99 protein-coding genes, 2 tRNA genes, 1 pseudogene and 1 riboswitch (1 of these 103 cut by a window edge) are annotated in these 113,394 nt (G+C 71.8%); of the genes and pseudogenes, 45 read left to right on the top strand and 57 right to left on the bottom strand.

Annotated elements, in window-relative coordinates; genetic code table 11:
- Positions 1 to 45 precede the first annotated feature (45 nt).
- A pseudogene (locus ACLJPL_RS25455) lies at positions 46 to 1,241 on the top strand (globin domain-containing protein).
- Positions 1,242 to 1,274: 33 nt separating this feature from the next.
- Entirely contained in the window at positions 1,275 to 2,204 is a 930-nt protein-coding gene (locus tag ACLJPL_RS25450) for a 1-aminocyclopropane-1-carboxylate deaminase/D-cysteine desulfhydrase (protein ID WP_411083245.1), read from the top strand.
- Here the strand turns inward: ACLJPL_RS25450 and ACLJPL_RS25445 are convergent.
- Positions 2,180 to 3,781, bottom strand: coding sequence for a Na+/H+ antiporter (locus ACLJPL_RS25445; RefSeq protein WP_411083244.1), 1,602 nt, complete (start codon positions 3,779 to 3,781; stop codon positions 2,180 to 2,182). The genes ACLJPL_RS25450 and ACLJPL_RS25445 overlap by 25 nt on opposite strands.
- 34 nt (positions 3,782 to 3,815) lie before the next feature.
- Here ACLJPL_RS25445 and ACLJPL_RS25440 point away from each other — a divergent pair, with 34 nt between their 5' ends.
- The 3 genes from ACLJPL_RS25440 (at position 3,816) to ACLJPL_RS25430 (ending at position 5,671) form a co-directional block, all read left to right on the top strand.
- A complete protein-coding gene (locus ACLJPL_RS25440) occupies positions 3,816 to 4,076 on the top strand; it encodes a UBP-type zinc finger domain-containing protein (protein ID WP_411083243.1) in 261 nt (86 codons plus the stop codon).
- A 231-nt stretch (positions 4,077 to 4,307) separates the two neighbouring features.
- Positions 4,308 to 4,721 carry an anti-sigma regulatory factor gene (locus ACLJPL_RS25435; protein ID WP_003966375.1) on the top strand — a complete coding sequence of 138 codons (414 nt, stop codon included), beginning with the start codon at positions 4,308 to 4,310 and terminating at the stop codon, positions 4,719 to 4,721.
- Positions 4,722 to 4,744: 23 nt separating this feature from the next.
- Entirely contained in the window at positions 4,745 to 5,671 is a 927-nt protein-coding gene (locus tag ACLJPL_RS25430; RefSeq protein WP_411083242.1) for an RNA polymerase sigma factor SigF, read from the top strand.
- Between the two features lie 160 nt (positions 5,672 to 5,831).
- On the opposite strand, the gene ACLJPL_RS25425 is transcribed toward ACLJPL_RS25430, so the two are convergent.
- Entirely contained in the window at positions 5,832 to 6,281 is a 450-nt protein-coding gene (locus ACLJPL_RS25425) for a hypothetical protein (protein ID WP_411083241.1), read from the bottom strand.
- A gap of 317 nt (positions 6,282 to 6,598) precedes the next feature.
- On the opposite strand from ACLJPL_RS25425, the gene ACLJPL_RS25420 reads away from it, so the two are divergent.
- Both ACLJPL_RS25420 and ACLJPL_RS25415 read left to right on the top strand, forming a co-directional pair.
- Positions 6,599 to 7,567, top strand: a complete 969-nt coding sequence (locus ACLJPL_RS25420; protein ID WP_411083240.1) for a diacylglycerol/lipid kinase family protein — start codon at positions 6,599 to 6,601, stop codon at positions 7,565 to 7,567.
- A gap of 319 nt (positions 7,568 to 7,886) precedes the next feature.
- The gene (locus ACLJPL_RS25415) at positions 7,887 to 8,144 is read left to right on the top strand and encodes a WhiB family transcriptional regulator (RefSeq protein ID WP_003953983.1); all 258 of its coding nucleotides are present in this window, start codon (positions 7,887 to 7,889) and stop codon (positions 8,142 to 8,144) included.
- Between the two features lie 224 nt (positions 8,145 to 8,368).
- On the opposite strand, the gene ACLJPL_RS25410 is transcribed toward ACLJPL_RS25415, so the two are convergent.
- On the bottom strand, positions 8,369 to 9,835 hold the full coding sequence (locus ACLJPL_RS25410) for a sensor histidine kinase (RefSeq protein ID WP_411083239.1): 1,467 nt from the start codon (positions 9,833 to 9,835) through the stop codon (positions 8,369 to 8,371).
- Between the two features lie 632 nt (positions 9,836 to 10,467).
- The gene (locus ACLJPL_RS25405) at positions 10,468 to 11,553 is read right to left on the bottom strand and encodes an SIS domain-containing protein (RefSeq protein ID WP_411083238.1); all 1,086 of its coding nucleotides are present in this window, start codon (positions 11,551 to 11,553) and stop codon (positions 10,468 to 10,470) included.
- Between the two features lie 185 nt (positions 11,554 to 11,738).
- Between ACLJPL_RS25405 and nagB the strand changes: the two genes are divergently transcribed.
- Positions 11,739 to 12,524: a glucosamine-6-phosphate deaminase gene (gene nagB / locus ACLJPL_RS25400; protein ID WP_411083237.1), complete on the top strand. Its 786-nt coding sequence runs from the start codon at positions 11,739 to 11,741 to the stop codon at positions 12,522 to 12,524.
- 330 nt (positions 12,525 to 12,854) lie between these two features.
- Here the strand turns inward: nagB and ACLJPL_RS25395 are convergent, their stop codons facing one another.
- The 4 genes from ACLJPL_RS25395 to ACLJPL_RS25380 form a co-directional block, all read right to left on the bottom strand.
- Positions 12,855 to 14,384 carry a glycoside hydrolase family 3 protein gene (locus ACLJPL_RS25395; protein ID WP_411083236.1) on the bottom strand — a complete coding sequence of 510 codons (1,530 nt, stop codon included), beginning with the start codon at positions 14,382 to 14,384 and terminating at the stop codon, positions 12,855 to 12,857.
- Between the two features lie 9 nt (positions 14,385 to 14,393).
- A complete protein-coding gene (locus ACLJPL_RS25390; RefSeq protein ID WP_411083235.1) occupies positions 14,394 to 15,254 on the bottom strand; it encodes a carbohydrate ABC transporter permease in 861 nt (286 codons plus the stop codon).
- Entirely contained in the window at positions 15,251 to 16,255 is a 1,005-nt protein-coding gene (locus ACLJPL_RS25385; protein WP_411083234.1) for a carbohydrate ABC transporter permease, read from the bottom strand. The genes ACLJPL_RS25390 and ACLJPL_RS25385 overlap by 4 nt, the downstream gene beginning before the upstream one ends.
- A 118-nt stretch (positions 16,256 to 16,373) precedes the next feature.
- Positions 16,374 to 17,672 (bottom strand): sugar ABC transporter substrate-binding protein, encoded by a 1,299-nt coding sequence (locus tag ACLJPL_RS25380; RefSeq protein ID WP_411083233.1) that lies wholly within the window; start codon positions 17,670 to 17,672, stop codon positions 16,374 to 16,376.
- A 279-nt stretch (positions 17,673 to 17,951) separates the two neighbouring features.
- Here ACLJPL_RS25380 and ACLJPL_RS25375 point away from each other — a divergent pair, with 279 nt between their 5' ends.
- From ACLJPL_RS25375 to ACLJPL_RS25355, 5 genes are all read left to right on the top strand, one after another.
- Positions 17,952 to 18,716, top strand: a complete 765-nt coding sequence (locus ACLJPL_RS25375) for a GntR family transcriptional regulator (RefSeq protein ID WP_411083232.1) — start codon at positions 17,952 to 17,954, stop codon at positions 18,714 to 18,716.
- Between the two features lie 269 nt (positions 18,717 to 18,985).
- Positions 18,986 to 21,211, top strand: a complete 2,226-nt coding sequence (locus tag ACLJPL_RS25370) for a carbon starvation CstA family protein (protein WP_411083231.1) — start codon at positions 18,986 to 18,988, stop codon at positions 21,209 to 21,211.
- On the top strand, positions 21,208 to 21,411 hold the full coding sequence (locus ACLJPL_RS25365; RefSeq protein ID WP_411083230.1) for a YbdD/YjiX family protein: 204 nt from the start codon (positions 21,208 to 21,210) through the stop codon (positions 21,409 to 21,411). Before ACLJPL_RS25370 ends, ACLJPL_RS25365 begins: the two co-directional genes overlap by 4 nt.
- Positions 21,412 to 21,590: 179 nt before the next feature.
- Positions 21,591 to 21,726, top strand: a riboswitch (cobalamin riboswitch).
- Between the two features lie 134 nt (positions 21,727 to 21,860).
- The gene (locus ACLJPL_RS25360) at positions 21,861 to 24,275 is read left to right on the top strand and encodes a ribonucleoside-diphosphate reductase subunit alpha (protein WP_411083229.1); all 2,415 of its coding nucleotides are present in this window, start codon (positions 21,861 to 21,863) and stop codon (positions 24,273 to 24,275) included.
- Complete coding sequence (locus ACLJPL_RS25355; RefSeq protein ID WP_411083228.1) at positions 24,275 to 25,291, top strand: ribonucleotide-diphosphate reductase subunit beta; 1,017 nt, start codon at positions 24,275 to 24,277, stop codon at positions 25,289 to 25,291. The genes ACLJPL_RS25360 and ACLJPL_RS25355 overlap by 1 nt, the downstream gene beginning before the upstream one ends.
- Before the next feature lie 124 nt (positions 25,292 to 25,415).
- Here the strand turns inward: ACLJPL_RS25355 and ACLJPL_RS25350 are convergent, their stop codons facing one another.
- A complete protein-coding gene (locus ACLJPL_RS25350; protein WP_411083227.1) occupies positions 25,416 to 25,676 on the bottom strand; it encodes a hypothetical protein in 261 nt (86 codons plus the stop codon).
- 222 nt (positions 25,677 to 25,898) lie between these two features.
- Here ACLJPL_RS25350 and ACLJPL_RS25345 point away from each other — a divergent pair, with 222 nt between their 5' ends.
- The 4 genes from ACLJPL_RS25345 to ACLJPL_RS25330 are packed head-to-tail and all read left to right on the top strand — an operon-like array spanning position 25,899 to position 28,534.
- Entirely contained in the window at positions 25,899 to 26,870 is a 972-nt protein-coding gene (locus tag ACLJPL_RS25345) for an ATP-binding cassette domain-containing protein (RefSeq protein WP_411083226.1), read from the top strand.
- Positions 26,867 to 27,268 carry a hypothetical protein gene (locus ACLJPL_RS25340; RefSeq protein WP_411083225.1) on the top strand — a complete coding sequence of 134 codons (402 nt, stop codon included), beginning with the start codon at positions 26,867 to 26,869 and terminating at the stop codon, positions 27,266 to 27,268. The genes ACLJPL_RS25345 and ACLJPL_RS25340 overlap by 4 nt, the downstream gene beginning before the upstream one ends.
- A 27-nt stretch (positions 27,269 to 27,295) precedes the next feature.
- A complete protein-coding gene (locus tag ACLJPL_RS25335; RefSeq protein WP_411083224.1) occupies positions 27,296 to 27,727 on the top strand; it encodes an ABC-2 family transporter protein in 432 nt (143 codons plus the stop codon).
- A gap of 6 nt (positions 27,728 to 27,733) precedes the next feature.
- On the top strand, positions 27,734 to 28,534 hold the full coding sequence (locus tag ACLJPL_RS25330) for an ABC transporter permease (RefSeq protein ID WP_411083223.1): 801 nt from the start codon (positions 27,734 to 27,736) through the stop codon (positions 28,532 to 28,534).
- Positions 28,535 to 28,583: 49 nt separating this feature from the next.
- Here the strand turns inward: ACLJPL_RS25330 and ACLJPL_RS25325 are convergent, their stop codons facing one another.
- The gene (locus ACLJPL_RS25325; protein ID WP_411083222.1) at positions 28,584 to 29,345 is read right to left on the bottom strand and encodes a GntR family transcriptional regulator; all 762 of its coding nucleotides are present in this window, start codon (positions 29,343 to 29,345) and stop codon (positions 28,584 to 28,586) included.
- A 228-nt stretch (positions 29,346 to 29,573) separates the two neighbouring features.
- A complete protein-coding gene (locus ACLJPL_RS25320) occupies positions 29,574 to 30,938 on the bottom strand; it encodes a hypothetical protein (RefSeq protein ID WP_411083221.1) in 1,365 nt (454 codons plus the stop codon).
- A 293-nt stretch (positions 30,939 to 31,231) separates the two neighbouring features.
- Here ACLJPL_RS25320 and ACLJPL_RS25315 point away from each other — a divergent pair, with 293 nt between their 5' ends.
- Genes ACLJPL_RS25315 through ACLJPL_RS25295 form a run of 5 tightly spaced genes read left to right on the top strand, consistent with a single transcriptional unit; the run spans position 31,232 to position 32,983 of the window.
- Positions 31,232 to 31,459 carry a hypothetical protein gene (locus ACLJPL_RS25315; RefSeq protein ID WP_411083275.1) on the top strand — a complete coding sequence of 76 codons (228 nt, stop codon included), beginning with the start codon at positions 31,232 to 31,234 and terminating at the stop codon, positions 31,457 to 31,459.
- A complete protein-coding gene (locus ACLJPL_RS25310; protein ID WP_411083220.1) occupies positions 31,456 to 31,764 on the top strand; it encodes a hypothetical protein in 309 nt (102 codons plus the stop codon). The genes ACLJPL_RS25315 and ACLJPL_RS25310 overlap by 4 nt, the downstream gene beginning before the upstream one ends.
- Positions 31,761 to 32,141, top strand: a complete 381-nt coding sequence (locus tag ACLJPL_RS25305; RefSeq protein ID WP_411083219.1) for a hypothetical protein — start codon at positions 31,761 to 31,763, stop codon at positions 32,139 to 32,141. Before ACLJPL_RS25310 ends, ACLJPL_RS25305 begins: the two co-directional genes overlap by 4 nt.
- Positions 32,142 to 32,162: 21 nt before the next feature.
- Positions 32,163 to 32,597 (top strand): hypothetical protein, encoded by a 435-nt coding sequence (locus ACLJPL_RS25300; protein ID WP_411083218.1) that lies wholly within the window; start codon positions 32,163 to 32,165, stop codon positions 32,595 to 32,597.
- Positions 32,594 to 32,983, top strand: coding sequence for a hypothetical protein (locus ACLJPL_RS25295; RefSeq protein ID WP_411083217.1), 390 nt, complete (start codon positions 32,594 to 32,596; stop codon positions 32,981 to 32,983). The genes ACLJPL_RS25300 and ACLJPL_RS25295 overlap by 4 nt, the downstream gene beginning before the upstream one ends.
- Positions 32,984 to 33,032: 49 nt before the next feature.
- On the opposite strand, the gene ACLJPL_RS25290 is transcribed toward ACLJPL_RS25295, so the two are convergent.
- Positions 33,033 to 33,227, bottom strand: coding sequence for a hypothetical protein (locus tag ACLJPL_RS25290; protein WP_411083216.1), 195 nt, complete (start codon positions 33,225 to 33,227; stop codon positions 33,033 to 33,035).
- A gap of 92 nt (positions 33,228 to 33,319) precedes the next feature.
- Between ACLJPL_RS25290 and ACLJPL_RS25285 the strand changes: the two genes are divergently transcribed.
- A complete protein-coding gene (locus ACLJPL_RS25285; protein ID WP_411083215.1) occupies positions 33,320 to 34,297 on the top strand; it encodes a GlxA family transcriptional regulator in 978 nt (325 codons plus the stop codon).
- A 36-nt stretch (positions 34,298 to 34,333) separates the two neighbouring features.
- On the opposite strand, the gene ACLJPL_RS25280 is transcribed toward ACLJPL_RS25285, so the two are convergent.
- The 9 genes from ACLJPL_RS25280 to ACLJPL_RS25240 form a co-directional block, all read right to left on the bottom strand.
- Entirely contained in the window at positions 34,334 to 35,071 is a 738-nt protein-coding gene (locus ACLJPL_RS25280) for a D-Ala-D-Ala carboxypeptidase family metallohydrolase (protein ID WP_411083214.1), read from the bottom strand.
- 182 nt (positions 35,072 to 35,253) lie between these two features.
- Positions 35,254 to 35,892 (bottom strand): peptide deformylase, encoded by a 639-nt coding sequence (def, locus tag ACLJPL_RS25275; RefSeq protein WP_411083213.1) that lies wholly within the window; start codon positions 35,890 to 35,892, stop codon positions 35,254 to 35,256.
- Positions 35,893 to 36,012: 120 nt separating this feature from the next.
- Positions 36,013 to 37,008 (bottom strand): tetratricopeptide repeat protein, encoded by a 996-nt coding sequence (locus ACLJPL_RS25270; protein WP_411083212.1) that lies wholly within the window; start codon positions 37,006 to 37,008, stop codon positions 36,013 to 36,015.
- A 92-nt stretch (positions 37,009 to 37,100) separates the two neighbouring features.
- Entirely contained in the window at positions 37,101 to 38,408 is a 1,308-nt protein-coding gene (locus ACLJPL_RS25265) for an HD-GYP domain-containing protein (RefSeq protein ID WP_411083211.1), read from the bottom strand.
- A complete protein-coding gene (locus ACLJPL_RS25260) occupies positions 38,405 to 39,787 on the bottom strand; it encodes an HD-GYP domain-containing protein (protein WP_411083210.1) in 1,383 nt (460 codons plus the stop codon). The genes ACLJPL_RS25265 and ACLJPL_RS25260 overlap by 4 nt, the downstream gene beginning before the upstream one ends.
- A gap of 231 nt (positions 39,788 to 40,018) precedes the next feature.
- The gene (gene rsrA / locus ACLJPL_RS25255) at positions 40,019 to 40,402 is read right to left on the bottom strand and encodes a mycothiol system anti-sigma-R factor (RefSeq protein WP_411083209.1); all 384 of its coding nucleotides are present in this window, start codon (positions 40,400 to 40,402) and stop codon (positions 40,019 to 40,021) included.
- Positions 40,399 to 41,055 (bottom strand): sigma-70 family RNA polymerase sigma factor, encoded by a 657-nt coding sequence (locus ACLJPL_RS25250; protein ID WP_411083274.1) that lies wholly within the window; start codon positions 41,053 to 41,055, stop codon positions 40,399 to 40,401. The genes rsrA and ACLJPL_RS25250 overlap by 4 nt, the downstream gene beginning before the upstream one ends.
- Positions 41,056 to 41,377: 322 nt before the next feature.
- Positions 41,378 to 42,037 (bottom strand): alpha/beta family hydrolase, encoded by a 660-nt coding sequence (locus ACLJPL_RS25245; protein WP_411083208.1) that lies wholly within the window; start codon positions 42,035 to 42,037, stop codon positions 41,378 to 41,380.
- 30 nt (positions 42,038 to 42,067) lie between these two features.
- Complete coding sequence (locus tag ACLJPL_RS25240) at positions 42,068 to 42,883, bottom strand: SOS response-associated peptidase (protein WP_411083207.1); 816 nt, start codon at positions 42,881 to 42,883, stop codon at positions 42,068 to 42,070.
- A 53-nt stretch (positions 42,884 to 42,936) separates the two neighbouring features.
- On the opposite strand from ACLJPL_RS25240, the gene ACLJPL_RS25235 reads away from it, so the two are divergent.
- From ACLJPL_RS25235 to ACLJPL_RS25215, 5 genes are all read left to right on the top strand, one after another.
- Positions 42,937 to 43,650, top strand: coding sequence for a M50 family metallopeptidase (locus ACLJPL_RS25235; RefSeq protein WP_411083206.1), 714 nt, complete (start codon positions 42,937 to 42,939; stop codon positions 43,648 to 43,650).
- A gap of 114 nt (positions 43,651 to 43,764) precedes the next feature.
- A complete protein-coding gene (gene aroA, locus ACLJPL_RS25230; protein WP_411083205.1) occupies positions 43,765 to 45,123 on the top strand; it encodes a 3-phosphoshikimate 1-carboxyvinyltransferase in 1,359 nt (452 codons plus the stop codon).
- Positions 45,124 to 45,126: 3 nt separating this feature from the next.
- Positions 45,127 to 46,143 (top strand): ribosome small subunit-dependent GTPase A, encoded by a 1,017-nt coding sequence (gene rsgA / locus ACLJPL_RS25225; RefSeq protein WP_411083204.1) that lies wholly within the window; start codon positions 45,127 to 45,129, stop codon positions 46,141 to 46,143.
- Between the two features lie 166 nt (positions 46,144 to 46,309).
- Positions 46,310 to 46,633 (top strand): DMT family transporter, encoded by a 324-nt coding sequence (locus ACLJPL_RS25220; RefSeq protein WP_128845835.1) that lies wholly within the window; start codon positions 46,310 to 46,312, stop codon positions 46,631 to 46,633.
- 100 nt (positions 46,634 to 46,733) lie between these two features.
- Complete coding sequence (locus tag ACLJPL_RS25215; protein ID WP_411083203.1) at positions 46,734 to 47,267, top strand: GNAT family N-acetyltransferase; 534 nt, start codon at positions 46,734 to 46,736, stop codon at positions 47,265 to 47,267.
- On the opposite strand, the gene ACLJPL_RS25210 is transcribed toward ACLJPL_RS25215, so the two are convergent.
- Positions 47,225 to 47,848, bottom strand: coding sequence for a TetR/AcrR family transcriptional regulator (locus ACLJPL_RS25210; RefSeq protein WP_411083202.1), 624 nt, complete (start codon positions 47,846 to 47,848; stop codon positions 47,225 to 47,227). The genes ACLJPL_RS25215 and ACLJPL_RS25210 overlap by 43 nt on opposite strands.
- Before the next feature lie 172 nt (positions 47,849 to 48,020).
- Between ACLJPL_RS25210 and hisN the strand changes: the two genes are divergently transcribed.
- Both hisN and ACLJPL_RS25200 read left to right on the top strand, forming a co-directional pair.
- On the top strand, positions 48,021 to 48,857 hold the full coding sequence (hisN, locus tag ACLJPL_RS25205) for a histidinol-phosphatase (RefSeq protein WP_411083201.1): 837 nt from the start codon (positions 48,021 to 48,023) through the stop codon (positions 48,855 to 48,857).
- A gap of 183 nt (positions 48,858 to 49,040) precedes the next feature.
- A complete protein-coding gene (locus ACLJPL_RS25200) occupies positions 49,041 to 49,478 on the top strand; it encodes a cyclic nucleotide-binding/CBS domain-containing protein (RefSeq protein ID WP_411083200.1) in 438 nt (145 codons plus the stop codon).
- Between the two features lie 64 nt (positions 49,479 to 49,542).
- Here ACLJPL_RS25200 and ACLJPL_RS25195 read toward each other — a convergent pair whose 3' ends face one another.
- On the bottom strand, positions 49,543 to 50,994 hold the full coding sequence (locus tag ACLJPL_RS25195) for a catalase (RefSeq protein WP_411083199.1): 1,452 nt from the start codon (positions 50,992 to 50,994) through the stop codon (positions 49,543 to 49,545).
- Between the two features lie 164 nt (positions 50,995 to 51,158).
- Here ACLJPL_RS25195 and ACLJPL_RS25190 point away from each other — a divergent pair, with 164 nt between their 5' ends.
- On the top strand, positions 51,159 to 51,578 hold the full coding sequence (locus ACLJPL_RS25190; protein ID WP_411083198.1) for a Fur family transcriptional regulator: 420 nt from the start codon (positions 51,159 to 51,161) through the stop codon (positions 51,576 to 51,578).
- Between the two features lie 186 nt (positions 51,579 to 51,764).
- Here the strand turns inward: ACLJPL_RS25190 and ACLJPL_RS25185 are convergent.
- The 4 genes from ACLJPL_RS25185 to ACLJPL_RS25170 all read right to left on the bottom strand — a co-directional run bounded on the left by ACLJPL_RS25185 (position 51,765) and on the right by ACLJPL_RS25170 (position 57,576).
- Positions 51,765 to 51,838: transfer RNA gene (locus ACLJPL_RS25185), tRNA-Met, on the bottom strand.
- 123 nt (positions 51,839 to 51,961) lie between these two features.
- Positions 51,962 to 54,244 (bottom strand): tetratricopeptide repeat protein, encoded by a 2,283-nt coding sequence (locus ACLJPL_RS25180; RefSeq protein WP_411083197.1) that lies wholly within the window; start codon positions 54,242 to 54,244, stop codon positions 51,962 to 51,964.
- Positions 54,245 to 54,453: 209 nt separating this feature from the next.
- A tRNA-Met gene (locus ACLJPL_RS25175) sits at positions 54,454 to 54,527 on the bottom strand.
- 43 nt (positions 54,528 to 54,570) lie between these two features.
- Positions 54,571 to 57,576: a UPF0182 family protein gene (locus tag ACLJPL_RS25170; protein ID WP_411083273.1), complete on the bottom strand. Its 3,006-nt coding sequence runs from the start codon at positions 57,574 to 57,576 to the stop codon at positions 54,571 to 54,573.
- 137 nt (positions 57,577 to 57,713) lie between these two features.
- Here ACLJPL_RS25170 and ACLJPL_RS25165 point away from each other — a divergent pair, with 137 nt between their 5' ends.
- Positions 57,714 to 58,274, top strand: a complete 561-nt coding sequence (locus ACLJPL_RS25165) for a PPA1309 family protein (RefSeq protein ID WP_411083196.1) — start codon at positions 57,714 to 57,716, stop codon at positions 58,272 to 58,274.
- Positions 58,275 to 58,323: 49 nt separating this feature from the next.
- Here ACLJPL_RS25165 and ACLJPL_RS25160 read toward each other — a convergent pair whose 3' ends face one another.
- The 3 genes from ACLJPL_RS25160 to ACLJPL_RS25150 all read right to left on the bottom strand — a co-directional run bounded on the left by ACLJPL_RS25160 (position 58,324) and on the right by ACLJPL_RS25150 (position 61,584).
- On the bottom strand, positions 58,324 to 59,430 hold the full coding sequence (locus ACLJPL_RS25160; RefSeq protein WP_411083195.1) for a PDZ domain-containing protein: 1,107 nt from the start codon (positions 59,428 to 59,430) through the stop codon (positions 58,324 to 58,326).
- A gap of 401 nt (positions 59,431 to 59,831) precedes the next feature.
- Positions 59,832 to 60,293: a molybdenum cofactor biosynthesis protein MoaE gene (locus ACLJPL_RS25155; RefSeq protein WP_411083194.1), complete on the bottom strand. Its 462-nt coding sequence runs from the start codon at positions 60,291 to 60,293 to the stop codon at positions 59,832 to 59,834.
- Positions 60,294 to 60,426: 133 nt separating this feature from the next.
- Positions 60,427 to 61,584: an SDR family oxidoreductase gene (locus ACLJPL_RS25150; protein WP_411083193.1), complete on the bottom strand. Its 1,158-nt coding sequence runs from the start codon at positions 61,582 to 61,584 to the stop codon at positions 60,427 to 60,429.
- A gap of 190 nt (positions 61,585 to 61,774) precedes the next feature.
- On the opposite strand from ACLJPL_RS25150, the gene ACLJPL_RS25145 reads away from it, so the two are divergent.
- Positions 61,775 to 63,247, top strand: a complete 1,473-nt coding sequence (locus ACLJPL_RS25145) for a zinc-dependent metalloprotease (protein ID WP_411083192.1) — start codon at positions 61,775 to 61,777, stop codon at positions 63,245 to 63,247.
- On the top strand, positions 63,244 to 63,783 hold the full coding sequence (locus ACLJPL_RS25140; protein ID WP_411083191.1) for an NUDIX hydrolase: 540 nt from the start codon (positions 63,244 to 63,246) through the stop codon (positions 63,781 to 63,783). Before ACLJPL_RS25145 ends, ACLJPL_RS25140 begins: the two co-directional genes overlap by 4 nt.
- 77 nt (positions 63,784 to 63,860) lie before the next feature.
- Here ACLJPL_RS25140 and ACLJPL_RS25135 read toward each other — a convergent pair whose 3' ends face one another.
- From ACLJPL_RS25135 to ACLJPL_RS25120, 4 genes are all read right to left on the bottom strand, one after another.
- Positions 63,861 to 64,616, bottom strand: a complete 756-nt coding sequence (locus ACLJPL_RS25135) for an AIM24 family protein (protein WP_411083190.1) — start codon at positions 64,614 to 64,616, stop codon at positions 63,861 to 63,863.
- A 17-nt stretch (positions 64,617 to 64,633) separates the two neighbouring features.
- The gene (locus ACLJPL_RS25130) at positions 64,634 to 65,314 is read right to left on the bottom strand and encodes an AIM24 family protein (RefSeq protein ID WP_411083189.1); all 681 of its coding nucleotides are present in this window, start codon (positions 65,312 to 65,314) and stop codon (positions 64,634 to 64,636) included.
- 11 nt (positions 65,315 to 65,325) lie between these two features.
- Entirely contained in the window at positions 65,326 to 66,942 is a 1,617-nt protein-coding gene (locus ACLJPL_RS25125; protein ID WP_411083188.1) for a TerD family protein, read from the bottom strand.
- Between the two features lie 138 nt (positions 66,943 to 67,080).
- Positions 67,081 to 67,704: a M48 family metallopeptidase gene (locus tag ACLJPL_RS25120; protein WP_411083187.1), complete on the bottom strand. Its 624-nt coding sequence runs from the start codon at positions 67,702 to 67,704 to the stop codon at positions 67,081 to 67,083.
- Between the two features lie 317 nt (positions 67,705 to 68,021).
- Here ACLJPL_RS25120 and ACLJPL_RS25115 point away from each other — a divergent pair, with 317 nt between their 5' ends.
- Together ACLJPL_RS25115 and ACLJPL_RS25110 are read left to right on the top strand one after the other, a co-directional pair.
- Positions 68,022 to 69,170 carry a ThiF family adenylyltransferase gene (locus ACLJPL_RS25115; protein WP_411083186.1) on the top strand — a complete coding sequence of 383 codons (1,149 nt, stop codon included), beginning with the start codon at positions 68,022 to 68,024 and terminating at the stop codon, positions 69,168 to 69,170.
- A gap of 64 nt (positions 69,171 to 69,234) precedes the next feature.
- Positions 69,235 to 70,818 (top strand): ABC1 kinase family protein, encoded by a 1,584-nt coding sequence (locus ACLJPL_RS25110; RefSeq protein ID WP_411083185.1) that lies wholly within the window; start codon positions 69,235 to 69,237, stop codon positions 70,816 to 70,818.
- A gap of 5 nt (positions 70,819 to 70,823) precedes the next feature.
- Here the strand turns inward: ACLJPL_RS25110 and ACLJPL_RS25105 are convergent, their stop codons facing one another.
- The 5 genes from ACLJPL_RS25105 to ACLJPL_RS25085 form a co-directional block, all read right to left on the bottom strand.
- On the bottom strand, positions 70,824 to 71,027 hold the full coding sequence (locus tag ACLJPL_RS25105) for a hypothetical protein (RefSeq protein WP_411083184.1): 204 nt from the start codon (positions 71,025 to 71,027) through the stop codon (positions 70,824 to 70,826).
- A gap of 164 nt (positions 71,028 to 71,191) precedes the next feature.
- Complete coding sequence (locus ACLJPL_RS25100; protein WP_411083183.1) at positions 71,192 to 71,455, bottom strand: hypothetical protein; 264 nt, start codon at positions 71,453 to 71,455, stop codon at positions 71,192 to 71,194.
- A gap of 92 nt (positions 71,456 to 71,547) precedes the next feature.
- Positions 71,548 to 71,916, bottom strand: a complete 369-nt coding sequence (locus tag ACLJPL_RS25095) for a WhiB family transcriptional regulator (protein WP_411083182.1) — start codon at positions 71,914 to 71,916, stop codon at positions 71,548 to 71,550.
- Positions 71,917 to 72,091: 175 nt separating this feature from the next.
- The gene (locus ACLJPL_RS25090) at positions 72,092 to 72,421 is read right to left on the bottom strand and encodes a hypothetical protein (protein WP_411083181.1); all 330 of its coding nucleotides are present in this window, start codon (positions 72,419 to 72,421) and stop codon (positions 72,092 to 72,094) included.
- A 167-nt stretch (positions 72,422 to 72,588) separates the two neighbouring features.
- A complete protein-coding gene (locus ACLJPL_RS25085) occupies positions 72,589 to 74,808 on the bottom strand; it encodes an ATP-dependent DNA helicase UvrD2 (protein ID WP_411083180.1) in 2,220 nt (739 codons plus the stop codon).
- Between the two features lie 234 nt (positions 74,809 to 75,042).
- Between ACLJPL_RS25085 and ACLJPL_RS25080 the strand changes: the two genes are divergently transcribed.
- Positions 75,043 to 75,297, top strand: a complete 255-nt coding sequence (locus tag ACLJPL_RS25080) for a glutaredoxin domain-containing protein (protein ID WP_073878569.1) — start codon at positions 75,043 to 75,045, stop codon at positions 75,295 to 75,297.
- Positions 75,298 to 75,627: 330 nt separating this feature from the next.
- Here ACLJPL_RS25080 and nudC read toward each other — a convergent pair whose 3' ends face one another.
- The 5 genes from nudC to ACLJPL_RS25055 form a co-directional block, all read right to left on the bottom strand.
- The gene (nudC, locus tag ACLJPL_RS25075; RefSeq protein WP_411083179.1) at positions 75,628 to 76,584 is read right to left on the bottom strand and encodes an NAD(+) diphosphatase; all 957 of its coding nucleotides are present in this window, start codon (positions 76,582 to 76,584) and stop codon (positions 75,628 to 75,630) included.
- A 53-nt stretch (positions 76,585 to 76,637) separates the two neighbouring features.
- Positions 76,638 to 78,035 (bottom strand): dipeptidase, encoded by a 1,398-nt coding sequence (locus ACLJPL_RS25070; RefSeq protein WP_411083178.1) that lies wholly within the window; start codon positions 78,033 to 78,035, stop codon positions 76,638 to 76,640.
- Positions 78,036 to 78,045: 10 nt separating this feature from the next.
- On the bottom strand, positions 78,046 to 81,660 hold the full coding sequence (locus ACLJPL_RS25065) for a UvrD-helicase domain-containing protein (protein ID WP_411083177.1): 3,615 nt from the start codon (positions 81,658 to 81,660) through the stop codon (positions 78,046 to 78,048).
- A 56-nt stretch (positions 81,661 to 81,716) separates the two neighbouring features.
- Positions 81,717 to 85,295: an ATP-dependent helicase gene (locus ACLJPL_RS25060; protein ID WP_411083176.1), complete on the bottom strand. Its 3,579-nt coding sequence runs from the start codon at positions 85,293 to 85,295 to the stop codon at positions 81,717 to 81,719.
- Positions 85,296 to 85,546: 251 nt separating this feature from the next.
- Positions 85,547 to 86,200: an MGMT family protein gene (locus ACLJPL_RS25055; RefSeq protein ID WP_411083175.1), complete on the bottom strand. Its 654-nt coding sequence runs from the start codon at positions 86,198 to 86,200 to the stop codon at positions 85,547 to 85,549.
- Positions 86,201 to 86,421: 221 nt separating this feature from the next.
- Between ACLJPL_RS25055 and ACLJPL_RS25050 the strand changes: the two genes are divergently transcribed.
- The 3 genes from ACLJPL_RS25050 (at position 86,422) to ACLJPL_RS25040 (ending at position 92,894) form a co-directional block, all read left to right on the top strand.
- The gene (locus ACLJPL_RS25050; RefSeq protein ID WP_411083174.1) at positions 86,422 to 89,310 is read left to right on the top strand and encodes a lysylphosphatidylglycerol synthase transmembrane domain-containing protein; all 2,889 of its coding nucleotides are present in this window, start codon (positions 86,422 to 86,424) and stop codon (positions 89,308 to 89,310) included.
- 256 nt (positions 89,311 to 89,566) lie between these two features.
- Positions 89,567 to 91,165 carry an alpha/beta hydrolase gene (locus tag ACLJPL_RS25045; RefSeq protein ID WP_411083173.1) on the top strand — a complete coding sequence of 533 codons (1,599 nt, stop codon included), beginning with the start codon at positions 89,567 to 89,569 and terminating at the stop codon, positions 91,163 to 91,165.
- Between the two features lie 172 nt (positions 91,166 to 91,337).
- Positions 91,338 to 92,894: an alpha/beta hydrolase gene (locus ACLJPL_RS25040; protein WP_411083172.1), complete on the top strand. Its 1,557-nt coding sequence runs from the start codon at positions 91,338 to 91,340 to the stop codon at positions 92,892 to 92,894.
- Between the two features lie 162 nt (positions 92,895 to 93,056).
- Here ACLJPL_RS25040 and moeZ read toward each other — a convergent pair whose 3' ends face one another.
- The 12 genes from moeZ to ACLJPL_RS24980 form a co-directional block, all read right to left on the bottom strand.
- Positions 93,057 to 94,235, bottom strand: coding sequence for an adenylyltransferase/sulfurtransferase MoeZ (gene moeZ / locus ACLJPL_RS25035; protein ID WP_411083171.1), 1,179 nt, complete (start codon positions 94,233 to 94,235; stop codon positions 93,057 to 93,059).
- A 123-nt stretch (positions 94,236 to 94,358) separates the two neighbouring features.
- Entirely contained in the window at positions 94,359 to 95,183 is an 825-nt protein-coding gene (locus ACLJPL_RS25030; protein ID WP_411083170.1) for a spherulation-specific family 4 protein, read from the bottom strand.
- On the bottom strand, positions 95,171 to 96,136 hold the full coding sequence (locus tag ACLJPL_RS25025; protein WP_031123076.1) for an NAD-dependent epimerase/dehydratase family protein: 966 nt from the start codon (positions 96,134 to 96,136) through the stop codon (positions 95,171 to 95,173). Before ACLJPL_RS25025 ends, ACLJPL_RS25030 begins: the two co-directional genes overlap by 13 nt.
- Before the next feature lie 266 nt (positions 96,137 to 96,402).
- Positions 96,403 to 97,683 carry a hypothetical protein gene (locus ACLJPL_RS25020; RefSeq protein WP_411083169.1) on the bottom strand — a complete coding sequence of 427 codons (1,281 nt, stop codon included), beginning with the start codon at positions 97,681 to 97,683 and terminating at the stop codon, positions 96,403 to 96,405.
- Positions 97,684 to 97,717: 34 nt separating this feature from the next.
- Positions 97,718 to 99,586, bottom strand: coding sequence for a DUF3492 domain-containing protein (locus tag ACLJPL_RS25015; protein WP_411083168.1), 1,869 nt, complete (start codon positions 99,584 to 99,586; stop codon positions 97,718 to 97,720).
- Positions 99,587 to 99,776: 190 nt separating this feature from the next.
- Positions 99,777 to 101,459 (bottom strand): dipeptide ABC transporter ATP-binding protein, encoded by a 1,683-nt coding sequence (locus tag ACLJPL_RS25010; RefSeq protein ID WP_411083167.1) that lies wholly within the window; start codon positions 101,457 to 101,459, stop codon positions 99,777 to 99,779.
- Positions 101,456 to 102,445, bottom strand: coding sequence for an ABC transporter permease (locus tag ACLJPL_RS25005; RefSeq protein ID WP_411083166.1), 990 nt, complete (start codon positions 102,443 to 102,445; stop codon positions 101,456 to 101,458). Before ACLJPL_RS25005 ends, ACLJPL_RS25010 begins: the two co-directional genes overlap by 4 nt.
- The gene (locus ACLJPL_RS25000; protein WP_411083165.1) at positions 102,442 to 103,431 is read right to left on the bottom strand and encodes an ABC transporter permease; all 990 of its coding nucleotides are present in this window, start codon (positions 103,429 to 103,431) and stop codon (positions 102,442 to 102,444) included. The genes ACLJPL_RS25005 and ACLJPL_RS25000 overlap by 4 nt, the downstream gene beginning before the upstream one ends.
- A gap of 20 nt (positions 103,432 to 103,451) precedes the next feature.
- Positions 103,452 to 105,176 carry an ABC transporter substrate-binding protein gene (locus ACLJPL_RS24995; RefSeq protein ID WP_411083164.1) on the bottom strand — a complete coding sequence of 575 codons (1,725 nt, stop codon included), beginning with the start codon at positions 105,174 to 105,176 and terminating at the stop codon, positions 103,452 to 103,454.
- 221 nt (positions 105,177 to 105,397) lie between these two features.
- Positions 105,398 to 105,493, bottom strand: coding sequence for an Ms4533A family Cys-rich leader peptide (locus ACLJPL_RS24990; protein WP_309544399.1), 96 nt, complete (start codon positions 105,491 to 105,493; stop codon positions 105,398 to 105,400).
- 78 nt (positions 105,494 to 105,571) lie between these two features.
- A complete protein-coding gene (locus tag ACLJPL_RS24985; protein ID WP_411083163.1) occupies positions 105,572 to 107,047 on the bottom strand; it encodes a DUF3152 domain-containing protein in 1,476 nt (491 codons plus the stop codon).
- A gap of 8 nt (positions 107,048 to 107,055) precedes the next feature.
- A complete protein-coding gene (locus tag ACLJPL_RS24980; protein ID WP_411083162.1) occupies positions 107,056 to 108,021 on the bottom strand; it encodes an alpha/beta fold hydrolase in 966 nt (321 codons plus the stop codon).
- Positions 108,022 to 108,230: 209 nt separating this feature from the next.
- Here ACLJPL_RS24980 and ACLJPL_RS24975 point away from each other — a divergent pair, with 209 nt between their 5' ends.
- From ACLJPL_RS24975 to ACLJPL_RS24960, 4 genes are all read left to right on the top strand, one after another.
- Positions 108,231 to 108,446, top strand: coding sequence for a hypothetical protein (locus ACLJPL_RS24975; protein ID WP_411083161.1), 216 nt, complete (start codon positions 108,231 to 108,233; stop codon positions 108,444 to 108,446).
- Positions 108,447 to 108,714: 268 nt separating this feature from the next.
- Positions 108,715 to 109,359 (top strand): TetR/AcrR family transcriptional regulator, encoded by a 645-nt coding sequence (locus tag ACLJPL_RS24970; protein ID WP_411083160.1) that lies wholly within the window; start codon positions 108,715 to 108,717, stop codon positions 109,357 to 109,359.
- A 276-nt stretch (positions 109,360 to 109,635) separates the two neighbouring features.
- Complete coding sequence (locus ACLJPL_RS24965; RefSeq protein ID WP_411083159.1) at positions 109,636 to 109,863, top strand: DUF3107 domain-containing protein; 228 nt, start codon at positions 109,636 to 109,638, stop codon at positions 109,861 to 109,863.
- Positions 109,864 to 110,055: 192 nt separating this feature from the next.
- Entirely contained in the window at positions 110,056 to 110,328 is a 273-nt protein-coding gene (locus ACLJPL_RS24960) for a hypothetical protein (RefSeq protein ID WP_411083158.1), read from the top strand.
- Between the two features lie 20 nt (positions 110,329 to 110,348).
- Here the strand turns inward: ACLJPL_RS24960 and ACLJPL_RS24955 are convergent, their stop codons facing one another.
- Entirely contained in the window at positions 110,349 to 111,113 is a 765-nt protein-coding gene (locus ACLJPL_RS24955; RefSeq protein ID WP_411083157.1) for a ferritin-like fold-containing protein, read from the bottom strand.
- A 442-nt stretch (positions 111,114 to 111,555) separates the two neighbouring features.
- On the opposite strand from ACLJPL_RS24955, the gene ACLJPL_RS24950 reads away from it, so the two are divergent.
- A protein-coding gene (locus tag ACLJPL_RS24950; RefSeq protein WP_411083156.1) for a DEAD/DEAH box helicase crosses the window boundary here: on the top strand, positions 111,556 to 113,394 show its 5' portion. It continues 405 nt past the right edge of the window; 1,839 of the gene's 2,244 nt are visible here — the first part of the coding sequence; its start codon is at positions 111,556 to 111,558; the stop codon falls past the right edge of the window.

Genomic DNA, 113,394 nt, shown 5'->3' with positions numbered 1-113,394 from the left:
CAAAAATATGCATCCCGAATGCCCATTAAAGAGGAGTCCCTCGTCATGCTCTCCGACCGGTCCACCGCCACCGTCCGTGCCACCCTTCCCGTCGTCGGCGCGGCCATCGGGGACATCGCGGACCTCTTCTACCGCAAGCTCTTCGCGGCCCGCCCCGAGCTGCTGCGCGACCTGTTCAACCGGGGCAACCAGGCCACCGGCGACCAGCGCAGGGCCCTGGCCGGGTCCATCGCCGCCTTCGCCACCGCGCTGGTCGAACACCCCGGGGACCGGCCCGACGTGATGCTGGACCGGATCGCCCACAAGCACGCCTCGCTGGGGGTGACCCCCGAGCAGTACGAGGTGGTGCACACCCATCTCCTCGCCGCCATCGCCGACGTCCTGGGGGACGCCGTCACCCCTGAGGTCGCCGCGGCCTGGGACGAGGTCTACTGGCTGATGGCGAACGCCCTCATCGCCGTCGAGGCGCGGCTCTACGCCCAGCAGGGCGTCGAGGCGGGCGACGTGTGGCGACCGTGGGAGGTCGCCGCCCGGATCGAGGAGACCGAGGACGTCGCCACCTTCCACCTCCGCCCGGCGGACGGCGGTGACGCTCCCGCCTTCCGGCCCGGCCAGTACGTCTCCGTCCAGGTCGAACTGGCGGACGGGGCCCGGCAGATACGCCAGTACAGCCTCTCCTCCTCCCCGGCTCCCGGCTGCGCTCCATCACCGTGAAGCGGGTGCGCGGGGAGGCCGCCCCGGCGGGCGAGGTCTCCCACCACCTGCACGAGCGCACCCGCGCGGGCGACCGGCTGCGGGTCTCCGTCCCCTACGGGGACCTGGTCCTCGACCACCTGGACGCGCCACTGCTGCTGGCCTCGGCGGGGATCGGCTGCACGCCCATGCTGGCGATGCTGGAGTTCCTGGCCGAGCAGGGCCACGACCGCCCCGTCACGGTGGTGCACGGCGACCGCTCGCCCGCCGACCACGCCCTGCGCGCCCACCACGTCCGGCTGACGGAGACGCTCCCGGACGCCGAACCGCACTTCTGGTACGAGGCCCCGGAAGCCGGCCACCCGGCCCACCGCACCGGGCTCGTCGACCTGGACGGCATCACCGTGCTGCCCGGCACCCACGCCTATCTGTGCGGCCCGCTCCCCTTCATGCGCGCCGTCCGCACCCGGCTGCTCGACGCGGGGGTCCGCCCGGCCGACATCCACTACGAGGTGTTCGGCCCGGACCTCTGGCAGGCGAGCGCCTGAAGGAGAGCCGCCGCCGCGCGCCACAATGGAGGGGTGAACCGCCCGCCCCGCCCCGGCCCACTCCTGCGCCCCCAGGTGCCGTCCCCGCTGCACGAGGTCCACGACGACCGCTTCGTACGACGCGGGGTCGCCCTGCTCCTCAAGCGGGACGACCTGATCCACCCCGACCTGCCGGGCAACAAGTGGCGCAAGCTCCACCTCAACCTGGAGGCCGCCGCCGGGCGGACCGTGCTGACGTTCGGCGGGGCCTACTCCAACCACCTGCGGGCCACGGCGGCGGCCGGCCGGCTGCTCGGGTTCCCCACCATCGGCGTGGTGCGCGGCGACGAGCTCGCGCACCGGCCGCTCAACCCCTCGCTCGCCCGGTGCGCCGCCGATGGCATGCGGCTGCACTTCGTGGACCGTACGACCTACCGCGCGAAGGGCTCCCCCGAGGTCCTGGAGGGGCTGCTGAGGCTGTTCGGGGACGTCGAGGTGATCCCGGAGGGCGGCAGCAACGCCCTGGCCGCACAGGGCTGTGCAGCGCTGGGGCGGGAGTTGCGCGGGCACACCGATGTGGCGGCCGTGGCCTGCGGGACGGGCGGGACCCTGGCCGGGCTCGCCGCCGGGCTGGGCCCCGGGCAGCGCGCCCTGGGCGTTCCGGTGCTGCGCGGCGGCTTCCTCGGGGAGGCCGTCACCGCACTCCAGCGCGAGGCGTTCGGCGGCCCGGCCGGCCACTGGTCGCTGGACGAGCGCTTCACCTTCGGCGGCTACGCCCGTACGACCCCGGAACTGGGCGCCTTCGCCGCCGACTTCGAGGACCGGCACGGGCTGCCGGTGGAGCGGGTCTACGTCGCCAAACTGCTGTTCGCGCTGACGGCCCTGGCCGAGGAGAGGGCCTTCCCGGCGGGCGCACGGGTGAGCGCCGTCATCACCGGGCCTCCGCAGCCGCCGCCCGTTCAGGTGTCGTCCGACTCCCGGTAGGCCGCCGCCTCCTCCAGGTCCAGCCGGCGCAGCAGCGTACGCATCATCTCGTCGTCGATCCGCCGCTCGTCCCGGAGCCGGACGAAGACCTCCCGCTCGGCCTCGATCATCTCGCGGGCGAGCCTGCGGTAGGTGTCGTCCGCCGACTCCCCGGTGACCGGGTCGGCCGCCCCCAGCCGCTCCCACACGGCGTTGCGGCGGCGCTGGAGCACGGCGCGCAGCCGGTCGGCCAGCGGGGGCGGCAGGCTGTTGTGCGGGGCGGCGAGCAGCTCCTCCAGGCGGGCCTCGGCGGCGGCGGACGCCTCGCTCTGGGCCTGCGCCTCGATCAGCGTCTCGGCCTGCCGGTCGCGTCCCGGCAGCTTCAGTACGCGGACGAGCACGGGCAGGGTCAGCCCCTGGATCACCAGGGTGGAGATCACCGTGGTGAAGGTCAGGAACAGCACCAGGTTGCGGGCCGGGAACGGCTCGCCGTCGTGCGTGACCAGCGGGATGGAGAAGGCGACGGCGAGCGAGACGACCCCGCGCATGCCCGCCCAGCCGACGATCAGGGGCGCGGTCCAGTCGGTGCCCGGTTCCCGCTCCCGTACGCGCCGGGAGAGCCACCGGGGCAGATAGGTGGCCGGATAGACCCAGAGGAAGCGGACCACGACGACCGCGGCGAACACGATGGCCGCGTACCCGAACGCCTCCCTCCAGCCGCCCGCTTCGAGCCCCTTCAGCACGAAGGGCAGTTGCAGCCCGATCAGGGCGAAGACCGTGGACTCCAGGACGAAGGCGACCATCTTCCAGACCGCCTCCTCCTGGAGGCGGGTGGCGAAGTCCACCTGCCAGGAGCGGTGTCCCAGGTAGAGGGCGACGACGACCACGGCGAGGACGCCGGAGGCGTGCACCCGTTCGGCCGCCGCGTACGCCACGAACGGGATCAGAAGAGAGAGCGTGTTCTGGAGGAGTGCTTCTTTCAGGTGGGTGCGCAGCCAGTGCAGCGGCACCATCAGCAGCAGCCCGACCCCCACCCCGCCGACCGCCGCGAGCAGGAACTCCGCGATCCCCTCGCCCCAGCTCATCCCCTCCCCCACCGCTGCGGCGAGCGCCACCCGGAAGGCGGTGATCGCCGTGGCGTCGTTCACCAGGGACTCACCCTGAAGGATGGTCGTGACCCGCGCGGGAAGCCCCACCCGGCGGGCGATCGCGGCGGCCGTCACGGCGTCCGGCGGCGCGATGACCGCCCCCAGGACGAGCGCGGCGGTGAGCGGCAGCTCCGGGATCACGAGATACGCCAGCCAGCCCACCGCCATGGTCGCGAAGAGGGTGTAGCCCACGGAAAGCAGCGCCACCGGCCGGACGTTGGCCCGCAGATCCAGGTAGGAGCTGTCGACGGCCGCCGTATGGAGCAGGGGCGGCAGCAGCAGCGGGAGCACGATGTGCGCGTCCAGGTGGTACGTCGGAACGCCCGGCACCAGGCCCGCGACCAGGCCCACGGCGACCAGGATCAGCGGGGCGGGCACGGGGGTCCGGCGCGCCGCGCCGGCGACCGCCGCACTGGCCGCGACCAGCGCCACCAGCGGCAGGGCGTCCATGTCACCGTCCTCGCTCCGTCGTAACCTGCCCATCATGAGCGAGTGTCCGCACGTATCCGATCTGCCACGCCCCGAGCCCGCGCCGCTCGGGGATACCTGCCGCGAGTGCCTGGCGGCGGGCACGCACCCCGTGCAGTTGCGGCTCTGCCTGACCTGCGGGCACGTCGGCTGCTGCGATTCCTCGCCGCTGCGGCACGCCACCGCGCACTTCGAGGAGACCCGTCACCCGGTGATGCGGAGCTTCGAACCGGGCGAGCGGTGGCGCTGGTGCTTCGAGGACGGTTCGATCGTCTGACGTCTGGGTACGTCAATCCGGCGCTGGTTCTTCGTAATTGGACGCCGCAACCCCCTAGCCACTGTACGTACCCATGTGCTTACCATGAGTGACGGGTGCGGGGTGGGGTCCCGGCGACACTGCATCATGGATCCGATAGCGTCGCCGAGCTGAGAACCGTCGACCGACCGCATGGCTCCGGGCCACCCTTCCCGGAACCTCGAAAGAGTTTGTGCCACCTTGGAGGTGAGGGTGTCCCAGATCGCAGGCGAGCCCGGGAATCAGGACTTCGTGGAAGTCCGGCTGCCCGCTGCGGGTGCCTACCTGTCGGTGCTGCGAACGGCCACGGCCGGTCTCGCAGCGCGCTTGGACTTCACTCTCGACGAGATCGAGGATCTTCGCATCGCGGTCGACGAAGCCTGCGCGATCCTGCTTCAGCAGGCCGTGCCCGGCTCCGTCCTCAGCTGCGTCTTCCGTCTCGTCGACGACTCTCTCGAGGTGACGGTGTCGGCCCCCACGACGGACGGCCGCGCACCCGAGCGTGACACCTTCGCCTGGACGGTGCTCTCCGCACTGGCCGGCAAGGTCGACTCGACGGTCGCCGACGACCGTACGGTCAGCATCAGCCTCTACAAACAGCGCGGCGCGGGCCCCGGGCCGGCGTGAGCGAGGGGAACGGGGACGGTCCTGTGCGGGACGAGACGATCCGACCCGGGGTGGTGCGCCCAGCGGGCATCCCGGAGCAACAGGCCCGGCCGCATCCGGTGGACGGAGCGGACGGGTCCCAGGGGCTCAACGTCGCGGTGGAGCAGTCGCAGGCAGAGCGGGCGGGCCAGATGAGCGAGCACGGGCACCACGATCCACACGACCGCAGCGGGGCTCGGGCCCTGTTCATCGAGTTGCGGGAGCTTCCCGAGGGCTCGGCGGAGAAGGCGGAGCTGCGCAACCGGCTGGTCCGGATGCATCTGCCGCTCGTCGAGCACCTGGCCCGGCGCTTCCGCAACCGCGGGGAACCGCTGGACGACCTGACGCAGGTCGCCACCATCGGGCTGATCAAGTCGGTGGACCGGTTCGACCCGGACCGGGGCGTGGAGTTCTCGACGTACGCGACCCCCACGGTCGTCGGCGAGATCAAGCGCCACTTCCGGGACAAGGGCTGGGCGGTGCGGGTGCCGCGCCGGCTCCAGGAGCTGCGGCTGTCGCTGACCACGGCGACCGCGGAGCTCTCCCAGCAGCACGGCCGTTCACCGACCGTGCACGAGCTGGCCGAGCGGCTCGGCATCTCCGAGGAGGAGGTGCTGGAGGGGCTGGAGTCCGCCAACGCCTACAGCACGCTGTCGCTGGACGTGCCGGACACGGACGACGAGTCCCCGGCGGTCGCGGACACGCTGGGCTCGGAGGACGAGGCGCTGGAGGGCGTGGAGTACCGGGAGTCGCTCAAGCCGCTCCTGGAGGACCTGCCGCCGCGCGAGAAGCGCATCCTGCTGCTGCGCTTCTTCGGGAACATGACCCAGTCGCAGATCGCCCAGGAGGTCGGCATCTCGCAGATGCACGTCTCCCGGCTGCTGGCCCGCACCCTGGCCCAGTTGCGCGAACGCCTGCTCGTCGAGGAGTAGCCGGCCCCGGCCGTACGGGGATGGCCCGCGGCGAGCAGCCGTCGTCACGGGGACGCCCCGCGGCGAGCAGGCGACCGTACGGGCACGGCTCGGGGACCACGGGGACCACGGGTACGACTCGGGGGCCAGGAGACAACCGCACGGGCACGCCCTGCGGCGCTCAGGCGTCCGGGGTCGCCCCGGCCCCCCCGCGGATGCCCAGCACCTGGGCGGTCGCCGGGTTCAGGGCGAGCACCAGACCGGTCACGGCGACGCCCGCGAGCACGATTCCGGTGGGGATCAGCGCGCCCTGGGAGCGCAGCAGCGTCCAGGCCACCGGCAGCGCCATGATCTGGGTGATCAGCGCGGGGCCCCGGCCCCAGCTGCGCAGCAGCATCAGGCCACGGGCGGCCAGGAGCGGGATCGCGCCCAGCGCGATCAGGGTGACGCCGACCGTCTCCGCCTGCTGCGGGCTCTCGGGACGCCCGAGCACCCCCATGACCAGCAGCCAGATCCCGCCGATGGCGAGCGCCGCGCCTTCGAGGGCGTTGATCCCGGCGAGGACGGTGATCCTTCTCGGGCGCTCCGCCGCTGCGGGCGAGGGGGAGGACGAGGTCGCTTGAGTGCTCACGTCCTTCAGGTTGGCATCCCGGGGGGCCGGAAGTGAAGCCGGGGGGCGCGGGCGCGGCGTACGTCACGTACGGGGCGCGGTGGACGCTGGGTACGGGGCGCGGTGACCGGCCACGTGCACGGGAAGGGGTGCGCGCCACGCACGGCCGCGTACAGGGCGCGGTGGACGCCACGCACGGCGCGCACAGGGAGCGGCGCACATCGCTCACGAGAGTCGGCGCGCGTCGCGCACCGGCGCCGGTCACGCCCCGTGACCGGCCCTGAGCGCTGCGAACCGCGACTTCAGGGCCGAACCGCCCGGTAGGTACTCTGGCCAGCATGCGCGCACTCCTCGTGGTCAACCCGGCAGCTACCACCACCAGTGCCCGCACCCGTGACGTACTCATCCACGCCCTGGCCAGCGAGATGAAGCTCGAGGCGGTGACCACCGAGTACCGGGGGCACGCCCGGGACCTGGGGCGGCGGGCGGCCGACAGCGACGACATCGACCTGGTGGTCGCCCTCGGCGGCGACGGCACGGTGAACGAGGTCGTGAACGGGCTGCTGCACCGGGGCCCGGACGTGGACAGCCTGCCGAAGCTCGCCGTGGTCCCCGGCGGCTCCACCAACGTCTTCGCCCGCGCCCTGGGTCTGCCCAACGACGCGGTGGAGGCGACCGGCGCGATCCTGGACGCCCTGGAGAACCGGAGCGAACGCACGGTCGGCCTGGGTCTGGCCGCCGGCACTCCGGGCACCGAGGACGAGTCCGTACCCGAACGCTGGTTCACTTTCTGTGCCGGTCTCGGTTTCGACGCCGGAGTGATCGGCCGGGTCGAACAGAAACGCGAGCACGGCAAGCGTTCGACGCACGCGCTGTACGTACGCCAGGTGCTGCGCCAGTTCCTCAACGAGGCTCACCGCCGGCATGGCCAGATCACGCTGGACGTGCCCGGCCAGGACCCCGTCACCGACCTCGCGCTCTCCATAATCTGCAACACCGCCCCCTGGACCTACCTGGGCAATCGCCCGATGTACGCCTCCCCGAAGGCCACGTTCGACACCGCTCTGGACGTCCTCGGACTGAAGCGTCTGTCCACCTCGGCGGTGGCCCTGTACGGCACCCAGCTGCTCACTTCGAGCCCTGACAGAGGGCCGCGCGGGAAGCACGCCGTTTCACGGCATGACCTCACGGACTTCACCTTGCATTCAAAGGTTCCGCTGCCCTTCCAGATGGACGGCGACCACTTGGGGCTGCGTACGAGCGTGACGTTCACAGGCGTACGCCGTGCACTGCGTGTGATTGTGTGAGTGGAAGGGCCGAAAGTCCTTTAACTCGAACGTTTGGACTGGGCCCCACCCCTTAGAAGTGCGGCTGTGACCTAGTCGACACCGAGGAATCAAAAAAAACTTTCCAGAAGGGGTTGTATCCGCCGCCGAGGTTTGCGAATCTCTACATGGCGATCGGGACAGCCCGCAACACCGGCATCCGCTGAGAGCCAGAACCCCTCCTCACCTCACAGACCACAACCAGTTCATCTGGGAGTCGGCCCGTCATCTGCGGGGGGATTCGTGAAAGCGTTCACATTCACAAGCAACAAGCGTGTAATACCAAGGAGAGGTAGCAGCCATGGACTGGCGTCACAACGCCGTTTGTCGTGAGGAAGACCCCGAGCTGTTCTTCCCCATCGGCAACACCGGTCCTGCGCTGCTGCAGATCGAGGAAGCCAAGGCCGTCTGCCGTCGCTGCCCCGTCATGGAGCAGTGCCTGCAGTGGGCGCTCGAGTCCGGCCAGGACTCCGGCGTCTGGGGTGGCCTCAGCGAGGACGAGCGCCGCGCGATGAAGCGCCGTGCCGCTCGCAACCGGGCGCGTAACGCCAGCGCCTGACCGACGCCCCCACGAACACGCCTCAGCCCGGCGGCGCGCACAGAGCGTGCGCACAGCCCCGCCTTCGAGTCGCAGCGCGCAGTACCCCGGAGCGCATCGCATCGTGAGCATCACGGAGCGGGCCCGGACCGTCACCACGGTCCGGGCCCGCTCTGCTGTGTGCTGCCCCGTCAGCTCCCGGAATGGGCCCGTCAGTTCTTCGCCCGCCTGCCGGCCGTGTGCGGCTACTTGTCGGACCGGACCGGGAGGTCCAACACCACCTGGGTGCCGCGCTCGGGGGCCGGGACCATGCCGAAGGCGCCGCCCAACTCCCCCTCCACCAGCGTCCGTACGATCTGGAGCCCCAGATTGCCCGCCCGCTGCGGGTCGAACCCCTCGGGCAGGCCGCGGCCGTCGTCGGTGACGGTGATCAGCAGCCGGCCCTCGGTCGGGGAGCCGCCGCGCACGGCGGAGACCTCCACGGTGCCCTGGTCGGCCACCGTGAACGCGTGTTCCAGGGCGTTCTGAAGGATTTCGGTGAGGACCATGGAGAGCGGGGTGGCGACCTCCGCGTCGAGGATGCCGAAGCGTCCGGTGCGGCGGCAGGTCACCTTTCCGGGTGAGATCTCGGAGACCATCGCGATGACCCGGTCCGCGATCTCATCGAACTCGACCCGCTCGTCCAGATTCTGCGAGAGCGTCTCATGGACGATCGCGATCGAACCGACGCGCCGCACCGCCTCGTTGAGCGCCTCGCGCCCCTGTTCGGAATCCATCCGGCGGGCCTGGAGGCGCAGGAGGGCGGCCACCGTCTGAAGGTTGTTCTTCACCCGGTGGTGGATCTCCCGGATGGTCGCGTCCTTGGTGATCAACTCGCGTTCCCGGCGGCGCAGTTCCGTGACGTCCCGGAGCAGGACCAGGGAGCCGATGCGGACGCCCTTGGGCTTGAGCGGGATGGCCCGCAGCTGGATCACCCCGCCCGCGCACTCCACCTCGAACTCGCGCGGCGCGTATCCGCTGGCCACCTTGACCAGCGCCTCGTCCACCGGGCCCCGGGAGGGCGCCAGTTCGGCGGTGGTGGTGCCGAGGTGGTGGCCGACCAGGTCGGAGGCGAGGCCGAGACGGTGGTAGGCGGAGAGGCCGTTGGGGCTGGCGTACTGCACGACCCCGTCCGCGTCCAGCCGGATCAGGCCGTCGCCGACGCGCGGGGAGGCGTCCATGTCGACCTGCTGGCCGGGGAAGGGGAAGGACCCGGCGGCGATCATCTGGGCCAGGTCGGAGGCGGACTGGAGGTAGGTGAGCTCCAGCCGGGAGGGGGTGCGCACGGTGAGCAGGTTGGTGTTGCGGGCGATCACGCCGAGGACCCGGCCCTCACGGCGTACGGGGATGGACTCGACCCGTACGGGAACCTCCTCGCGCCACTCCGGGTCGCCCTCGCGCACGATCCGGCCCTCGTCCAGGGCGGCGTCCAGCAGCGGGCGGCGGCCGCGCGGCACCAGGTGGCCGACCATGTCGTCCTGGTAGGAGGTGGGGCCGGTGTTGGGGCGCATCTGGGCGACGGAGACGTACCGCGTGCCGTCGCGGGTGGGGACCCACAGCACCAGGTCGGCGAAGGAGAGGTCGGAGAGCAGTTGCCACTCCGAGACCAGCAGATGGAGCCACTCGAGGTCGGTGTCGCTCAGAGCGGTGTGCTGGCGGACGAGGTCGTTCATGGAGGGCACCTGTGGAGCGTACCCGGGGTTAACGGAAGTGTTCGAACCGATGAGCCCCGTGGGCCGTGCGGTGGGTGAGGGGGCCGCTGCCGCACGGGATGTCGATGGACAGGGGTCGGGGTGCGGCCGGAGAATGTCGTGCACATGGATGGACACGGGCAATTGGTCTAGTCCACAATGAGTTCACCAAGACCTCCGCTCTCCCCGCACAGGAGAGCGGACCGAGGCACCCGGCGCTCTCTGCCCTGACCGCGCCGGTGCCTCCAGTGGCCGGAGGCACCGCACACCGCCGGCCAGGTAGGGCCTGCCTTTTGGAACAGGCCGGATCAGCGAGCGGGGTCCGGTGCGTGCAGCTGCAAGGCGGAGGAGGGAGTCGACGCAGTGGGGTCTCCCCCGCTCGAGCTTGTCGAGAGCTCGGGGAAGTCGGCGACCGACGACAACGCCGCAGATGTGCGTGCCGGGGCCCGGGAGCCCGGCCTGTTCCGAAAGGCAGGCCCGCAGCTCCGGGCTGCGGTGCCGGGCGGGCTGAGGGTCCCGCTCCGGCGCCGTGGCCCGCGGGTGTTTCCGGGGGCTTTTCGCGTCCTGCGGTGACCAGCCCCCCGGCCCCTGCCCGCTCGGTGCGGCTCAGGTGCTCAGCGGGTCTCCGTGACCTTCGCCAGGGCGCGTGGGGAGTCCGGGTCCTGGCCGCGCGCGATGGTGACCTCGTACGCCAGCATCTGCAGCGGCAGGATCTCCAGGATCGGCTGCAACTCCTCCGGCACCCCCGACGTCGGCAGCGCGAAGCCCGCCGACGCCGCCTCCACCTGGGCCTTCGGGCCGACCACGAACAGGTCCGCGCCGCGCCCCCGCAGCCGGTCCAGCACCGGCTGGAGGGCCTCGCCGCCCCGGCCGTCGGTGACCACGGCGATCACCGGGGAGATGTTGTCGACCATGGCCAGCGGGCCGTGCAGCAGGTCGGCGCCCGAGTAGGAGAGAGCGGGGATGTAGCTGGTCTCCATGAGCTTCAGGGCCGCTTCCTTGGCCGTGGGGTAGCCGTAGCCGCGCGAGGTGATCACCATGCGTTCGGCGAAGCGGTAGCGCGAGGCGAGGGCCTTCACCTCGGCCCGGCGGCCCAGGATCGCGCCCGCCAGGTCGGGCAGGGCGGCCGCCGCGTCGGCGCCGTCGCCGCCGCCCAGGCCCTCCACGAAGAGGTAGAGGGAGAGCAGGGAGGCCGTGTACGTCTTGGTGGCCGGGAGCGCCTTCTCCGGGCCCGCCAGGATGTCGATGTGGTACTCGGAGACCGCCGCCAGCGCCGAGTCCGGGTTGTTGGTGACCGCGAGAGTGACCGCACCGGCCTCCCGGGCCGCCCGCGTGGAGGCCACCAGGTCCGGCGAACCGCCCGACTGACTGACGGTGATCACCAGGACGTCCCGCAGATCGGGCTTGGCCCCGTACGCCGTCGTGGTGGACATGGACGCGAGGCCGCAGGGCAGGCCGAGGCGGATCTCCAGCAGGTACTTCGCGTAGAGCGCCGCGTTGTCGGAGGTGCCGCGCGCGGTGAGCAGGACGAAGCGGGGCTTCCTGGCGGCGATCTCGGCGGCCACTTCGCGGATGCGGGGCGCGCCCTGTTCGAGGATGCGCCGGAGCATCGCCGGCTGCTCGGCCATCTCGCCGGACATGATGCGGCCGGGTACGTCGTCGTCCTGCTCGGCCCGGGCGGGCGGAGGGGTGGCGGACATGTCGGGTGCCTCCCGTGCGGTGTCGTCTACCGGACAAGTCGACCAGGCAATCCCGGGGGCCGCCAGCGGGCCGGGCGGGTGGACGGATGTGTGAGCAGTTCATCGCACGGCTGCCCGATTCTGCTAGATTGGGCCTTTGATTGGTCTATACCACAGGACCCTACTAGCAGATCGGCAGGCACAGCGTGGAAGTTGTCATCGTCCCGGACGCCACGGCAGGCGGCGAACTGATCGCGGAGGCCATCGCTTCTCTTCTCAGCCGCAAGCCCGACGCCCTGCTCGGCGTTGCCACCGGCTCCACCCCGCTGCCCGTCTACCGCGCGCTGGCCGCCAAGGTCGCCTCCGGGGCCGTCGACGCATCGCGCGCCCGCGTCTGCCAGCTGGACGAGTACGTCGGGCTGCCGGCGGACCACCCGGAGTCGTACCGCTCCGTCGTCCTGCGCGAGGTCGTCGAACCGCTCGGGCTCTCCGAGGCGTCCTTCATGGGCCCGGACGGCTCCGCCGAGGACATCCAGGCCGCCTGCGAGGCGTACGACCGGGCGCTGGCGGAGGCCGGCGGGGTCGACCTGCAGCTGCTGGGCATCGGCACGGACGGACACATCGGCTTCAACGAGCCGTGCTCCTCGCTCGCCTCGCGCACCCGGATCAAGACGCTGACCCAGCAGACCCGGGTGGACAACGCGCGCTTCTTCGACGACGACATCGACCAGGTGCCGCACCACGTGATCACGCAGGGCATCGGGACGATCCTGGACGCCCGTCACCCGATCCTGCTGGCCACCGGGGAGGGCAAGGCGGAGGCCGTCGCCCAGATGGTGGAGGGGCCGGTCGCCGCGGTCGTGCCCGCCTCGGCGTTGCAGTTGCACCCGCACGTGACGGTGGTCGTGGACGAGGCCGCCGCGTCGAAGCTGAAGCTGGCGGACTACTTCCGCGCCACGTATGCGGCGAAGCCGGTGTGGCAGGGGTTGTAGGGCCTGTACGCCTACGGCCGAGGGCCGGGACACCTGATGGTGTCCCGGCCCTCGGCCGTCGTGCCGCCCGTCCGGCGAGAGGCTTTGTCCTCAATCGCCGGACGGGCTTGGTGTGGCCGGCCCGAGGCTTGGTCACCGCGGGACGGGCTTGATGTGGCCGGCCCCAGGCTTGGTCACCGCGGGACGGGCTTGAATGGGCCGGTCCCAGGCTTGGTCACCCCAGGACGGGCTTGAATGGGCCGGCCCCACCTGCCCTGTCCTCAATCGCCGGACGGGCTTGGTGTGGCCGGCCCCAGGCTTGGGCACCGCCGGACGGGCTTGATGTGGTCGTCAGCCCTTCGTGCCCGTGACCGCCTCTACCGCTGCCAGGCCGCAGACGCGGGACGCGCCGTGGGTTGCCACGTGCAGGGCTCCCCGGGGTTCTGACTCGGGGAGGCCCATCTCGACCACGATCGTGTCCGGGCGCGCCGCCAGCAGCGCGTCCAGCGCGTCGGCCATCCAGGCGTGCCGGTGCACGTCGCGGACGACGGCGACGACGCGCCGCTCCCCCGCCGCGGCCAGGATCTCGGCGGCCGGGTCGGTGTTCGCGCCGGTGTAGGTGTCCGCGCCGGTGCCGGGCAGGACCCGGCCCAGTTCGGCGGCGATGCCCCAGGGGGTCTCGGCGCCGACCGCGATGTTCGCCACCGGGCCGAACTCCGCGACGTACCCCGGTTCGGTCAGCAGGTCGCCGGAGCCGGTGACCCTGACCGCGCGGCGGGCGGCCACCAGGCCGATGTCGGAGCTGACTCCGGTGCCGGGCGCGGTCCCCTCCTGCACTTCCGCGCCCGGCTCCGGAACGTCCCCCCGGGCCCCGCGCGTCCAGGACGCGAGGGCTCGTACACGGGCGGCCGCGTCCGCGAGCCGCTCCTCGGGCAGTTCCCCGCTGCGCACCGCCGCGACGAGGGCGTCGCGCAGCCGCAGCACCGTCTCCTCGTCGGCCAGCCCGCCGCCGACGCAGATGGCGTCGGCGCCTGCGGCGATCGCGAGGACCGATCCGCGCTCGATGCCGTAGGTCTTGGAGATGGCGTCCATCTCCATGCCGTCCGTGACGATCAGGCCGTCGTAGCCCAGCTCCTGGCGCAGCAGACCGGTGAGGATCTGCGGGCTCAGGGTCGCCGGGCGGTCCGGGTCGAGTGCGGGAAGCAGGATATGCGCGCTCATCACCGATTTGGAACCCGCGGCGATGGCTGCCCGGAAAGGCAGCAGTTCACGGGCGTGCAGGGTGTCGAGGTCCACATCGATGCGGGGCAGCGCGTGGTGCGAGTCGACCGCGGTGTCGCCGTGACCGGGGAAGTGCTTGGTGCAGGCGGCGACGCCGGCGGCCTGGAGGCCCTCGACGTACGCGGCGGTGTGCCGGGCGACCAGCCGGGTGTCGGCGCCGAAGGAGCGTACGCCGATGACCGGGTTGCCCGGGTTGGAGTTGACGTCGGCGGACGGTGCCCAGTTGAGGTTGACGCCGCACTCGGCGAGCCGGCGGCCCAGCTCCTGGGCGACGGCCCGGGTGAGGTGGACGTCGTCGACCGAGCCGAGGGCGAAGTTGCCGGGGAACGAGGAGCCGTGCCTGACCTCCAGGCGGGTCACGTCGCCGCCCTCCTCGTCGATCGCGACGAGGACGTCGTCCCGCTCGGAGCGCAGCCGCGCGGTGAGGGCGGCGAGCTGCTCGGGCGAGTCGATGTTGCGGCCGAACAGCCCGACCGAGGCGAGGCCCTCACCGACGCGGCGCAGCAGCCAGTCCGGCGCGGTCGTTCCGGTGAAGCCGGGCTGGAGCACGGCGAGCGCGTCGCGCGTCACGGTGTCCGTGGTGGAAACGAGGGTGGTCATGGGCCCGCACTATCCCTTCACGGCGCCGGAAGTGAGACCTGCGGCCATCTTCTTCTGGATGATCATGAAGAAGATGACGACGGGCAGGGCGATCATGGTCGAGGCCGCCATGAGGGCGCCGTAGTCCGTTCCGCGCTCGGTGGTGAACGTCATCAGCCAGACGTTGAGCGTGTACTTGGAGTTGTCGTTGATCAGGATGTACGCGAAGAGGTACTCGTTCCACGCGTTCACCAGGGCGAAGATCGACGCGGCGGCGAGCCCGGGGGCCAGCAGCGGGAAGATCACCCGGCGGAACGCTTGGAAGCGGGTGCAGCCGTCCACCATCGCGGACTCCTCCAGCTCCACCGGGATGTTCACGACGAAGCCGCGGATCATGATGGTGGCGAAGGGCAGCGTGGAGACCAGGTAGACGACGATCAGGCCCCAGTACTCGTCGATCCCGCCCATCGCGTTGAGCTGGGCGTAGATCGGGATGAGCATCGCCGTGGGCGGCAGCATCTGGACCAGGATCATGACCAGCAGGATGGCCTTGCGGCCGAAGAACCGGAACCGGCCGATCGCCAGGGCCGCCAGCGTCGCGATGATCATGCCGCCGAGCACCGCGGTGCCGGCGACGATCAGGCTGGACTGGATGGCGGTGACGAAGTTCTGCTGCTCGGTGGCCCGGACGAAGTTGTCCAGGGTGAACGAGGAGGGCCACAGGGTCTGGTCGTAGCTGCGGATCTCGTGGTTGGGCCGCAGGGCGCTGATGATCAGCCAGTAGACCGGGAAGATCATGACCGCGGCGATGCCGAGGCCGATGATGTCGAGGTGCAGCCGGCTCTTCTTGCGGTCGGGACGCAGCGCCTGTGTTTCGGTCGTGCTGCTCATTCGACCTCTCCCGTCTTCATGAGCTGGCGCAGGTAGTACACGGCCACGCCGGACAGCAGCAGCACCGTGATGAGGGCGATCGCGGTGCCCTGGCTGAAGGACGTGGACTCGAACGCCTTGGAGTAGGAGTAGAGGCCGAGCGTCTTGTACTCCGGCTCCGGCTTGTTGCCGCGCAGCAGCCAGATCTGGCCGAAGACGTTGAAGTCCCAGATCACCGAGAGGGTGGCGACCATGGTGAAGACCGGCTTGATGACCGGCCAGGTGACGTACTTGTAGATGCCGTACGCGCTGGCGCCGTCGAGCGACGCCGCTTCCTCCAGCTCCTGGGGGACCTGGGTGAGGGCGGCGTACAGGGTGACGACGACGAACGGGATGGCGCCCCAGACGACGAGCAGGGTGATGATGCCGAAGCCCTGGACGGGGTTGAGGTACCAGTTGTGCCCGAGCCAGTCCTCGCCGACGACCTTGGCGATCAGGGTGTTGAGCAGGCCGTAGTCGGAGTCGGCCATGAACCGGAAGATCGAGGCGGCGACCATCAGCGGCATCGACCAGGCGGCGATCAGGGCGACCGTCAGGACGAGCCGGACCCAGGTGGAGAGCTTGCGCATGAGCAGGGCGACGAGGAGCCCGATGCCCATGGTCAGCGTCACACAGACGGCCATGAAGGCCACTGTGCGGAAGGTGACCCACCAGAACTCGGGGTCGCTGAGGATGTTGGTGAACTGCTCGAAGCCCACCCACGGGGCGGGCTCGCCCGACCACAGCTCACGCCGGCCCATGTCCTGGAAGGACATGACTACCGTCTTGCCCAGCGGGTAGAGGTAGACGGCGGCGATCGCCACGATCGCCGGGAGGATCAGGAAGTAGGGGAGAAGTGCGCCCTTCTTCCGTCTCGTCTTCTGTGCCCGGGGGGCGTCGTCGGTGGACGACTTCCCGGTCGGCTGCGGGTCGGGTGGTACGGGGACCGGCGGCCCGACGGCCTTGGTATCAGCGGCAGACACGTGGCTGACCTTCCATCGCGGGTCCGGGGCGGGCCCCGGAATTCACGGCGTGCACTTCTGGAAAGGAGCGGGGGCCCGGCACTGCGCCGGACCCCCGCCTGGCGATCGGAAGGAAGGGTCAGGATTCCTTGTTGATCAGCGCGTTGACCTTGTCGTCGGCCGTCTTGGTGGCGTCGGCGACGGAGGTGCCCTTGAGGATCTCGAGGAGCAGGTTCTCCAGGATCTCCTCCTTCTCGACCGAGGCCCAGCCCGGCGCGATCGGCGTGAACCAGGCGTCCGGCACCGCGTTGGCGATGGCGGCGGTCTCCGGCTTGCTCTTCAGCGGCTCGAGCTGCTTCTCGTTGTTCGGAAGGACGTTCTTCGACGCGAGGACCTCGCCGCCCTTCGCGTTGGTGAAGAGGGCGATCCACTCCTCGCCCAGGTCCTGCTTCTTGGACTTGGAGATCGTCGCCAGGTCCGAGCCGCCGATGAAGGACGGGAGGGCCTTGCCCTCGGGGCCGGGCATACCGGCCGTCGCGATCGACTTCTCGAGCTTGGGGTTGCCGTTCTCGCCGCCCCAGACGCTGCCGGCCTCCCACGCCTGGCCGTAGATCACGGCGGCCTTCTCGTTGGCCATGACGTTGGCGTGGTCCTGCTCGTCCTTCAGCTGGTCGCCCTTGTTGTACTTCTTGACCAGGTTGATGAAGTGCTCAAGGCCCTTCTGCGCCTCCGGGGTGGAAAGCGTGGACTTCCACTCCTTGGCCCCCTCGTCGTACTTGGCTATCTGGCCACCGTAGGCGGCGACGTAGGACATCGCGGCGTACCAGTAGCGGCCCGGGAGGTACAGCGTGGAGGCGCGCTTGTCCTTCTTGCCGAGCTCGGCGGAGACCTTGTCCATCGCCGCGAGGAACTCGTCCTCGGTCTGCGGGAGCTCGTCGCTGCCGGTGCCGGCCTTCAGCATGTCCTTGTTGTAGACGGCCAGACGGGCGCTGGCGTAGTAAGGAACACAGTAGGTCTTGCCCTCGAAGGTGCACGTGTCCTTCAGACCCTTGATCCAGGTGTCCGAGTTCTCGTACTTCTTGGGGTCGATTTCCCCGAGCGCACCATTCAGGATGTACTGCATGGTCTCGGTGTTGCCGAGTTCGACGACGTCGGGGAATTTGTCGCCGGCGAGGGAGGTGTCAAGCTTCTTGACCTTGTCGGCCCACTGCTGGTACTGAACCTTGACCTTGACGTTCGGGTACTTCTTGTTGAACTCGGCGTTGACGTCCTTGACCAGCTCCGGCCAGGTCGAGCGGGCCTCGCCCATGAGCCAGACGGTCAGGTCTTCCTTGCGGTCCTTCGGGTCCTGCGACGATGCCTTGTCGTCAGTACCGCACGCCGCGACCGAAACCAACATGCCCGCGACACCGATAGCCGCGATGAGCTTGCGCTTCACGTCAAACCCTCCTCAGGGATGCTGCAACCCCACCCACCGCGAAGTCATTCGACGAGTTCTGCTGGGGCTGGACCTGGTCTTTAATGGTTTAGACCAGTACCGGGAGCTTGGCCTAGACCTTTAGGGGTGTCAAGGGTGTATAAGAAGTGCACTCGCGTCCGTTATAGGACCGACACCTAAGGGAGGGCGACGACCCGTGAGCCGACCGTGCCACCATGTGAGCCGCGACAGACGGAGGAGCCGGTGACGGCAGCAACGCAAGCGTCGGAAAGGCGGGCCATGGGCGCCGACGGGGGCAGTTCGGGGAGCGAGACCGGCAACGGTACGCGCACCGCGCGCGTACCGAAGTACTACCGGCTCAAGCGGCATCTCCTCGACATGACCGACACCCTGCCGCCCGGCACCCCGGTGCCGCCCGAGCGCACGCTGGCGGCCGAGTTCGACACCTCGCGCACCACCGTGCGCCAGGCCCTCCAGGAGCTGGTCGTCGAGGGCCGGCTGGAGCGGATCCAGGGCAAGGGGACGTTCGTCGCCAAGCCGAAGGTCTCCCAGGCCCTCCAGCTGACCTCGTACACCGAGGACATGCGCGCCCAGGGCCTGGAGCCGACGTCCCAGCTGCTCGACATCGGCTATGTGACGGCGGACGACACGCTCGCCGGGCTGCTGGACATCTCCACGGGCGGCCGTGTGCTGCGGATCGAGCGGCTGCGGCTCGCCAGCGGGGAGCCGATGGCGATCGAGACCACCCATCTTTCGGCCAAACGCTTCCCGGCGCTGCGCCGTTCGCTGGTGAAGTACACCTCTCTCTACACCGCGCTCGCCGAGGTGTACGACGTCCGTCTCGCCGAGGCCGAGGAGACCATCGAGACCTCGCTCGCCACCCCTCGTGAGGCGGGGCTGCTGGGTACGGACGTAGGTCTGCCGATGCTGATGCTCTCCCGTCATTCGGTCGACGGCCAGGGCGAACCCGTGGAGTGGGTGCGTTCGGTGTACCGGGGCGACCGGTACAAGTTCGTGGCCCGCCTCAAGCGGCCGACAGGCTGAGGAAACCGCCGCCCCACCGAGGGAACGCGGCGCACGGACAGGCGGTGGCCCGGGGATCTCCTCCCCGGGCCACCGCCTGTTTTCGGTCATCCCAGGTGGGGCCGGTCCGGGTGAACCGATCCGTCCTCCCGTCCGTGTCCCTACTGCGGAACTTCGGTGGAGACATCGGGGATGCGCGACCGGTATGCGGACAGGGGTTCCGGACGGCGGTCGCAGCACCTAGATTTCGCGCACGTTACGACAGTGATCACGCGAGGGGACGGATCGATATGCCGGAATCGCCCACACCAGCACCACCGGTTCCACAGACGTCAGGACGGCGGCCGCTGACCCCGAAGTCCATCGTCGTCTGGAGCCTCGTCGCCCTCGTCGGCGCCATCGGCTGGGCCACCCTCGCGCTCTCGCGCGGTGAGGAGGTCTCCGCCGCCTGGATGCTGGCGGCGGCCCTCGGCTCGTACGCCATCGCGTACCGCTTCTACTCCCGGTTCATCGCGAACCGGGTGCTGAAGGCCGACAAGAACCGCGCGACCCCCGCCGAACTGCTGGACAACGGCGTCGACTTCCACCCCACCGACCGCCGGGTCCTGTTCGGCCACCACTTCGCCGCCATCGCCGGGGCGGGCCCGCTGGTCGGTCCCGTGCTCGCCGCGCAGATGGGCTATCTGCCCGGCACGATCTGGCTCGTCGTCGGCGTCATCTTCGCCGGCGCCGTCCAGGACATGGTGACGCTCTTCTTCTCCACCCGCCGCAACGGCCGTTCGCTCGGCCAGATCGCGCGGGACGAGATCGGCCCGGTCGGCGGCGTCGCCGCCCTGGTCGCGGTGTTCGTCATCATGATCATCCTGCTCGCGGTCCTCGCGCTGGTCATCGTGAACGCGCTCGCCCACTCGCCCTGGGGCGTCTTCTCCATCGGCATGACGATCCCGATCGCCCTCTTCATGGGCGTCTACCTGCGCATCCTGCGGCCCGGAAAGGTCAGCGAGGTGTCGGTCATAGGCGTGGCGCTGCTGCTGCTCGCGATCGTCGCGGGCGGCTGGGTGGCCGAGTCGTCGTGGGCGGACTTCTTCACCCTGGAACCGGGCACGCTGGTCATCTGGATGATCGTGTACGGGTTCCTCGCCTCGGTGCTCCCCGTGTGGCTGCTGCTGGCCCCGCGCGACTACCTCTCCACCTTCATGAAGGTCGGCACGATCGGGCTGCTGGCCCTCGGCGTGGTCGTCGCGATGCCGACGCTGAAGATGCCCGCGGTCACCGACTTCGCCACCAGCGGCGCGGGCCCGGTCTTCGCCGGTTCGATGTTCCCGTTCGTCTTCATCACCATCGCCTGCGGCGCGCTCTCCGGCTTCCACTCCCTGGTCTCCTCGGGCACCACCCCGAAGATGGTCCAGAAGGAGACGCAGATCCGGATGATCGGCTACGGCGCGATGCTGACCGAGTCGTTCGTGGCGATCATGGCGATGATCGCCGCCTGCATCATCGACCCCGGCCTCTACTTCGCCATCAACGCGCCGGTCGGCGTGATCGGCGACAGCGTCCAGTCCGCGTCCGAGGCGGTGGCCAACTTCGGCTTCACCATCACCCCGGACGCCCTGGCCCAGGCCGCCAAGGACGTCGAGGAGCAGAGTCTGCTCTCCCGGACCGGCGGCGCGCCGACGTTCGCGCTCGGGATGGCGGAGATCTTCTCGGCGGTCATCGGTGGCACGGCCATGAAGGCGTTCTGGTACCACTTCGCCATCATGTTCGAGGCACTGTTCATCCTCACCACCGTGGACGCCGGCACCCGGGTCGGGCGCTTCATGCTCCAGGACATGCTGGGCAACGTCTACAAGCCGTTCCGCCAGGTCAGCTGGAAGCCGGGCGTCTGGTTCGCCAGCGCCGTGGTCGTCGGCGGCTGGGGCTACTTCCTCTGGGTCGGCGTGCACGACCCGCTGGGCGGCATCAACCAGCTCTTCCCGCTCTTCGGCATCGCCAACCAGCTGCTGGCCGCCGTCGCACTCGCCGTCTGCACCACGCTGCTCGTCAAGTCCGGCCGGCTGAAGTGGGCGTGGGTCACCGCGGTCCCGCTCGCCTGGGACGTGGCGGTCACCCTCACCGCGAGCTGGCAGAAGATCTTCTCGCCGGACGTGAAGGTGGGCTTCTTCGCCCAGCGCGACAAGTACCAGGCGGGCATCGACGCGGGCGAGGTGCTGGCGCCCGCCAAGAACATGGACGACATGCGGACCGTCGTCACCAACTCCACCGTCGACGGCGTGCTGTGCGCCCTCTTCGCCGTCCTCATCATCGTGGTGCTCGTGGACGCCGGCCGGGTCTGCTTCAACGCGATCCGCGACCCGGAGAGCGTCAAGCTCCACGAGACGCCGTACGTCGAGTCCAAGCTCGTCGCCCCCGCCTCCATCTTCGCCACCAAGGAGGAGAAGGCCGAGCTGATCGCGGCGGGCGTCGGCCCCGAGGGCGGCATCCGCAAGGAGTCGGCGGGGACCGGGAGCCGGACATGACCGTCGCGGACGTACGGAGGGTGGCGGGGCGGATCCGCTGGTACGTCCGTGAGCTGACCGGCGAGTCGGTGTACGACCGGTACGTGGCGCACGCCAGGTCCCACGATCCGGACACGCCGGTGATGACCCGCCGCGCCTTCGAGCGGAGCCGTATGGACGCCCGCGAGGCGGACCCCCGCGAGGGCTTCCGCTGCTGCTGACCACCACCGGCCGATCGGGGCCGTCGCACCCCTTCCAAGGGCGCGGCGGCCCCTTTTCGCGGCCTCGGAAGGGGGCGTACGTACGCCGCCGATACGGAAAAAGGCGGGCGAAGAAACCAGACCGTCACACCAACTTCTGTTCACGCCGACACAACATGTGGGGGCTTCCTCATCGGGCGGCCCCCACATGTATGCTCGACCTCGCTGTCGCCGCAGGGGAATCCGGTGTGAATCCGGAACTGTCCCGCAACGGTGTGATCAGTGTGCTTTTGCACACCCGTAGTCCGACGACCTGTCGACAGCGCGTCCGGCTCGACCGAACCGGACGCCAGACGTCCGGGCCTCGCGGATGGGCCGGTGGACGCCGTGTGCAGTGCTGCCTTCATGGCACCGTGCTGCCCGGCTCCCCCTTCCCGCCGCCGGCCCCCAGCCGAGCGAGGGAAAGCCCAGTGACCATCGCGCCCGCCGATCCGGTTTCAGCCACCGAATCCGCTGCCTCCACCACGTCCGGAGCAGGCACGAACGACGGACCCGGGACCGCCCTGCTGCGGACCCTGACCGACCTCACCGTCGATCTGCCCGACACCGACCCCGGACGGGTCGCCGCCTCCGCGCTGCGCGGGCGCAACGCCCGGTCCGACGAGGCCGAGCTCCGCTCGCTGGCCACCGAGGCCGCCGCGGGCCTGATCTCCGAGGACCCGGCGTACTCCAAACTCGCCGCCCGGCTGCTGACCCGTACGATCGCCGACGAGGCCGCGAGCCAGGGCGCGACGTCCTTCTCCGCCTCCGTCGCGGTGGGCCACCGCGAGGGCCTGATCGCCGACCGCACCGCGGCCTTCGTGGAGCTGCACGCCAAGGCGCTGGACGAGCTCGTGGAGCGGACGCTCGCCGAGGGCGCGGACGACCGTTTCGGCTACTTCGGCCTCCGTACGCTGCACAGCCGCTACCTGCTGCGCCACCCGATCACCCGCCAGGTCATCGAGACCCCGCAGCACTTCATGCTGCGTGTGGCCGCGGGCCTCGCCGAGGACGAGTCGGTGCGGGCGCTGGACGAGGTCGCCGCGCTCTACGGGCTGATGAGCAAGCTCGACTACCTCCCCTCCTCCCCCACGCTCTTCAACTCCGGCACCCGGCACCCGCAGATGTCCTCCTGCTATCTGCTGGACTCGCCGAAGGACGAGCTGGACTCGATCTACGACCGCTACCACCAGGTGGCGCGCCTCTCGAAGCACGCGGGCGGCATCGGCCTCTCCTACTCCCGCATCCGCGCCCGTGGTTCGCTGATCCGGGGCACCAACGGGCACTCCAACGGCATCGTGCCGTTCCTCAAGACGCTGGACGCCTCCGTGGCGGCGGTGAACCAGGGCGGCCGGCGCAAGGGCGCGGCCGCGGTCTACCTGGAGACCTGGCACGCGGACATCGAGGAGTTCCTCGAGCTCCGCGACAACACCGGTGAGGACCAGCGCCGTACGCACAACCTGAACCTGGCGCACTGGATCCCGGACGAGTTCATGCGCCGCGTCGACGCGGACACCGTCTGGTCGCTGTTCTCCCCCGCCGAGGTCCCCGAGCTGGTCGACCTGTGGGGCGACGAGTTCGACGCCGCCTACCGGGCGGCCGAGGCCAAGGGCCTGGCCCGCAAGACGATTCCGGCGCGTGAGCTGTACGGCCGGATGATGCGGACCCTCGCGCAGACCGGCCAGGGCTGGATGACGTTCAAGGACGCCTCCAACCGGACCGCGAACCAGACCGCCGAGCCGGGCCGGGTCGTGCACTCCTCGAACCTGTGCACCGAGATCCTCGAAGTCACCGACGACGGCGAGACGGCCGTCTGCAACCTGGGCTCGGTCAACCTGGGCGCGTTCGTGGCGAACGGCTCGATCGACTGGGAGCGCCTGGACTCCACGGTCCGCACCGCGGTCACCTTCCTCGACCGGGTCGTCGACATCAACTTCTACCCGACCGAGCAGGCCGGGCGCTCCAACTCCCGCTGGCGTCCGGTCGGCCTGGGCGCCATGGGCCTCCAGGACGTCTTCTTCCAGCTGCGGCTGCCGTTCGACTCGCCGCAGGCCCGCGCGCTCTCGACGAAGATCTCCGAGCGCATCATGCTGGCCGCGTACGAGGCGTCCTGCGACCTCGCCGAGCGGTCCGGCCCGCTGCCCGCCTGGTCCGAGACGCGTGCCGCGCGCGGTGTGCTGCACCCCGACCACTACGACACCGAGCTGAACTGGCCGGAGCGCTGGGACGCGCTGCGCGCCCGGGTCGCGAAGACCGGCATGCGCAACTCGCTGCTGCTGGCCATCGCGCCGACCGCCACGATCGCCTCGATCGCCGGTGTGTACGAGTGCATCGAGCCGCAGGTCTCCAACCTGTTCAAGCGCGAGACGCTCAGCGGTGAGTTCCTCCAGGTCAACGCCTACCTGGTGGACGAGCTGAAGAAGCTCGGCGTGTGGGACGCCCGCACCCGTGAGGCGCTGCGCGAGGCCAGCGGCTCCGTGCAGGGCTTCGCCTGGATCCCCGAGGACGTGCGGGCGCTGTACCGCACCGCGTGGGAGATCCCGCAGCGCGGTCTGATCGACATGGCGGCGGCCCGTACGCCGTTCCTCGACCAGAGCCAGTCGCTCAACCTGTTCCTGGAGACGCCGACGATCGGCAAGCTCTCCTCGATGTACGCGTACGCCTGGAAGCAGGGGCTGAAGACGACGTACTACCTGCGTTCGCGCCCGGCGACCCGGATCGCCCGTGCCGCGTCCGGGCAGGTGGCGGCCGCCGCCCCCATTCCCGTACAGCAGGCTTCGGCTCCCGACGCGGACGCCATCGCCTGCTCCCTCGAAAACCCTGAGTCCTGCGAGGCATGCCAGTAATGAGCACCAACGACAACAAGAACTTGCTCGACCCGGGCTTCGAGCTGACCCTGCGTCCCATGCGCTACCCGGACTTCTACGAGCGCTACCGGGACGCGATCAAGAACACCTGGACCGTGGAGGAGGTCGACCTCCACTCGGACGTCGCCGACCTCGCGAAGCTGTCGCCGGGCGAGCAGCACATGATCGGCCGGCTGGTGGCGTTCTTCGCGACCGGTGACTCGATCGTCTCCAACAACCTCGTGCTGACGCTGTACAAGCACATCAACTCCCCCGAGGCGCGGCTCTACCTGTCGCGGCAGCTGTTCGAGGAGGCCGTGCACGTCCAGTTCTATCTGACGCTGCTGGACACCTATCTGCCCGACCCGGACGACCGGGCGGCGGCGTTCGACGCGGTCGAGGAGATCCCCTCGATCCGTGAGAAGGCCCAGTTCTGCTTCAAGTGGATGGACTCGGTCGAGAAGATCGACCAGCTGGAGACGAAGGCCGACCGCCGCCGCTTCCTGCTGAACCTGATCTGCTTCGCGGCGTGCATCGAGGGGCTCTTCTTCTACGGCGCGTTCGCGTACGTGTACTGGTTCCGCTCGCGCGGGCTGCTGCACGGTCTCGCCACGGGCACCAACTGGGTGTTCCGTGACGAGACGATGCACATGAACTTCGCGTTCGAGGTCGTGGACACCGTCCGCAAGGAGGAGCCGGAGCTCTTCGACGACGCGCTCCAGCAGCAGGTCACCGACATGCTGAAGGAAGCGGTCGAGGCGGAGCTCCAGTTCGGCCGCGACCTGTGCGGCGAGGGCCTGCCGGGCATGAACACCGAGTCGATGCGCCAGTACCTGGAGTGCGTCGCCGACCAGCGGCTCGCCCGCCTGGGCTTCCCCACGGTGTACGGCTCCGAGAACCCGTTCTCGTTCATGGAGCTCCAGGGCGTCCAGGAGCTCACGAACTTCTTCGAGCGCCGCCCGTCCGCCTACCAGGTGGCGGTCGAGGGCTCGGTCGGGTTCGACGACGAGTTCTAGGCCCTGGCCGTCTGTTGCGGCAGCTTGTTCCGGTGGCGCCGCCCCGCTGTGCGTTCAGCACGGTGGGGCGGCGCTGCGTCGTGTGCGCCCGTACCGGGTGGCCGGGGCCCCGTCACCGGATCGCTCAGACCTGCTGCGGGTGCCCGCCGTCGCCCTCCACGACGAGCCGGTCCGTGCCGGGCTCGTCCCCTCCCTCGACGACCGTCACGTCGACCTTCCCGTCACCGGTGGTGTCGAACTGGTACAGGTCCGCCGCGCCGTCGCCGGTCGTGTCGGTGACCCACACATCGGGCTTCCCGTCGCCGTTGGTGTCCGCGCTGAGGAGGACGTGGTGCTCGTCCCCCTGGGTCACGGGCGTCTCTTCGATGCTCTCTTCGGTGTCCATGGCGGCCGGTTGCCCCTCCGGCGCGCTTCGAAACCGCGGGATGGCGGTGCCGGCGCTCCGGGAGAGAGGGCGCGACGCGGCCCCGCGGACCGCGGCAGGGCGAGATCACGGCTCGGAGAAGACCGGCCGAGCGGAAATCAATTGGACTAGACCAAGCCTTCGTGTGCACACTCTCCGCTCGACCCCGCCCGACAGGGCCGGCCCGCTCCAGGAGAGGCGCACATGTCCGTCATCGAAGTGGCAGACCTCGTCAAGGAGTTCACGCGGCCCAAACGGCAGGAGGGCGCCTTCGCGGGCATCCGCACGCTGCTGACGCGTGAGCAGACCGTCAAGCGTGCTGTCGACGGCGTGAACTTCGAGGTCCAGCAGGGCGAGATGGTCGGCTATCTCGGCCCCAACGGTGCGGGGAAGTCCACCACGATCAAGATGCTCACCGGCATCCTCGTGCCCACGTCCGGCACGGTCACGGTGGCCGGCGCCACGCCCTGGCGAGAGCGGTCCCGCAACGCCCGCCGGATAGGCGTGGTCTTCGGCCAGCGCAGCCAGCTCTGGTGGGACCTGCCACTGCGCGACTCGCTCTGGCTGATCAGCCGTCTCTACGACGTGCCGCAGGCCCGGTTCCGCGAGAAGCAGCGGCAGTTCAGCGAGGTGCTCGACCTCGGTCCGTTCCTCGACACCCCCGTCCGCCAGCTCTCTCTGGGCCAGAGGATGCGCGGCGACCTGGCCGCCGCGATGCTCTACGACCCGGACATCCTCTACCTGGACGAGCCGACCGTCGGGCTCGACGTCATCGCCAAGGAGCGGATACGCGCCTTCGTCGGGGAGCTGAACCGCGCATCGGGCACCACGGTCGTCCTCACCACCCACGACCTCGACGACGTCGAGGAACTCTGCGACCGGATCATCCTCATCGACCACGGCAAAGTCGCCTACGACGGAGCGGTGGACGAGCTCAAGACCCGCTACGCCCCGCACCGCGAACTCGTGGTGCAGACCGACCGGCTGGAGAGCGTGGAGGGCGCGGAGGTCGTCCGCCGGGAGGAGGGCAAGGTGTGGCTGCGCTTCGACCCCGTCCGCACACCGCCCGCCGAACTGGTGGCCGCGGTGCTGGCGCAGCACCGGGTGACCGATCTGTCGATCGTGGAACCCGAGCTGGAGAGCGTCATCCACCGGATCTACGCGGACCGCGGATGACCGCCACGACGGCCCGCGCCGCGGCGAAGACGCCCCCCGCCGCCGCGAAGCGGCCATGGGCGACGCTGCTCCGGGCCCATTTCGCCTGCGCCCGGATGGAGTTCCGGGCCGCACTGACGTACCGCACGTCCTACTGGTCGTCCTTCGCGATGATGCTCCTGCAGATCTGGTTGCTGACGGTGGTCTGGAAGGCCCTCTACGACGGCCGTGCGGAGGTGGACGGACTCAGCCTCACCACCATGACGGCGTACGCGACGCTGACGACGCTCCAGTACCAGCTCGTCAGCCCGTGGCGGTCCTCCCCCGTCGACCAGCGGGTACGGGAGGGCAAGGTCGCCGTGGACCTGCTGCGGCCCATCGGCTTCCCCGGGCAGATGCTCGCCGGCCAGCTCGGGTAGGCGTCGGCCGCGGTCCCGGTCCTGCTGGTGGCCCTGCCGTTCGCGCTGCTGATCGGCGCGGGCCGGGCGCCCGCCTCGGCGGCCGCGGGGTTCGCCTACCCCGTGGCGCTGATCGGCGCGCTGCTCGTGAACCAGTTGCTCGGGCTGCTGCTCGGCATGGTCTCCTTCTGGACCCTGGAGGTGAGCGGCGCCCTCATGGCCTACCGCTTCGTCGCGCAGTTCTTCTCCGGCGCCCTGGTCCCGCTGTGGTTCATGCCCGGCCCGGTCAGGACGGCCGCGGAGTGGCTGCCCTTCCAGGCCACCGCGTACACCCCGGCGGCCGTCTACCTGGGCCAGGTCGAGGGCGCGGGCATCGCGGCCGCCCTCGGGGTCCAGCTCGCGTGGATCACCGCGCTCGGGGCACTGGCCGCGTTCGTCTGGTCGCGCGCCCGGCACCGCGTCATGTCACAGGGGGGATGAGGGATGATGCGAGGTCCGCGCGTCTATCTGCTGCTGGCGGGTGCGGCGTTCCGCGCCGAGTTCCAGTACCGGGGGAACCTGTTCATCAACATCATCGGCGGCCTGTTCTACCAGGGCGTCGGGCTGGCCTTCATCTGGGCGGTGCTGGACCGCTTCGGGCAGGTCGGCGGCTGGGGACTGGGGGAGATCGCCTTCCTCTACGGGATGAGGCTCACCGCCCACGGCCTGTGGCTGCTCCCCGGTCACCAGCTGATCCACGTCGACCATGTCGTCGTCGAGGGCGAGTACGACCGCTATCTCGTCCGTCCGGCGCCGCCGCTGGTCCAGCTCCTCACCCGCAGGGTGGGGCTGAGCTCGATCGGCGACCTGACGGGCGGACTGGTCCTCCTGTCCATCGCCTCGGCCTCCGCGCCGGTCGACTGGTCGCCGGGAGCCGTCTGCTTCCTCCTGCTCGCGGTGGTGGGCGGTGCACTGGTGGAAGGCGCCCTGCAACTGGCCGCCTCGGCGCTGGTCTTCAGGATGAAGCGGGTCTCCCCCATCAAGTTCGCCATCGACATGATCTTCAGCGACTTCGGCAACTACCCGCTGAAGATCTTCGGCCCGGTGGCCGGCTTCGGGCTGACCTTCGTCTTCCCGCTGGCCTTCGTCGCCTATCTGCCGGCGACCGTGCTGATGGACCGGGAGGAGGAACTCGCCGTGCCGGAATGGCTCGCCTGGGGCGCTCCGGGCATCGGCGTCGTGCTCATGTACGCCGCGTACCGCTTCTGGGAGCGGCAGTCCCGCCATTACGAGAGCAGCGGGCACTGAGCGGGGCCGCCGGGGCGTCGGGGCGCGGGGCGGGACGGTGCCGCGCGGTTCACGCGTCGAAGTCGTACTCCAGGACATAGGCCGCCGCGTCCAGGACCATCTCGTTGACCTCCACGGGGCGGCGATCCTCCTCCGCGAAAGCGGTCCGGCAGACGAGTATGACGGGCGTACCGGCAGGAAGGCTCAGCTTCGACGCCTCCTCCGGCAGGGGCATCCGGGAGCGGATCTCCTCCCGGAAGCGGACGGGTCGGCGGCCCAGTTCGGCCAATCGCGCGTAGACGCCGCCCGGGCCCGTGTCCGGCTGGGTGATGGCCGAGCCCCCGACCAGGGACGTGGGGAGGTACGAGGTCGACAGCAGGACCGGTTTACCGTCCAGGACGAACCGGCGACTCCTGATCCAGGCCCGCCCCTCGCCCCCGAGTCCCAGCACCCGCGCCACACCCTCCGGGGCAGCCCCCTCGCGTACCTCCAGCTGGTCCACCACCAGGTCCCGACCCTCAAGGTCCGCTTCCCAGACAGAGCGGCCGGACCCCCACTGCTCGCTCGCCAACCGCTGGATCCCGCGACGCCTGAGCGGCTGGAAGGCTCGAACGAAAACGCCCACGCCTTTCCGCGCTTCCGTCAGCCCTTCGCTCTGGAGCACGCTCAACGCCTGCCGAACCGTCATGCGCGCCACGCCGTACTGCGCCATGAGGTCGTTCTCGCCGGGAAGGCGGCTCCCCGCTCCCCATGCTCCTGACTGGATCTCCGCCTTCAAGGCGTTCGCGATCCGCTGGTACTTGGGCTCACGGCGGCTGGCGTCGGTGGCCATCAAACGGGTTCCTCTCCTTTCCGGACAGCTTAGGCCCGCCCCTCACTCACGCGACATCCGGGCAGGCTCAGTGAGCCGATCGGCTGTCTCCACCTGGGCGTCGGCCAGATGACTTTCCGTCAGGTGGCCGCGAGTGGGAGATCCAAGTGGCCACCCACCAGTAGTTCGGAGAAGGACATAGGCCGCCGCGTCCAGGACCGTCTCATTGTCCTCCACGGGACGGTTTCCTTACTGCCCGAGGAGGTAGAGCGCGCGCTCATCGAGCTCCGCCGCACAGCGCACCCCGCGAGCGCGGAACCTCGCGATGTCCTTGCGCATGTTCTTCACAGCTTTGCGTGTACGCGTTGACTGCACGCCGTCCATATGGTCGATGGCCCGGTTCCAGATCTCACACGCCTCCTCGATCCGTCCACGCTTGAGCTGCATCTCCGCGCCAGCCACGAGGTCGAGGGAGACGATCCGCGCATAGGTCGTGGCGGGGCGGGCGGCCGCCGCTCGGGCGTACTGGGCGGCAGCGGCGCTGAAGTCGCCCAGCGTCTCGTGCACCTTGGCCAGCCGGGAGTAGACGGACGCGGCGGGTGGTCCCCAGGCCAGAGCCCAGAAGGGAGTCTCGTCGCCCTTGTCAGCGGCGAGGAGTTCACGGACCCGTTCGACCTCGGCCACAGCGGCTCGATGTTGTCTGCTCTTGGCGAGGGTGTGGGCGTGGACGACACGGAACAGGGCCATGGTCGCGTTGTCGACCTTGCCCTTGGCTCGGTTCAGTCCGGTTTCCGCGAGGCCCTGGCAGTGCTCGGGACGGTGGAGCTTCAAACCCTGCATGGCCATGGTGCGCATGATGAACCCGTCGTGCCCGGTGATGCCCGACTCGACGGCCAGTGCGTAGGACTGGAGGTAGTAGCGCTGGGCGAGTCCCTGCTGTCCCGCGTCGTAGGACTTCCAGCCCAGGAGGTGCACACCCCGGCTGGCGGCGGAGAGCATGTGCTGGCGCATCTCCTCGTTGCGGAAGCGGGCACGGCACAGCGGTGCGACGTCGTCGCGGAGGTACTGGACCAGGGCTGAGCGTCCGTGGCGGCCGCCGTGGCGTTCGTCCATCTCGGAAAACATCCTCACCATGTCCCTCACCGCACGCACCTCGGCCATTCCGACGATGCGTCCGGTGCGAGCGGCAGCCGACCTGTCGACCACCTCCTGCACGTAGTCGAGAGGCAGTGCGGCAGCGGCCACCGAGTAGGCGGAGCTGGTCAGGAAGGTTCGCCGGTCCAATTCGGCCCTCCACATCGGCACCAGGGCGTCGATCGGGTCCGCCCCGAGGGACAGGCCCATAGTGTCATTGTCTGCCACATCCGGGCTGGGCAAGCCGAGGTCGGCCGGCGTGAGCAGACGGCCGAGGTGCCGGGACAGGGCGGCGGCCAAGAATCGAGCGGTCGTCTCCTGTGGTACGACACCGTTGAGCCAGTGCCGGATCATGCCCTTGTTCGTGGCCAACTCGATGCCGCACTCGGCAGCGACCTGCCGGACGGCCTTGGCGAGTGCTTCATAGGTGAGACCCGACTCGGAGATGCGATCCCGCAGCCGCTGGTTCCGTGCGCTCATGGTCGTTCCCGCCCCCGTGATACCCGTGATACCGCTTGCCCTCCTCGTCACCGTACCGCCTCACGCCTACTACGGGTTGACTGTTCATCACGCCGGGCGACCGCTCCCACGAGGGAGTTCCGGGGACGCGTCACGCCTGACCACGTTCCACCGGACGTGACGGCGTCCCAAGGCTGACCGGGCGTCAAGCCGCGAAGGGCCGCGCTGCGTGCACGGCCTCCGGCGGCCCGGTGCCCGCTCATGTACCGGCGATCGACATACCCCTGCAGAGAAGGGAACAAGTGCGAGTGGAGATGGAGCCCTTGCCACCCGCCGTGGGTGCGCTCCTGGTCGACACCAGTCGCGGCGACCGCGTGGGCGAGTTCCGTGGGGTCGCCGGCTGCTACTGGTCGCTGCGGCCCGTGGGCGGCAGGCGGGAGTGGGAGGTCGAGCCCCGGTACGTACGGCCCGCGCTGGTCATAGAGCAGCTTCGGGCCCGTATCGCGCGGATGAACGCACGCAGTCGGGGGGAAGTGCTGTGAGTACCCTCGCCTGGTTACGGGTTCGGCTCGCCCTCGCCCTCGGGGCCGCCGAGGTCCGGCTGCGGCTCCGCTTCCCCGGCCTCATGTGGGCGCTCACTCCGAGCCCGGCCGAACACGACGTACCCTTCGCCGAGTTGCAACGTATCGAGTCCGACCCCGCCTACCGGGCGCTGTTCCTCGCCCGGTTGGGTGCGGCGATCACCGACCGGGACGCCGAACGCGAAGCGATGGTGCATGCGATCGAGGCGGCGGCCGACCGGCTCCGGGCCCTGACCCGCACCGACAGCGACGAGCATGCCGCATGACGCGCGCGAGCTACGCCGCCGAGGTCACCATGTCGCACGGGCAGCGGTTCGTCTCACTCGGCGGTGTCACCGTACGCAACCGGCGGCTCGTGCTCCTGTGGCTCCGCAGACAGGCCCTCCGCCTCGCCAACGGCCACGGGCTCGCCACGGCCGCCGACACGCTGCCGCTGCCGACCCGAGACGTGCGGCCCGTCCGCTTCCACGGCTCCGACGCGCCCGAGGGGCTGCGGTGCTGGGCCACCGACAACCGGCGTCAGGACGACGCGATACGCGCCCTCGAAGCCGGCTTTCCCCTCCTGTTCACCGTGGTCGACCCGGCAGTCGGGCTGAGCCTGACCCTTTCCGGGTGGCGCGGCTGTCTGACCGACCACGTGTAGACCTCCACGGAAGAGACCCATGTGCTGCAATGCACCGCAGTAACCCGGGCTCCCGTCAGCGACGTACTGACCGCCCTCGTCACCATGGACGGCGGGCCCGACGACCCGTCGCAAGCCCTCGCCCCGACTCACTACCTCCTGTGCGAACTCGGTGAGCACGACACCCGCACCGAGCACGCCGCGCTCCTGTGGCCGGCCGAAGTGCCCCACCGGCCCGCCCTGTGGTTCTTCTGGACCGGCAGCGGCACCGACCGCGCCCACCGGATCGTGACCAGGCCCTGGTGCCCCGCCGTGCTCCGCATCTTCGCCACCGACTCCGTGTTGCCGTGCGCCTTCTTCGACCACCACACCGCACCCCACTCCTGGGGCGTGAGCGATCCGCTCAGCGACCTGATCGCCGGGCCGGCCGGCTCAGGCGACACCACCGACGACCCGAACAGTTGGGATCAACCATGAACCAGTGCACGGCCGTTGCCCTGCTGCCGCCTCCCGACCACGTCATCGCCCTGTCCATCCCCGGACACCGCCCCGAGCCCGGGTACGTCCTCTGCGAACTCGGCGAGGACCACGAGGGTGGCGATCACGCGGCGATGCTGTGGGACGTGCGCGATCGCCCCGAAAGCGCCGTCTGGGTCCGGTGGGACGCCGGCCGCGCCCGGCTCACAAGGCTCCTCTGGTGCCCTACCCTCGACTCCCGCCGCGAGGCGTGCGGGCTGTTCGCCCAGCATCCGTCCGGCCACAGCTGGGAGGTCACCGACCCCGTCCACGAAGCGATCACCCTGGCCCTCGTGGAACAGCACCCCCACCCGTACCCCCAACACACCGACGAGGGCGGGGAGTAGGCATACCGCCTACCGTCCCCACCCCCGCCCAGATCGAACAGCGCCAGACTCAGGCCCTCGCCCAACTCCGCAAGGGGACGAGCCGCGTGGCGCGTTCCGTATCCGGAGGCGTCGGCCGGGGCCCCCGCTCCGCGTCGCGGAGCTGGCGGTCGATGCGGCGCTCACGGACGAGGCCGATGGCGGCGGGGAGGAGGACGAGGGCGAAAAGGGCGGTCACGACCAGGTAGTTCAGGAAGAGGTTCATGCCTCTACCTTCGTCCGCCCGGAAAGGATCCGTCAGTGGCAGCACTGCCACGCAGCATCGAATTACTGCCACACCCGTGCCATGCTGACACCATGATGAAAAACGTCGCCGTCCTGCTGCTCGACGAGGTCCACCCCTTCGAACTCGGTGTGCTCTGCGAGGTCTTCGGCCTGGACCGCAGCGCGGAGGGCCTGCCGGTCCACGACTTCGCGGTCGTCTCCGCCGAGGGTTTTGAGGTACGCACCCACGCCGGCTTCTCCATCCGTACCGAACACGGGCTGGAGCGGCTGGAGGAGGCCGACCTCATCACCGTGCCGGCGGGCAGCGACTTCACGGGCCGGGAGTATCCGGAGGAGGCCCTGGACGCGTTGCGCCGCGCCGTGGAGCGCGGGGCGCGGGTGCTGAGCGTCTGCGCGGGGGCGTTCGTCCTCGGGGCGGCCGGTCTGCTGGACGGCCGCCGCTGCACGACGCACTGGCGGCACGCGGCCGAGCTCGCCCGCCGTCACCCGAAGGCGATCGTGGAGCCGGACGTGCTGTACGTGGACGAGGGCGCGGTGATCACGTCGGCCGGGACCGCCTCCGGGATCGACGCCTGTCTGCACCTGGTCCGCCAGGAGTACGGGCAGGACGCGGCCAACACCCTCGCCCGCCGCATGGTGGTGCCGCCGCACCGGGACGGCGGCCAGGCGCAGTACATCAACCGCCCGCTGCCCCGGAACGCGTGCGACACGGTCGGCTCCACCCTGGCCTGGATGGAGCACCACCTCGACCAGGAGATGACGGTCGAGCAGCTGGCCGCCCTGGCGCACATGTCGCCGCGCACCTTCGCCCGCCGCTTCCAGCAGGAGACCGGGACGACCCCGTACCGCTGGCTGCTGCGGCAGCGGGTGCTGCTGGCCCAGCACCTGCTGGAGACCTCCGACCAGACGATCGACACGATCGCGGGGCAGACGGGGTTCGGCACGGCGGCGACCCTGCGCCACCAGTTCGTGCGGACGCTCGGCACGACGCCGAACGCCTACCGCCGGACCTTCCGGGGACCGGCGGCAGCCGTGCCCGACGTCGCCTGAGGGGGGCGCACGCCGGGCACGGTCAGCGAGGTGCGGTCAGATGCCGCACTGCGATGCCGACCAGAAGCGGCTGGGCCCCTGGTTGACGTGCACGTGGTCGCCATGGCCGGCGTAACCCGGGCCGAGGATCCCCTTGAAGCCGTGGTAGCGGGCCTGCTTGGCCAGCGTGCACAGGGAGTGCGGCGAGGCCCCGAGGTCGACCGCGTCGCCGTACAGATGACGGCTGTTGGCCGCCCCGCCGACCGCCGCGTTGCAGGAGGTGGAGCGGAAGCCGCTGGTGACGCGGATGGACTTGTCCCCCAGCGCGTGCCGCAGCGCCTCCAGCTTCCACATGCTGCTCAGCGCGTTGGCCTTGGCCGTGCCCGCCGCGACCGCGCCGCCCGCCCAGGTGCCGTTGCACTTGTTGAGTTCGGCGTACGTGAAGTGGACCGGGGTGCAGTCGTTGTCCTGGAGCTCGTAGATCTTGGCCTGGGTGGCCGGACCGGCGACCCCGTCCGCCGCCAGGCCGTAGGCCGCCTGGAAGCGCTTGACGGCGGCGGTGGTGGCCGGGCCGTAGGAGCCGTCGACGGCCAGCACGGAGTCGTATCCGGGCCAGCCGGCCACCCGGATCTGGAGCTGGGTGACATCGTTGCCGGTGGCTCCCGGCGAGAGCGTACGGGTCCAGGTGTAACAGCCGTCCGCCTGGGCGGGGCCCGCGGTCAGCACCGCCCCGCCCAGGGTGAATGTAATGGTCATGACAAGTCCGAGCAGAACGCGTGCGGTGCGTCTCAGCATGAGGCTCCCTCTTCGTCACGTGGCGCTGTGCAGGCGAGCCTGTCCCAGGAGTCGACGCGCGTCAACTACGCCCGGGGAAACGGCAGTCATCCGCCAGGAGCGCGCGAAGGCCCGACACCGGCGGACGGTGTCGGGCCCCTCGGGACTCTGGACTCACTCAGGACTCGGGACTCGGGGCGTCCTCAGTCGTTCGGGACGGTCTCGTAGCGCGGGGTGCCCTCTTCCATCTGCCGCAGCGCGTCCTTGCGGTCGCGCTTGGAGAGCCGGTCGATGTACAGGTAGCCGTACAGGTGGTCCGTCTCGTGCTGGAGGCAGCGCGCGAAGTAGCCGCTGCCGCGCACCTTGATCGGGTTCCCCTTCGCGTCCTGCCCGCGCACCACCGCGTAGTCGGGGCGGGCCAGGGAGGCGTACGCGGTCGGGACCGAGAGGCAGCCCTCGTTGGAGTCGTCCAGCACCCGCGCCTCGGGGGCCAGCTCCTCCAGGACCGGGTTGCAGACCACACCGGTGTGCCGCTTGCCGTCGTCGTCCGGGCAGTCGTAGACGAAGACCTTGAGGTCCACACCGATCTGGTTGGCCGCCAGGCCCACGCCCTCGGCCGTCTTCTGGCTGGCGAACATGTCGTCGATCAGCCGCGCCAGCTCGTCGCCGAACTCGGTGACGTCCTTGCACTCCTTGTGCAGCACCGGGTTGCCCACGACCGTGATCGGACGCGACGTGCCGCGCTCCCGGTACGCCGCCTCGCGCGCCTCGCAGTCCTCGGTGTCGACGATGAACCCCTCGTCGTCCACGCCGATCCGCCCGTCCGTCTCCTGCTGCGACATGTCCGCCGTACGCCTTCCTGCAAAACCTGAACTCGGTGACCCCGCGGGACCCGGCCGGATGCCGGAACGCGCGGGAGGAACAGCACCGCGATCGGTGCGCGTACAGCCTACGGGCAGCGGTCAGCAGACTTCTTCGAGATCCCGCCACTCGCGGCTGTCCGGGCTGTCGGCGACCCAGCCGTCCAGCAGCCCGCGCACCAGACCGGCCGGGGCCGCGAGACCGCACTCCCGCTCGGGAACCCACAGGTCTCCCGCGCCCGCGATGCGGTGGCCCAGCGGGCCCGGGTGGCCCGGCTCGCTGTGGTCGTGCGGGTCCAGGTGCTCCCCGTCGCCCTCGTCGCTCTCCATCCGGCTCTCCGAACAGGCCCGGCAGAGCAGGCGCACGGAGGAGGACCAGTCCTCGGCGGCGAACCCGGCGTCCGACGCGAGCTTCTCCAGCGCGTCCCGGTCGTCCTCGGTGGCCGCCTCCAGCAGCACCACCCAGGTCGGCACCGGGGAGGGCGCCCAGAGCTCGATCTCGTCGAACACCGGATACGAGGGTCCGGCGGCGGTGACCCGCTCGCCGTTGGGCACCCCGTCGTGGAGGACGACCTCGCCCCAGCGCCGCCCGGAGGAGGGCAGCGGGATGGAGAGCACCTCCATCCGGGCCGGGTCGAGCCGCCGCCCCCAGACCACCTCGGCCTCGCCCTCCGGCGAGAGCCGCACCGCCGCGCTGCCCAGCTCCATGCCGGCCGGCTCGGTGGTCGCCGCGCTGTTCAGCCCGGAGCCGGGCACCTTGAGGCCGTACGCCTGCCAGGCCCGGCGCGCCAGCGGCCAGTCCTGGAGCGCGGTGGCCGCGATCCCCACGTTCCACCAGTCCGGGGCTCCGGCCTCGCGGTCCAGCAGCGCGACCGCCCGCAGGCCCGCCGCGCGCGCCTGTTCCCAGTCGTGCCGGAACTTGTGGAGCAGCGCCAGGTTGAACCAGGACTCCGAGAGCCAGGGCTCCAGATCCGCCGCGCGCGTCAGCAGCGCCCCCGCGTCCTCGTACCGGCCGTCGCCGATCAGCGTGAACGCGCGGTCCGTGGCCTGCCGCCAAGAGGCGGACGGCCGATGCCGTACCTTCCCGAAGATCCTCACGATTCCCGCCTGTCCCGACTGGACACCCTCGTTTTCCGCTCTGCTTTCGCATCCAACCATGCCCGGCCGGACGCTCGCTCATTACCCATGGGTTACCCAGCCCCGGCCCGGGTCAGACCGCCCCGCCCCAGGACTCTCGCCAGGGCCTCCACCACCTGCGGCTGGTAGTCGCGGCCGGTGCCGAGCCTGAGCTCCTCCAGCGCCCCGAGGGGCCCGCTCGCGCTTTCCCCGCACAGGTCGTCGTATGCGTTGACCGCCCTGACGATCCTGGCGGCGGGCAGTTGTTCCCCGTACGGATCGGCCTGCTGCTCCACCACCGCGGCGACCGCCGGATCCACCCCGGTCCGCCGGACCACGGCCCCGCCGAGCAGCGCGATCCGGCGCTGCTCGGCGGCGGGCAGCCTGGCGGTGGCCCCGTCGGCGACCGGGTCGAGCAGGGAGAGCTGGCCGATGTCGTGCATCAGGGCGGCGTGCTCCAGCACGGTCAGCTGCGCCCCGGTGAGCCCCAGCTCCCGCCCCACGGCGGTGGCGAGGACGGCGACCCGGTGGGCGTGGCCGGGCGGGGTGTACCCGGCGATCTCGGTGGCGCGGGCGAGGGAGGCGATGGTCTGGCGGCGGGTCGTGCGGACGGCCGCGTACCGGCGGAAGGAGACCTGGGTCAGCAGCAGTGGCACACAGAGCACGGGCAGCGCCCACAGCCCGGCGACGGCCACCCCGAGCGCCATCACCACCCCGCTCGCCCCGACCGCGGGCCCGATCCCGGCGAGCGCCCGCAGCTCCTCGCACAGGAACGGCCCGTACGGGGGCGGGGCCCCGGTCCGGCTGTCGTACGGGGGCGGGGCGCCGGCGTCGTACGGCAGGGCCCTGGTGCGCGCCGCGAGGGCGGCGAGCAGCGCGTCGCAGACGGCGGTGAGCGCCAGCAGCGCGAGCAGGAACAGCGCGAAGCACGCCCCGTCCCCGAACCACCGCACCGCCTGCCCGGAGTTGTGCAGCGGCTGGAAGCACACGGCGGCGAACCCCACCGTCAGCACCCGCCGCGCCACCCGGTCCACGTCCGGGGCCGGTCGCCGTACGGCGGCCACGAGCTGCGCGGCGACGACCACCGCGACCACCTGGAGGGCCCCGTGCCCGGTCGGCTCCCCGGCGCTGTTCCCGAGCAGGGCGTACGCCAGCGCCCCGGCGGCGGCGAGCGGCGCGGGCTCCCGCTCCCCGGGCGCACCGCCCCGGCGGGCCAGCTCCCCGAGGGCGACGAGGAGCCCGAAGGCGAGGGCGTGGGCCGGTTCGGCGAGCCCGTACCGCAGGGTGTGGGCGAGCGCGGCGAGGGCGAGCGCGAGGGCGGCGGCGCGGACGGCGATGAGGGCGGGCGGGGTGCGGCCCGTCGACGATGTGACGCCTTTCACGCGGACCGGTCCGGGGAGGGCCGGCGGTCCCGGGAGGGCGCGGCATCCCGCCGGGCGGCGGGCACCGGCACGCCGCCCCCCGCCTCGTCCGCCGTGACGGCGGTGTCCGCGCAGCTCCAGCCGTGCCGGTCCACGGCGCGGGTCAGCGCCCGCACCATGCGCGGGTCGAACTGGCTGCCCGCGCACCGCCGCAGCTCGGCCAGGGCGGCGGGCACGGGACGCCCGCGCCGGTAGGAGCGGGTCGAGGTCATGGCGTCGAAGGCGTCGGCGACCGCGACGATCCGGGCGAACTCGGGGATGCGGCAGCCGCTGAGCCCGTACGGATAGCCGTTGCCGTCCATCCGTTCGTGGTGGTGCAGGATCGCCGCGCGGGCCTCGTCCAGAAAGCCGATGCCCCGGACGATCTCGTGGCCGTACTCCGGATGCAGCGACATGACGCGGCGCTCCTCGGGGGTGAGCGGGCCGTCCTTGCGCAGCACCCGGGTCGGTACGCCCAGCTTGCCCACGTCGTGCAGGATCCCGGCGAAGCGCAGCGCCTCCAGGCGGGCGGGGTCCATGCCGAGTTCACGGGCGATCAGGACGGAGGCCCGGCCGACGCGTTCGCTGTGGCCGCGGGTGTAGGCGTCCTTGATGTCGACGGCCTGGACCAGCGCGCGGATGGTGGCGCGGTGGGCGGTCTCCTCGCGGTGGCACTGAGCGAAGACCCAGCAGGAGATGTACATCGGCAGCAGGACGAAGAGCGCGGAGAGGGGCCCGTACAAGCTGCGCCACAGTACGGCCATCATCAGCCCGGCGAGCGCGTGCACCAGGTGCGGCCCCAGGGCGCGCGGCAGCAGGGCGCGCCAGGAACGGCGTACGGGCTGCCCTTCGGCCGCCGCGAGGATGGCGCAGTCCAGGGCGGTCAGCGTCAGGGAGAAGGTGAGGGCGGCCGCCCCGGCCGGCAGCAGGGCGTACGGGAAGTCCGGCGCTCCGGGGCCGCCGAGGGTCGCCGGGCCGCCGAGGAGCGTGTGGGTCCAGGAGGCGGCGCAGCAGGCGAGGGCGAGTTGGGCGGCCCGCCAGATCCGGCGGGCCGCGAAGGGGGGCCGCTCCACCCGGCCGGCCGCTGCCGCCCCCGTCGCGACCAGTGCGGCGGCCGCGGGCGGCAGCAGGAAGGCGGCGACGGGGAGCAGGGGGAGGAACGATCCGGCGCCGCCGGCCCGGAGGGAGCCCGGATCGAAGCGGCGGCCGAGGGCCTCACAGGCGAGGCAGAGGGCGAGGAGAAGGCCCGACGCGCCCCAGGGCGTGCCGGCTCGGGGGCTGAGGGCGGGAAGGGCGCAGCAGGCGGCGCAGAGCACCGCCGCCAGGATGCGGACACGCGCCGCCGCCGGTGTGCCTCTCACGCCCGCACTCGCCCCCTGTGCCCGGTCGATGGAGGCGCCAGGCTAGCGAGCCGGTGGGTTCACCGAGCCGCTACAGGGGCGATTAGCACGTTCGGGTGACCAGGGGTGTCCGGCTGACCATGCCCCAAGGGGCACACGACGCCCGGCAGACCCTAGGGCGTGTCCGGCGGATCTTGACCGCGTCCGCGACGCCCGGCACGGCCTATCCGGCCCTGATCCGCCGGACACACCCTAGTCCCGCGCGGTGGCCGTCTGGTCCGTGCCGCTGACGGGGACGTCCGATCCGCTGACCGAAGTCTCCCGGCCCCCCGCGGTGACGTTCGGGGCGGCGGCCGTGATGTCCTGATCGGGCACGGTCTCACCGGCCCTGATCAGGTCGATCCGGCCCATCACCTTGGAGCGCAGGTCGGTGGGGACCTCGTCCTGTCCGCAGCAGCGCTTGACCAGCTTCTTCACGGCCTGCTCCAGGCCGTACTTCTCCAGGCACGGGGAGCACTCCTCGAAGTGCACCTCGAACTTGGTGCAGTCGCCCTCGGGCATCTCCCGGTCGAGGAACTCGTACAGGTGATCGAGGACTTCCGAGCAGTCCGTCTCGTGCGGCTCTTCGCAGCTCATGACGCCGCGCCTTTCCGATCGTCCGAGTCCCCGGCGCCGGCCGCCACGAGCCCGCGCTCACGGGCGTAGTCCTCCAGCATGCCGCGCAGCTGACGGCGGCCGCGGTGCAGCCGGGACATCACCGTGCCGATGGGGGTCCCCATGATGTCCGCGATCTCCTTGTAGGCAAAGCCCTCCACATCGGCGAGATAGACGGCGATGCGGAACTCCTCGGGAATCGCCTGCAGCGCCGACTTCACATCGGAGTCCGGCAGGTGGTCGAGGGCCTGGGACTCCGCCGAGCGCAGACCGGTCGACATGTGCGACTCGGCGCGCGCCAGCTGCCAGTCCTCGATCTCCTCGGCGGCGCTGCGCTGGGGCTCGCGCTGCTTCTTGCGGTACGAGTTGATGAAGGTGTTGGTGAGGATGCGGTACATCCACGCCTTGAGGTTCGTGCCCTCACGGAACTGGTGGAAGGAGCCGTACGCCTTGGCGTAGGTCTCCTGGACCAGGTCCTCGGCGTCGGCGGGGTTGCGCGTCATGCGCAGCGCGGCCGAGTACATCTGGTCGAGAAACCCGAGGGCGTCCCGCTCGAAGCGCGCGTTGCGCTCGGCCGTCGTCTCCGGTGCGCGGCCGTCGTCGGTCCCTGTGTCGGTCCCAGTGACCGGACCCACCTCCTCCAACGATGTGGCGGAGCCGAAACCGGACCCGCTCGCCTCGGAGAATAGTCGACCTTGCTTCGAGGCGGGCTGTCGATCGGATCCGCCCACGGACCGTCCGGAGGTGGTCTTCGCCGCATGCAGCACGGTCCACTCCAGTTCTGCGGCGTTCGAGCGGCTCGGGCAGATGGTCGAACCCATGCGACGGACTCCCTCTCCACGTACGACGTTGCTGTACCGGGTACGACGTTGTCGTCGTACCGACATGTACGACGTCGCCGCCGTACCGATGTCCCGAACAACAGCGCCCCCGCGCGGAGCATTCCCGGGGGCCTGGTCATCCGAGAGACACGAGCCACCCCGTCACCGCGTCGGTCAGCACGGCCATCGCCTGATCCTCACTCAGCCCGGACTTCTTCGGTACGGCGAAGCCGTGGTCGCCGTACGGCACTTCCGCCAGCTCGTACGGGCCGGGCGGGAACTCGGCCGGCCGGCCGAACGGGTCGTTGCCGCCCTGGACCACCAGAGTGGGCACGCCCGCGCCCAGCAGCTCCTGCGCCCGGGACTTCTCCGGCCGGCCCGGGGGGTGCAGCGGGAAGCTGAGCGCGAGGACGGCCGACGCGCCCAGTGCTGCGGCGGTCCGGCAGGCGACCCGGGCCCCGGCGCTGCGCCCCCCGGCGACGACGGGCAGGCCGGGGGCGGCCAGGGCGGGCCACAGGCCGCGCCAGCCGGTGTCCAGGGTCTTCGGCGCGGGCGCCATCTTCCTGCCCGCCACCCGCCAGGGCTGCTCCGCCAGGGCGACGGTGACGCCGTGTGCGGGCAGGGCGGCGGCCAGGGCCCTCAGGTCGCGGGCCTCGATGCCGCCGCCGGCCCCGTGGCTCGCGGCGAGCACGAGGCGCGGCCCGGCGGCGGTCGTGGCGGGGAACCAGGTGATCCTGGCCTCCCCGGCGTCGGTGGGGACGGCCTGCACGTGCTGCGCGCTCTCGTTACGGCTCACGCGTCCATCCTCCCCGCTCGATGACCTGCCTCAGAACAGCGTGGACTCCTCCGGCGCGGCCAGCTCCTCCAGCAGTTCGGGCCCGTTGTTGCGGACGTTGCTGACGGCGGTGGCGACCGGGTAGGCCCGCATCAGCCCGCCGGGCGGCGGCTCCAGCAGCGCGCGCAGCTCGTCGACGCCGGTGTTCGAGGGGTCCAGCCAGGTGTCCCAGCGGTCCGGGGTGAGCATCAGCGGCATCCGGGGGTGGATGTCGGCGAGCGCGCCCGGGCCCTCGGCGGGGGCGACGGCGAGCGGTGTGGTCTCGGCCTCGGTGGTGATCACCGAGCACGTCACCCACCAGGCGTTCTCGTGGTCGCCGGGAAGGGTGGCGTCGCGCCAGAACTCGTACAGTCCGGCCATCGCGAAGACCGAGCCGTCCGCGGGGGTGACGAAGTAGGGCTGCTTGCGCGGCCTCTTCTTGCCCTTCTTCTCCTCCAGCTGCCGTTCCTCCGCGCCGGTGACCCACTCGTAGTACCCGTCCGCGGGCAGGATGCAGCGGCGCTGGGCGAAGGCGCGGCGGAAGGAGGGCTTCTCGTGGACGGTCTCCGCGCGGGCGTTGATCATGCGGGCCGCGCCCTCGGGGGTCTTCGACCAGGAGGGCACGAGCCCCCATTTCAGGGTCCGCAACTGGCGAACCGGACGTTGGTCGTCCGCGTCCTTAACAGAACGCTCCAGCACCGCGTAGACCTCTTTGGTCGGCGCGACGTTCCAGTCCTGCTCCAGGGTCTCGGCAGGTTCCCATTTCTCGATCCCGAAGAGTCCGGTCAGGTCCTCGGGCCGCCGACTCGCTGCATACCGTCCGCACATAAGTGCCAGACTGCCACGACCGCCCACCCCCGCCGCAAGGAGTCGCCCGGCCGATGAACAGCACCGAACTGGGCGATCTGTTCGATCGCCTCACCGGCACCCAGCCCGCACCCGAGCAGTGGCTCGTGGTGGTGACGGCCACGCTGGCGCTCATCGCCGTCGTGCCGAACCCGATATGGCGGCTCGCGCGCAACACCATCACCATCGCGCACGAGGGCGGCCACGGCCTGGTGGCCCTGCTCACCGGGCGGCAGCTCTCCGGCATCCGGCTCCACTCCGACACCAGCGGGCTGACCGTGAGCCGCGGCAAGCCGACCGGGATCGGCATGATCCTCACGGCGACGGCCGGCTACACGGCCCCCTCGCTGCTGGGGCTGGGCGGCGCCTGGCTCCTCACCAATGGCCGGATCACGCTGTTGCTGTGGGTGTCGACGGCTCTGCTGGCCGCGATGCTGGTGATGATCCGCAATGTGTACGGGGCGCTCACCGTCATCCTGACCGGCACGACGTTCCTGCTGGTGTCCTGGCTGACCTCGTCGGACGTGCAGTCGGCGTTCGCGTACGCGGTGGTCTGGTTCCTGCTGCTGGGCGGGGTGCGCCCGCCCTTCGAGCTCCAGTCCAAGCGGCGGTTCGGCGGCGCCCCGGACTCCGACGCGGACCAGCTGGCCCGGCTGACCCACGCCCCGGCGGCGCTGTGGCTGTTCTTCTTCCACGCGGTGTCGCTGTGCTCGCTGATCGGCGGCGGGCGGTGGCTGCTGGGGTGGTGAGGGGCGCGATCGAGCCTTCCGGTCCGCACCGCTCCCCGCCGCTCCCCGTCACCGAAGGGTTTCCGCCCTTTTGGTCAGAATCCGGGTTTGCGCGGAGCCACTAAAGTAAGGGCCATGACCGAGAGTTCCGTGCACCCCGCCCTCTGGCCCGCCCCCCACGCGAGCGGGGCGGTCGACGCGACCGTCACCGTGCCCGGATCCAAATCGGTCACCAACCGGGCGCTCGTGCTGGCCTCCCTGGCCTCCGAGCCTGGCTGGCTGCGCCGCCCGCTGCGCTCCCGCGACACGTTGCTGATGGCCGACGCGCTGCGCGCGATGGGCGTCCGCATCGAGGAGACCGTCTCCTCCAGCTCCACCGCCACCGGCGAGCCCGGCGTCTCCGGCGAGGCATGGCGCGTCATCCCGGCGGGGCTGCTCGGACCGGCCGCCGTCGACGTCGGCAACGCCGGCACGGTCATGCGCTTCCTGCCGCCGGTCGCCACGCTCGCGAACGGCCCGGTCCGCTTCGACGGCGACCCCCGCTCCTACGAGCGCCCCCTCACCGGCGTGATCGAGGCGCTGCGGGCGCTGGGCGCGCGGATCGACGACGACGGGCGCGGGGCGCTGCCGCTGACCGTGCACGGCGGCGGGGCGCTGGACGGGGGGCCGGTGGCGATCGACGCGTCGTCGTCCTCGCAGTTCGTCTCGGCGCTGCTGCTGTCGGGGCCGCGCTTCAACCAGGGCGTGGAGGTCCGGCACACCGGCTCCACCCTCCCCTCGATGCCGCACATCCGGATGACCGTCGACATGCTGCGGTGCGTCGGGGCCCAGGTGGACGAGCCGGAGACGGGCGGCGAGCCGGACGTCTGGCGGGTCTCCCCCTCCGCCCTGCTGGGCCGGGACCTGACGATCGAGCCGGACCTCTCCAACGCGCAGCCGTTCCTGGCCGCCGCGCTGGTGACCGGGGGCCGGGTCACGATCCCCGACTGGCCCGAGCGCACCACCCAGCCGGGTGACGCCCTGCGGGAGATCTTCACCGCGATGGGCGGCGGCTGCGAGCTGACCGCGCGCGGGCTCGTCTTCACCGGCACGGGCCGCATCCACGGCATCGACGTGGACCTCGGCGAGGTCGGCGAGCTGACCCCGGGCATCGCGGCGGTCGCGGCGCTGGCCGACTCCCCCTCCACGCTCCGGGGCGTCGCCCATCTGCGGCTGCACGAGACGGACCGGCTCGCCGCGCTGACCAAGGAGATCAACGAGCTCGGCGGCGACGTCACCGAGACCGCGGACGGGCTGCACATCCGCCCGCGCCCGCTGCACGGCGGCGTCTTCCACACGTACGACGACCACCGCATGGCCACCGCCGGGGCGATCATCGGCCTCGCGGTCGAGGGCGTGGAGATCGAGAACGTGGGCACGACCGCCAAGACCCTGCCGGACTTCCCGGACATGTGGGCCGACATGCTCGGGGCCTCCGGAAGGCTCGGGGCCTAGGGCATGCGCCGTTACGGGAAGAACCCCGACGAGGACGACATCCGCGTCCGCCCCAACCGCAAGGGCAACCGGCCGCGTACGCACATCCGGCCCAAGCACGAGGACGCCGAGGAGGGCATGGTCCTCACCGTCGACCGGGGCCGCCTCACCTGTCTCGTCGAGGGCCGCACGGTGGTGGCGATGAAGGCCAGGGAACTGGGCCGCAAGGCCGCGGTGGTGGGCGACACCGTCTCCATCGTCGGGGACCTGTCCGGCGAGAAGGACACCCTGGCCCGGATCGTGCGCATCGGCGCCCGGCGTACGGTGCTGCGCCGCACGGCCGACGACGACGATCCGTACGAGCGCGTGGTCGTCGCCAACGCCGACCAGCTGGCGATCGTGACCGCGCTGGCCGACCCGGAACCGCGCCCGCGCATGATCGACCGCTGTCTGGTGGCCGCGTACGACGGTGGCCTCACCCCGCTCCTGGTGCTGACCAAGTCCGACCTGGCCTCACCGGACAAGCTGCTGGAGGCGTACACCCCGCTCGGCGTCCCGTACATCGTGACCAACCGCGAGGAGCTGGAGAACGGCGGCGCGGCGGAGCGGGTGCGCGAGCAGCTGAACGACCGCGTCACCGCCTTCGTCGGCCACTCCGGGGTCGGCAAGACGACGCTGGTCAACGCGCTGGTGCCGGCCGACCGGCGGCGGACCACCGGCATCGTCAACGCGGTCACCGGCCGCGGCCGGCACACCACCACCTCCGCGCTCGCGCTGCCGCTGCCCGATGGGCGCGGCTGGGTCATCGACACCCCCGGCGTACGGTCGTTCGGGCTGCACCACGTCGATCCCTCGCGCGTCATCAACGCCTTCCCCGACCTCCAGCCGGGCACCGAGAACTGCCCGCGCGGCTGCACCCACGACGAGAACCAGCCGGAGTGCGCGCTGGACGCCTGGGTGGCCGAGGGGCACGCCGATCCGGCGCGGCTGGACTCCCTGCGCCGGCTGCTCGCGACGCGCGAACGCCGCGAGGGCGACTGAGGGAGGCCGGCCGGTGCCGACCGGCCTCGAAAGAGCTGCATTTCGGCCCCTGCGCACCGGTCATGTTCGCGAGTTTCAACGACTGGTAAAGGCATAATCGCCCGTGCGGGACCTACCCGCCGCCCGTGCGGGACGTACCCGCCAACCACGCAGGAGGCAACGGACGATGGCATGGCTGCTGGTCGTGGTCGCCGGACTGCTGGAGACCGGTTTCGCCGTCTGCCTGAAGCTCTCGCACGGCTTCACCCGGCTCTGGCCGACCATCGCGTTCGCCGCTTTCGCCCTGGGCAGTTTCGGCCTTCTGACGATGGCCCTGAAGAAGCTGGACGTCGGACCCGCGTACGCGGTGTGGACCGGCATCGGCGCGGCCGGGACGGCGATCTACGGGATGATCTTCCTCGGTGACGTCGTGTCGACGCTGAAGCTGGTGTCGATCTCACTGGTGATCATCGGAGTGATCGGGCTCCAGCTGTCCGGCTCGGCGCACTGAGACCGCGGAAAATCCCGTGCCCGCCCGACGCCGCCGACGGTAGCCTGCGCCGTCCGGCCCCGTTTCCTGACGGCCGGAGAGACCGGAAGGGGTACCGCGCATGCGCCCGCAGGACGGAACAGAAGCAGAGGTGGAGGTCCGCGCCTTCGCGGAAGGGGATCTCGACTCCGTCGTGGCCCTGTCCCTCGAAGCGTGGCGTCCCGTCTACGCGAGCTTCGAGGCGGTGCTGGGGGACGAGATCTTCCCCCTCCAGTACCCGGACTGGCGCGCGTCGCAGCGCAAGGAGGTCGAGGCGGCCTGTACGGCGGAGGGCGCTCATGCCTGGGTCGCCGTGGCCGGGGGCCGGGTCGCCGGGTTCACCGTGGTGGTGCTCCAGCCCGAGGACGCCATGGGCCATGTCGAGCTGCTGGCGGTCCACCCGGATTTCCAGGGCCGCCGGATCGGCACGGTGCTCACCGAGTTCGCCGTCGAGTGGATGCGGGAGGCCGGCGTGAGGTTGGCCTCGATCTGGACGGGCGGCGACGTCGGGCACGCACCGGCGCGGAAGACGTACGAGAGGGCCGGATTCAGCCCGCTCCCGCTCGTCCGGTACTACAAGGCCCTGGACCCGGTCGGGCACGGGACGACCACGTAGGAGAGCGCGAGCCGCAGGGCGGTCTCGCAGCGCATCGCTGTCGCCTCCGCCGCTGTCCTTCTCCTGGCTTCCTCTCCCGTCGCTGTCTCTTGCGTTGCAGCCTCTCCCGCCGCTGTCCCTCCCCTCGCTTCGTCTCCTGTCGCTGTCCCTCGCGTTGCCGCCTCTCCCGTCGCCGTGGTCGGGTCCGAGGCGGCCACCATCCGGTCCCGGGCCAGGCCGAGGAGTTGGGCGGGGGCCGGGACCTCATGGCCGGGGCGGGGCAGCCACTCACCCCAGAGTCCCGTGAGCAGCCCCTTGACCAGCGGATCCGCACGAGAGGCCCGTACGGTCCAGCGCGCCACGGCGGCCGGGCGCTCCGGCGCGGGAGCCGTCAGTGCGCGGTCCACGCCGGTCAGATAGCGGTCGGCGGCCCGCCGCAACAGGGCGGTGGCCAGCCCGTGCTTGGTGCCGAACTCGTTGTAGAGGGTCTGCCGGGAGACCCCGGCCAGCGCGGCGACGTCGACCATCCGCACCGCACGCCAGGGCCGGTCCGCGAGCGCCCTGAGGGCGGCGTCCAGCAGGGCTTCTCGCGCTGCCGGCATCGTCGCCTCCCACGCTCCTGGGACCTGCGGTTCAGAGTTGAGGCGCTCATGACGACTGTCAAGGGTCCGCGTACGGAACCGGGGCCGGGGACCCGGGCCGGGGGCCGGCAGGTGGGCCGGGGCGGGCGGGGGCCGTTGGCCCGTGCCCCGTACGGCTGGATACTGTGACGGCATGCCCGACTACCACGATGATCTGCGCCTCGCCCATGTACTGGCGGACGCCGCCGACGCGGCGACCATGGACCGGTTCAAGGCCCTCGACCTGAAGGTGGAGACCAAGCCGGACATGACTCCGGTGAGCGAGGCCGACACGGCCGCCGAGGCACTGATCCGGGGCCACCTGCAACGGGCCCGCCCGCGCGACGCGATCCTGGGCGAGGAGTACGGGGTCGAGGGCACCGGGCCGCGGCGCTGGGTGATCGACCCGATCGACGGCACCAAGAACTACGTCCGCGGCGTGCCGGTGTGGGCGACGCTGATCTCGCTGATGGAGGCCGGCGGAGGGGGTGCCTCCCGCTCGAGCGGAGCCGAGAGTGGGGGAGGCTTCCAGCCGGTGGTCGGTGTGGTCTCCGCGCCGGCGCTGAACCGGCGCTGGTGGGCGGCGAAGGGCGCGGGCGCGTTCTCCGGGCGCAGCCTCACCTCCGCGACCCGGCTGCAGGTGTCGAAGGTGGAGACGATCGAGGACTCCTCGTTCGCGTTCTCCTCGCTGAGCGGCTGGGAGGAGCAGGGCCGTCTGGACGGCTTCCTGGACCTGACCCGCGCCTGCTGGCGGACCCGGGGGTACGGGGATTTCTGGCCGTACATGATGGTCGCCGAGGGTTCCGTGGACATCTGCGCGGAGCCGGAGCTCTCCCTCTGGGACATGGCGGCGAACGCGATCATCGTCCAGGAGGCGGGCGGCCGGTTCACCGACCTGGACGGGGTGGACGGGCCCGGCGGCGCCAACGGGGCCGCGTCGAACGGGCTGCTCCACGAGGAGCTGCTCGGCTACCTCAACCAGCGCGGCTGACCGAACACCGCTCCCGAGCGCCGGGCGGCCGTGGGGCTGCGGCGCGTGCTCGCGCGCTCCCCCGGCGCACGCCCCGCCCACCCCTTGTCGACCCGGCCCAAGGGTGCAACTCTGAGAGTCCCCCCACTTGTGAACTTGTGAATCGACTCACAGAGTCGGCGCACCGAGGAGGTGGCTCGTTTCATGCTCGTCCGTGACGCCATGAGCACGGTGGTCCTCACCATCGGCCCCACCCACACGCTCCGCCAGGCCGCCCGGCTGATGTCGGCCCGCCGTATCGGGGCAGCCGTCGTCCACGACCCGGACACCTGCGGGCTCGGGATCATCACCGAGCGCGACATCCTCAACGCGATAGGAGCGGGCCAGAACCCCGACCTGGAGACCGCGTCCGCCCACACCACGACCGACGTGGTGTTCGCCGCCCCGGCCTGGACCCTGGAGGAGGCCGCGGAGGCCATGACGCACGGCGGGTTCCGGCATCTGATCGTGCTGGACGACGCCGGCCCGGTGGGCATCGTCTCGGTGCGCGACATCATCCGCTGCTGGGCTCCGCCCCGTCGCCGTACGGTGGCGGCCGCGGGGTCGGCTTCGGTTTCCGCTTCGGCTTCGGCTTCGGCCTAGCAACGGCCGGTGGGCCGGACCCCCATGAAGGGACCCGGCCCACCGTCGACGGCGAGCGTCCGGATCAGCCGCGAAGGGCCTGGACCGCGGCGTCCAGCCGCTTGCCGAAGTCGCCGTCCGCCTGGCGGAAGTTGTTGATCGCGCGCTCGGCGATGTCGTCGCGCGAGACCTTGGCGATGAACTGGGCGAGGTTGTCGACCAGCCGCGCCTTCTCGTTATCGGAGAAGAGCCGGTAGAGGTCGCCCGCCTGCACGAAGTCGTCGTCCTCGGCGTGGAGGGGGGCCTCGGTGTTGCCGGTGGCGCCACTGACGGGGACGGGCTCCCAGAGCGGACGGCCCGTCTGGACGGGGCCGCCGAAGCTGTTCGGCTCGTAGTTCTTCGTCCCCTTGTGGCGGCCGTCGTACAGGTAGCCGTCGCGGCTGTTGGTGCGCGCCTCGGTGGCGTGCGGGCGGTTCACCGGCAGGTGGTCGGCGTTGATGCCGACGCGGTAGCGGTGGGCGTCGCCGTACGCGAAGAGACGGCCCTGGAGCATCTTGTCCGGGGACGGGCCGATGCCCGGCACGAAGTGCGCGGGGCTGAAGATCGACTGCTCGACCTCGGCGAAGATGTTCTCCGGGTTGCGGTTGAGCTCCAGCTTGCCGATCTCGATCGGCGGGTAGTCCGCGTGCGGCCACACCTTGGTGAGGTCGAACGGATTGAAGCGGTACGTCGCCGCCTCGGCCGCCGGCATGATCTGGACCTGCACCGTCCAGGACGGGAAGTCACCGCGCTCGATGGCCTCGCGCAGGTCGCGCTGGTGGCTGTCGGGGTCGACGCCGGAGAGGCGGTTGGCCTCATCGGTGGTGAGGTTCTCGATGCCCTGGTCGGTCTTGAAGTGGTACTTGACCCAGAAGACCTCGCCGGCCTCGTTGTTCCATTGGAAGGTGTGCGAGCCGTACCCGTTCATGTGGCGCAGCGTGGCCGGGATGCCCCGGTCGCCGAAGAGCCAGGTCACCTGGTGCGTCGACTCGGGCGACAGACCCCAGAAGTCCCAGACGTTGTCCGCCTCCTGGGAGCCGGTGTACGGGTCGCGCTTCTGGGTGTGGATGAAGTCGGGGAACTTGATGGCGTCCTTGATGAAGAACACCGGGGTGTTGTTGCCGACGAGGTCGTAGTTGCCCTCCTCGGTGTAGAACTTCAGCGCGAAACCGCGCGGGTCGCGCACGGCGTCGGCGGAGCCGAGGTTGCCGGCGACGGTGGAGAAGCGGAGGAACGTCTCGGTCTGCTTGCCGACCTCGGAGAGGAACTTCGCGCGGGTCCACTGCGAGGCGTCGCGGGTCAGGGTGAAGGTGCCGTACGCGCCGGCGCCGCGGGCGTGCACGATGCGCTCCGGGATGCGCTCCCGGTTGAAGTGGGCGAGCTTCTCCAGCAGCGCCTGGTCCTGGACGAGAACCGGACCGCCCGCGCCCGCGGTCTCGCTGTTCTGGTTGTCGGCGACCGGAGCCCCGGCCTCCGTGGTGAGCGGTCCCTGCGTCACGTGCGCCTCCTGCGTCATGTCCTGCACAGCCTTCTGTTTCCTGTACAGCCCTGTCCCTTGGCCAATGCCAGTATCGATCCCACAATGGACAATGTCCAAGTCAAGTGAGCATCCAAAGTCACACCCGATCGGGACTCGATCCCTCCACTGTTAGGCTGGGCTGCATGAGCGACCTGCTGGAACGACTCCGTGGACGCGGCTGGCGCATGACGGCGCAGCGGCGTGTCGTGGCCGAGGTCCTCGACGGGGACCACGTGCACCTGACGGCTGACGAGGTCCACGCGAGGGCCGTCGACAAGCTGCCCGAGATCTCGCGCGCCACCGTCTACAACACCCTGGGCGAGATGGTGTCCCTCGGCGAGGTGCTGGAGGTCTCCACCGATCGCCGGGCGAAGCGATACGACCCGAACGCGCACCGCCCGCACCACCACCTGATCTGCGGCCAGTGCGGCGCGATCCGCGACGTGCACCCGGCGGGCAACCCGCTCGCGGACCTGCCGGCGGACGAGCGCTACGGCTTCATGGTCTCCGGCGTCGAGGTGACGTACCGAGGGCTCTGCCCGAGCTGCGCCGGTACCGCGTGAGTGCACTTTGACGTAGGCCGGGCCCGCCCTGTTCGAACAGGGCGGGCCCGGTTTCTCGTCCGCTCCCGGTTTTCTCGCCCGCCCCCGGGTTTCCTCGCCCGGGCTTCTTCGTTCCCGGACGTGACGAAGGCCCGGACATGACGAAGGCCCGGATCTCTGATCGAGATCCGGGCCTTCGTTCTTCAGTAGCGGGGACAGGATTTGAACCTGCGACCTCTGGGTTATGAGCCCAGCGAGCTACCGAGCTGCTCCACCCCGCGTCGGTGAATGCAACATTACGTCAGCAGGTCGAACGGCGCAAATTCATTCACATCGGCCCCGGGAGGCCGGTGTTTCCGGTGCTTTCGGTACTCCTGGTCCTGCTCGCCTCCGGTGCTCCCGCGTTACGCGGTGAGCTCCTGGTGCAGCGCCTCGCGCAGCCGTGCCGCTCGCTCGGCCACCTCGGCCGGGCCCAGCTCCACCGCCCGGGCGCACCAGCGCTGCCCCTCGGTGAGCTCGCCCCGGCGCGCGGCGAGCAGCGCCAGGCGCAGTGCGGCCCGGCCGTGCCCGGCGTTGGCGGCGCGGCTCCACCACAGGGCGGCCTCACGCTCGCTGCCCTCGCGGGCGAGGAGCAGCCCCAGGTTGAAGGCCCCGTTGCGGCTGCCCGCCTCGGCGGCCTCGCGGTACCAGTGGGCGGCGCTCTCCGCGTCGCCCCGGGCGGCGGCGAGCATGCCGACCCGGACCTGGGCGCGGCGGTGGCCCTGCTGGGCGGCCCGCTCGTACCACTCCTCGCACTCCGTCTTCTCCGGCATCGGCTCGCCCAGCGCGGGCGGACCCGGCGGCGGCTGGCGCGCGTCGAGCACCCCGGCCAGCCGGAACGCCGCCTCGGCGCTGCCGCCGCCCGCGGCGCAGCGCAGATGGCGCTCCGCCTCCCGGTCCTCGCCGTCGCGCAACAGGGCCATGGCGACCTGGAGCGCGGCGTCGGTGTGCCCGGCCGCCGCCGCCCGCTGGTACCAGCCCAGCGCCGTACGGTCCTCGCCGCGCCCGGCGTGCAGGATGCCGAGGTTGAAGGCGGCGTCCACGCTGCCCGCCTCGGCCGCCTTGGAGAACCAGGGCTCGGCCCCGGTGTGGTCGCCGGCCTGGAGGAGCAGCACGGCGAGCGCGTTGGCGGCCTCGCGGTGCCCGGCGTAGGCGGCGCGGCGGTACCACTGCTCGGCCTGCGGGGTGCGGTCCTGGGCGGCGCAGAGCAGCCCGAGGTTGTACGCCCCGTTCACGTCACCGGCGTCCATGGCGGCGCGGTACCAGCGTTCGGCGGTCTGCTGCTCACCGCGCGCCGCGTGCAGGGCGCCCAGCGCGTTGGCGGCGTTGCCGTCGCCGTCCTGGGCGGCGCGCAGCCACCACACGGCGGCGCTCTCCTCGTCGCCCGCGTCGCGCAGCAGGAAGCCCAGGGCGCAGGCGGCGCGGGGCTCGCCCTCCTTGGCGGAGGTGAGGTACCAGCGCCCGGCCTCCTTGAGCTCGCCGCGCTGCTCCAGGATCGCGCCCAGGTGCAGGGCGGCGCGCCGGTGCCCCCGGGCGGCGGCCTGGCGGTACCACTGCTCGGCCTCGCCGACCCGGCCGGCGGCCGGACCGGCCACGGGGCTGTCCCCGCCGGCCGCGCTCTTCGCGTTCCTCCCGCCCGTCGCGTTCTTGGCTCCCGCCGCGCCCGCCGCGCCCACCGTGCCCTTGCCGCCCGTCGCGCTCCGGCCGGCCGACGTGCTCCGTGCCGCACCCGTCGTCCGCGCGGCGGGCGCGGTCGGGTCGCCGGGCAGCGCGAGGCCCGGTCCGCCCCGGCCGCTGCCCGGCCCCCGGCCCAGGCCGAAGGCGTCATGCGGGTCTTCGACCGCGTTCCGCTCCAGGGTGCGGGCCAGCCGGTAGGCGGCCTCGCGGTGACCCTGCTCGGCGGCGGCGCGCAGCCAGCGCTCCGTGCCGACGTCGCCCCGGTGCTCCAGGAGGTCGGCCAGCGCGTAGGCGCCGAGCGCGTGGCCCTGCTCGGCGGACTGGCGCAGCCAGTACTCCGCACCGGGCTCGTCTCCGCGCTCGCGGAAGTGGCGGCCCAGGGCGTGCGCGGCGGCGGCGGACCCCGCCACGGCGGCGATGCGCCACCAGCCCGCGGCCTCGTCCGGGTACCCCCGCTGGTGGAGCAGGACGCCCAGGTTGTTGGCGGCGGCCCGGTCGCCGTCAGCGGTGGCGGCGCGCAGATGCGTCTCGGCCTCGTCGAGCTCCCCCCGGCGCAGCAGCAGCGCGCCCAGGACGCTCATGGAAGCGGTGTCCCCGGCTTCGGCTCCGCGGCGGTGGCGCGCTTCGGCCTCGGCGCTGTCCCCCGCGTCGACGGCGTCCGTGGTGCCCGTGTCCGTGGCGGTCGCGCCCGTGGCGCCGGCGCCGCGTACGGCCTCGGCGTCCCCACTGCTCACCGCCCCGGTGGTCTCGCCCGTGGTGCGCCCCCTGCTCCGGGCCGGCGCCTCGACGGCTGCCCCCGCGTCGCCTGCGGTGGTGGCGTCCCCTGCTCCGGGCGTGCTCGCGTGCGCTCCGGCCGCACCGGCGATGACAGCAGCGAAAGCCGCATCCGTCACCTTGTCCGCCTTCTGGCCGCGCCCCTGAACAAACCGCCCTGTCTCCAACAGAGTTGCCCTGTCCCCCATAAATACCATCGTCGCACCACCTGTAACCCGCGTACACCTGGTATATCGCGGTCAGTGAGGTCACTACAGCGTTTTGTCGACATGCCCACAGAGAGACAAGTCAAACACGCCCGAGCTCAACTCGTGCCCAACGAACCGCACTTCACGCCGATGGTTCGGGAAAGACAGACGACATGACGAAGGCCCGGATCCATAGGATCCGGGCCTTCGTTCTTCAGTAGCGGGGACAGGATTTGAACCTGCGACCTCTGGGTTATGAGCCCAGCGAGCTACCGAGCTGCTCCACCCCGCGTCGTTGTGTCCAAACCGTACCACGACGCGGGGTGGGTCATTTCTCAGGTGCCCTGGTCGTTGCCCTTCTCGGCCTCGTCGCCCTCATCGGGCTTCTTGGCCGCGTCGGACCCGCTGCCCTTGTCGGGGGCGTCGGCCCCGTCGGCCTTGTCCCCCTCCTTCGGCCCGTCCGCCTTGTCGCCCTCGCCGCCGGCCTTCGGCTGAGCCGCGGCCGCCCGTTCGAGGGCTTCCTGGAGCGCGTCCTGAGCCTTGCCGTAGGCGGGCCAGTCCTGCTCCTTCAGCGCCGTCTCACCGTCCTCGTACGCCTTCTGGGCGTCCGCGATGGCCTTCTTGAGGGCGTCGCCGCCGGTCGCCGGCGGCTTGGGGGTCTCGCCCGGCGGCTCACTGGGATCGGGGGTCGGATCCGCGTCGCCGTCGACCCCGAAGACCGCGTTGAGCGCGTCTCCCAGGTTGTTCTCGAAGACGATCTTCGATCCGTACGAAGCGGCCACCTTGCGCAGCAGCGGATAGTTCTGGGTGCCACCGCGCGTGTAGACGGGTTCGATGTAGAGGAAGCCGCCTTCGAGGGGCACCGTCAGCAGGTTGCCGTACTCGATGTCGGAGTCCGTGCCCTTGAGGTTCCTCACGAACTCGGCGACGTCGTCGTTGCCGTTGAGCTCACTCTGCACCTGGCCCGGGCCCTTCACCGTGGAGGTGACCCGGAGCAGTCTCATGGTGCCGTAGTCCTTACTGGCCGCGTCCGCGTTCACCGCCATGAAGGCCCCCAGGTTGGGGCGCCCCCTCGGGGTGAACGTGGTGGTCAGGGAGAACTGCTGCGCGTCCTGGCCCGGCATCTTCATGCTCAGGTAGTACGGCGGGACGGAGCCCGGCTCCTTGTTGGTCGGGTCGTCCGGCACCTGCCACGCGTCGGAGCCGCTGTAGAACTGCGCGGGCTCCTCGACGTGGTAGCGGGTGAGCAGCTCGCGCTGGACCTTGAAGAGGTCCTGCGGATACCGCAGGTGCTCCATGAGCTTCTGCGGGATCTCCGCACGGTCCTTCACCGTGCCCGGGAACGCCTTGCGCCAGGTCTTGAGGACCGGGTCCTTGGTGTCCCACTCGTAGAGCCTGACCTTGCCGTCGTACGCGTCGACGGTGGCCTTCACCGAGTTGCGGATGTAGTTGACCTGGTTCTGCTGGGCGACGACCGCGCGCTGATTGGTGGTCAGCGAGTCGGCCGTGGTGTCGCCGAGCGTCGTCCGGGAGGCGTACGGATAGCCGTTCGTCGTGGTGTACGCGTCGACGATCCACTGGATCCGGCCCTCGACGACCGCCGGGTAGGCGTCGCCGTCGATGGTCAGCCACGGGGCGACCGCCTCGACGCGCTCCTTGGGCGTGCGGTTGTACAGGATCCGCGAGCCCTCGCCGATGGCTCCCGAGTACATGATCTGCGGCTCGCTGAAGGAGACCGCGTAGGCGGCGCGGTTGAACGAGTTGGAGAGACTGACCCCGCTGTCGCCCTTGTAGCTGGTGGTCTTCTCGCCGTCCTCCTCGTAGTCGAGCTCCTTCTGGGGCCCGCCGACGATGGAGTACTGCTCGGTCTTCTCGCCGTAGTAGATCCGCTGCTCGTAGTCGCCCAGCTCACCGGTGGAGGGCAGACCGGACTCGGTGAAGTCCGGGGAACCCGTCGGGTTGCTGCCGGTGGAGGTGCCCTTGGCCGCGATGGCGCCGTAGCCGTGGGTGTACGTGAAGTGGTCGTTGATCCAGTTCCGCTTGGGCAGACCCTGGATGTTCAGCTCACGCAGACCGATGACGGTGTCCTGCTCCTTGCCGTCCTTGCCCTTGTAGCGGTCGACGTCCAGCGTCTTGGGGAACTGGTAGTAGTTCCTCCGCTGCTGGAGCTGCTGGAAGGCCGGGGAGACGACGTTGGGGTCCATCACGCGGTAGCTGGCCGCCGTGTTGGCGGCGGCCCGCAGTTTGCCGTCGTCCTCGGTGGTGGCCTGGCCCGCGTAGTCCTCCATCACCGCGTCGTCGATGTCGTACGCATCGCGGGTCGCGTCGATGTTCTTCTGGATGAACGGCGCTTCCTCGGCCTGCTCGTTCGGCTGCACCTGGAACTTCTGCACGATCTGCGGGTAGAGCCCGCCGATCAGGATCGCCGAGAGCACCATCAGGCCGAAGCCGATGACCGGCAGCTGCCAGGTGCGGCGCCACAGCGTCGCGAAGAACAGCACGGCGCAGATCGCCGCGATGAAGAACAGGATGGTCTTCGCCGGGAGATAGGCGTTGGCGTCGACGTACCGCAGGCCCGTCCAGTTGTCCGCGGCCTTGAAGTCACTGGACTTCACCGCGAGACCGTACCGGTCGAGCCAGTAGGCCACGGCCTTCAGGGAGACGAAGATGCCGAGCAGCACCGAGAGGTGGCCGGTGGCCGCGGCGGTGGCACGGGCGCCGGGGCTGGTGACGCGCAGCCCGCCGTACAGGTAGTGCGTCAGGGCGGCGGCGATCAGCGAGAGCACGGTCGCCGCGAAGCCGAAGCCCAGCAGGAAGCGGTACCACGGCAGGTCGAAGGCGTAGAAGGCGACGTCCAGGTTGAACTGGGGGTCCTTCTTGCCGAACGGCACGCCGTTGACGTACATCAGCCACGTGCGCCACTGGCCGGAGGCGGATGCTCCGGCGATCAGCCCGACGAGCGCGGTGACGGCGAGCAGCACCCACTTCTTGAAGGGGGCGACGCTCATGCGGTAGCGGTCCAGGCTCTGCTGCTCCAGCGACATCGCGCTCAGCGGCGGCCGGAGCCGGTGCGCGAGCCAGATGTTCACACCGATGGCCAGGGCCATCAGCAGTCCGAAGACGAGGAACAGCCCGATCTTGGTCCACAGGGTGGTGGTGAAGACAGACGTATAAGCGACCGACCGGTACCAGAGCCAGTCCGTCCAGAACCCGGCGAACATGACGAAGGCCATGACGAGAACCGCCAGGACTCCCAAGGTCATGAGCAGGGTGCGGACGCGCCGGGACGGGCGGCCGACAGTGATCCGTGGCCCGGTCGGGCCTCCGCCGCGGTCCGGCATCTGGAAAGCCAACGTGCGCACCTCGAAGTTCGCGGTCGTGTGGAGCGGGCCCCAGCGGTCGTAGAGCCCACCTATGCAACTTACTGAAGCTTTACCTAGTTCCCGATACCGGGGCCGAAGGAGGCAGGATATTGCCCATGCCCAACGTTTCCCCCGCAGGACCTCCGATGGCCGCGAGCCCGCTCACCGTCGCCGTCCTCGAAATCGACTCCTATGCCTCCACCCTCGGCTGGGACCAGCCCGCCCGGCTGTTCGCCCTGGTCGACACCGCCCGGCTGCGGGTCCAGGAGCCGGGCCTCGCCGCTCAGCTCGGGCTGGACGACACCGCGGCCACGACCGCTTCCCTCACACCGATCGAGCAGGAGGAACTGCCCGCCGGCACCGCCCTGGACGATTTCCTCGGCACCATCGCCTGGCCCGACGCCGTGGCCGGCTGCGCCATGACCGTGGAGCGGCTGATGCTGCCGCCGTCCGCCGAGGCATCCGTACCGGAAGGGCTCAGCGACAAGCAGCTCACCCAGTGGGTCGCCAAGCACCCCGACCGGCAGGAGGTCCGGATGACCGTGGCCGTCCTGCGGGACGGGGCGCGCGAGTCCGCCGTACGGCTGCGCGAGAAGGACTCCCCCACGGAGGTCCTGACCGGCGCCGGTCTGGTCCCGGGGCTCGCGGAGGCCCTCGCGGCGACGTTCGAGTCCTGACCCGGTCGCTCGCCCGGGTCCGCCCCGCGGGGCGGACCGGGGCGGGCCGTCAGCCGGTCGAGCAGCTCGGCAGTGCGTCGGTCTTCCCGGCGCTGATCTTCTCCAGCGACTTCCTGGCGTCGTCGAGGGTCTTGACGCGGATCAGCGTCAGTCCGTCCGGGGTGTCCGCGGCGGCCGAGGCGCAGTTCTCGTCGGGCGTGAGGAAGTAGCGGGCGCCCTCTTCGCGGGCGCCGACCAGCTTCATGTTGATGCCGCCGATCGGGCCGACCTTGCCCGCGTCGTCGATGGTGCCGGTGCCCGCGATGAACTTGCCGCCGGTCAGGCTGCCGGGGGTGAGCTTGTCGATGATGCCCAGCGAGAACATCAGCCCGGCGCTGGGTCCGCCGACGTCCGCGAGCTTGATGTCGATCTCGAACGGGAACCTGTGGTCCGTACCGGCCCTGATCCCGACGATCGCCCGGTCCTCGTCGTCGCCCTGCTCCGTGTCGGGCGCCTTCTCGGTGGTGATGGTGATCTTCCGGCTGCCCTCGGGCTCCCGGCCCGCCTTCTCGGCGGCGGCCGCTTCCCTGGCCGGGATGATGGTGAAGACGACGTCCTCGCCGGGCTTGTGCTTCGTGACGAGTTCGGCCACGTCGCCGGGCTCCTCGACCTTGGCGCCGTCGACGGCCTTGATCACGTCGCCCGCGTGGAGCTTGCCCTCGGAGGGGCTGTCCTTGACGACGGTGGAGACCACGACCTGCGTGGCGACCGGAATCTTCAGCTCCCGCAGGGCCGCGACCTTGGCGCTCTCCTGGGACTGGCTGAACTCCTCGGCGTTCTCCTGGGTGGACTGCTCCTCGGTCTTGCCGTCCGGGTAGAGCGTGTCGTGCGGTACGACGACGCTGTCGTGGGCCAGCCAGCCCACGACAGCCTGGCCCAGGTTCATCCGGTAGTCCGCTCCGGTGACCCGCACCGTCGTCATGTTGAGATTCCCGGAGGTCCGGTACGTCTTGTGCTTCGGGATCCGCAGGACGGGCTCGCCACGCGTCTCGCCCAGGGTGTTCACCGTCGGGCCGGGAGACATCTCCGCGTACGGCACGGTGATCAGCACGCCTGCGCAGAGCAGCGCGATGAGAACGAGGGTGGAGGCGAGCATCGTCGCGGTGCGGCGTGGCATGGAACGACAGTACGGGAAGGGCCTGTGCGTCCACCGCCGGGGCCGGTCCGTCCGGGGAGGGATCGGGAACGCGGCGGAAGGGATGTCACGCGGCGTTCGGCGGCCTCAGAGGGCCTCGGAACCGGAGTGCGATTTCTCCATCGCGTCACGGAACCTGGCGTACCCGGCGAGTTCGGTGACATCGCCGGTCGTGCGATTGCGAGCAGCCCAACTCGCCCATATCGCACCGCCGACAGCAGCGAAAAGTGGAATCAGCAGCCAAGCGAGTACTCCCATCACGACCTCCCTACCCATGAGCGACCGAGTGATCGATCAGCAGATTAACGATCCGGAAGACCAACGCTCATGGCAGGGGTGCGGTTACGCAAATCGGGGCTGATCCGTGCCGGTCCGGTTTGCGCTCAGCAAGCTCCGACCCATTCCTCCGTACCGTCCGAGAACCGCTGGTGCTTCCAGATCGGAACCTCGTGCTTGAGGTCGTCGATGAGCTTGCGGCAGGCCGCGAACGCCTCCGCGCGGTGCGGACAGGCCACGGCGACGACCACCGCCAGATCACCGACCTCCAGTTCACCCACTCGGTGGACCGCGGCGAGGCCGCGGACCGGGAAGTCGGCGACGACCTTCTCCGCCACCCGGCGCAGCTCGTCCTGGGCGGAGGGATGGCAGGAGTAGCCGAGGCCGCCGACGTCCTGGCCGCCGTCGTGGTCGCGGACGGTGCCGACGAAGAGCGCGACGCCCCCTGCCGCGTCGTCCCCCACGGCACGGAAGATCTCGTCGACGGAGAGCGGTGTCTCCCGGATCTCCAGCAGCCGGATGGGGTCCGAAGCCGCCTGCTCGCCGGGGTGGTCCTGGATGCGTGCCATGCCCCCATCGTGCCGCACGGCGCCGACAGCGCGGAATTGCCTCTTCGACCGGCGGCGCGCCCGCCGCGTTGGAGCCTCCTACAGACGGCTGCCGGGCGCCGGTGCCGGCGGCGGAGCTCAGATGCGGCGGACCTCAGATGCGGCGGCGGGCCTTGCGGGCGCGGCGGACCAGGGCCGCGGTGCCGAGCAGCGCGACCGTGGCCCCGGCGGCGGTGGCCGTGGCGGCGGTGGCGTCCTTGCGGCCGAGGCGGCGTCCGGCGAGCGTGTGGCGTCCCTCGACCTCTTCGAGGAGGGCGCCGAGGACCTCCTCGTTGGTCCATCTGGGCCGCCACCCCGCGTCGTGCAGCCGGCTCACGCTGACCACCCAGGGGTGCATCGTGTACGCCAGGTCGCCCGCCGGGGACGGGGTGAGCCCGATCCTGTGCAGCCGGGCGGCCGCACCCAGGGCGACGGCGGAGGGCAGTTCCATCCGGCGTACGCCGCTGAGCTCCTCGACCTCCTCCTGCTCCAGCCAGCCGTCGCAGCCGACCGCGAGCTCTCCGTCGATCTTCTCCAGGGCGGCGTACTCCAGGGCTGTGACCAGGTCGTCGACGTGGCAGAACTGCCAGGTGGGGCGCGATCCGGCGACGACCAGGAGGCGCGGGGACTCGAAGTAGCGGGTCAGCGCGGTGTCCGTGCCGCCGACCAGGACGGTGGGGCGCACGACGGTGACGTTGAGCCCGGGGTGGGCGCGGGGCGCGCGGCGGCCGAGCCGTTCGATCTCCAGGAGGTCGCCGACCCCGGTGGCCTCGGCGGTGGCCCGCAGCTCGGCGTCCTCGGAGAGCGGCACGTCGTTGTCCGGCAGTGCCCCGTAGACCATCGCGGAGGTGCACAGCACGACCCGGTGGACCCCGGCGGCGGCCGCGGCGGTCAGCACGGTCTGGGTGCCGCGCACGTTGTACGCGGTCCGGGCGGCGGGGTCGGTCTCCAGGTCGAGGTCGAGCGCCAGGTGCACCACGACGTCCGCGCCGCGCAGCTTCTCCGCGATGGCCGGATCGCGTACGTCCAGGATGTGCCAGGTCGCCTCGGAGACCTCTCCGCGGCGTTCGTCGATCGCGATGACCTGCTTGATCTCGTCGGATGCGGCGAGGTGGGCGGTCAGCAGCTCGCCCACGCCGGTCGCGGCGCCGGTGACCGCGACGACGGGGCCCCGGTTTCTGGGGGTCCTGGGGCGTTTCTTCTCGGGCGTGCTCTCGGGCGAGGGGTCGGTCAGGTTTCGCGCTGCGCGAACCTGCGGATCTGGGGAACTCACCGGGCGTCTCCAGCGGTTGTCTTCAGTACGTACCCGAATGACGCGTACGTACCAGGTGGCGTCCATCCTGCCGCAGGCCGGGAGTCGGCGGAGCACTGAGGCCCGAAGCGGGCGTGGTGTCTACGCTGGATGGTGATGTCGGGCAGTCGCCGCCGGTTCGAGCCGGCGGCCCTACGAGCCGAGGAAACCCGTGAGTGACACCCCATTCGGATTCGGCCTTCCGCCGGAGGAGCCGGAGAACGGCGACGAGGGCAAGAAGAAGGACCCCACCGAAGGTGGGCAGAGCGCGGGCGGGCCGGGAAACCCGTTCGGTTTCGGGCCGGGGGCGGGCGGCGACAACCCGTTCGCCGCGATGTTCGGTTCGATGAACCCGAACGATCTCGGTGCGGCCTTCCAGCAGCTCGGCCAGATGCTGAGCTACGAGGGCGGTCCCGTGAACTGGGACATGGCCAAGCAGATCGCCCGCCAGACCGTCTCCCAGGGGACGTCGGACGGCACGAAGGACGCGAGCGTGGGCCCGTCCGAGCGGACGGCGGTCGACGAGGCGCTGCGGCTGGCCGATCTCTGGCTGGACGGTGTGACGTCGATGCCCTCCGGTTCGGTCTCCACCGTGGCGTGGAGCCGCGCGGAGTGGGTCGAGGCGTCGCTGCCGGCCTGGCAGCAGCTGGTCGACCCGGTGGCCGAGCGGGTGGGCGCGGCGATGGGCGATGTGCTGCCCGAGGAGATGCAGGCCATGGCGGGCCCGCTGATCGGCATGATGCGGTCGATGGGCGGCGCCATGTTCGGCCAGCAGATCGGGCAGGCCGTGGGCACGCTGGCCGGTGAGGTGGTCGGTTCCACGGACATCGGGCTGCCGCTGGGCCCGGCGGGCAAGGCCGCGCTGCTCCCGCTGAACGTGGCGCAGTTCGGCAAGGACCTCAGCGTCCCGCAGGACGAGGTCCGGCTGTATCTGGCCCTGCGCGAGGCCGCCCACCAGCGGCTCTTCTCCCATGTGCCGTGGCTGCGCTCGCACCTGTTCGGCGCGGTCGAGTCGTACGCACGGGGCATCAAGGTCGACACCTCCAAGCTGGAGGACGTCGTCGGCCAGTTCGACCCCTCGCAGCCCGAGCAGCTTCAGGACGCCCTTCAGCAGGGCATGTTCCAGCCCGAGGACACGCCCGAGCAGAAGGCGTCCCTGGCGCGTCTGGAGACGGCTCTGGCGCTCGTCGAGGGCTGGGTGGACGCCGTGGTGCACGAGGCCGCGAAGTCCCGGCTGACCTCGTCGGACGCCCTGCGCGAGACGATGCGCCGCCGCCGTGCCTCCGGTGGCCCGGCCGAGCAGACGTTCGCCACGCTCATCGGCCTCCAGCTGCGCCCGCGCCGGCTGCGGGACGCCTCGCGCCTGTGGGCCTCGCTCACCGACGCCCGGGGCCTTGAGGGCCGCGACGCGCTGTGGGAGCACCCGGACATGCTGCCGACCGCCCACGACCTGGACGACCCGGACGGCTTCGTCCACCACGAGCAGGCGGACTTCTCCGAGCTGGACAAGATGCTCGGCGAGGCCGCGAAGGGGACGCGGAAGCCCACCGAGGGCAAGGACGCCCCGGCCCAAGACGCCCAGGACGCCCAGGACGCCCAGGACAAGGACACCGGCGAGGACGGCAAGGACGGCCGCGACCAGTGATCCTGCACGACGACGCCACCCTCGTACTGAAGGGTTACGCCCCCGAGGGCGAGGGCGGTGATCAGGCGGAGCTGCGTCAGCTCTACCTGGACCATCTGGCGCTCCACGACGACGGCATGTGGAAGGCGTGCGAGGCCGGGCATGTGACGGCCAGCGCCCTGGTGATCGACCCGGAGCGCGGCAAGGTGCTGCTCACCCTGCACCGGAAGCTCCGGATGTGGCTCCAGATGGGCGGCCACTGCGAGCCGCAGGACGCCACGCTGGAGGCGGCGGCGCTCCGTGAGGCGACGGAGGAGTCCGGCATCACCGGGCTCTCCCTGCTGCCGGGCGGCCCGGTCCGGCTGGACCGGCACCCGATTCCCGCCCCCTGCAACTGGCATCTCGACGTGCAGTACGCGGCGCTGGCTCCGGCCGGAGCGGCGGAGCGGATCAGCGCGGAATCCCTGGAGCTGCGCTGGTTCGCCTACAGCGAGGTGCCCGAGGTGGCCGACGCCTCCGTCGTACGGCTGCTGGAGGCGACGCGGTCCCGGCTGTAGCGGCAGGCTGTACGCACGCGCGTAAGGGGCGGCCTCCATAGAGGCCGCCCCTTACCGCTGTACTCCGTGCGCGCCGGTCAGTTCCAGGCGTTGTTCTGGTTCTGGCCGTAGGCCCCCTGCTGGCCCATGCCGAACTGGGCGCGGGCGCCCTGGCCGATCTGAGCGTTCTGCGGGGGCATGACCTCGCTCGGCTGGACCAGGGCGAAGCCCTGTCCCAGGAAGCTGAGCTCCCAGCCCTCCCCCGTGTTGCCGCGACGCCGGAAGACGCCGGAGGAGTGGGTCTGGGCCTGCATCTGCACCCGCAGGGCGCTGGACCAGGCGACGATCGCGTCGGCGTCCACGTTGACGTACTTGTCGGGCGTGACCTGCATCATCAGCGGTTGGCCCGAGGTCATGAGGGCGACCTTGCCGGTGCCGGTGATGTTGAGCTGGTACTTGCCGCTGCCGGAGATCCCGTACTGGCTGTCCACCGCGATGACCTCGGTGTGCAGCGAGGAGTCGAGCGCGAGGACGTACGCGCTGTCCACGGTCATCCCCTCGCGGTCGACGTCCACGACGTGGATGTACTGGGCGAGGTTGGCGAAGTAGACGGTGCCCTGGCCGGACACCCGCATCAGGTCGAGGCCCTCGCCGGTGCGCGCGCGGGCGTTGCGCTGCCCGTGCGACTGGTACTCGCCGTCGAAGTCCATCAGTCCCTGGTAGGCGACCATGGCGCCCTTGCGGGCGAGGATGTCGTCCTGCCCGGTCAGCGCCACCCGCAGGAGCTGCGGGTTCTGGATCGTGTACCGGTCCTGGGACTGCTGCTCGGTGTGGCTGAAAAGCGGACTCTGCATGGTGTGTTCCCCTCCCCTCAGTTCCGGATCCGCAGGCGGTCCGTGCTGTCCTCGCTCGGCTGGACGACGACGATGCCCTCCCCGGAGAAGGCCATCTGGTACGCCTCCCCGCTGCCGCGGCCGATCAGCGCGCCGGCCTTGAAGCTGCGCTTGCCCTTCACCTTGAGGTTCGTGGACCAGGCGACGAGCGCGTCCGGGTCGACGTACGTCTCGTCGTCGCCGCGTCCGCAGTCGACGACGATCGGGGTGCCCCGGGAGGTGATGGCGACCCAGCCGGTGCCCTGGACGACGACGTTCCACAGCCCCTGTCCGGCGAACTTGGCCATCCCCTTGACCCTCTCGACGCCCCAGGTGAGGTGCGCGTCGAAGGCGAGGAGGTTGGTGCCGTTGACCGAGACGGACTCGTTGTTCAGGTTGATGACGACCACGTCGGCCCCGTAGTCGGCGAGGTAGAGCAGTCCGTCGCCGGAGCACTTCATGACGGGTGCGCCCTCGCCGGTGATCCACTGGGAGGCGATCTGCCGGGCGGCGGGCGGATTGGGCTCGTACTGGATGAACCCTTCGTACGCCACCATCGAGCCGGTGCGCGCGTAGAGGTCCTGCCCGGAGGCCATGGCGACCTTGAGCATGGCCGAGCCGTGGTTCTCCATCCGGGCCGTGACGGGGGTCGGGGCGTAGCCCGCGAGTTGCTGGTTCATGACGGGCTCCCTCAGACCTCGTAGGGCTGGACGACGATGAAGTTGCCGGGGGCTCCCCGGAACTGGAGGTTCACGGTCTCCCCGCTGTGCCCCGGGTAGGCGTTGCGGCGCAGCCGGACCTGGCTGGAGACGATCACCTGGGAGGCGGCCGACCAGGCCACCACCGCGTTGCAGTCGGCGAACGTGGTGGGCGTGACCGGCAGGACGACCGGGGTGCCATGGGTCTTGATGATCACGGTGCCGGTGCCCTGGAACTGCATGGTGAACAGCGCGCCGCCGGGGATGCCGTGCCCCTCGACCCTGCGGACCTCGTACTGGAGGGACTCGTCGAAGGCGAGGACGCTCTCGGCGGAGACGCAGATGGCGTCGCCCTGGAGCTCGATGGGGTGCAGATACGAGCCCTCCTCGGCCAGGAAGACCTGCCCGCGGCCGGTACAGCGCATCAGCTGCATCTCCTGGCCGGTGGCGTTGCCGACGGCCCGGCCGACGAACCCGGCGCCCTTGTAGCCGAAGTCGACCTTGCCCTGGTACATCACCATGCTGCCCTGGCGGGCCAGCACTCCGGCGCCGCCGCCCATGGTCAGGTCGACCCGCATGAGCTGCTGGTTCTGCGGGGTCCAGCGCTGCCCGGTGGCGGTCTCCTTGTACGGCTGGAGGGCCGCCTTGAGCCCGGCGCCGGCCGCCGGAACGCCCTGGGGCACTCCTTGGGGGACGCCCGGGGGCTGCTGGCCGAAGGGCAGCGGGGCGGGCTGACCGTACGGGGCCGGGGCCGGCTGGCCGTACGGAGCGGGCGCCGGCTGACCGTACGGCGGCGCGGGCGGGACACCCTGGCCGGGCACCTGGCCGAACTGCGGCTGGTGGGGCTGCTGACCGGGTTGGCCGTACGGGGCCGGGGGCGCCTGCGGGGTCAGGGGCGCCGCGATCGTCGGCGCGGCGTGCATCGGCTGCTGCGGCGCGGGAGCGGGCGCGGGCGGGGCTCCGAAGGAGGGCGCGGGCTGCGGAGCCTGGGGGGCGGGCGGGGCCGCGAAGGCCGGGGGCGCGGTGGCCTGGGCCGGCGGGGCGAACCCCGGAACCGCCTGCGGGGCGGCCGGGGCCTCTTCCTCCGCGACCTCGCCGCCGAAGTTCCTCAGGAGCGCGTCGAGACCGCCGTCGAAGCCCTGGCCGACCGCGGCGAAGCGCCAGACGTCCTTGAGGTAGAAGTCGCCGAGCATCACCGCGCGCTCGGTGGTGAACTCCGAACCGGTGAAGGAATACCTGACCACCTCTTCGCCGCCCGCCACGATCCGGATGTAGCCGGGGCCGATCTGCGACATCTGCCCCGCGCCGTCGAGCGTCGCGGTGAAGGAGAGCTTCTGGATGGCAGCCGGAACGCGGTCGAGCGTGACGCGGAAGGACTCGGTGTCGCCGGACTGCGCGCCGAGGAGCTGGATGGACTCCTCGGGCGATTTCGGCTGATTGAAGAAGATGAAGTAACGGTCGTCCGAGAGCTGTTCATTGGCGTCGAGGCCGAAGCAGCTGATGTCGAAGGTCAGTCCGGGGGCGGCGATCTGCACACCTACGTACAGATCTGTCCCAGGCGTGAGATCGCTGATCTTGGCCTTGTGGCCTCGTTGGAATTCCCTGGCCATGCGTAACGACCGTCCCCCATCCCGAAGGTGAATGCGTCGCGTCAGGCTAACCGCAAACCGCGACAACCGGCCAAGCCGGTACACACCCGGTACAGAATCACCGAACATGCCGCATCGCGACCACGGAACGTGCCCGCCTCACTCCTCGCGCGCGGCCGGCAGACGGGGCAGCTGATCGGCCGCCACCACGCCTTCGAGATAGCCCCGGGCCCGCTCGGTGCGGGGATACGCCTCCAGCAGCCGCCAGAACTCCGGACCGTGCCCCGGGACGAGGAGATGGGCCAGCTCATGGAGGAGTACGTAGTCGACGACGTACTCCGGCATGCCCTGGAGCCGGTGGGAGAGCCGGATGCTGCCCTCGGCGGGGGTGCACGAGCCCCAGCGGGTGTTCTGGTTGGTCACCCAGCGCACCGAGACGGGCCGGGCCCGGCCGGCGAAGTACTGGGCGGACAGCAGCTCGGCCCGCTCCGCGAGCCCGGAGTCCCCGAGGGAGCGCTTGCTCTCCTGGGCGGCGAGCTTGTCGAGCATCACCCCCACCCAGCGCCGCTCCTCCGCCTCCGACATCCGGGCGGGGATGAGCACGATCGTGCGGTCGCCCTCCCGGTACGCGGAGACCGATTTCCTGCGCCGGGTGCTCCTGCGCACCTCGACCGCGCTCGCCACCGACGAGCGGGGCGTCCGGGCAGCCGCACCGGGCTGCCGGCTTCCCGCGCCGCGCACGGGGGGTTTCGCGGCGGAGCGGGGTGAAGGGTCGGCGGGCACGCTTCGACGTTACCCGCTGTCCATGGGGAAAGTCCCGCCTCGGCGCCCGGGCGACGGCGAACCGGCCGACTCCAGTCCGCCCCGGTCCATCCCCTCCCCTTTCACGGCGCGCACCATTTCCCTGGCGTGCACCATTTTCCTGGCGTGCACCATTTGTGCGACTAATAGACCTCATACCCCTTGCCTGTGGATAACTCTGCGCACGCTCCGGCGTCGGCGCGCATTCTGGCAATGGCTCGACGCGGCCGGGAATCCTCCCGTGCACGCGATCGCGACACCGATCGGGGGAGAGAACTGTGCGTCTCGGGGGAGAAGTCATGCATCCGATGCTGAAGCCCGCCCTGCGCCGGGCATGGCGCGGGCGGAGCACCGTGCAATTCGGGGTGACGCCCGCACACGCCGTGACGCTCGGTCCGGTGGACATCGCCACGGGGAGCTTTCTGGAACTCCTCGACGGCACGCGCGGTCTGCCCCTGTTGCGCGAGGAGGCGCGAGCTCTGGACCTTTCGGACCGCCATGTGGACGTGCTGGTGGAACGGCTGGCCGAAGCGGGCCTTCTCGACGATCCGCGGGCCGGTGGCCCTCAGGCGGAAGTGCTGCGCTGCCGGGCGGAGGTGATGGAGCGTCAACGCCCTGATGTCGCCTCGCTCTCCGTGGTCCATCCCGCGCCGGGCGAGGGGCTGCGCCGGATGGCGGCGCGGAGGTCGATGCGGGTTCAGGTGCGGGGCGCGGGGAGGGTCGGTGCGGCGATCGCGGCGGTGCTGTCCGGCTCGGGGGTGGGTCAGGTAGAGGTGCTGGACGGAGGCCGGACCGAACCGGGGGACGTGGCGCCCGCCGGGCTCCCGCCCGCCTCCGTGGGGGAACGGCGTGACACCGCGGCCCGCCGGCTCGTCCGCCGGGCCGCGGCGGGACCGGCGCCCCGGTCGACGGAGTCGGGCCGCAACACGATGGGAGGACAGCCACCGCTGTCATTGATCGTCGTCGCGCCCCGGGACGGCCTCTCCGTGTACGCGCCGCTCCCCGACACCGCGGGGCCCTGGATCGCGTCCGGCACTCCTCATCTCTACGCGGGAGTGATCGAGGCCACAGGGGTGGTGGGGCCGCTCGTGCTGCCGGGCGGCACCAGTTGCGCGGGATGTCTGGAGCTGCACCGCGCGGACCGGGATCCGCAGTGGCCCCGGATGCTGGCGCAGTGGCGCTCCGGGCGACGGGGAGCGGCGGCGCCCGCCTGTGATCTGGGGCTGGCGACGGCGGTGGCCGGTCTGGCCTCGGCGCACGCCCTGTCCTTCCTGGACGGGGAGTTGCCGGCGAGCACGGGGGCGCGCTGGGAGGCCGCGCTGCCGCTGCTGGACTGGCGCAGCGAGCGGATCGGAGCCCACGCCGACTGCTCCTGCGGCGCGGCCGAGCACGGCAAGGGGGATCGGGCCTCCGGCTCGGTTGCGGCGCAGGACACAATGGCCGGGTGACCGCCGTCGACGGAGCGACTCCGGAGGCTCAAGCGGCACGGCAGTCTGGGAACTGGAGGGGCACATGTCTGATCTTCCCCGGAAGGCGGTTACGCGTACCGCCAAACTGGCCGCGCTCCCGCTCGGCTTCGCCGGCCGTGCCACGTGGGGTCTGGGCAAGCGGATCGGCGGGAAGTCCGCCGAGCTGGTCGCCCGCGAGGTGCAGCAGCGCACGGCGGACCAGCTGTTCAAGACGCTGGGCGAGCTGAAGGGCGGGGCCATGAAGCTGGGCCAGGCCCTTTCCGTCTTCGAGTCGGCCCTCCCCGAGGAGGTCGCGGGCCCCTACCGGGCGGCGCTGACCAAGTTGCAGGAGGCCGCGCCGCCCCTGCCCGCCCAGACGGTCCACGCGGTGCTGGCCGAACGGATCGGTGAGGACTGGCGGGACTACTTCCTGGAGTTCGAGGACAGGCCATCGGCTGCCGCCTCGATCGGGCAGGTGCACCGGGCGGTGTGGCACGACGGCCGTGAGGTCGCCGTGAAGGTGCAGTATCCCGGTGCGGGCGAGGCGCTGCTCTCGGATCTCACCCAGCTCAGCCGCTTCGCGCGGCTGCTCGGGCCCCTGATCCCCGGGATGGACGTCAAGCCGCTCATCACCGAGCTGCGCGACCGGGTGTCGGAAGAGCTGGACTACGAGCTGGAGGCGCGGTCGCAGCGGGAGCACGCGGCGGAGTTCGCGGACGACCCGGATGTGGTGATCCCCGGGGTGGTGCACCAGTCCGACCAGGTGCTGGTGACGGAGTGGATCGACGGGATCCCGCTGGCCGACGTCATCGCGGACGGCACGCCCGAGCAGCGTGACCAGGCGGGGCAGCTGCTGGCGCGCTTCCTCTTCTCGGGTCCCGCACGCACGGGGCTGCTCCACGCCGACCCGCATCCGGGGAACTTCCGGCTGCTGCCTGCGGCGGCCGACGCGGACGACCCGGATGCCGACGACGGTCATGCCGACGCGGATGTCGGCTCCGACGCGGATGTCGGCTCCGACGCCGGTGTCGGCTCCGACGCGGCCGCCGACGCCGAAATCGCTGGCGATGCCGATATCGCCGCCGATGCCGACACCGACACGAAGGCCGCCGCCGGGCCGTGGCGGCTGGGGGTGCTGGACTTCGGCACGGTCGACCGTCTTCCGGGCGGACTGCCGCAGACCATCGGTGATTCGTTGCGGATGACGCTGGAGGGCGACGCCACCGGTGTGTACGGGCTGCTGCGCGAAGAGGGCTTCGTGAAGGAGTCCATCGAGCTGGAGCCACAGGCGGTGCTGGACTACCTGCTCCCGATCATCGAACCCGCGCAGGTGGAGGAGTTCACCTTCACCCGGGGCTGGCTGCGCGACCAGGCGGCCCGGATAGCCGATCCGCGCTCCCCCGCCCACCAGCTCGGCAAGCAGCTGAACCTTCCGCCGTCCTACCTGCTGATACACCGGGTGACGCTCAGCACGATCGGCGTGCTGTGCCAGCTGGGGGCGACGGTCCGGCTGCGGGACGAGCTCGAAGCGTGGCTGCCGGGGTTCGTCACGGAGACCGAGAGGGCCGAGCCCACCGAGGGGGCCGAGGAGCCCGAGCTCGTCCCCGCGGCCAAAAAGGCGGAGTTCGTCCCCGAGGGCGGCGAGTAGCCGGGTCACCACCAGACGGAGTCGAGACGGCTCTCGACAGCCCTGATGTGGAGGCGGGCGCAGGCGTCGCAGAAGTGCAGACGGCGTCCGTCCTCCACGGAAGAGAGCCAGGTCAAAGGGGCGGTGTCGCCCTCGGCGGCGGTGCCGCAGCGGGCGCACACCACATGCCCGGCAGTCGGCTCTTCGGGGGGATGCGTCTCCTGGTCCACCTCGTGACGATATCCCCGCCGCGTAACGCCCGGCAGCGCAACGCACCGCGGGGCCGTCCTGGTACGGACGGCCCCGCGGTGCGGGTGGTGACGGTTCATCGGGCGGAGCGGTCGCCCGACGCATCACCGGGGTGATGCGTCGTGGAGCTCAGAGGCGGAGCCTCTCAGTGCATGACCGCCATGGCCAGCGCCCGGCGGGCGCGCAGCGAGGCGCGCTCCGCTCGGCGCTGCATCCGGCGGGCGGTGACGAGGCGCACCGCTTGGCGGTCGCCCTCGGCCTCCCGCAGGCGGTCGTTCATATGCGCACGGGCCAGGGCTTCTGGGATGAGTTGCATTTCGCGGGTCCTGTTCTGACGCGATTCGTTCGCGCCGCTGATGGTGACGTCAGGGGTCGCGGAGCCGACGGGCTCCTGCGTGGGGGTGATCATCGGTGTCTGGTTCCGGGGGTCATGAGTCTGGGGACGGTCGATGGTTCCGAGGCGCTTCCACCGCGTGGGGGCGGGGGCAGCGGAGCCGGCGGTCACGCTGCGACCGGGTTCTTGCGCGGACGGCCACGCGGCCGCTTGCGGGCCACGACGACACCCTGGACGAAGAGCTCGCCGCCCCAGACGCCCCACGGCTCGCGCCGCTCCTTGGCTCCGGCGAGGCACGCCTCGACGAGCGGGCAGGTACGGCAGAGGGACTTGGCGTACTCGACGTCGGCCGGGGACTCGGCGAAGAAGACCTCCGGGTCGTAGGAACGGCAGGGGACGGGCACGCCGAGGTTCTCGATGGCGTCGTCGAGCGCGGTGAGCGCGGTGAGGGGGAGCAAGGTGGAGTCCTCCGTGGAGCCGGGCGGGGAGATCGAGTCGGAAGGCGGTACTGACGGGGCGTGCGCTTCGAGTTGCACGGTGGGTGGTGTCCTCGTCTGGTCGTGCCGGCCTGTTGGCCGGTTGGCGGCTGCTGGTACCAGGTACTGCTTGTCCCGAGGCGCCTTCGTTCCGTCTCGTCCGTTCGGACAAAACAAAAGGGCCGCGGATCCCGAGTGGGGTTCCGCGGCCCTGAGGCGCCGGCCTGATGCTGGATCAGGCTGGATCGCTCCAGGGTTCAGGCCCACGGAAGGCCCACATCGTGTGGTGCTGCTGCGTCTGCTTCTTGGCTCCGGCACCGGCTGCCGCGAAGGCATAGGTCTGAGCCTGTGCATCCTTCGCCACTGCTGCCACCGGTGCCTCGGTCGGTCGCTCATTGCGCTCCCGCATCACGGGCAGGCTCGCCGGGGACAGCGGACGCACGGCGAAGACGCCGGACAGACCAGTGGCACGGAACGAAGCAGCCGAGGAGCGGGTGAGGCCGAGCGAGCAGGCGGAGACGACGGAAAGACCGGTCATTTTCTGGCTTCCAATGATGCTGATCACTTCAATCGCCTCCTCTCGGCGTCTCAGGGGGACCGGGCTGAGCCGGTCCTGCGTATTCGGATAAGTACAGCACGGGGTGAGGGCTTCAGAGAAGTCGCTGTTCCCGTGGTTAAGAACCTATGGTGACGACTGGGGCGGGCGCAAACTATTTTCTGGACGAGTTTTTCTCAGCCCTCGCCGGCGCTCTCTTCGCCCTCCTCACCGACCGCCTCACCTGCGCAGATGGTGAGCACGTCGGCTCCGAAACGGGTCAGCTTCCGGTTCCCGACGCCGGGGATGACGACCAGCTCCCCCTCGGTGGACGGCACCGCCTCGGCGATGGCCATGAGGGTCTTCTCGGTGAACACGCAGAAGTCCGGCTGGTGCAGCCGGGCCGCCTGGTCCGCACGCCAGTCCAGGAGCCGTTCGTACAGCGCCTCGTCCATGTCGGACGGGCACTCCTCGCACCGCATCAGCTTCATCTCACCGGCCGCGGTGAGCGTCCGGCCGCAGACCCGGCACCGCACCGGGCCCCGGTGCGGCCGCTCGGCCTCCGTTGTCCGGTCGGGGCCCGCCGCCCTGCCGGAGCCCCGGTGGATGCCCGCACCGCCGCCGGCTCCGCCGCGGACGCCGAGTGCCGTGGAGCCCGGCCGCAGCCCGTTCAGGAACCGGGTGGGCCTGCGGCTCGCCCGGCCGCCGGGAGAACGGGACAGCGACCAGGAGAGCGAGAGGTGGACCCGGGCGCGGGTGATGCCCACGTACATCAGGCGTCGCTCCTCCTCGACCTGCTCGTCGGTCTTGGCGTAGGCGATCGGCATCATGCCCTCGGTCAGGCCGACCAGGAACACCGCGTCCCACTCCAGCCCCTTCGCCGAGTGCAGCGAGGCCAGCGTGACGCCCTGGACCGTAGGGGCGTGCTGGGCGGCCGCCCGTTCGTCGAGCTCGCGGACCAGGTCGGTCAGGGTCGCCCCCGGCCTCGCCGTCTCGAAGTCCTCCGCCAGCCGCACCAGTGCCGCCAGCGACTCCCAGCGGTCGCGCACCGCCCCCGACCCGGCGGGCGGGCGGGTGGTCCAGCCCTTCGTGGACAGGACCGCCCGCACCTGGGACGGCAGCCCCTCCGCCCCGTCGAGCAACGAGTCGTTGCGCCCGGCGCGGGCCGCGCCGCGCAGCGCGGTGCCCGCCTCCCGGACCTCGACCCGCTCGAAGAACCGCTCGGCGCCGCGCAGTTGGTAGGCCACGCCCGCGTCCGCGAGGGCCTGCTCGTAGACCTCGGACTGGGAGTTGACCCGGTAGAGCACGGCGATCTCCCCGGCCGGGACGCCCGCCGCGATCAGGTCGCGGATGCGCCGGGCGGTGAACTCGGCCTCGGTGGGCTCGTCGGCATACTCCGCGTAGACCGGCTCGGGGCCCTTGTCCCGCTGCGACACCAGCTCCAGCCGGTGGTCGGCGGCCTTGCCGCTGGCCTGGCTCAGCAGCCCGTTGGCGAGGTGGACGACCTGGGGGGTGGAGCGGTAGTCCCGGACCAGCTTGACCACCGTCGCGCCGGGGTGGCGGGTGCGGAAGTCCAGCAGGTGGTCGGGGGTGGCCCCGGTGAAGGAGTAGATCGTCTGGCTGGCGTCGCCGACGACGCAGAGATTGTCCCGGTCGCCCACCCACAGGTCGAGCAGCCGCTGCTGGAGCGGGCTGACGTCCTGGTACTCGTCGACGACGAAGTGCTGGTACTGGCCGCGCACGTGGTCGGCGATGTCGTGCCGGTCCTGGAGGATGCCGACGGTGAGCAGCAGCACGTCCTCGAAGTCGATCACCGAACGGTCGCGCTTGAGCTGTTCGTAGGCGGAGTAGATCTGGGAGAGCACCGCGGGGTCGCGGGGGGCGTCCCGCTGGGTCTTGGCGACCGCGGCCGGGTAGTCGGCGGGGACGGTCTGGGTGACCTTGGCCCACTCGATCTCGCTGGTGACGTCCCGCAGCTCGTTGCGGTCGAGGCGGAGCTCGCAGCGGGCGGCGGCCTCCGCGACCAGCTGCACCTTCCGCTCCAGCAGCCGGGGCAGCTCGCCACCGACTGCTTTCGGCCAGAAATACTGGAGCTGCCGGAGCGCCGCCGAGTGGAACGTCCGCGCCTGGACCCCCGTCGCGCCGAGCTGGCGGAGCCGTCCGCGCATCTCTCCGGCGGCCCGGTTGGTGAAGGTGACGGCGAGGATCGTGGCGGGCTGGAGGATGCCCGCCCGGACCCCGTACGCGATGCGGTGGGTGATCGCGCGGGTCTTGCCCGTGCCCGCTCCGGCCAGCACGCACACCGGTCCGTGCAGGGCGAGAGCCACCTCACGCTGCTCGGGGTCGAGCCCGTCGAGCACGGCGTCCGGGGTCTCGGGAACCTGCGGGAAGAGGGTGGAGTGCGTTGCTGCTGTCACCCCGCCATGCTGCCAGGTCCCACGGGGCGGGTGCGGCGGTTGTCCACAGGGGTGGTGTGTTCGTCGTACTGATGCGGGACGACGGGCCCGTACCGGAGCGCCCGCGCCGCAGCGGGAATGGTGACCGCCTCCCGTACGTTCCACTCGGTGCGGGAAGGCGGCCCAGGCCGTCGAACCGCAGGTGACGCTGCCGGCCGCGCAGCGGGACGGACGAGACAAGGGAGCGCCAGCGACATGGCGGGCACTGTGACGATGTACAGCACCACCTGGTGCGGCTACTGCCGCCGGCTCAAGGGCCAGATGGACCGCGAGGGCATCGCGTACAACGAGGTCAACATCGAGCACGACGCCGACTCGGCGGCGTTCGTCGAGAAGGCGAATGGCGGAAACCAGACGGTCCCGACCCTGCTGATCGTCTCCCCCTCCGGCACCGAGTCGGTCATGACGAACCCGTCGCTGGCCCAGGTGAAGCAGGCTCTGGCCGCCTGACGCCCGCACTCGGACAGCGTCCGGGGCCGCGCTCGGAGATCGACCGGGGCCGCGCTCGAAGATCGCCTGAGGCGCCCTCGGAGAGCGTCCGGGGCTCGCACTCGGTGATCATCGAAGGCCGGCGCTCGGTGGGCGTCCGACGCCCGGGCTCTGCGCGCCGAAGGCACTGAGCCCACCGAGCGCGCCGAGCTTCCACGACTGCCCCCGGCATCCGCCGGGGGCAGCGGTGTCTTCCGTGCACAGCGTTGTCTCCCGTGCACAGCGTTCAGTCGGTTCGGTCCGCCCGGTTCAGTCCGCCCGGTTCAGGCTGCCAGGTGCAGTTCGCCCGGTTCAGTTCGCCCGGTTCAGGCTGCCCGGCCTCGGCAGCGGCTTCCCGTACCAGAGTTCGATCAGCCGGGCGGCGATGGAGATCCCGAACGGGGGCATGACCTCGCCGGACTCGAAAGCCTCCGTGAGGTCCTCGCGGGAGAACCAGCGGGCCTCCTCGATCTCCTCGCCGTCCACGGTGATCTCCGAGGAGGTCGCCCGCGCGATGAAGCCCAGCATCAGGCTGGAGGGGAAGGGCCACGGCTGGCTGGCGATGTACTCGACCTCGCCCACGGTGACGCCCGCCTCCTCGTACACCTCGCGGGCCACGGACTGCTCGATCGACTCCCCCGGCTCGACGAACCCGGCGAGCGTGGAGAAGCGGCCCTCGGGCCAGTGCACCTGGCGGCCCAGCAGCGCGCGGTCCTGCTCGTCGGTGACGAGCATGATGACCGCCGGGTCGGTGCGGGGGTAGTGCTCGGCTCCGCACGCCTGGCAGCGGCGGATGTGCCCGGCCGCCGCGATGATCGTGCGCTCGCCGCAGCGGGAGCAGAAGCGGTGCAGCCGCTGCCAGTTCTCCAGGGCCACCGCGTGGACCATCAGGCCCGCGTCCCTCGGGCTCAGCAGCAGGCCCGCCTCTCGCAGGCCGGCCGGGCGGGCCGACTGGTCCATGCGGCCGGGCAGCGAGTCCTTCTGGAGCGCGAAGTAGCTGACGCCCTCCTCGTCGGTCCCCAGGAAGTACCGGTGGGTCTCGGTGACCGGGGCCTCGAACGCCGGGGTCATCACGATCGCGGTGCCCCCCTCGGGGGTGTCGTCGATCAGCACCTGCCCGCCGGAGACGACGAAGACGCGGGTCCTCGGGTGGCTCCACGCCACGGCCAGCCACGCCTCGTCGAGGCGGTGGTGCGCCGCGCGGTCGATGCCGCTGGGCGCGGTGAGGCCGATCGGGCGGTCTGCGGTGGCGTTGTCGAAGGTGCTCACAGGTGCTTCCTACTCCCCCTGGGCGGATCGGGTGTGCGGAGGTGGGGCCGGGTTCATCGGCCCAGCGCCGAGGCCAGCTCGCCCCACAGGTACGCGGTCGTCTCCACGCCCTTCAGCAGGAGGTCGAGCTCGACCTTTTCGTTCGGGGCGTGCCAGCCGTCCGAGGGTACGGAGATGCCGAGGAAGAGGACGGGTGCCCCGAGGACGTCCCTGAGGTCGGCGGCCGGGCCCGAGCCTCCCTCCCGGGTGAAGAGGATCTTCTTGCCGAAGGCCCGTCCCATCGCGCGCGCCACCGCCTGGAGAGCGGGGTGGTCCAGCGGGGTCAGGCAGGGACGGGTGGCCGGCTGGAAGGTGATCCGGTGCCGGACGCCCGCCGGGACGCGGGACGCGACCCAGGCGCGGACGATCCGCTGTACGTGGTCGGGGTCCTGGTCGTCGACCAGCCGGAAGCTGATCTTCACCAGGGCGGAGGAGGGGATGATCGTCTTGCTGCCCGCGCCCTGGTAGCCGCCGCCGATGCCGTTGACCTCGGCGGTGGGGCGGGCCCAGACGCGCTCCAGCGTGGAGTACCCCGTCTCGCCGGAGGCCGCCTGCGACTTCGCCGTACGCAGCCAGGTCGCCTCGTCGAAGGGCAGCTCGGCGAAGAGGGCCCGTTCGGTGTCGGTGAGGTCGGTGACCCCTTCGTAGAACCCGGGGATCGCGACCTTGCCGTCCGCGTCGTGGAGGGCGGCGACCAGGCGGGCGATCTCGGTGGCCGGGTTGGGGACCGCGCCCCCGAACGATCCGGAGTGGATGTCCTGGGCGGGGCCGTACAGCTCGATCTCACACTCCGCGAGGCCGCGCATGCCGGTGCAGACGGTCGGCGTCTCCTCGTCCCACATGCCGGTGTCGGAGATGATCACGGCGTCGGCGGCGAGGCGGGCGGCGTGCCGCTCGGCCAGGGCGCGGAAGTTCGGGGAGCCCGACTCCTCCTCGCCCTCGATCAGCAGCTTCAGGTTCACGGCGGGGGTGGTGCGGCCGGTGGTGGCGAGGTGGGCCCGGACGCCGAGGGTGTGGAAGAACACCTGCCCCTTGTCGTCGGCCGCGCCCCGCCCGTACATCCGGCCGTCCCGGATCACCGGCTCGAACGGATCGGTGTCCCAGCCGTCCTCGCGGGCGGCGGGCTGCACGTCGTGGTGGCCGTAGACCAGCACGGTCGGAGCGTCCGGGTCCGCGCTGGGCCACTCCGCGAAGACCGCGGGCGCTCCTGGGGTCTCCCAGATCTCGGTGACCGGGAAGCCGGTCTCCTTGAGCTTGGCGGTCAGCCACTCGGCGCTGTGCCGTACGTCCCCGTCGTGCTCCGGCTGCGCGGACACGGACGGGATGCGCAGCCAGGCGGCGAGGTCGTCGAGGAAGGCCGCGCGGTGCTGTTCGGTGTACGTACGGACGGCGCTGTCCGGGGTCTCGCTCATGCTCTTGAGCCTATCCGTCCCGCGGGGCGGGCTCGTCCAGCAGGATTCGCTCCAGCTCGGCCCGGCCGGGCAGCCGCCGCGGATGGACGGTCTCCCCGCTGCGTACGTAGAGGAAGGTGGCGGTGACCGCGGTCAGCGGCAGGTCGTGCAGCTCGGCCCAGGCCAGCCGGTAGACGGCGAGCTGGAGCGGGTCGGCGGTGCGGTGGCGGGTGGTCTTCCAGTCGACGATCTCGTAGCGGTCGCCGGTGCGGTACACCGCGTCGATCCGGCCCCGGATGACCCGGCCCGCCAGGGTGATCTGGAACGGGGTCTCCACGCGGTACGGCGTGCGCCGGGCGTACGCGGTGCGCTCGAATGCCGCCTTCAGCTCGGCGAGGTCCCGCTCGTCGGCGATCTCCGCGTCGCTCTCGTCGCCCCCGGGCAGCTCGTCGGGGCCGAGCATGGGCAGCGGGAGCTCCTCGTACCGCGACTCCACCCACGCGTGGAACCGGGTGCCCCGGCGGGCGGCGGGCTGCGGCGGCCGGGGCATGGGCCGGGCCAGCTCCTTGGCGAACGCGTCGGGGTCCTCGGCCAGCCGCAGCAGCTGGGTGGCGGAGAGCGCGGCGGGGACCAGGACGTCGTGCACGGTGGCGCGGGCGCGGCGGAGCTCCCCGGCCAGCGCGTCGAGGTCCCGGTCCCAGGAGGCGAGGGTGCGGGCCTCCTCGGGGGTGAGCCTGTGAGCGGGGCCGGGCTCCGGGGCGTGGCGGGCGGCGGGGATGTGCGGCGCCGACTCCCGTACGCCCTGCGATGCCGGGGCCGGGGCGTCCTCGGGGCGTTCGGTGGGGAGCGCGTCCCAGTCCCAGTCCTCGTCGAGCGGCGCCTCGTCGGTGGGCTCCTCGTCGAGGAGCAGGTCATCCAGCGGCACGTCGTCGGGATCCCGGTGTACGTCATCGGGTCCGGGCTCGTACGCCGGAGGCTGCTCGTCCCCGTGGACGGCGAGGCCCTCCAGGTGGGCCAGCACCGTGTCGCGGGCGGCGCGGCGGCGGGCCAGGGCCGTGTCGTCGAGCGGGAGCGGCCAGGCCAGGTCGGCGTCGCCCGCCGCGAGGGCCGGGTTCTCCTCGTTCTCGGCGGGCTCGTCCGCCCACGCCTCGATCTCGCCGTGGCCCGCGGCGCAGTGCTCGTACAGCGCCTGGAGGAAGGCGGACGGGCCGCGCGTCCTCTTCTGGGAGGGGCCCCACCAGTGGCCGGAGCCGAGGAGGAGGGAGCGGGGGCGGGTGAAGGTGACGTAGCCCAGGCGCAGTTCCTCCGTGTGCTGGTGCTCCTTCATCTCCTCCTTGAACGCCTTCATGCTCCTGGCGTCGAACGCGTCCAGGTCCGGGAGGGTCGCCGCGTCGCCGCGCAGGGCGTGCGGGAGCACCTTGGCCTGGGCGGTCCAGGAGTCCCGGGACTGGCCGCTGGGGAACTGGCCCGTGACCAGTCCCGGCACGGCGACGACGTCCCACTCCAGGCCCTTGGACTTGTGCGCGGTGAGGACCTTGACGGTGTTCTCGCCGCCGGGCAGCGCGTTGTCGAGGCCCTTCTCGTACTGCGCGGCCGTCCGCAGGAAGCCGAGGAAGGCGAGCAGCGACGCCTCACCGTCCAGGGAGGCGAACCGGGCCGCTATGTCCAGGAAGTTGGCGAGGGTCTCGCGGCGGCGGGCGGCCAGCGCCTGCGGGGAGGCCGACAGCTCGACCTCAAGACCGGTGGCGGCCAGGACGCGGTGCAGGACGTCCATCAGGGGGTCCGCGAGCGAGCGGCGCAGGTCGCGCAGCTCGCGGGCGAGCCGGGCGAAGCGGACGCGGGCCTCCGCCGAGAACGGCAGCCCGTCGTCCGCCGCGTCCCCCGCGATCAGGAAGGTGTCCAGGGCGTCCGCGAGCGATATCACCTCGGCCGGGTCGGTGCCCTCGACGGCCTCCGCGAGCCGCCGGTCCGGGTCGGCGTCGTCGCCGTGGGCGGCCCGGTGGACGAGGAGGCGGGCGCGGCGGCCCAGGAGCGCGAGGTCGCGGGGGCCGATGCGCCAGCGCGGGCCGGTGAGGAGGCGGACCAGGGAGGCGTTGGCCCCCGGGTCCTGGAGGACCTCGCAGACGGCGACCAGGTCGGCCACCTCGGGCAGGTGCAGCAGCCCGGCCAGGCCGACCACCTCGACCGGGATGTCCCGGGCGACCAGGGCCGCCTGGATCTGCCCGAAGTCCCCTGCCGTGCGGCACAGGACGGCGATCTCCCCGGGCGGGGTGCCGGTGCGCACGAGGTGGGCGAGGGAGTCCGCGAGCCAGTCGATCTCCTCGGTGTGGGTGTTCAGGAGGGCGCAGCGGACCATCCCGTCGCGCTCTGCCCCGGGCGCGGGGCGCAGCGCCTCGACGCCCTCGTGCATCGCGCGCAGGGGTTCCGCAAGACCGTTGGCGAGGTGGAGGAGACGGCCGCCGCTGCGCCGGTTCTCGCTGAGGCTGTAGCGGGTGGCGGGGGTGCCGTCCGCGTGCGGGAAGTGCTCGGGGAAGTCGTCGAGGTTGGCGACGGACGCCCCGCGCCAGCCGTAGATCGCCTGGCAGGGGTCGCCCACGGCGGTCACCGCGTGGCCGGTGGGCGCGGGCGGCCGGGCTCCGCCAGGGGCCGGTCCGGAAGTCCCGGCGGACTTCGAGACCGAGATTGAGGACGAGGACGAGGCCGACTCCGGCCGCGAACCCGACTCCGGGCCCGACTCCGACCCCGTGTCCGTACCGCCGCTTGCACTGCCGCTGCCGCTGCCGAACAGCGCCGAGAGCAGCAGCCGCTGGGCGACGGACGTGTCCTGGTATTCGTCGAGCAGCACCACCCGGAACTCGTCGCGCAGGATCGCCCCCACCTCGGGCCGGGTGAGGGCCAGCTCGGCGGAGAGGGCGATCTGGTCGCCGAAGTCCAGGAGGTCCCGGTTCCGCTTGGCGGTCCGGTAGCGCTCGGTGAGGCCGAGGAGGGAGCGGCGGGCCTCGGCGGTCTCGGGGATCTTGCGCAGGTCGGCGTTGCTGAGCCGGGCGGCGGCCAGCTCCCGCAGCAGCTCGGTGTCGTACGACTCCAGCTTCCCGGGGCGTACGAGGTGTTCGGACAGCTCCCCGTCGAGCGCCAGGAGGTCGCTGACCAGGGTGGGGAAGGAACGGGTGAGCGCCGGATACGGGCCCGGGGCCTCGCGCAGCACCTTTGCCGCGAGCTGGTAGCGGGTGGCGTCGGCGAGGAGGCGGGTGGAGGGCTCCAGGCCGATGCGGAGGCCGTGCTCGGTGAGGAGGCGGCCGGCGAACGCGTGGTACGTGGAGATCGTGGGCTCGCCCGGCGGGTTGTCCGGGTCGATGACATCGGGGTCGGTGACCCCGGCGGCGACCAGCGCCCTGCGGACGCGCTCGGCCAGCTCGCCCGCCGCCTTGTTGGTGAAGGTGAGGCCGAGGACCTGCTCGGGGGCGACCTGGCCGGTGCCGACCAGCCAGACCACGCGGGCGGCCATCACCGTGGTCTTGCCCGACCCGGCTCCGGCCACGATCACCTGCGGGGCGGGCGGCGCGGTGATGCACGCCGTCTGCTCCGGGGTGAAGGGGATGCCGAGGAGCTCCTTGAGCTGCTCGGGATCCGTGATGCGTGAGGACACGTGAGAAACGGTAACCGGACCCACTGACAACCCGGTCGTGATCCCCACGAATGCCGTCAGTCCACCACCTGCCGCCCCTCCGGCCGCGCGCTGCAGGAGGCGCGGAAGGCGCAGTTCGCGCAGTGGGCGCCGGTGGTGGGCGTGAACCGTTCGTCCAGGACCTTCCCGGCGGCCGTGGCCAGCAGATCGGAGATCCACCCCCCGGCCGGCGGCTCCTGCGCCTGGACCTTGGGGAAGGCGTCGCCGCCCTCCTTCTTGGGGGCGGGCTGGCGGAGCTGGACCAGTTCGGCCCCGCCTGGCTCGGGCCGCTCGCCGTCGAAGACCTCGTCGACCGCGCCCTCCCGGACGGCCAGCTGGTAGACGGCGAGCTGGGGGTGGGCGGCCACCTCCTCCTTGGTGGGCGCGCCCTTGCCGGTCTTGAAGTCGACGACGTACGCCCGCCCCTCGGCGTCCTGTTCGACCCGGTCCATGGAGCCCCGGATGCGGACGGCGTACTCGCCCGCCTCCAGGGTCACGTCGAAGTCGTGCTCGCTGGCGGCGGGGGTGCGGCCGCCCCGGTCCAGGACGTGCCAGTGGAGGAAGCGTTCCAGGGCGGCGCGGGCCTGCTCCTTCTCCTGGTCGGACTTCCAGGGGGCGTCGAAGGCCAGGCCGTTCCAGACGGATTCCAGGCGCTCCATGAGGACGTCGAGATCGGCGGGCGTACGGCTGGAGGCGACCTCGTCGGCGAGTACGTGGACGACGTTGCCGAACCCCTGGGCGGCGGTGGCCGGGGCGTCGGCCTTCACCTCGCGGCCCAGGAACCACTGGAGGGCGCAGGTGTTGGCGAGCTGGTCCAGCGCGCTGCCGGAGAGGGTGACGGGCTGGTCGCGGTCGCGCAGAGGGACGGCGGAGCGGGTCGGTTCGTCCAGGCCCCACCAGCGGGACGGATGGGCGGCGGGCACGAGCGCCTGCCCCTCGTCGTCGGTGAGCGCGGCGAGCCGGGCGAGGCGGTGGGCGGCGGCGTCCCGCAGGGCGTCGGACGCGGCCGGGTCGACCGTGGTGGCCCGCAGCTCCGCGACGAGCGCGGCGACGGCGAGGGGGCGGCGCGGGCGGCCGGTGACGTCGCGGGGTTCGACGCCCAGCTCGGTGAGGAACCGGGAGGGCTGGTCGCCGTCGTCGGCGGGGGCCTTCACGGCGGTGACGACCAGGCGCTCGCGGGCGCGGGTGGCGGCGACGTAGAAGAGGCGGCGCTCCTCGGCGAGCAGGGCCCCGGGGGTGAGGGGCTCGGCGAGCCCGTCGAGGCCGATCCGGTCCGCCTCCAGGAGGGAACCGCGTCGGCGCAGGTCGGGCCAGAGCCCCTCCTGGACCCCGGCGACGACGACGAACCGCCACTCCAGGCCCTTGGAGCGGTGGGCGGTCATCAGGCGTACGGCGTCGGGGCGGGCGGTCCGCCGGGAGAGGGTGTCGGCGGCGATGTCCTGGGCGTCGACCTCTTCCAGGAAGTTGAGGGCCCCGCGCCCCCCGGTGCGCTCCTCGGCGCGCGCCGCCGTGTCGAACAGGGCGCACACCGCGTCGAGATCGCGGTCGGCGTTGCGTCCGCCCGCCCCGCCGCGCAGCGCGGCCCGCTCCAGCCTGCCCGGCCAGGGGGTGCCGTTCCACAGGCTCCATAGGGCCTCCTCGGCGGTGCCGCCGCCTTCGAGGAGCTCGCGGGCCTTGCGCAGGAGCGCGCCGAGGCGCTGCGCGCCGTGGGCGTACGCCGGATCGTGGGTGACCAGCCGCTCGGGCTCGGCCAGCGCGCGGGCCAGCAGCTCGTCGGAGGGGGCGGGGACCCGGACTCCGGCGGCGCGCTCCTCGTCGCGCAGGGCCCGGCCGAGGCGGCGCAGGTCGGCGGCGTCCATGGAGCCGAGGGGGGAGGTGAGGAGGGCGAGGGCGGTCTCGGTGTCGAGCCAGGTGAGCGCTCTGCCCTCGGCCTGGTCCCCCGGCGTCCCCGCGATCTCTGCCGTCGCTGCTGTCTGTGCCGTCTCTGCCGTCTCTGTGGTTTCCGTCGTCTCTGCTGTCTGTGCCGTCTCCGCAGTCTCCGTCGTCTCTGCGGTCTCTGCGGTCTCTGCGGTCTCTGCGGTCTCTGCGGTCTCTGACGTCTCTGACGTCTCTGACGTCTCTGACGTCTCTGACGTCTCCGTCGTCTCTGCGGGAAGCGGGTGCAGCGCCGCCGTCGCCACCGTCCGCAGTGCGGTCAGCAGCGGGGCGACGGCCGGTTCGTGGCGCAGCGGGAGGTCGTCGCCGTCGACCTCCAGGGGGACGCCCGCCGAGGTGAGGGCGCGGCGGACGGCGGGCAGCGAGCGGCCTCCGGCCCGTACCAGCACGGCCATCTCCCGCCACGGGACCCCGTCCTCCAGGTGGGCGCGGCGCAGCAGGTCCGCGATGTTCTCCAGCTCCGTGGAGGCGGTCGGGTAGGTGTACGTCTCCACCCGGCCGCCCTCGCGGACGGCCTTCAGCTCGCGGTGGGCGCGGACGGTGTCGGCGGGCAGCCGGGTCAGCGGCATCCGGCGGGTGAGCAGCCGGGTCGCGGCGAGCAGGTCGGCCCCGGAGCGGCGCGAGGTGGTGAGGACGCCCACGGGCGCGGGGGCCCCGTCGGCCCGCCGGAAGGTGTCGGGGAAGTCGAGGATGCCGTTCACGTCGGCCCCCCGGAACGTGTAGATCGACTGGTCGGGGTCGCCGAAGGCCACCAGCGTGCGGCCGGCCCCCGCGCCCGCCGCACGCCCCCGGTTCCCGCCCCCCGCCCGCGCCCCGCGCCCCTGGTTCCCGGCGAGCGCGTGCAGCAGGCGCACCTGCGCCGGGTCGGTGTCCTGGTACTCGTCGACGTACACCGCGTCGTAGGCCCCGGCCAGTCGCGCGGAGACCTCGGGACGCTCGGCGAGCAGCACCGCGCGGTGGACCAGCTCCGCGTAGTCCAGGACGCCCTGGGCGTCGAGCACGTCGAGGTACTCGGCGAGGAACTGGGCCGCCGCCGTCCAGTCCGGGCGGCCCGTGCGGCGGGCGAAGGCGGCGAGCGCGTCCGGGCCGAGGCCCAGTTCACGGCTGCGGGCCAGGACCGCGCGCACCTCGTCGGCGAAGCCCCGGGTGGTGAGGCAGGCGCGCAGTTCGTCGGGCCAGCGGACGCGGGCCCGGTCCTCCTTCTCCAGGTCGAGCTGGCCGGCGAGCAGCTCGCGGACGGTGACGTCCTGCTCGGGGCCGGACAGCAGCCGCAGCGGGTCGGCGAACAGGTCGGCGTCCTGGTGGGCGCGGACCAGGGCGTAGCAGTAGGAGTGGAAGGTGGTGGCCTGCGGGCCGCGCGCCGCGCCCAGCCGGGCCGCCATCCGGTCGCGGAGCTCCACCGCCGCCTTGCGGCTGAAGGTGAGGACGAGGATGCGGGCGGGGTCGGCTCCCCGGCTCACCCGCGCCGCGACGGACTCCACGAGCGTGGTGGTCTTGCCGGTGCCGGGTCCGGCGAGGACGAGCAGCGGCCCTTCGGCGTGATCAACCACGGCGCGCTGGCCCGCGTCCAGGAGAGGGGGCTCCACGGAGCCCGGCGGAGTGCGCACCAGGCGGTACGCGCCCGTGGTCCGCGACCGTGACGCACGGTGCGGACTGTGCCGGGTGGTGGAGGAGGAGCTCACGTGGTTCGCCGGTCCTGGTGGGTGTACGGGTCGTGACAGGTCTTGCAGGCCCTGTGGAGGCTGTGGGAACTGTGGGAACGAGGAGAGGGGCTGGACAGGTGCCGCGCTGTGACGACGCTACGCCAGCGGGGGTGCGGGAGGCGGCGGGTGCGCTGCGTCCCGCGTCACGCACCGGACCGTGCGGGGCCGGCGGCTACAGGGGCCGGCGCGGATACGGGCGGCGGGGTCAGCACGCGCGGTCGCGGAAGCCGTCAGGTGTGAGTTTGCTCGCCCTGACCGGCCCGACCGCCCTCACCGTGACCACCGTCACCGTCCCGACCGCCCCCAGCGTGACCACTCTCACCGCCCCGAACCCCCTCACCGTCCCGACCGCCCTGGCCGTGACCGCCCGGCCGTTCACCGCCCCTGACGTCACCGTCCGGATCGCCACCGTCCGGATCGCCACCGCCACCGTCACCGCCCCCGCCGCCGTCCCAGCGCGCGTGGCGCATGTCCAGTCGCGGAAGGTGCCCGTCCGCCCGGCGCGACGCCTCGCGCAGCGGGGTCCCCTCCGCGCGGTAGTGGTCCAGCGCCCGCAGCTCATGGCCCGGGAGCAGCACCCCGTCCGCCCGCACGACCCGCCACCACGGCACGGCGGAGCCGTACAGCGCCATGACCCGGCCGACCTGCCGGGGCCCGCCCTCGTCCAGCCACTCCGCGACGTCGCCGTACGTCATGACCCGGCCCGGCGGGATCAGGTCGGCGACGTCGAGCACCCGCTCCACGTACTCCGGCAGCTCGGCGGACGACTCGGCCGGCGGATCAGCGGCCGACTCGGCCCACAGTCCTCCCGGCGGCTCGGCCGGCGATTCCGCACCGGTCGGGGCGGCGCCGGACCCGCCCCCGCCCGTCTGGTCCTGGCTCATCCGCCCCATCCTGCCGTACGCCACCGACAGCCGGGCCGAAACCGTCCCCGTACGCGGACCGCGCGTGCGCGCCGGTGCAAAAGGGCGTATGTTGCGCATCCCGCGCCCGTGCGACGCACCCTGATGCTCCTCTCCGTTTACGGGCCGTGCCACCATCATCCGGGCGGTGACCGGTGATACGAGACCACGAAGACGAACCAGAGGCGACGAAGGAGCAGGGCGTGCAGCCACCGAAGGCGGCGGACGCCCCCGATGCCGGGGAGCACGCGGGGGGTGCGCCGGAGCATTCGGGTGCCCCGGATCCCGCCGACGTACTCCGGGCAGACGGTCCCACCGCCTCCACCACGGCCCACCTCACCGGCTCGACGCTCGCCTCGGCCGAAGCCGCGCTGACCGACCGCGTCTCCGGGGACGAGCCGCTGCTCCCCGCCCGGGTGCACCGCCCCTCCGACCTGATGCGGCTGCTCATCGGCATCGCCGCGATCGCCGTGCTGTTCGCGATCGCCGCGCTCGCCCAGGGCACCACCACCGGCCTCGAGGACGACATCTCCAAGGGCACGGAGCAGGCGCCCGATCTGCTGATCAAGATCGCGGGCCTGGTGTCCAGCATCGCCGTGCTGCTCGTGCCGGTCGCCTTCGCCATCGAGCGGCTGATCAAACGGGACGGGCTGCGCATCGCGGACGGCGTGCTCGCCGCCGTGCTCGCCCACGGGGTCACCCTCGCCACCGACCTGTGGGTGTCGGGCTCCGCGCCCGGCACGATCCAGGAGGCGCTGACCCAGCCGCAGCCGGGCGACGGGCTCACCGACCCGGTGCACGGCTACCTCGCGCCGGTGATCGCGTACATGACGGCGGTCGGGATGGCGCGACGGCCGCGCTGGCGGGTCGTGCTGTGGGCGGTGCTGCTGCTCGACGCGTTCGCGATGCTCGTCGGCGGGTACACCACCCCGTTCTCGATCATCCTGACGGTGCTCATCGGCTGGACCGTGGCGTACGGAACGCTGTACGCGGTCGGCTCGCCCAACGTCCGCCCCACCGGCCAGCACCTGATGGCGGGGCTGCGGCGCGTCGGGTTCCGACCGGTCGCGGCGATGCGCACCGAGGACATGGCGGACAACCCCGACCAGAACGACCGGGGGCGGCGGTATCTGGTCACCCTGGAGGACGGGCCGCCGCTGGACGTGACGGTCGTGGACCGGGAGCAGCAGGCCCAGGGGTTCTTCTACCGGGCCTGGCGCCGGCTGACGCTGCGCGGGATCACCCAGCGCCGCTCGATCCAGTCGCTGCGGCAGGCGCTGGAGCAGGAGGCGCTGCTCGCGTACGCGGCCATCGCCGCCGGGGCGAACGCGCCGAAACTGATCGCCACCTCCGAGCTGGGCCCGGACGCGGTGATGCTCGTGTACGAGCACATCGGCGGCCGGTCGCTGGACGCGATGGAGGACGAGGAGATCACCGACGACCTGGTGCGCAGCGCCTGGCGGCAGGTGAAGGCCCTCCAGTCGCGGCGGATCGCGCATCGCAGGCTGACCGGCGACGCCCTGTTGGTGGATCGTTCCGGCAAGGCGTTCGTGACGGACCTGCGCGGCGGCGAGATCGCCGCAGGCGACCTGGTCCTGCGGATGGACGTGGCCCAGTTGCTGACCACCCTGGGGCTGCGGGTGGGGGCCGAGCGGTCCGTCGCCGGGGCACTGGCGGTCCTCGGTCCCGACGCCGTGGCGGACTGTCTGCCGCTGCTCCAGCCGATCGCGCTGAGCCGGTCCTCCCGGGCGACGCTGCGCCGGATCGCGCGGGAGCGTTCGCAGCGCGAGCGTGAGGCGGTGCTGAAGGCTTCGCAGGCGGCGAAGCAGGCGAAGGCGGACGACGCGGCAGCGGCGGCGGCAGCGGCGGCCGCCGAGCGCACGCCGGATCACGGGGCCGGGCACGCGGCCGACGCGCAGCGCGTGACTGCGGAGCGCGTGACTGACGGGAATGCCGAGCGCGCGACTGAAGGAAAGGCCGAGCAGAAGGCCGGCCACAAGGCGGAGCGCAAGTCGCTGCGGACCGAGAAGCAGGCCGAGAAGCGTGCCGTGGACGATGCGCTGGAGGAGGCCCGGGAGGAGGATCTGCTCGCCCAGATCCGCCGCCAGGTGCTGCTGATCCGGCCGCAGGCGCCGGTCGAACCGGTCCGCCTGGAACGCATCAAGCCCCGCACCCTCATCAGCTTCATCGCCGGGGCCATCGCCGCGTACTTCCTGATCTCCCAGGTCACCCAGGCCGACTTCGGGGCGGTCGTGGAGGAGGCGGAGTGGGGCTGGGTGGCGGCCGCCCTCGGCTTCTCGGCGCTCAGCTACGTGGCGGCGGCGATGAGCCTGCTGGGCTTCGTCCCGGAGCGGGTGCCGTTCCGCAAGACCGTGCAGGCGCAGGTGGCGGGCTCTTTCGTGAAGCTCGTCGCGCCGGCGGCCATCGGGGGTGTGGCGCTGAACACCCGCTTCCTCCAGCGCGCCGGAGTGCGCCCCGGTCTCGCCGTCGCGAGCGTCGGGGCGTCCCAGCTGTTCGGCCTCGGCTGCCACATCCTGCTGCTGGCCCTGTTCGGTTATCTGACCGGTACGGAAAAGACCCCGGACTCCCTGACCCCGTCCCGGACGGTGATCGCCGGTCTGCTGACGGTCGCGGTGCTGGTGCTGGTGGTGACGGCGGTCCCGTTCCTGCGGAAGTTCGTGGTGACGCGGGTGCGCTCGCTCTTCGCCGGGGTCGTGCCGCGCATGCTGGACGTGGTGCAGCGGCCGCAGAAGCTGGTCACCGGCATCGGGGGGATGCTGTTGCTGACCAGCCTGTTCGTGCTCTGTCTGGACGCCTCGATCCGGGCGTTCAGCGGCCCGGACGTGCCGCAGTTGAGCTACGCGAGCATCGCGGTGGTCTTCCTCGCCGGAAACGCCATCGGCTCGGCGGCGCCCACGCCGGGCGGTATCGCCGCGGTCGAGGGCGCGCTCACGCTGGGCCTGATCGCGGTCGGGCTGCCGAAGGAGGTCGCGGCGCCCGCGGTGCTGCTGTACCGCGTGATGACGCTGTGGCTGCCGGTGCTGCCGGGCTGGATCTGCTTCAACCAGCTCACCCGGAAGGGCGAGCTGTAGGCGTACTGGGGGCACTGGGGCGCGACGAGAAGCACGGGGCGTACCGAGGGGTGCCGAGGAGCCCCGGGGCATATCGAGGGGTGCCGACGAGCCCTGGAGCGTACCGACGAGCGCCGAGGAGCGCGGAGAGGCGTACGGAAGCACACCCAGGGAACCCCCGTAGGCGCGCCACGGACCCTCCCGCTGCCGCGCGCCCGCCACCCGCATGGACCGGCGCCCCGCGCGCTCCCCGGCCCCCCGCCGCACGATGGAGCCCATGAGGACTTCCCCCGCTCTGCGTGCCGCCGCCCTCGCCGCCACCGCCACCGTGCTGCTGCCTCTGGCCGCCTGTTCGGGCGACGACGGAGGCGGGGAGGGGAGCTCGACGCCCTCCGGGGCCTCGACCGCCTCCCCCACCGCCACCTCCAAGGAGCTGGCGTCGCAGAAGCTGGACTGGTCGCCCTGCCCAGCGCCGAACGTGGCGCAGGGCGGTGGTGAGTCGCCCTCCCCGCTGCCCGGCGGCACGGTCTGGGAGTGCTCCTTCATGGACGTACCGCTGGATTACGCGGAGCCGGACGGCCGCACCATCGAGCTGGCGCTGATCCGGGGCAAGGCCAAGGACCAGAAGCGGCGGATCGGCTCGCTGCTGTTCAACTTCGGCGGACCCGGCGCGTCCGGCGTGGCGACGCTGCCCGCCTTCGGCGGGGACTACGACAAGCTCCGCACCCGGTACGACCTGGTGAGCTTCGACCCGCGCGGGGTGGGGCGCAGCGAGGGCGTGGAGTGCGCGGACGACGCCCAGTTGGACGCCCTGTACCAGGAGGACTCCACGCCGGACGACGCGGCCGAGGAGAAGGAGTTCGTCCAGGGGCAGAAGGACTTCATCGCTACCTGTAAGAAGAACTCGGGCCCCGAACTCCCCTATGTGGGCACCACGAACGCCGCCCGCGACATGGACCTGATGCGCACGGTGCTCGGTGACGACAAGCTGCACTACTTCGGCATCTCCTACGGCACCGAGCTCGGCGGCGTCTACGCCCACCTCTTCCCGGACAAGGTCGGCCGGGCGGTCTTCGACGCGGTGGTCGACCCCACCAAGGACGCCGAGCAGTCCTCCATCGGCCAGGCCGAGGGGTTCCAGCTCGCCTTCGACAACTTCACGAAGGACTGCGCGGACCGGGGCGACAAGTGCGCCCTGCCCGGCTCGACCGGCGAGGAGGTCGAGGAGTGGATCGGCGACCTCCTGGCGAAGCTGGAGAAGGAGCCGATCGACGGGCTGGGCGACCGGACGCTGACGCAGACCCTGGCCACCACCGGCATCGCGTCCGCGCTCTACTCCAAGGAGACCTGGCCGCTGCTGGAACAGGGCCTGGACGAGGCCGACGGCGGCGACGGCGCGCTCCTCCTCGCCCTGGCCGACTCGCTGAACGGCCGTTCCGAGGACGGGCGGTACGACAACTCCAACGCCGCCAACATCGCGATCAACTGCGCCGACAGCAAGCAGCGCTTCAGCCTGGAACAGACGAAGGCGGCCCTGCCCGCGTTCCGCAAGGCGTCACCGACGTTCGGGGAGTACCTGGGCTGGGGCCTGATGAGCTGCACCGGCTGGCCGGTGGCGGGCGCGTGGGAGACCCCGGACGTCAGCGCCCCCGGCTCCGCGCCGATCCTGGTCATCGGCAACACCGGCGACCCCGCGACCCCGTACGCGGGCGCGAAGGCGATGGTGGAGAAGCTCGGCGAGGGAGTGGGCGTCGAGCTGACGTACAAGGGGGAGGGCCACGGCGCGTACAACAGCAAGGACGCGTGTGTGCAGAAGGCGGTCGACGGCTACCTCCTGGACGGTACGGTGCCGAAGTCGGGCACGGTCTGCGACTGACCGCCCGTCCCCGGCCCGCCCCTCGGGCGACGGTCCGCGCCTCGGGCGACGGTCCGCTCCTCGGGCGCCCCGGCCCCCGACGCTCTGTCAGCGGTGGCGATTAGCATGGCCGTACATCGCAAACGCCCGACGCGTCACACCGGCTTCGGGCCCTGGGGAGGGAAGCCGGATGATGCGTGCGCGTCGACGGGTCCAGAAGGCCGCCGCTCGCGTGGGAGCGGCCCTTCTGACGGCAGGGCTGCTCGCCGGCTGCGGCCTGTTGTCCTCGGAGCCGGAACCGGCCGAGCGGGCGGACGGCCGCCCCGGTGACAGCGCCTCCCCCGGGCTTCCCGCCGCCCTCACCTCCCAGCGCCCCGACTGGAAGCGCTGTACGGCTCCGCGCGGCGGCGACGCACCGGGCTCCGAGTGGCGCTGCACGAGTGTCGACGTACCGCTGGACTACGCGAAGCCGTCCGGCGAGACCATCTCCATCGCGCTGATCCGCAAGGAGGCCCGCGACAAGAAGCGTCGGATCGGCTCGATGCTGTTCAACTTCGGCGGCCCCGGCGGTTCGGGCGTGGAGATACTTCCGCGCGCGGCCGCGTCGTACGGGAAGCTCAACTCCCGCTACGACCTGGTGGGGTTCGATCCGCGCGGGGTCGCGGCCAGCTCCGGAGTGCGCTGCCGCACCGACGAGGAGCAGGAACAGGCCCACCGGAGCGTCGACCTGACCCCGGACACGGCGGCGGAGGAGACGGCGTTCATCAAGGACGCCGCGGACTTCGGGGCCGGCTGCGAGCGCCGCTCGGGCAAGGTCCTCCCGCACGTCGGCACGACCAACGCCGCCCGCGACCTGGACCTGATCCGTCACGTCCTGGGGGACGAGAAGCTCTCGTATCTCGGCTTCTCCTACGGTACGGAGCTGGGCGGGACATACGCGCACCTCTTCCCGCGCAACGTGGGACGGACCGTGCTGGACGCGGTCGTCGACCCCACGGCGGACGGCGTCGGGCACGCCCGCAACCAGGCGACGGGCTTCCAGCGCGCCCTGGAGAACTACCTCAAGGACCGTGGCGAGGACCCGAAGGCGGGCACGGAGCGCATAGCCCGGCTGCTGGCCCGCATCGACGAGAACCCGCTGCCGACCGGCGCCGGCCGCGAGCTGACCGAGTCCCTGGCCATCACCGGGATCGTCACCCCGCTCTACTCGCAGTCCGGCTGGCCGACGCTGACGGCGGCCCTCGACGAGGCGGAGAAGGACGGCACGGGCGACGGTCTGCTGGAGCTGGCCGACTCGTACAACGGGCGGGACGAGGAGGGGCGTTACGACACCCAGGCACACTCCCAGCGGGCGATCTCCTGCGCCGACACCAAGGCCCGCCCCACGGTCGAGGAGGCCCGCGCGCTGCTGCCGGAGTTCCGCAGGCTGTCGCCGGTGTTCGGCCCCTTCCTGGCCTGGGACACGGCCGGCTGGTGCGCCCAGTGGCCGGTCGACGGGGAGCACGACGACCCCGAGACCAGCGCGCCGGGCGCGGGCCCGATCCTGGTCGTCGGGACCACCGGCGACCCGGCCACGCCGTACGAGGGCGCGCAGAAGATGGCGGACGAGCTGGGCGAGGGCGTCGGCATCATGCTCACCAACGAGGGCGAGGGGCACGGGGCGTACGGCGAGAGCGCGTGCGTGACGTCGGCGGTGGACGGCTACTTCCTGGACGGGAAGGTCCCGGCGGACGGCACGACCTGTTCGTGACGGACCCTGCGCGTACGAAGACCCGTGACGGGCCCTGCGCGTACGAAGACTCGTGACGGGCCCGGGCATACGTAGATTCGTGACGGGCCCTGGGCGTACGAAGAGGGGGCCGGCCCACACCAGGTGGCCGGCCCCCTCCCCGTATGACGAGTTCCGCGGGTCCTAGTAGATCGGCTTCTCGGGCTCGATCTGGTTGACCCAGCCGATCACGCCGCCGCCGACGTGCACCGAGTCCGCGAAGCCCGCCGACTTGAGGACCGCGAGGACCTCGGCGCTGCGGACGCCCGTCTTGCAGTGCAGGACGATGCGGCGGTCCTGCGGGAGGTCCTGGAGCGCGTTGCCCATGAGGAACTCGTTCTTCGGGATCAGCTTCGCGCCGGGGATCGAGACGATCTCGTACTCGTTCGGCTCGCGGACGTCGATGATCTCGATCTTCTCGTCGCCGTCGATCCACTCCTTGAGCTGCTTGGGAGTGATCGTCGAGCCGACCGCCGCCTCCTGGGCCTCCTCGGACACGACGCCGCAGAACGCCTCGTAGTCGATGAGCTCGGTGACGGTCGGGTTCTCGCCGCAGACCGCGCAGTCGGGGTCCTTGCGGACCTTGACCTGGCGGTACTGCATCTCCAGGGCGTCATAGATCATCAGGCGGCCGACCAGCGGGTCGCCGATGCCGGCGAGCAGCTTGATGGCCTCGGTCACCTGGATCGAGCCGACCGACGCGCACAGCACGCCGAGCACGCCGCCCTCGGCGCAGGAGGGGACCATGCCCGGCGGCGGGGGCTCCGGGTAGAGGCAGCGGTAGCAGGGGCCGTGCTCGGACCAGAACACCGATGCCTGGCCGTCGAAGCGGTAGATCGAACCCCATACGTACGGCTTGTTCAGCAGCACCGCCGCGTCGTTGACCAGATAGCGGGTGGCGAAGTTGTCCGTGCCGTCCACGATCAGGTCGTACTGCGCGAAGATCTCCTTCACGTTCTCGGCTTCGAGCCGCTCCTCGTGAAGGACCACGTTGACATACGGGTTGATGCCCAGCACGGAGTCCTTGGCGGACTGCGCCTTGGACCGGCCGATGTCAGCCTGGCTGTGGATGATCTGGCGCTGCAGGTTCGACTCGTCGACCTCGTCGAACTCCACGATGCCCAGCGTGCCGACACCGGCCGCGGCGAGGTACATCAGGGCCGGCGAACCGAGGCCGCCGGCGCCCACACAGAGCACCTTGGCGTTCTTCAGGCGCTTCTGCCCGTCCATCCCGACGTCCGGGATGATCAGGTGGCGGGAGTACCTGCGGACCTCGTCGACGGTGAGCTCGGCGGCCGGCTCGACCAGGGGTGGCAGCGACACAGGAACCTCAACAATGCAGGTGGTCGGATTTTACGTACGTCGCTGACGCGTCCACCGACTGCGAGGGCCGCGTGCATCGACTACGTACGGTTGTTCTTGCCTGCAACACTGCCACGCCCCTTCTCATTCCGAGATACCGGGTCCGATCCGCGAGACGATTTCGTCCCAGTACCTGGGCAGCGCCGCGAATGGATCGCTTTGTCCGCTCCGTCCGTCCCGGTCGGTGAAGAAGATCGTCCCGGCGCCCTGCCAGCGGGCGACGCGCATCGCCTCGTCGAGATGGGTGCGCGGCACCCCGTGGACGAAGTGCGCGAACCGCTCCGGCGGGTAGTCCGCCGTCCACTCCGCCACCTGTGACCAGCGGTAGTCGGTCCACGGGCCCTGGAAGGTGACCAGTTGGTCGGCCGCCTCCGCGTAACCGGGATACGGGTGGGTCCCGTGGCCCAGGACCAGCCGGCCGCCGTCGTCCGCGCTGTCGCTCTCCGCCAGCAGGGCGTGCAGCGTGCCGGTGAGACGGCGGACCGGAGGCAGGGAGGCGCGCTCGGCGGGGCAGCGGGCCAGGTAGAAGCCGCCGACCCGGTACCAGTCGATGAACGCCCGGGCGTCGGCGATCAGCTCGTCGAAGGGGCGCTCGCCGTGCGCCAGGTCGAGGTGGCCGAGGAGCCGGCCGCCGCAGGCGCGTACGGAGTCGTCCGGGGCCTCCCCGTGCAGGGCGCGCTCCCGGGCGTTGCGGAGCCGGCCCGCGGCCTCCAGGCAGTGCGGGTCGGGCCGGGTGCCGGGGCCGTCCGCGATGTTCAGGACGGCCCAGTGCAGCGGGGTGCCCGGGCGGACCAGTTCGGCCCATTCGACGGGGGCGAGCAGCGGGTGGGCGTAGCCGGGGACGCCGAAGCCGAGCTGCTCGCCGCCGGCAGTCCTGCGGGTGTCGGCGGGGGCGGTCAGATGCGGCACGCCGCCTCCATCCAGATGTCCGCGAGGGACTCCTCCAGGTTGATCCGGGGCCGCCAGCCGAGCCGGTCCCGCGCGGTGCGGACGTCCGCCTGCTGCCAGGCCCCGCAGCCGTCCGGATACGGGGACGGGGTCGCGGACAGGTGCTCCATCACCGACTCGGCGGAGGTGCGCGGGGCCCCGATGGGCAGGCGCGCGGGGGGCGTGTCCAGCTCGTGGAGTGCGCCGGCGTACCCGGCGACTCTGGCGAGGACGGCGGCGGCGTCACGGAGCCTGACGGCCCGCCCGGTGCCGATGTTGACGACGCCCTGGGCGGCGGAGAGCGAGGCGGCGTGGACGGCCCGCGCCACATCCCGTACGTCGACGAAGTCCCGCTGCACGCCAAGGCCGCTGAGCTTGAGCTCGCCGTCGCCGGACTGCATGGCCCGGCGCATCGCCTCCGCGAGCCGGCCGAGCGGGGAGCCCGCCGGGGTGCCGGGGCCGACCGGTGAGAAGACCCGGAGCACGACCGCGTCGAGACCCGAGCCGAGGACCAGCTCGGTGGCGGCGAGCTTGCTGACGCCGTACGGGCCGCCGGGGCGCGGGATCGCGTCCTCGGCGGTGGAGGAGCCGGGCTGCGAGGGGCCGTACTCGGAGGCGCAGCCGACCTGGACGAGCCGCGCCCCGCAGCCGCTGCGGCGCAGGGCCTCGCAGACGGTGGCGACGGCGACGGTGTTGTGGCGGGTGAGGTCCCGGGCGCCGCCGCGGGTGGCGCCCGCGCAGTTGACGACGACTCCGGGGTGGACGGCGTCCAGGAAGCGGGTGAGCGCTCCCGGGCTGCCGCCGGCGAGGTCGAACCGGACGTCGGCGTCGTCGCCGCGTCCGAGGGCCGTGAGGTGGACAGCGGGGTCGGCGAGCAGCCGGTCGGCGACGAAGCGGCCGAGGAATCCGTTGGCTCCGAGCAGCAGCACCCTCATCGCGCACCGCCTCGGTGCCGACGGCGGGCTGCCGGTGCGGGGGACTGGGGGGTCATGGCGGGTTACTCCTTGGTGAGGCAGTCAGTTCGTGCGGTGCGGACAGGACCCGCGGCGTCGGCTCCGCGGGGTGGTGCGGTTCGTGGCGGTGGTGCGGTGGTGCGGTTCGTGGGAGGTGGATCGGTGGTGCGGTTCGTGGGGGTGGATCGGTGGTGCGGTGGTGCGGTTCTTGGAGGGGGGTGCGGTGGTACGTGGGTGGGGCGGCCGGGTCAGGTCCTCGTGTGGGCCGAGGCCCGGGAGAGGGCGGCCGAGGCGTGGAGCAGCAGTCCGAGGGCCGCCGCGCCGCAGGCCAGGGCGGGGACGGCTCCGGTGCCGCCCGCCTCGACGAGGGCGTGGACGGGGCGGGCCAGCGGTTCGAGGCCGGGCAGCCGTCCGGCGAGGACCAGGGCCGGGGCAGCGGCCTCCATGGCGCACGCGGCGGCCAGCGCGACCGTCCCCGGCTCGGGCAGTCCGTGCGCGGCGAGGAGCCGGGCCACGAAGAACAGCACCCCGAGGGCGGCGGCCCCCACCGGCGTCCCGTTGCCGCCGAGGCCGAGGTCGGCCAGGTACAGCAGGGGCAGCAGGGCGCAGAGGAAGAGGGCGACGGCCGCCAGGAGCAGGGGGCGCACTCCCGCGCCGAACTCCTCCAGCGCGCGGCTGCCGGTGAGTTTGCCGTGGGCCCGCACGGTGAAGAGGTGGGCGCACCAGGCGGCCGGGGCGATGGCGGCGGCGAGCCCGAGCAGAGGCGCGGGTGCGGCCTCCCACGGGCCGTCCGGGCCGCCGCTGACGACCTGGGCGAGCAGCTCCTCGCCGTACACCGAGAAGCTCAGGAGCCAGCAGCCGTACAGCGCGGCGCGACCGGCCCCCTCGGGGGCGCGCAGGGGGCCCCGGCCCAGGCACAGCCGGAGCGCCAGGCACGCCAGGAGTGCGCCGGTGACGGTCACGGCGGCCCGCGCTCCCCCGCCGAGCGCCCCTTCGGTGACCCGGAGCAGCCCCGCGGTGGCGAGGCACGCGGCTCCGGGGAGCAGCGCGAGCAGCGTCCACCCCGCGCGGGCCCCGGCGTCGGGCCCGGGGTGCGGCGGCGCGGTCACGGCGGACTCGGCGGGCCGGGCCGGGGTGCGGGCGTACAGCTCCTCGGCGAGCGAGAACACGTCCCGGTGGCGGTAGCGGGCGGCGGTGCGGTCGGTGAGGCCGTGCGCCTCCAGACCGGCGGCGATCTCCAGCGGGCTCACGGCCCGTTCGCACAGGTCGCGGTGGTGGTGCATCAGGGACTTCACGGGGTCGGCGGGGCCCCGGCGCGCGGGAGCGGCGGTCCTGCGCCGCACGGCACGCGGCGCGATCTCGGCGGGGCGGCCGGGCCCGGCGGCGGCGTCGTGCGTGGAGGACGTCGCGGGGACGGCGGCCGCCACAGCGTCGGCGGGCACGGCGGCTGCCACAGCGTCGGCGGGCACGGCGGCGACGAGCTCGACGGCATCGGCGGACGCCGTGGCGTCCTCCGGAGGACGGGACATCGGGTGGTCTCCGTGGTCGGGACGGTTCGGGTGGTCACGCATCGCCGTCCCCCGGCCCGCAGACGGCCGCGCAGACGCCCTCGGACGTCAAGGACGGCTCCGGCTGCCGGGAAGGCTCGGGCCTCCGGGAAAGCCCGGGCCGCCGGGAAGGCGTCGACTGCCGGGAGGGCTCACGCTCCGCCCCGGCGGCCCAGCTCGGCACGCGCGCCCCCGCCATCCCGGCGGCCGGCAGCTGCGGCTGGGTCCAGTGGCCGAGCAGCCGGGCCTCCGCCGGGGTGGCGAAGAGGAGGGGCTCGCCGTGGGCGTCGACCGTGTCGGCCTCCCGGCGCACCGGGGCGTGTGAGATCAGCTCCAGGTAGATGCCGCGGAACGCGGCCAGGTTCTGTTCCACGGTGAAGAGTTCGAGCGCCCGGGCGCGAGCCGCCGCTCCCAGTCGCGCCCGGCGCTCGGGGTCGCGCAGCAGCGCGATGCAGGCGTCCGCGAGCGCCCGGGGATTGCGCGGGGGCACCACCAGTCCGGTGCCGCCGATGACTTCGACGACCGCTCCGACGTCCGTGGAGACGGTGGCCCGGCCGCAGAACATCGCCTCGACCAGGCTGACCGGGAAGCCCTCGACCACGCTGGACAGCACGATCACGCCGCCCGCCGCGTACGCCTCGGCGAGGTCGGGGACCTCGGGGCCGCCGATCTCCTCGAAGGTGACCGGGCTGACGCCCTCGGTGTGCGCGCCGGTGGCCTCGTCGGGGAAGAGCTGGGCGGCCAGCGCCCGGCAGTGGGCGAGGTAGGCCGCGCCCTCGTCGCCCTCGGCCGGGGGGCCGAAGACGCGCAGCCGGGCGTCCGGTTCGGCGCGGCGGACCTCGGCGAAGGCGTGCAGCAGGGCGATCAGGTCCTTGGCGGGCTCGATCCGGCCGACCCAGACCAGCGTGTCGGGCCCGCCGGCGTCGTCGTCCTCGCCGACCGGGGAGAAGCGTTCGGCGGCCATGCCCGGGTAGACCGTGCGCTGCCGGGCCGGGTCGGCCCCGCAGCGCTGCTGCCAGCGGCGCACATGGGTGTTGCCGGGGGTGAGGAGGGCGGCCTGCCGGTAGACCTCGGCGGCCAGTTGTCCGTGGAAGGCGGCGAGCAGGGCGCGCACGGGAGCGCCGAAGGGCGCGTCGGTCGCGGCCAGGTAGTGCGCGCGCAACTGCACGCCGTGCTCGGTGACCAGGAGCGGTACTCCGAAGAAGCGTTTGGCCAACAGCCCCGGGAGCGCGGCCGCCCCGCCGGACGCGGCGTGGCAGAGGTCGACCGCGCCCAGGCTCTCCTGGTCGTACCAGTCGAGCGACAGCGGGCGCAGGGCGCGCTCCAGCTCGGCGGCGACGGCGAGGTGGTCCGTGACGGTGGCGCCGCGCACGGTCCGGCCGGCACCCCGGGCGCGGGAGGCCGCTTCCAGGATCCGTACGGTGGTCTCGGAGCGCAGGGCGAGGTGGAGTCCGCCGCGCTCCCGGGCCAGCTCGGCCAGACCGTACAGGCCCTCGGTGAAGAGCCCCCCGTCGAAGGCCGGTTCGGTCCCGGCGTCCTCGGTGGCGCAGATCGCGGTGGCGAGGGCGGTCAGCCCTTCGGTGAAGCGTCTGCGGTCGCGCCGCCCGTACGACGCGCCCCCGCCGGTCACCAGCCGGGCCAGCAGGCCGCGTTCGCCGCTGCCGCGCAGGGTGCCGTCCTCGGGAGTCCACAGCGGTGCGGTGCGCACCCGGCTGACGTGGTGCGGCAGCCTGACCCAGCCCTGGTCCTCCTGGTGGGCGGAGCGGCTCAGCGCGAAGAGGTCGAACTCGTGCTGCGGCAGCCCGCGCACGAGCCGGTCGCACCAGAGCCTGGACTCACCGGTCGCATACGGATAACCACCGTCGGTGAGCAGTCCGATCCGCACGAGTACACCCCCGATCTCCCTTGTGGGCGGCCGCCGTTGAAATGGCGACTCGCAGCGGGACGACCGTAAGCGGATACGCCGGTGGTGCGACGGACGGTTGTCCGTCGCACCACCGAAAGGGGTGAACCCTCGTAACTTTCCCGGCCCGGTCGCGTTCCGTCGCGATACAGCGGTCGGTTATTACGGAGAGTCAGGCTGCGGCCAGCTCCTTGCGGGCCGCCCGGCGGGCCGCCGCGAGGCCGGGATCGAGCGCCGGAACGGCCGCCAGCAGCTGTTTCGTGTACGGGTCGCGGGGGTCTCCGTACACCTCGTCGGCACTGCCCTGTTCGACGATCAGGCCGCCGCGCATCACCGCGACCCGGTCGCTGACCTGGCGGACCACGGCCAGGTCGTGGGCGATGAAGACCAGGCCGATGCCCAGCTCGCGCTGGAGTTCGGCGAGCAGCGCGACGACCTGCGCCTGGGTGGTGACGTCGAGCGCGGAGACCGGTTCGTCGCAGACGATGACCTTCGGGTCGGCCGCCAGGGCGCGGGCGATCCCGATGCGCTGGCGCTGTCCGCCGCTGAACTCGTGCGGGTAGCGCTCGAAGTGCGCCGGGTCGAGCCCGACGCGCTCCAGGAGTGCGCCCACCCGGTCCCGTACGCGCCCCTCGTCGCTCTCCCCGGCGGCCCGCAGCGGGTCGGCCACGGACTCCCCGACCGAGCGGCGCGGGTTGAGCGAGGCGACGGGGTCCTGGAACACCATCTGGAGCTCGCGCCGGAAGGGCCGCAGCTCCTTGTCCGACAGCGAGCCGATCTCCGTACCCCCGTAACGGAGGCGGCCCGCGGTCGGGTCCAGCAGGCGCACCAGCATCCGCCCGAGCGTGGTCTTGCCGCTGCCGCTCTCCCCGACGATGCCGAGCGTCTGCCCGGCGTGCACGGTGAGCGAGACCCCGCCCACGGCGGCGACCCGCCCGCTCCCCCGCCCGAACTCGCGCCGCAGGTCGACGGCTTCGAGCAGCGGTACGGAGTCGGCGGCTGCTTCGAGCAGCGGTACGGAGTCGGCGGCGGCGCGCTGTCCAGGAACCGCCACCGGCGCCGCCCTGCGGGTCTCCACCCTCGGCACGGCCGCCAGCAGTTCCTTCGTGTACGCCTCGCGCGGCGCGCCCAGCACCCGGGCGACCGGGCCGCGTTCCACCTCCCGGCCCGCCCGCATGACGAGCACGTCGTCCACGCTCTCGGCGGCCACGCCCACGTCGTGGGTGACCAGCAGCAGCCCCATGCCGGTCTCCTGGCGCAGGGTGTGCAGCAGGTCCAGGATCTGGGCCTGCACGGTGACGTCGAGCGCGGTCGTCGGCTCGTCCGCCACGATGAGCCGCGGCTCGCAGGCCAGCGCCATCGCGATGAGCGCCCGCTGCCGCATCCCGCCGGAGAACTCGTGCGGGCGCAGCCGCGAGCGGCGGGCCGCGTCCGGGATGCCGACCCGGTCCAGCACCTGCACGGCCCGGGCGCGGGCGGCCCTGCGGGAGGCGCGGTGGTGGACCCGGTACACCTCGGCGATCTGGTCGCCCACCGGGTAGTACGGGTCGAGCGAGGACAGCGGGTCCTGGAAGACCATGGCGGCCTTCGCGCCCCGCAGCGCCCGCAGCCCGGCGTCGTCGGCCGCGTTCACGTCCGTACCGGCGACGCGGACCGTGCCGCCCACCCGGGCCCCGGTTCCCCGGTGCAGGCCGAGCAGGGCGTAGGCGGAGGCGCTCTTGCCGGAGCCGGACTCCCCCACCACGCCGAGTGCGCCGCCCGCCTCCAGGGTGAAGGAGAGCCCGTCGACGGCCCGGACGGAACCGAAGTCGATGGTGAGGTCCACCACCTCCACCAGGGGCTGAGCAGTTGTCATGACAGGACCACCCGTCGGTCGGCCAGCGCGTACAGCAGGTCCGCGACGGCATTGGCGAGGACGACGAAGAACCCGGTGACCAGCACCATGCCGACCACCACCGGCAGGTCCACGACCTTGACCGCGTGGACCAGTTCACGGCCGATGCCCGGGATGCCGAAGAGGGATTCGGTGAGCACAGCGCCGCCGAACATCGAGCCGAAGTCCAGCGCGCTGAGCGCGATGACAGGCGCCACCGCGCCCCGGAGCGCGTGCCGGCCGACGATCGTCCGCTCCCCGACCCCGTACGCGCGGAAGGTGCGCACATGGTCCTCCGCGAGGGTCTCCAGCATGGCGCTGCGGGTGAGGCGCGCGTACTTCGCGGACTCGATGAGCGCCAGCGACGCCCAGGGCAGCAGCAGCCCCCAGGCCCACTGCTCGGGGTCCTCGGCGAACGGGACGTAGGAGGGGGCGGGCAGCCACTGGAGGGTGGAGCAGAACACGATGATGAGCAGCAGTCCGATGACGAAGACCGGGGTGGCCGAGCCCGCCAGGGTCAGCCAGGTGAGCACGCGCTCGGTGAGCCGGCCGCGCCGCCAGGCGGAGAGCACGCCGGTGCCGACGCCCAGCAGCAGCCAGCCGGCGAAGGCGCCGATGACCAGGGATCCGGTGACCGGGAGCTTGGCCAGGATGAGCTGGGTGACCTGCTGGTCGGACTGGTAGGAGACGCCGAGGCAGGGCGCGGAGCAGTGCTCGACGCCGACGCCGGTGGAGAAGTCCCGCCCGGCGACGATGCCCTGGAGGAAGTGCCCGTACTGCACGTACAGGGGGTCGTCCAGGCGCAGTTGCTCGGTGACCTGGGCGAGCTGGGCGGGTGAGCAGCGGGGGCCGCAGACGAGCTGGGCGACGTTGCCGGGAGCGACGTAGAAGATCCCGTACAGGATGACGGTCAGGGCGAGCAGGACGAGGACGGCCCCGCCGAGCCGCCGGATCAGGAAGCCGGTCATGCCGCGTCCCCCTTGGCGGACTTCGTGCCGACGCGCAGCCGGGAGGCGGCGCGCGGGTCGAGTGCGGTGCGCACGCCCTCGCCGAGGACGGTGAGCGCGAGGACCGTGACGAACAGGAGCCCGGCGGGGAGCAGCAGATACGTGGGGGCCGCCTGGTACCAGGTGTCGGCCTCGGTGAGCATCTGGCCCCAGGACGGGGTGGGCGGTTTGATGCCGACGCCGAGGAAGGAGAGGGCCGCCTCGACGATGATGTTGGTGGGGAAGGCCAGGGCGGCGTACGTGATCACGGGGGCGGCGAGCGAGGGCAGCAGTTCCCGGCGGGCGATGGACCACGTGCCGCGTCCGCTGAGCCGGGCCGCCGAGACGAAGTCGAGGGACTTCAGGGTGAGCGCCTGGGCCCGCACGATCTTCGACGTACCGGCCCAGTTGATGCCGCCGATGACCAGGGCGATCAGGACGGGCCGGGGGAAGGTCTCGGGGACGATCGCCAGGAGCGCCAGGGCGATGACCATGATCGGCAGGGCCACGTTGACGTCCGTGATCCGGCTGAGGAGCTGGTCGACCCAGCGGCTGCCGAGCGCGGCGGCGAGGCCGATGACCAGGCCCAGGGTGATCTGGAGGATGGTGGCGACGAGGGCGACGCCGAGCGAGACCCGCGCGCCGTACACGATCCGGGCGAACAGGTCGCGGCCGGTCTGCGGTTCGACGCCGAGCCAGTGGTCGGCGCTGATGCCGCCGAAGGAGCCGATGGGGACACCGCCGGCCGCCGAGTCGACGAGGTCGGGGTGGTAGGTGTTCGGGTCCTGGCCGGCCAGTGCGGTGAGCAGCGGCGCGGCGAGCGCGACCAGGACGAGCAGGAGGACGACGAGGGCCGCGGCAGAGGCCGCGCGCTGGGCGCGCAGCCTCCGCCAGAACAGCCGGGCCCCGGAGGCGGGGGCGACGGCCGTCGCCGCTCCCGCCTCCTTGACCAGCAGGGCTTCGGACATGGTGGTTCGACCGCGTCCGGTTACTTGACCGCGACCTGGGAGACGTCGAGGACGCCGGTCCAGTCGCTGATGACGATGTTCTTGACGTCCTGGCCGTACAGCCGCTTGTAGACCGGGTGGAACAGCGGCACGGTCAGCGCCTTCTCGCCGATCTTCTCGTCGAGCGCGCCCCAGCGGGTCGCGGCGGCCTTCAGGTCGGTCAGCTTGTTGATCTCGTCGATCTCCTTGTTGACCTCGGGGTCGTTCAGGAAGCTGGTGTTGTAGTTGGCGCCGTCCTTGACGATCTGCCGGCCGTCGAAGATCGGGGCGATGAAGGGGCCGCCGGAGGGCCAGTCGGCGCCCCAGTGGGCGAGGAAGAAGCCCGGCGACCGCTTGGCGTCGTGGATGGTGTCGGAGTAGTCGTTGTCCTCGAGGCCCTTGAGCTCGACGGTGATTCCGGCCTTCTTGAGCGCCGCCTGGAGCGCGGTGGCGATCTCCGGGCTGGTCTCGAAGTCCTTGGCGTTGGAGTGGGTGAGGGTGACGGTGAGGCCCTTGTCGTAACCGGCCTCCTTCAGCAGCTCCTTCGCCTTCTCCGCGTTGCCGGTCTTCCCCGCCGGGAAGTGGTCGTAGGGCGTGTAGCCGAACGACTTCTGGTTGGGCAGGAAGGTCGTCGCGGGCTCGGCGAGCGAGGAGCCGCCCGCCGCGTTGACGACCGAGGAGCGGTCGACGGCGTACGAGATGGCCTGGCGCACCTTCGGGTCGTCGAAGGGCTTCACCTTCGGGTTGAAGGCGATGTAGTTGGTGTAGCCGAAGTGGCCGGTGCCGACGCGGGCGGCGAGCTTCTTGTCGCTGCTGACCTTGGCGAGTTCGGCGGGGCCGAGGTTGGTGTCGGTGGTGACGGCGGCGGCGTCGGCGCCCTGGGAGGCGGAGAGCCGCTGGTTGATGACGGCGGAGTCGAGGCCGGAGCGGACCTCGATGCGGTCGGGGTACGCCTTGCGCTCCTCGTCGGTCTTCGCCGACCAGTGCGGGTTGCGCTCCAGGGTGAGCCGCTCGCCGTCGTTCTCGTTGCTGACGACCTTGTACGGGCCCGAGGCGAGGGGGCGCTCCTCGTACTTGGTGCCGGTGTCCTTCGCCCGGGGCACCGGGCTGGTCTGGGTCTGCGTCGCCAGGAAGGGGAACTCGCCCTCGGGCTTGTTGAGCCGGAAGACGATCGTTTTGTCGTCGGGCGTCTCGATGGAGTCGAGGCCCTTCTTGTCCTTGTACGGGCCCTGGTAGTCGGCCCCGCCGATCAGCCAGTCCCGCAGATAGGGCGCGCCGCCGGAGAGTTCGGGGGCGAAGGAGCGCTCGATGCCGTACTTGACGTCGGCGGAGGTGATCGCGGTGCCGTCCTCGTACTTGAGGCCGTCCTTGAGGGTGTACGTCCAGACGGTGGCGTCCTTGTTGGGCTTGCCCAGGTCGGTGGCCAGGTCGGGGACGACCTGCGCGCCCTCGGCGCCGTCCTCGCGGTTGCGGGTGGTGAGGGTGCGGAAGACGAGGGAGGGGACGTTGCCGCCGCCGGAGGTGTAGAGGCGCGCGGGGTCGAAGTCCTGCTGCGGGTTGCGGTTGAGGATGGTGAGGGTGCCGCCCTTGCCCGGCTTGCCCTCGGCTCCGGAGCCGCTGTCGCCGCTCTTGCTGTCCTCGGGGCCGCAGGCCGCCGCGCCCGCGGCCAGGACGAGACCCAGGGTGGCCGCTGCCACGCGGCGCGATATGACGGAGGGTTGACGCATCGGAAGGTGACCTCTCGGAGTGCTGCGGAGAATGACGCGGAAAGGGGAAGGGGAATCCGCGCAGGCGACAGCCGGAGAAGGTCCTGGCCTCGAAACGGGCCGGGCGATAAGAAATGCCGCGCCTGCGGACGGAATACGTCCGGGCGCGGCAGTGATCGGGCCACCGGAGCCGCTCAGGGGCTCACGGAAAGCGAAAGGGCCGACGCGCGCTCGGACAGGCGTCAGCGACAGAGAATGTCGGCTACGCAGTGCCCGGTCACGCCGAGCAGCGCCAGCTCAAGGGCGGCGATCTCGGAAGGTGCGGGGCTGCGTGACATGCCGAGAAATATGAACGACCGCCTTGACCGCTGTCAAAGCGGAATAAGACGGCCGTCTCGGCATGCGGACAACGCCGGTCAACTACCGGGGTACACCCAGGGGTTGGGTTTGCACTTGATCCCTTCCACCTCGAGGGATTTGGTCTGCTGCTGCATGACCGGGGCCAGGGCGCCGGGCGTGCGACAGCTCACATGGTTGTGTCCCAGCCGGTGGCCGACTTCATGGTTGATGAGCATCTGACGGTAGGACAGCAGTTTGTCCGGACCGAATGTGGCGGAGCCCTGGGCCCAGCGATAGGCGTTGATCATGACGCGGTCGGTCGAAGCGGAATCACAGGAGACATTGTCGATCGTCGTGTCCAGACCGGATTTCGCACACCATTCACCGGTCGTCCCGGGGCTGGCGAGCGTGATCACGAAGTCCGGGTTCCCCGATGAGATCCGCTCGAAGGTCATCGCACCGTTGTGCGCCCAACTCCGGTCGTCGTTCAGCGTCTTCTGGACGGCTTCGGCGAAAAGACCGGCGTCGAGGGAGAGCCCCTTCTCGACGTCGATCCGGTAGCGGAGCTTCTTCCCCTTGCCGGGCGCCTTCGCCAGACCGGGGACCCCCTCGAATTTCCCGGTCGCCTTCAGATCGGCGGCGAGCGGAATGGGCTGGGCCATCCGATGGGCGTACGACAGCGGCTTGACCTCGGGGGCCTTGGTCGCGGGGTTCTCGGGCGTCGGGCGGGCGTCCGAACGCGAAGCGCCCTCGCCTCCGCCGCCCCGCTCCATCTCCGCCGCCCGCGCGGCCGCCGCCCCCCGGTCGGCGGAGTCCTGGGCGACCTGGCCGGCCACCACGACCGCGAGCACGGTGGTGACCGCGGCGGCGGCGATCCCGGTGAAGGCCCGGCCCCTGCCGCCCTTGGCCTCGCGGGGTCCGGCGGGGCCGCCGTCCGGGGCGTCGCCGGGCCCGTCGGGGGGCCCGGCGCTTCCGCCGCCCTCGCGGTCGCCCGGCGCCTGGGCCAGGTCGTCGTCGGCCGGGCCGGTCCGCGCGTCGGCGTCGAAGGCGTCGACGAACTCGCGGCGCGGGCCCGGCATCGTCGCGGGACCGCCGGTCGGCTGCCGGGCCGCCCGACCGTCCGCCGCGCGCTGGGCGGCCTGCTGGGCGGACACCTGACGCGCGATGGCCTGTTCGCGGGCGGCGGAGTCCTGGACGCCGTACCCGTCGCCGTACGGAATCCCGTACGAAGACGAAGGCGAGGACGGATCCGGAGACAGGTACGGCGAAGCCCCGGGGGACGCGGGGGCCGCGTAACGCGGCTGCGGTCCGGTCCCCCACCCGCCGCCCGGCTCACGCTGCTCGGGGTGGCCGCCGCGCACCTGCGGGGCGGCGGAGAACGGGTCGCCCGGGGAAGGGGTGCGCCCTGCGACCGGGGTGACGGGGGCGGCGGCTTGACGCCTGCGCCGACCGCCGCCGGAGGCGGGGGCGGGTACGGCGCGGCGGCCGTCCGGGTCCGCCGCGGCGGCGTCCGGGCGGGTGGCCTCGGCGCCCTTTCGGCTGTGTCGTCCCACGCCCCGGATCAGCTCCCGCCGCAATCGTCCAGCAGCTCCCGGAACGCCTGGGCGATCGTCTCCGGGTACTCCATCATCGCCACGTGCCCCGCGTCGGGCAGGGTCAGCAGCCGGGCGTCGCGGAAGGCCGCGGACGCCCTGCGCGCCATCCGGTACGAGACGAGCTGGTCCCGTCCGCCGTACACGAGCTGGGTCGGTGCGAGCACCCGCTCGGCCTGGCGCCACAGTCCGTGCTGGCCGCCCAGGGTGTACGCGTCCACGATGCCCCGGGCCGAACGCGTCATCGCGTCCCAAAAATACGGCAGCTCCAGTCGCCGCTCCATCTCGGCCACCGCATGGCGGAAGGCTTCCTCGGAGACGCGATCCGGATCGCCGTAACAGAGTGCCATGACTCCGCGCGTACGTTGCTCCGCGGTCCAGCCCTTCGTGAGCCGGGCGAACAGGGCGGCGACCCCCGGCACCGCCAGCAGGCCGGTCGGCACGGCGGGCCGCTGCACCCGCCACTCGGGCAGCGCGGGCGAGATCAGGGTGAGGGTGCGCACCAGGTCGGGACGGACGGCGGCGACCCGGGTGGCGACCGCGCCGCCCAGGGAATTGCCGAACAGGTGGACGGGCCCGCGTTCACCCGCGTCCAGCAGCCGGATCACCGCACGGGCGTGCCCGGTGATGGAGTAGTCACCGTCGTCCGGCGGCGGCGAGTCGCCGAATCCGGGCAGGTCGACGGCGTCGCTGTCGACCACGTCCGCCAGGAACGGCATCAGCGCCGACCAGTTCTGCGAGGAACCGCCGAGCCCGTGCACGAAGAGCGCGGGCGGCAGTCCGGCCCGCTCGGCGGGCCGGGAACGGACGTTCAGCGTGAGCCCGGGCAGCGCCACGGAGCGCAGCCGCTCACCCTCGGCGACGCGGACGGCGCTGACCGTGGGGGCCAGCGCGGCCGCGGCGGCCTCGGCGCCCGGAAGCTCGGTCGAAGACATGCGGCAATGTTACGAGACGATCACGCACCAGTTCATGTGTTCGCGGTCACAGGCCGCATCGCGGGGCAGGAGTGTTGCTCCTACGCTTCGAAGGAGCCTTCAGGAGGGGCCCGGGAAAGCCCGGGAGAAGGACGTTCAGGAGAGAACGCCAGGGAAGAAGATCAGGGAAGAACAGCGAGAAGGACCTCACAGAAGAGAGGGAGTCACTCATGACGGTCGACCCGAGCGATCCGGACACCTTCGAGAACACCGAGCCGGACGCCCCCGGCCCGGAGGCCCCGGAGGCGGACGCCGCCGAGCAGCGGACGGATGTCCGGCCCGAGGCGGACGAGCCGGTGGGGGGCGTCGATCCGGGCGCCGCCGACGAGGCCGACGTGGCGGAGCAGCGGCGGGTGGTCCCGCTGGACGAGGACGACTACCGGTAGGGGACGGCTACCGGCAGGGGACGACTACCGGCAGGGGCCGGGGCTCCGCGGGCGGCCCGCCGGGAGCCGGCACGGGAGCCGCTCCAGGCGATTACCCCCAAAACGCCCCGCTTTGCTCCCGACCTCGGAGAACTGTGGCTTCCACAGTCGTCCGGTCCGTGAAATTCTGCGTCCGCGCCGCGCGCACCGGGGTTACCCAAAAGTACGATGGCAGTACGGCGCAGCGTGTACGGATCGGCTGTGCTGGAACACACATTTGGGAGGCGGCTTGAGCGCCATCGAGCAGACAGAGGCAGCGCGCCCGCGGGGCACGCGACTGCCCCGCCGCGCCCGACGCAACCAGCTGCTGGGCGCCGCGCAGGAGGTGTTCGTCGCCCAGGGCTACCACTCCGCCGCGATGGACGACATCGCCGAGCGGGCCGGCGTGAGCAAGCCGGTGCTCTACCAGCACTTCCCCGGAAAGCTGGAGCTCTACCTCGCCCTCCTCGACCAGCACTGCGAGTCGCTGCTCCAGGCCGTGGTGACGGCGCTGGCCTCGACCACGGACAACAAGCTGCGCGTCGAGGCGACGATGGACGCCTACTTCGCCTATGTGCAGGACGAGGGCGGCGCGTTCCGGCTGGTCTTCGAGTCCGACCTGACCAACGAGCCCGCCGTGCGCGAGCGGGTCGACCGGGTCTCCCTCCAGTGCGCCGAGGCGATCTCCGACGTGATCGCCGGGGACACGGGCCTGTCCAAGGACGAGTCCATGCTGCTCGCGGTGGGACTCGGCGGGGTGTCGCAGGTGGTGGCGCGCTACTGGCTCTCCAGCGGCTCCACCGTGCCGCGCGACACGGCGGTGCAGCTGCTCACGTCGCTGGCCTGGCGGGGCATCGCGGGCTTCCCGCTGCACGGCGTCGAGCAGCAGCACTGACCCCCCGCACCGGCGGGGCGTCGAGCGGTGCGGACGCCCTGTCCCGGCGGGGCGTCGAGCGGCGCCGGCCCTCTGTTCCGGCGGGGCGTCGACCGGTGTGGACGCCCCGTTCCGGCAGGGCGTCGGGCGTCAGTGGTCCCCGGTCCCGGCCGCGTGCCGTGCCGTGTTCGCTGCGGGCGTTGCCGGTCGGGCCGTGAGGCGTGGTCCCACCGGGCTAATGTGGCTGCGTACGGCGCGGTTCGCCGCGCAGGGACTGACCGTCGGAGGGACATAGCCGTGGAGGTCAAGATCGGGGTGCAGCACACGCCCCGCGAGATCGTTCTGGAGAGCGGGCTTTCCGCCGAGGACGTCGAGAGCGCGGTCGCCGCCGCACTGGGCGGCAAGGCGGAGCTGCTGAGCCTCACGGACGACAAGGGCCGCAGGGTCCTGGTGCCGGCCGACCGGATCGCGTACGTGGAGATCGGCGAGCCCAGCACCCGGCGTGTCGGGTTCGGCACGCTGTAGTCCACGGGACGCGGTGATCACGGGAGCGGCCCGGCGGGAATTCCCGCCGGGCCGCTCCCGTATGCCGTGGACGCGCGAGCCTTACACATACGGGTCTCCCCGGCTCCGCGGAGGGTTGCGCGGCGTGGGCCACGGGTAGTACCGCCTACGACCGATTTGCCCGCCCCGCACACCCCCGCGAGGTGATCCACAGTGATCTGGGAATCCTTCGGCTCCGCCGCTCTCGGACTCGTCCTGTCCTGGGCCGCGCTCCGCTCACTGGCCGACCGGCTCCCGACCCCCCGTGCGGTCTATCTCACCGGAGTCCTGGGCGCCCTGTTCGGGGCCTTTCTCACGCACTCGGCGCTGGGCCCCGGCCATGTCCTGGCGACCCTGATCGGGGCCGTGTCCGTGGGTGCGGTGACGCTGTCCCTGCTGATCCGTCCGCGAGGCCGCCGCCTCACCCGGTCGGCGGCGGCCCAGTAGCCGGAGACCGGCCCGGGGTGTTACGCGGCCAGTCCCAGCGCGGCCATGCGCTTGGTGTGGGCCTCGGTGATCCGGGAGAACATCCGGCCCACCTCCGCCAGGTCGAAGCCGTCCGCGACGCCGCCCACCAGCATCGTCGACAGGGCGTCGCGGTCCGCGACCACCCGCTGGGCCTGCGACAGCGCCTCGCCCATCAGCCGGCGGGCCCACAGCGCGAGCCGCCCGCCGAGCCGGGGGTCGGCCTCGATCGCGGCGCGCACCTTCTCCACGGCGAAGTTGCCGTGGCCGGTGTCGTCGAGCACGGCCAGGACCAGGGAGCGGGTGTCCGTGTCGAGCCGGGCCGCGACCTCCCGGTAGAAGTCACTGGCGATCGAGTCGCCGACGTACGCCTTGACCAGGCCCTCCAGCCAGTCGGACGGGGCCGTCTGGCGGTGGAAGTCGTCGAGCGCCTTGGCGAAGGGCTCCATCGCGGCGGTCGGGTCCTCGGCCACGGCGGTGAGCCGCTCGGACAGCTGCTCGAAGTGGTGGAACTCGGCGGCGGCCATCTTCGCCAGCTCCGCCTTGTCCCCGAGGGTCGGCGCGAGTTTCGCGTCCTCGGCGAGCCGTTCAAAGGCCGCCAGCTCTCCGTAGGCGAGCGCGCCGAGCAGGTCCACGACGGCCGCGCGGTACTGCGGCTCCGCGGAGGCGGTGGCCCAGTCCTGGGCGGCGATTGAGGTCGCTTCGGGCACTTCGGGAGCTTTTTCGGGGTGTTCAGTGGCGTTGTCAGGCGTCTCCATGAACCGCACAATAGCCCGCCCGACCGGGGTCGGAAGGGCCCGGTGAGCCGCGCACATCACACCGTTCCGATGAATTCGTCCAACACACATGCGCGAATCCGGGGTACAGTGGTATTGCGCTTACTGAGCATTTTCCTGTGCCAGGGGCGCGTCCTTTGAATGAGGATGCCCGGTCGGTGGCCCGATCGGCTCCGACCCGACAGCCCTCCACGCGGTGCGTACGACACGTACGACCGCAGCTGAGGGGCCCCCTCAGCGGCACGAGCGCTCGAGCGACGGCAGTGGTCCCGCGCCACCCGGCCCATCCACGGCCGGATGACCAACCCCGGCACGGTACGACCCCCAGCGTTCGCCTCGGACCGCGTCTCACAGAAGAGGCAGCACCCTGACTACGTTCCGCGACCTCGGCATTCTTTCCGAGACGGCCGAAGCCCTTGAGGCAGTCGGCATCATGTCCCCCTTCCCCATCCAGGAGCTGACGCTCCCCGTAGCGCTCTCCGGCTCCGACGTCATCGGCCAGGCCAAGACCGGCACCGGCAAGACGCTCGGCTTCGGACTCCCCCTCCTGGAGCGCGTGACCGTCCCCGCCGATGTCGAGGCGGGGCGCGCCACGCCCGAGCAGCTGACCGACGCGCCCCAGGCGCTCGTCGTCGTCCCCACCCGTGAGCTGTGCCAGCAGGTCACCAACGACCTGCTGACCGCCGGCAAGGTGCGTAACGTCCGCGTTCTCGCGATCTACGGCGGCCGGGCGTACGAGCCCCAGGTCGAGGCCCTGAAGAAGGGCGTCGACGTGATCGTCGGCACCCCGGGCCGCCTCCTGGACCTGGCGGGCCAGCGCAAGCTGGACCTCTCCCACATCCGCGGGCTCGTCCTGGACGAGGCCGACGAGATGCTGGACCTGGGCTTCCTGCCCGACGTCGAGCGCATCATCACGATGCTGCCGCCCAAGCGCCAGACGATGCTGTTCTCGGCCACCATGCCCGGCGCCGTCATCAGCTTGGCCCGCCGCTACATGTCGCAGCCGACGCACATCAACGCCACCTCGCCCGACGACGAGGGCACGACCGTCAAGAACACCGCGCAGTACGTGTACCGCGCGCACAACATGGACAAGCCGGAGATGCTCTCGCGCATCCTCCAGGCCGACGGCCGCGGGCTCGCGATGATCTTCTGCCGTACGAAGCGGACGGCCGCCGACATCGCCGAGCAGCTGGAGAAGCGCGGCTTCGCCTCCGGCGCGGTCCACGGCGACCTCGGCCAGGGCGCCCGCGAGCAGGCGCTCCGCGCCTTCCGCAACGGCAAGGTCGACGTCCTCGTCTGCACCGACGTCGCCGCGCGCGGCATCGACGTCGAGGGTGTGACCCACGTCATCAACTACCAGTCGCCGGAGGACGAGAAGACCTACCTGCACCGCATCGGCCGCACCGGCCGCGCGGGCGCCAAGGGCATCGCGATCACGCTGGTCGACTGGGACGACATCCCGCGCTGGCAGCTGATCAACAAGGCGCTGGACCTGAAGTTCCCGGACCCCCCGGAGACGTACTCCACCTCGCCGCACCTCTTCGAGGAGCTCGGCATCCCGGCCGGCACCAAGGGCGTCCTGCCGCGTGGCGAGCGGACCCGTGCGGGTCTGCGCGCGGAGGAGGTCGAGGACCTCGGCGAGACCGGCGGCCGCGGCCGCAAGTCCGCCGCTCCCGCCCCGGCCCGTGAGGAGCGCGAGCCCCGTACGCGTACGCCGCGTCAGCGCCGCCGCACCCGTGGCGGGTCCGCCGCGGAGGAGGGCGCGGCAACGGTGCCCGCACCCGCCAAGGAGGCCACGCCGGTCACCCCGGCCGGTGACGAGGCCCCCGAGGGTCCGCGCACGCCGCGCCGTCGCCGCCGTACCCGGGCCAGTGCGCCCGAGGCCACCGCCGAGGCGGCCGTCGCGGTCGCCGAGGCTCCGGCCCCGGTGCCGGCTCCCGCCGTCGAGACCGTGGCCACGGCCGTGGTCGAGGCCGTCGTGGAGTCCGGGCCGGTCGTGGAGACCGTCGCGGAGGCCAAGCCGCGCCGCCGTCGCAGCCGGGCCGCCGTGAAGCCGGTCGCCGAGCCGGTGGCGCAGGTCCCCGCCGCCGCTCCGGTCGAGGCCGGGTTCCAGACCGTGGCCGTCGCCGCGGGTGTCGCGGAGCCGGAGGCCGCGCCGGTCGCGACCAAGCCGCGCCGCCGCACCCGGATCGTGAAGCCGGCCGACGAGGTCGACTTCCAGATCGCCCCGGCCTCCGAGCCGGAGCCCGAGTCGAAGACCCGTCGCCGC

Source organism: Streptomyces sp. cmx-18-6, assembly GCF_046548915.1.
Taxonomy (GTDB): domain Bacteria; phylum Actinomycetota; class Actinomycetes; order Streptomycetales; family Streptomycetaceae; genus Streptomyces.
Note: the sequence above shows the minus strand (reverse complement) of the source record. Positions and strands in the feature narration are given on the sequence as shown.

What these genes read in the sequence shown, in the direction of transcription:
- ACLJPL_RS25315 (WP_411083275.1), top strand. Translation starts at nt 31,232, where the DNA reads ATGGAGCCCTTGCCACCCGCCGTGGGTGCGCTCCTGGTCGACACCAGT.
- ACLJPL_RS25200 (WP_411083200.1), top strand. Translation starts at nt 49,041, where the DNA reads ATGCTCGTCCGTGACGCCATGAGCACGGTGGTCCTCACCATCGGCCCC.
- ACLJPL_RS25420 (WP_411083240.1), top strand. Translation starts at nt 6,599, where the DNA reads ATGCGCGCACTCCTCGTGGTCAACCCGGCAGCTACCACCACCAGTGCC.
- ACLJPL_RS25320 (WP_411083221.1), bottom strand. Translation starts at nt 30,938, where the DNA reads ATGAGCGCACGGAACCAGCGGCTGCGGGATCGCATCTCCGAGTCGGGT.
- ACLJPL_RS24975 (WP_411083161.1), top strand. Translation starts at nt 108,231, where the DNA reads ATGACGGTCGACCCGAGCGATCCGGACACCTTCGAGAACACCGAGCCG.
- ACLJPL_RS25180 (WP_411083197.1), bottom strand. Translation starts at nt 54,244, where the DNA reads ATGGTATTTATGGGGGACAGGGCAACTCTGTTGGAGACAGGGCGGTTT.
- ACLJPL_RS25330 (WP_411083223.1), top strand. Translation starts at nt 27,734, where the DNA reads ATGCGAGGTCCGCGCGTCTATCTGCTGCTGGCGGGTGCGGCGTTCCGC.
- ACLJPL_RS25235 (WP_411083206.1), top strand. Translation starts at nt 42,937, where the DNA reads ATGAACAGCACCGAACTGGGCGATCTGTTCGATCGCCTCACCGGCACC.
- ACLJPL_RS25220 (WP_128845835.1), top strand. Translation starts at nt 46,310, where the DNA reads ATGGCATGGCTGCTGGTCGTGGTCGCCGGACTGCTGGAGACCGGTTTC.
- ACLJPL_RS24995 (WP_411083164.1), bottom strand. Translation starts at nt 105,176, where the DNA reads ATGCGTCAACCCTCCGTCATATCGCGCCGCGTGGCAGCGGCCACCCTG.
- ACLJPL_RS25165 (WP_411083196.1), top strand. Translation starts at nt 57,714, where the DNA reads ATGCCCAACGTTTCCCCCGCAGGACCTCCGATGGCCGCGAGCCCGCTC.
- ACLJPL_RS25390 (WP_411083235.1), bottom strand. Translation starts at nt 15,254, where the DNA reads ATGAGCAGCACGACCGAAACACAGGCGCTGCGTCCCGACCGCAAGAAG.
- ACLJPL_RS25100 (WP_411083183.1), bottom strand. Translation starts at nt 71,455, where the DNA reads ATGATCACCCCCACGCAGGAGCCCGTCGGCTCCGCGACCCCTGACGTC.
- ACLJPL_RS25410 (WP_411083239.1), bottom strand. Translation starts at nt 9,835, where the DNA reads ATGAACGACCTCGTCCGCCAGCACACCGCTCTGAGCGACACCGACCTC.
- rsrA (WP_411083209.1), bottom strand. Translation starts at nt 40,402, where the DNA reads ATGAGCTGCGAAGAGCCGCACGAGACGGACTGCTCGGAAGTCCTCGAT.
- ACLJPL_RS25295 (WP_411083217.1), top strand. Translation starts at nt 32,594, where the DNA reads ATGAACCAGTGCACGGCCGTTGCCCTGCTGCCGCCTCCCGACCACGTC.
- rsgA (WP_411083204.1), top strand. Translation starts at nt 45,127, where the DNA reads ATGCGCCGTTACGGGAAGAACCCCGACGAGGACGACATCCGCGTCCGC.
- ACLJPL_RS24990 (WP_309544399.1), bottom strand. Translation starts at nt 105,493, where the DNA reads ATGTCACGCAGCCCCGCACCTTCCGAGATCGCCGCCCTTGAGCTGGCG.
- ACLJPL_RS25365 (WP_411083230.1), top strand. Translation starts at nt 21,208, where the DNA reads ATGACCGTCGCGGACGTACGGAGGGTGGCGGGGCGGATCCGCTGGTAC.
- ACLJPL_RS25290 (WP_411083216.1), bottom strand. Translation starts at nt 33,227, where the DNA reads ATGAACCTCTTCCTGAACTACCTGGTCGTGACCGCCCTTTTCGCCCTC.
- ACLJPL_RS25045 (WP_411083173.1), top strand. Translation starts at nt 89,567, where the DNA reads ATGAGGACTTCCCCCGCTCTGCGTGCCGCCGCCCTCGCCGCCACCGCC.
- ACLJPL_RS25405 (WP_411083238.1), bottom strand. Translation starts at nt 11,553, where the DNA reads ATGTCCGCCACCCCTCCGCCCGCCCGGGCCGAGCAGGACGACGACGTA.
- ACLJPL_RS25115 (WP_411083186.1), top strand. Translation starts at nt 68,022, where the DNA reads ATGCATCCGATGCTGAAGCCCGCCCTGCGCCGGGCATGGCGCGGGCGG.
- ACLJPL_RS25285 (WP_411083215.1), top strand. Translation starts at nt 33,320, where the DNA reads ATGATGAAAAACGTCGCCGTCCTGCTGCTCGACGAGGTCCACCCCTTC.
- ACLJPL_RS25370 (WP_411083231.1), top strand. Translation starts at nt 18,986, where the DNA reads ATGCCGGAATCGCCCACACCAGCACCACCGGTTCCACAGACGTCAGGA.
- ACLJPL_RS25280 (WP_411083214.1), bottom strand. Translation starts at nt 35,071, where the DNA reads ATGCTGAGACGCACCGCACGCGTTCTGCTCGGACTTGTCATGACCATT.
- ACLJPL_RS25055 (WP_411083175.1), bottom strand. Translation starts at nt 86,200, where the DNA reads ATGAGCCAGGACCAGACGGGCGGGGGCGGGTCCGGCGCCGCCCCGACC.
- ACLJPL_RS25375 (WP_411083232.1), top strand. Translation starts at nt 17,952, where the DNA reads ATGGGCGCCGACGGGGGCAGTTCGGGGAGCGAGACCGGCAACGGTACG.
- ACLJPL_RS25305 (WP_411083219.1), top strand. Translation starts at nt 31,761, where the DNA reads ATGACGCGCGCGAGCTACGCCGCCGAGGTCACCATGTCGCACGGGCAG.
- ACLJPL_RS25340 (WP_411083225.1), top strand. Translation starts at nt 26,867, where the DNA reads ATGACCGCCACGACGGCCCGCGCCGCGGCGAAGACGCCCCCCGCCGCC.
- ACLJPL_RS25070 (WP_411083178.1), bottom strand. Translation starts at nt 78,035, where the DNA reads ATGAGCGAGACCCCGGACAGCGCCGTCCGTACGTACACCGAACAGCAC.
- ACLJPL_RS25210 (WP_411083202.1), bottom strand. Translation starts at nt 47,848, where the DNA reads ATGCCGGCAGCGCGAGAAGCCCTGCTGGACGCCGCCCTCAGGGCGCTC.
- ACLJPL_RS25005 (WP_411083166.1), bottom strand. Translation starts at nt 102,445, where the DNA reads ATGACCGGCTTCCTGATCCGGCGGCTCGGCGGGGCCGTCCTCGTCCTG.
- ACLJPL_RS25215 (WP_411083203.1), top strand. Translation starts at nt 46,734, where the DNA reads ATGCGCCCGCAGGACGGAACAGAAGCAGAGGTGGAGGTCCGCGCCTTC.
- aroA (WP_411083205.1), top strand. Translation starts at nt 43,765, where the DNA reads ATGACCGAGAGTTCCGTGCACCCCGCCCTCTGGCCCGCCCCCCACGCG.
- ACLJPL_RS25025 (WP_031123076.1), bottom strand. Translation starts at nt 96,136, where the DNA reads ATGAGGGTGCTGCTGCTCGGAGCCAACGGATTCCTCGGCCGCTTCGTC.
- ACLJPL_RS25125 (WP_411083188.1), bottom strand. Translation starts at nt 66,942, where the DNA reads ATGGCCAGGGAATTCCAACGAGGCCACAAGGCCAAGATCAGCGATCTC.
- ACLJPL_RS25110 (WP_411083185.1), top strand. Translation starts at nt 69,235, where the DNA reads ATGTCTGATCTTCCCCGGAAGGCGGTTACGCGTACCGCCAAACTGGCC.
- ACLJPL_RS25000 (WP_411083165.1), bottom strand. Translation starts at nt 103,431, where the DNA reads ATGTCCGAAGCCCTGCTGGTCAAGGAGGCGGGAGCGGCGACGGCCGTC.
- ACLJPL_RS25325 (WP_411083222.1), bottom strand. Translation starts at nt 29,345, where the DNA reads ATGGCCACCGACGCCAGCCGCCGTGAGCCCAAGTACCAGCGGATCGCG.
- ACLJPL_RS25345 (WP_411083226.1), top strand. Translation starts at nt 25,899, where the DNA reads ATGTCCGTCATCGAAGTGGCAGACCTCGTCAAGGAGTTCACGCGGCCC.
- ACLJPL_RS25010 (WP_411083167.1), bottom strand. Translation starts at nt 101,459, where the DNA reads ATGACAACTGCTCAGCCCCTGGTGGAGGTGGTGGACCTCACCATCGAC.
- ACLJPL_RS25445 (WP_411083244.1), bottom strand. Translation starts at nt 3,781, where the DNA reads ATGGACGCCCTGCCGCTGGTGGCGCTGGTCGCGGCCAGTGCGGCGGTC.
- ACLJPL_RS25415 (WP_003953983.1), top strand. Translation starts at nt 7,887, where the DNA reads ATGGACTGGCGTCACAACGCCGTTTGTCGTGAGGAAGACCCCGAGCTG.
- ACLJPL_RS25020 (WP_411083169.1), bottom strand. Translation starts at nt 97,683, where the DNA reads ATGTCCCGTCCTCCGGAGGACGCCACGGCGTCCGCCGATGCCGTCGAG.
- def (WP_411083213.1), bottom strand. Translation starts at nt 35,892, where the DNA reads ATGTCGCAGCAGGAGACGGACGGGCGGATCGGCGTGGACGACGAGGGG.
- ACLJPL_RS25155 (WP_411083194.1), bottom strand. Translation starts at nt 60,293, where the DNA reads ATGGCACGCATCCAGGACCACCCCGGCGAGCAGGCGGCTTCGGACCCC.
- ACLJPL_RS25440 (WP_411083243.1), top strand. Translation starts at nt 3,816, where the DNA reads ATGAGCGAGTGTCCGCACGTATCCGATCTGCCACGCCCCGAGCCCGCG.
- ACLJPL_RS25040 (WP_411083172.1), top strand. Translation starts at nt 91,338, where the DNA reads ATGCGTGCGCGTCGACGGGTCCAGAAGGCCGCCGCTCGCGTGGGAGCG.
- hisN (WP_411083201.1), top strand. Translation starts at nt 48,021, where the DNA reads ATGCCCGACTACCACGATGATCTGCGCCTCGCCCATGTACTGGCGGAC.
- ACLJPL_RS25355 (WP_411083228.1), top strand. Translation starts at nt 24,275, where the DNA reads ATGAGCACCAACGACAACAAGAACTTGCTCGACCCGGGCTTCGAGCTG.
- ACLJPL_RS25160 (WP_411083195.1), bottom strand. Translation starts at nt 59,430, where the DNA reads ATGCCACGCCGCACCGCGACGATGCTCGCCTCCACCCTCGTTCTCATC.
- ACLJPL_RS25190 (WP_411083198.1), top strand. Translation starts at nt 51,159, where the DNA reads ATGAGCGACCTGCTGGAACGACTCCGTGGACGCGGCTGGCGCATGACG.
- ACLJPL_RS25240 (WP_411083207.1), bottom strand. Translation starts at nt 42,883, where the DNA reads ATGTGCGGACGGTATGCAGCGAGTCGGCGGCCCGAGGACCTGACCGGA.
- ACLJPL_RS25170 (WP_411083273.1), bottom strand. Translation starts at nt 57,576, where the DNA reads ATGCCGGACCGCGGCGGAGGCCCGACCGGGCCACGGATCACTGTCGGC.
- ACLJPL_RS25080 (WP_073878569.1), top strand. Translation starts at nt 75,043, where the DNA reads ATGGCGGGCACTGTGACGATGTACAGCACCACCTGGTGCGGCTACTGC.
- ACLJPL_RS24980 (WP_411083162.1), bottom strand. Translation starts at nt 108,021, where the DNA reads ATGTCTTCGACCGAGCTTCCGGGCGCCGAGGCCGCCGCGGCCGCGCTG.
- ACLJPL_RS25135 (WP_411083190.1), bottom strand. Translation starts at nt 64,616, where the DNA reads ATGCAGAGTCCGCTTTTCAGCCACACCGAGCAGCAGTCCCAGGACCGG.
- ACLJPL_RS25395 (WP_411083236.1), bottom strand. Translation starts at nt 14,384, where the DNA reads ATGACCACCCTCGTTTCCACCACGGACACCGTGACGCGCGACGCGCTC.
- ACLJPL_RS25130 (WP_411083189.1), bottom strand. Translation starts at nt 65,314, where the DNA reads ATGAACCAGCAACTCGCGGGCTACGCCCCGACCCCCGTCACGGCCCGG.
- ACLJPL_RS25350 (WP_411083227.1), bottom strand. Translation starts at nt 25,676, where the DNA reads ATGGACACCGAAGAGAGCATCGAAGAGACGCCCGTGACCCAGGGGGAC.